The 115,343-nt window shown below is 64.9% G+C and carries 104 protein-coding genes and 2 pseudogenes (2 of these 106 running past the window's edge); 57 read left to right on the top strand and 49 right to left on the bottom strand.

Annotation, left to right across the window (positions count from 1 at the left end):
• A protein-coding gene (locus tag RBB84_RS12445) for a VOC family protein (protein WP_350247608.1) crosses the window boundary here: on the bottom strand, positions 1-89 show its start. Its footprint begins 484 nt before the window's first position; only the first 89 of its 573 coding nucleotides appear in the window; it begins with the start codon at positions 87-89; its stop codon lies beyond the left edge, outside the window.
• 307 nt (positions 90-396) lie between these two features.
• Here RBB84_RS12445 and RBB84_RS12440 point away from each other — a divergent pair, with 307 nt between their 5' ends.
• From RBB84_RS12440 to RBB84_RS12415, 6 genes are all read left to right on the top strand, one after another.
• Positions 397-1,659 carry a helix-turn-helix domain-containing protein gene (locus RBB84_RS12440; RefSeq protein WP_350247606.1) on the top strand — a complete coding sequence of 421 codons (1,263 nt, stop codon included), beginning with the start codon at positions 397-399 and terminating at the stop codon, positions 1,657-1,659.
• Positions 1,660-1,917: 258 nt separating this feature from the next.
• On the top strand, positions 1,918-2,370 hold the full coding sequence (locus RBB84_RS12435) for a flavin reductase family protein (protein WP_350247665.1): 453 nt from the start codon (positions 1,918-1,920) through the stop codon (positions 2,368-2,370).
• Positions 2,371-2,442: 72 nt separating this feature from the next.
• Entirely contained in the window at positions 2,443-3,084 is a 642-nt protein-coding gene (locus RBB84_RS12430; protein ID WP_350247605.1) for a 3,4-dihydroxy-2-butanone-4-phosphate synthase, read from the top strand.
• Between the two features lie 119 nt (positions 3,085-3,203).
• The gene (locus RBB84_RS12425; RefSeq protein ID WP_350247604.1) at positions 3,204-4,367 is read left to right on the top strand and encodes an acyl-CoA dehydrogenase family protein; all 1,164 of its coding nucleotides are present in this window, start codon (positions 3,204-3,206) and stop codon (positions 4,365-4,367) included.
• A 76-nt stretch (positions 4,368-4,443) separates the two neighbouring features.
• Positions 4,444-4,833 (top strand): nuclear transport factor 2 family protein, encoded by a 390-nt coding sequence (locus RBB84_RS12420; RefSeq protein WP_350247602.1) that lies wholly within the window; start codon positions 4,444-4,446, stop codon positions 4,831-4,833.
• A gap of 139 nt (positions 4,834-4,972) precedes the next feature.
• Positions 4,973-6,691, top strand: a complete 1,719-nt coding sequence (locus tag RBB84_RS12415; RefSeq protein WP_350247601.1) for an FAD-dependent monooxygenase — start codon at positions 4,973-4,975, stop codon at positions 6,689-6,691.
• Between the two features lie 512 nt (positions 6,692-7,203).
• On the opposite strand, the gene RBB84_RS12410 is transcribed toward RBB84_RS12415, so the two are convergent.
• From RBB84_RS12410 to RBB84_RS12395, 4 genes are all read right to left on the bottom strand, one after another.
• A complete protein-coding gene (locus tag RBB84_RS12410; protein ID WP_350247600.1) occupies positions 7,204-8,193 on the bottom strand; it encodes a hypothetical protein in 990 nt (329 codons plus the stop codon).
• A gap of 387 nt (positions 8,194-8,580) precedes the next feature.
• Positions 8,581-9,666 carry a hypothetical protein gene (locus tag RBB84_RS12405; protein WP_268966357.1) on the bottom strand — a complete coding sequence of 362 codons (1,086 nt, stop codon included), beginning with the start codon at positions 9,664-9,666 and terminating at the stop codon, positions 8,581-8,583.
• A gap of 371 nt (positions 9,667-10,037) precedes the next feature.
• Positions 10,038-10,382: a helix-turn-helix transcriptional regulator gene (locus RBB84_RS12400; protein WP_039583914.1), complete on the bottom strand. Its 345-nt coding sequence runs from the start codon at positions 10,380-10,382 to the stop codon at positions 10,038-10,040.
• Positions 10,366-11,517 (bottom strand): tyrosine-type recombinase/integrase, encoded by a 1,152-nt coding sequence (locus RBB84_RS12395; protein WP_037217518.1) that lies wholly within the window; start codon positions 11,515-11,517, stop codon positions 10,366-10,368. The genes RBB84_RS12400 and RBB84_RS12395 overlap by 17 nt, the downstream gene beginning before the upstream one ends.
• A 947-nt stretch (positions 11,518-12,464) precedes the next feature.
• Between RBB84_RS12395 and RBB84_RS12390 the strand changes: the two genes are divergently transcribed.
• The 3 genes from RBB84_RS12390 (at position 12,465) to RBB84_RS12380 (ending at position 16,059) form a co-directional block, all read left to right on the top strand.
• The gene (locus RBB84_RS12390; RefSeq protein WP_138941586.1) at positions 12,465-12,710 is read left to right on the top strand and encodes a hypothetical protein; all 246 of its coding nucleotides are present in this window, start codon (positions 12,465-12,467) and stop codon (positions 12,708-12,710) included.
• 765 nt (positions 12,711-13,475) lie between these two features.
• Positions 13,476-14,780: a winged helix-turn-helix domain-containing protein gene (locus RBB84_RS12385; RefSeq protein ID WP_350247599.1), complete on the top strand. Its 1,305-nt coding sequence runs from the start codon at positions 13,476-13,478 to the stop codon at positions 14,778-14,780.
• A 703-nt stretch (positions 14,781-15,483) separates the two neighbouring features.
• Complete coding sequence (locus RBB84_RS12380) at positions 15,484-16,059, top strand: recombinase family protein (RefSeq protein WP_350247598.1); 576 nt, start codon at positions 15,484-15,486, stop codon at positions 16,057-16,059.
• A 166-nt stretch (positions 16,060-16,225) separates the two neighbouring features.
• Here the strand turns inward: RBB84_RS12380 and RBB84_RS12375 are convergent, their stop codons facing one another.
• Together RBB84_RS12375 and RBB84_RS12370 are read right to left on the bottom strand one after the other, a co-directional pair.
• Positions 16,226-16,849: a hypothetical protein gene (locus RBB84_RS12375; RefSeq protein WP_350247597.1), complete on the bottom strand. Its 624-nt coding sequence runs from the start codon at positions 16,847-16,849 to the stop codon at positions 16,226-16,228.
• Positions 16,846-17,649 (bottom strand): hypothetical protein, encoded by an 804-nt coding sequence (locus tag RBB84_RS12370; protein WP_350247596.1) that lies wholly within the window; start codon positions 17,647-17,649, stop codon positions 16,846-16,848. The genes RBB84_RS12375 and RBB84_RS12370 overlap by 4 nt, the downstream gene beginning before the upstream one ends.
• 516 nt (positions 17,650-18,165) lie before the next feature.
• On the opposite strand from RBB84_RS12370, the gene RBB84_RS12365 reads away from it, so the two are divergent.
• On the top strand, positions 18,166-18,402 hold the full coding sequence (locus RBB84_RS12365) for a hypothetical protein (protein WP_350247595.1): 237 nt from the start codon (positions 18,166-18,168) through the stop codon (positions 18,400-18,402).
• Positions 18,403-18,752: 350 nt separating this feature from the next.
• Here RBB84_RS12365 and RBB84_RS12360 read toward each other — a convergent pair whose 3' ends face one another.
• From RBB84_RS12360 to RBB84_RS12350, 3 genes are all read right to left on the bottom strand, one after another.
• Positions 18,753-19,658: an abortive infection family protein gene (locus RBB84_RS12360; RefSeq protein WP_350247594.1), complete on the bottom strand. Its 906-nt coding sequence runs from the start codon at positions 19,656-19,658 to the stop codon at positions 18,753-18,755.
• 80 nt (positions 19,659-19,738) lie between these two features.
• Positions 19,739-20,224, bottom strand: coding sequence for a GNAT family protein (locus RBB84_RS12355; RefSeq protein ID WP_350247592.1), 486 nt, complete (start codon positions 20,222-20,224; stop codon positions 19,739-19,741).
• Between the two features lie 87 nt (positions 20,225-20,311).
• On the bottom strand, positions 20,312-21,031 hold the full coding sequence (locus tag RBB84_RS12350) for a DUF2510 domain-containing protein (protein ID WP_350247590.1): 720 nt from the start codon (positions 21,029-21,031) through the stop codon (positions 20,312-20,314).
• A 225-nt stretch (positions 21,032-21,256) separates the two neighbouring features.
• Here RBB84_RS12350 and RBB84_RS12345 point away from each other — a divergent pair, with 225 nt between their 5' ends.
• From RBB84_RS12345 to RBB84_RS12275, 15 genes are all read left to right on the top strand, one after another.
• Positions 21,257-21,433 carry a hypothetical protein gene (locus RBB84_RS12345; protein WP_350247589.1) on the top strand — a complete coding sequence of 59 codons (177 nt, stop codon included), beginning with the start codon at positions 21,257-21,259 and terminating at the stop codon, positions 21,431-21,433.
• A gap of 42 nt (positions 21,434-21,475) precedes the next feature.
• On the top strand, positions 21,476-21,673 hold the full coding sequence (locus tag RBB84_RS12340) for a hypothetical protein (RefSeq protein ID WP_350247587.1): 198 nt from the start codon (positions 21,476-21,478) through the stop codon (positions 21,671-21,673).
• Positions 21,674-21,871: 198 nt separating this feature from the next.
• A complete protein-coding gene (locus RBB84_RS12335) occupies positions 21,872-22,501 on the top strand; it encodes a hypothetical protein (RefSeq protein ID WP_350247586.1) in 630 nt (209 codons plus the stop codon).
• Positions 22,498-31,728 carry a helicase-related protein gene (locus RBB84_RS12330; RefSeq protein ID WP_350247664.1) on the top strand — a complete coding sequence of 3,077 codons (9,231 nt, stop codon included), beginning with the start codon at positions 22,498-22,500 and terminating at the stop codon, positions 31,726-31,728. The genes RBB84_RS12335 and RBB84_RS12330 overlap by 4 nt, the downstream gene beginning before the upstream one ends.
• Positions 31,729-31,812: 84 nt before the next feature.
• A complete protein-coding gene (locus RBB84_RS12325) occupies positions 31,813-32,001 on the top strand; it encodes a hypothetical protein (RefSeq protein WP_064061716.1) in 189 nt (62 codons plus the stop codon).
• Between the two features lies 1 nt (position 32,002).
• Entirely contained in the window at positions 32,003-32,956 is a 954-nt protein-coding gene (locus RBB84_RS12320) for a Fic family protein (protein ID WP_350247584.1), read from the top strand.
• Positions 32,957-33,223: 267 nt separating this feature from the next.
• Complete coding sequence (locus RBB84_RS12315; RefSeq protein WP_065996590.1) at positions 33,224-33,574, top strand: hypothetical protein; 351 nt, start codon at positions 33,224-33,226, stop codon at positions 33,572-33,574.
• Positions 33,571-34,359 (top strand): hypothetical protein, encoded by a 789-nt coding sequence (locus tag RBB84_RS12310; RefSeq protein WP_350247582.1) that lies wholly within the window; start codon positions 33,571-33,573, stop codon positions 34,357-34,359. Before RBB84_RS12315 ends, RBB84_RS12310 begins: the two co-directional genes overlap by 4 nt.
• A 414-nt stretch (positions 34,360-34,773) precedes the next feature.
• Positions 34,774-35,295, top strand: a complete 522-nt coding sequence (locus RBB84_RS12305) for a hypothetical protein (RefSeq protein ID WP_350247581.1) — start codon at positions 34,774-34,776, stop codon at positions 35,293-35,295.
• Positions 35,296-35,437: 142 nt separating this feature from the next.
• On the top strand, positions 35,438-35,773 hold the full coding sequence (locus RBB84_RS12300; protein ID WP_350247580.1) for a hypothetical protein: 336 nt from the start codon (positions 35,438-35,440) through the stop codon (positions 35,771-35,773).
• Between the two features lie 393 nt (positions 35,774-36,166).
• On the top strand, positions 36,167-36,517 hold the full coding sequence (locus RBB84_RS12295; protein ID WP_350247579.1) for a hypothetical protein: 351 nt from the start codon (positions 36,167-36,169) through the stop codon (positions 36,515-36,517).
• Positions 36,514-37,056, top strand: a complete 543-nt coding sequence (locus RBB84_RS12290) for a hypothetical protein (protein ID WP_350247578.1) — start codon at positions 36,514-36,516, stop codon at positions 37,054-37,056. Before RBB84_RS12295 ends, RBB84_RS12290 begins: the two co-directional genes overlap by 4 nt.
• 432 nt (positions 37,057-37,488) lie before the next feature.
• Complete coding sequence (locus RBB84_RS12285; protein WP_350247577.1) at positions 37,489-37,842, top strand: hypothetical protein; 354 nt, start codon at positions 37,489-37,491, stop codon at positions 37,840-37,842.
• A complete protein-coding gene (locus RBB84_RS12280) occupies positions 37,839-38,507 on the top strand; it encodes a DUF6308 family protein (RefSeq protein ID WP_350247576.1) in 669 nt (222 codons plus the stop codon). The genes RBB84_RS12285 and RBB84_RS12280 overlap by 4 nt, the downstream gene beginning before the upstream one ends.
• A 180-nt stretch (positions 38,508-38,687) precedes the next feature.
• A complete protein-coding gene (locus tag RBB84_RS12275; protein ID WP_230824905.1) occupies positions 38,688-39,026 on the top strand; it encodes a hypothetical protein in 339 nt (112 codons plus the stop codon).
• A gap of 104 nt (positions 39,027-39,130) precedes the next feature.
• On the opposite strand, the gene RBB84_RS12270 is transcribed toward RBB84_RS12275, so the two are convergent.
• Positions 39,131-40,084, bottom strand: a complete 954-nt coding sequence (locus tag RBB84_RS12270) for a PASTA domain-containing protein (RefSeq protein WP_350247575.1) — start codon at positions 40,082-40,084, stop codon at positions 39,131-39,133.
• Between the two features lie 59 nt (positions 40,085-40,143).
• Entirely contained in the window at positions 40,144-40,272 is a 129-nt protein-coding gene (locus RBB84_RS12265) for a hypothetical protein (protein ID WP_350247573.1), read from the bottom strand.
• A 620-nt stretch (positions 40,273-40,892) separates the two neighbouring features.
• On the opposite strand from RBB84_RS12265, the gene RBB84_RS12260 reads away from it, so the two are divergent.
• The 5 genes from RBB84_RS12260 (at position 40,893) to RBB84_RS12240 (ending at position 46,252) form a co-directional block, all read left to right on the top strand.
• A complete protein-coding gene (locus RBB84_RS12260) occupies positions 40,893-41,414 on the top strand; it encodes a hypothetical protein (protein WP_230824909.1) in 522 nt (173 codons plus the stop codon).
• A gap of 364 nt (positions 41,415-41,778) precedes the next feature.
• Positions 41,779-43,830, top strand: coding sequence for a DUF262 domain-containing protein (locus RBB84_RS12255; RefSeq protein ID WP_350247663.1), 2,052 nt, complete (start codon positions 41,779-41,781; stop codon positions 43,828-43,830).
• Positions 43,831-44,208: 378 nt separating this feature from the next.
• Positions 44,209-44,391 (top strand): hypothetical protein, encoded by a 183-nt coding sequence (locus RBB84_RS12250; RefSeq protein ID WP_301850933.1) that lies wholly within the window; start codon positions 44,209-44,211, stop codon positions 44,389-44,391.
• Between the two features lie 22 nt (positions 44,392-44,413).
• Positions 44,414-45,058, top strand: a complete 645-nt coding sequence (locus RBB84_RS12245) for a Fic/DOC family protein (RefSeq protein ID WP_301850936.1) — start codon at positions 44,414-44,416, stop codon at positions 45,056-45,058.
• Positions 45,059-45,499: 441 nt separating this feature from the next.
• The gene (locus RBB84_RS12240; RefSeq protein WP_102032131.1) at positions 45,500-46,252 is read left to right on the top strand and encodes a phage Gp37/Gp68 family protein; all 753 of its coding nucleotides are present in this window, start codon (positions 45,500-45,502) and stop codon (positions 46,250-46,252) included.
• Here the strand turns inward: RBB84_RS12240 and tcmP are convergent.
• The 6 genes from tcmP to RBB84_RS12210 form a co-directional block, all read right to left on the bottom strand.
• Entirely contained in the window at positions 46,249-47,412 is a 1,164-nt protein-coding gene (tcmP, locus tag RBB84_RS12235) for a three-Cys-motif partner protein TcmP (protein WP_102032132.1), read from the bottom strand. The genes RBB84_RS12240 and tcmP overlap by 4 nt on opposite strands.
• A 20-nt stretch (positions 47,413-47,432) precedes the next feature.
• Positions 47,433-48,605: a DUF262 domain-containing protein gene (locus tag RBB84_RS12230; protein ID WP_102032133.1), complete on the bottom strand. Its 1,173-nt coding sequence runs from the start codon at positions 48,603-48,605 to the stop codon at positions 47,433-47,435.
• Complete coding sequence (locus RBB84_RS12225; protein WP_350247570.1) at positions 48,602-49,801, bottom strand: adenine-specific methyltransferase EcoRI family protein; 1,200 nt, start codon at positions 49,799-49,801, stop codon at positions 48,602-48,604. Before RBB84_RS12225 ends, RBB84_RS12230 begins: the two co-directional genes overlap by 4 nt.
• Before the next feature lie 382 nt (positions 49,802-50,183).
• Positions 50,184-51,197, bottom strand: coding sequence for a hypothetical protein (locus RBB84_RS12220; RefSeq protein WP_350247569.1), 1,014 nt, complete (start codon positions 51,195-51,197; stop codon positions 50,184-50,186).
• 8 nt (positions 51,198-51,205) lie between these two features.
• Positions 51,206-52,384, bottom strand: coding sequence for a tyrosine-type recombinase/integrase (locus RBB84_RS12215; RefSeq protein ID WP_350247662.1), 1,179 nt, complete (start codon positions 52,382-52,384; stop codon positions 51,206-51,208).
• A gap of 816 nt (positions 52,385-53,200) precedes the next feature.
• Entirely contained in the window at positions 53,201-53,884 is a 684-nt protein-coding gene (locus tag RBB84_RS12210; RefSeq protein WP_350247567.1) for a GntR family transcriptional regulator, read from the bottom strand.
• Between the two features lie 148 nt (positions 53,885-54,032).
• On the opposite strand from RBB84_RS12210, the gene RBB84_RS12205 reads away from it, so the two are divergent.
• The 6 genes from RBB84_RS12205 to RBB84_RS12180 all read left to right on the top strand — a co-directional run bounded on the left by RBB84_RS12205 (position 54,033) and on the right by RBB84_RS12180 (position 62,084).
• A complete protein-coding gene (locus RBB84_RS12205; protein ID WP_350247566.1) occupies positions 54,033-55,829 on the top strand; it encodes an FAD-dependent monooxygenase in 1,797 nt (598 codons plus the stop codon).
• Positions 55,826-56,689 (top strand): fumarylacetoacetate hydrolase family protein, encoded by an 864-nt coding sequence (locus tag RBB84_RS12200; RefSeq protein WP_350247565.1) that lies wholly within the window; start codon positions 55,826-55,828, stop codon positions 56,687-56,689. Before RBB84_RS12205 ends, RBB84_RS12200 begins: the two co-directional genes overlap by 4 nt.
• 12 nt (positions 56,690-56,701) lie before the next feature.
• Positions 56,702-57,625 carry a VOC family protein gene (locus tag RBB84_RS12195; protein ID WP_350247563.1) on the top strand — a complete coding sequence of 308 codons (924 nt, stop codon included), beginning with the start codon at positions 56,702-56,704 and terminating at the stop codon, positions 57,623-57,625.
• Positions 57,615-59,576 carry an acetoacetate--CoA ligase gene (locus tag RBB84_RS12190; RefSeq protein ID WP_350247561.1) on the top strand — a complete coding sequence of 654 codons (1,962 nt, stop codon included), beginning with the start codon at positions 57,615-57,617 and terminating at the stop codon, positions 59,574-59,576. Before RBB84_RS12195 ends, RBB84_RS12190 begins: the two co-directional genes overlap by 11 nt.
• Before the next feature lie 477 nt (positions 59,577-60,053).
• On the top strand, positions 60,054-60,206 hold the full coding sequence (locus RBB84_RS12185) for a recombinase family protein (RefSeq protein WP_084295212.1): 153 nt from the start codon (positions 60,054-60,056) through the stop codon (positions 60,204-60,206).
• Positions 60,207-61,079: 873 nt separating this feature from the next.
• Positions 61,080-62,084, top strand: coding sequence for a DUF4192 domain-containing protein (locus RBB84_RS12180; RefSeq protein ID WP_350247559.1), 1,005 nt, complete (start codon positions 61,080-61,082; stop codon positions 62,082-62,084).
• A gap of 137 nt (positions 62,085-62,221) precedes the next feature.
• On the opposite strand, the gene RBB84_RS12175 is transcribed toward RBB84_RS12180, so the two are convergent.
• From RBB84_RS12175 to RBB84_RS12160, 4 genes are all read right to left on the bottom strand, one after another.
• Positions 62,222-62,392: a hypothetical protein gene (locus RBB84_RS12175; RefSeq protein WP_350247557.1), complete on the bottom strand. Its 171-nt coding sequence runs from the start codon at positions 62,390-62,392 to the stop codon at positions 62,222-62,224.
• A 13-nt stretch (positions 62,393-62,405) separates the two neighbouring features.
• Positions 62,406-62,879 (bottom strand): hypothetical protein, encoded by a 474-nt coding sequence (locus RBB84_RS12170; protein WP_350247556.1) that lies wholly within the window; start codon positions 62,877-62,879, stop codon positions 62,406-62,408.
• Positions 62,880-62,976: 97 nt separating this feature from the next.
• Positions 62,977-63,543, bottom strand: a complete 567-nt coding sequence (locus RBB84_RS12165; protein ID WP_350247555.1) for an HNH endonuclease — start codon at positions 63,541-63,543, stop codon at positions 62,977-62,979.
• A gap of 10 nt (positions 63,544-63,553) precedes the next feature.
• Positions 63,554-63,985: a hypothetical protein gene (locus tag RBB84_RS12160; RefSeq protein WP_350247553.1), complete on the bottom strand. Its 432-nt coding sequence runs from the start codon at positions 63,983-63,985 to the stop codon at positions 63,554-63,556.
• A gap of 368 nt (positions 63,986-64,353) precedes the next feature.
• Between RBB84_RS12160 and mobF the strand changes: the two genes are divergently transcribed.
• From mobF to RBB84_RS12140, 4 genes are all read left to right on the top strand, one after another.
• Complete coding sequence (gene mobF / locus RBB84_RS12155) at positions 64,354-68,631, top strand: MobF family relaxase (protein WP_350247660.1); 4,278 nt, start codon at positions 64,354-64,356, stop codon at positions 68,629-68,631.
• A gap of 47 nt (positions 68,632-68,678) precedes the next feature.
• A complete protein-coding gene (locus RBB84_RS12150) occupies positions 68,679-69,806 on the top strand; it encodes a hypothetical protein (RefSeq protein WP_350247551.1) in 1,128 nt (375 codons plus the stop codon).
• A 319-nt stretch (positions 69,807-70,125) separates the two neighbouring features.
• Positions 70,126-71,049, top strand: a complete 924-nt coding sequence (locus RBB84_RS12145; RefSeq protein WP_350247550.1) for an aminoglycoside phosphotransferase family protein — start codon at positions 70,126-70,128, stop codon at positions 71,047-71,049.
• Between the two features lie 8 nt (positions 71,050-71,057).
• A complete protein-coding gene (locus RBB84_RS12140; protein ID WP_350247548.1) occupies positions 71,058-71,312 on the top strand; it encodes a phosphotransferase in 255 nt (84 codons plus the stop codon).
• Positions 71,313-71,509: 197 nt separating this feature from the next.
• Here the strand turns inward: RBB84_RS12140 and RBB84_RS12135 are convergent, their stop codons facing one another.
• From RBB84_RS12135 to RBB84_RS12055, 17 genes are all read right to left on the bottom strand, one after another.
• Positions 71,510-72,007, bottom strand: coding sequence for a DUF4913 domain-containing protein (locus RBB84_RS12135; protein WP_350247546.1), 498 nt, complete (start codon positions 72,005-72,007; stop codon positions 71,510-71,512).
• A 2-nt stretch (positions 72,008-72,009) separates the two neighbouring features.
• Positions 72,010-73,974: a TraM recognition domain-containing protein gene (locus RBB84_RS12130; protein WP_350247545.1), complete on the bottom strand. Its 1,965-nt coding sequence runs from the start codon at positions 73,972-73,974 to the stop codon at positions 72,010-72,012.
• 13 nt (positions 73,975-73,987) lie between these two features.
• Complete coding sequence (locus RBB84_RS12125) at positions 73,988-74,539, bottom strand: hypothetical protein (protein ID WP_350247544.1); 552 nt, start codon at positions 74,537-74,539, stop codon at positions 73,988-73,990.
• Positions 74,540-74,553: 14 nt separating this feature from the next.
• Positions 74,554-76,185 (bottom strand): M23 family metallopeptidase, encoded by a 1,632-nt coding sequence (locus RBB84_RS12120; protein WP_350247542.1) that lies wholly within the window; start codon positions 76,183-76,185, stop codon positions 74,554-74,556.
• Positions 76,182-76,496: a hypothetical protein gene (locus tag RBB84_RS12115; RefSeq protein WP_350247541.1), complete on the bottom strand. Its 315-nt coding sequence runs from the start codon at positions 76,494-76,496 to the stop codon at positions 76,182-76,184. The genes RBB84_RS12120 and RBB84_RS12115 overlap by 4 nt, the downstream gene beginning before the upstream one ends.
• A complete protein-coding gene (locus RBB84_RS12110) occupies positions 76,493-78,244 on the bottom strand; it encodes an ATP-binding protein (RefSeq protein WP_350247539.1) in 1,752 nt (583 codons plus the stop codon). The genes RBB84_RS12115 and RBB84_RS12110 overlap by 4 nt, the downstream gene beginning before the upstream one ends.
• Positions 78,245-78,259: 15 nt before the next feature.
• Positions 78,260-79,765 (bottom strand): SCO6880 family protein, encoded by a 1,506-nt coding sequence (locus RBB84_RS12105; RefSeq protein ID WP_350247538.1) that lies wholly within the window; start codon positions 79,763-79,765, stop codon positions 78,260-78,262.
• Positions 79,762-81,354, bottom strand: coding sequence for a hypothetical protein (locus tag RBB84_RS12100; protein WP_350247536.1), 1,593 nt, complete (start codon positions 81,352-81,354; stop codon positions 79,762-79,764). Before RBB84_RS12100 ends, RBB84_RS12105 begins: the two co-directional genes overlap by 4 nt.
• Positions 81,336-82,175, bottom strand: coding sequence for a hypothetical protein (locus tag RBB84_RS12095; protein ID WP_350247534.1), 840 nt, complete (start codon positions 82,173-82,175; stop codon positions 81,336-81,338). Before RBB84_RS12095 ends, RBB84_RS12100 begins: the two co-directional genes overlap by 19 nt.
• On the bottom strand, positions 82,172-82,777 hold the full coding sequence (locus tag RBB84_RS12090) for a hypothetical protein (protein WP_350247533.1): 606 nt from the start codon (positions 82,775-82,777) through the stop codon (positions 82,172-82,174). Before RBB84_RS12090 ends, RBB84_RS12095 begins: the two co-directional genes overlap by 4 nt.
• The gene (locus RBB84_RS12085) at positions 82,774-83,142 is read right to left on the bottom strand and encodes a hypothetical protein (RefSeq protein ID WP_350247532.1); all 369 of its coding nucleotides are present in this window, start codon (positions 83,140-83,142) and stop codon (positions 82,774-82,776) included. Before RBB84_RS12085 ends, RBB84_RS12090 begins: the two co-directional genes overlap by 4 nt.
• 16 nt (positions 83,143-83,158) lie before the next feature.
• Positions 83,159-83,452: a hypothetical protein gene (locus RBB84_RS12080; protein WP_064257214.1), complete on the bottom strand. Its 294-nt coding sequence runs from the start codon at positions 83,450-83,452 to the stop codon at positions 83,159-83,161.
• An 18-nt stretch (positions 83,453-83,470) separates the two neighbouring features.
• Positions 83,471-84,043: a hypothetical protein gene (locus RBB84_RS12075; protein WP_350247531.1), complete on the bottom strand. Its 573-nt coding sequence runs from the start codon at positions 84,041-84,043 to the stop codon at positions 83,471-83,473.
• Positions 84,040-84,813: a hypothetical protein gene (locus RBB84_RS12070; RefSeq protein ID WP_350247530.1), complete on the bottom strand. Its 774-nt coding sequence runs from the start codon at positions 84,811-84,813 to the stop codon at positions 84,040-84,042. The genes RBB84_RS12075 and RBB84_RS12070 overlap by 4 nt, the downstream gene beginning before the upstream one ends.
• Positions 84,810-85,847, bottom strand: coding sequence for a hypothetical protein (locus RBB84_RS12065; protein ID WP_350247528.1), 1,038 nt, complete (start codon positions 85,845-85,847; stop codon positions 84,810-84,812). Before RBB84_RS12065 ends, RBB84_RS12070 begins: the two co-directional genes overlap by 4 nt.
• Before the next feature lie 67 nt (positions 85,848-85,914).
• Positions 85,915-87,027: an insoluble domain protein gene (locus RBB84_RS12060; RefSeq protein WP_350247527.1), complete on the bottom strand. Its 1,113-nt coding sequence runs from the start codon at positions 87,025-87,027 to the stop codon at positions 85,915-85,917.
• A 30-nt stretch (positions 87,028-87,057) separates the two neighbouring features.
• Positions 87,058-88,659, bottom strand: a complete 1,602-nt coding sequence (locus tag RBB84_RS12055; protein WP_350247525.1) for a cutinase family protein — start codon at positions 88,657-88,659, stop codon at positions 87,058-87,060.
• A gap of 196 nt (positions 88,660-88,855) precedes the next feature.
• Here RBB84_RS12055 and RBB84_RS12050 point away from each other — a divergent pair, with 196 nt between their 5' ends.
• Together RBB84_RS12050 and RBB84_RS12045 are read left to right on the top strand one after the other, a co-directional pair.
• A complete protein-coding gene (locus RBB84_RS12050) occupies positions 88,856-89,308 on the top strand; it encodes a helix-turn-helix transcriptional regulator (protein WP_350247523.1) in 453 nt (150 codons plus the stop codon).
• A 217-nt stretch (positions 89,309-89,525) separates the two neighbouring features.
• The gene (locus RBB84_RS12045; RefSeq protein ID WP_350247522.1) at positions 89,526-89,873 is read left to right on the top strand and encodes a helix-turn-helix transcriptional regulator; all 348 of its coding nucleotides are present in this window, start codon (positions 89,526-89,528) and stop codon (positions 89,871-89,873) included.
• On the opposite strand, the gene RBB84_RS12040 is transcribed toward RBB84_RS12045, so the two are convergent.
• The gene (locus RBB84_RS12040; RefSeq protein WP_350247520.1) at positions 89,870-90,451 is read right to left on the bottom strand and encodes a hypothetical protein; all 582 of its coding nucleotides are present in this window, start codon (positions 90,449-90,451) and stop codon (positions 89,870-89,872) included. The genes RBB84_RS12045 and RBB84_RS12040 overlap by 4 nt on opposite strands.
• Positions 90,448-91,530, bottom strand: coding sequence for a hypothetical protein (locus RBB84_RS12035; RefSeq protein WP_350247519.1), 1,083 nt, complete (start codon positions 91,528-91,530; stop codon positions 90,448-90,450). The genes RBB84_RS12040 and RBB84_RS12035 overlap by 4 nt, the downstream gene beginning before the upstream one ends.
• A 1,470-nt stretch (positions 91,531-93,000) precedes the next feature.
• Here RBB84_RS12035 and RBB84_RS12030 point away from each other — a divergent pair.
• The 3 genes from RBB84_RS12030 (at position 93,001) to RBB84_RS12020 (ending at position 95,288) form a co-directional block, all read left to right on the top strand.
• A complete protein-coding gene (locus RBB84_RS12030) occupies positions 93,001-93,783 on the top strand; it encodes a ParA family protein (RefSeq protein WP_350247517.1) in 783 nt (260 codons plus the stop codon).
• Positions 93,780-94,100: a hypothetical protein gene (locus RBB84_RS12025; protein ID WP_350247516.1), complete on the top strand. Its 321-nt coding sequence runs from the start codon at positions 93,780-93,782 to the stop codon at positions 94,098-94,100. Before RBB84_RS12030 ends, RBB84_RS12025 begins: the two co-directional genes overlap by 4 nt.
• 135 nt (positions 94,101-94,235) lie before the next feature.
• A complete protein-coding gene (locus RBB84_RS12020; RefSeq protein WP_350247515.1) occupies positions 94,236-95,288 on the top strand; it encodes a DUF2637 domain-containing protein in 1,053 nt (350 codons plus the stop codon).
• Between the two features lie 681 nt (positions 95,289-95,969).
• Here RBB84_RS12020 and RBB84_RS12015 read toward each other — a convergent pair.
• The 3 genes from RBB84_RS12015 to RBB84_RS12005 form a co-directional block, all read right to left on the bottom strand.
• Positions 95,970-97,121, bottom strand: coding sequence for a nucleotidyltransferase (locus tag RBB84_RS12015; protein WP_350247514.1), 1,152 nt, complete (start codon positions 97,119-97,121; stop codon positions 95,970-95,972).
• Between the two features lie 52 nt (positions 97,122-97,173).
• Positions 97,174-98,310, bottom strand: a complete 1,137-nt coding sequence (locus RBB84_RS12010; RefSeq protein WP_350247512.1) for an SAVED domain-containing protein — start codon at positions 98,308-98,310, stop codon at positions 97,174-97,176.
• Positions 98,311-98,829: 519 nt separating this feature from the next.
• A complete protein-coding gene (locus RBB84_RS12005; protein WP_350247510.1) occupies positions 98,830-99,237 on the bottom strand; it encodes a hypothetical protein in 408 nt (135 codons plus the stop codon).
• A 926-nt stretch (positions 99,238-100,163) separates the two neighbouring features.
• On the opposite strand from RBB84_RS12005, the gene RBB84_RS12000 reads away from it, so the two are divergent.
• Positions 100,164-101,300 carry a tyrosine-type recombinase/integrase gene (locus RBB84_RS12000; RefSeq protein ID WP_255024909.1) on the top strand — a complete coding sequence of 379 codons (1,137 nt, stop codon included), beginning with the start codon at positions 100,164-100,166 and terminating at the stop codon, positions 101,298-101,300.
• Complete coding sequence (locus tag RBB84_RS11995) at positions 101,297-102,319, top strand: hypothetical protein (protein WP_350247508.1); 1,023 nt, start codon at positions 101,297-101,299, stop codon at positions 102,317-102,319. The genes RBB84_RS12000 and RBB84_RS11995 overlap by 4 nt, the downstream gene beginning before the upstream one ends.
• Positions 102,320-102,449: 130 nt before the next feature.
• Here RBB84_RS11995 and RBB84_RS11990 read toward each other — a convergent pair whose 3' ends face one another.
• A complete protein-coding gene (locus tag RBB84_RS11990; RefSeq protein ID WP_006553262.1) occupies positions 102,450-102,650 on the bottom strand; it encodes a hypothetical protein in 201 nt (66 codons plus the stop codon).
• Between the two features lie 182 nt (positions 102,651-102,832).
• Positions 102,833-103,368: pseudogene (locus RBB84_RS11985) on the bottom strand (HAD-IC family P-type ATPase); the annotation flags it as partial.
• 15 nt (positions 103,369-103,383) lie between these two features.
• Here RBB84_RS11985 and RBB84_RS11980 point away from each other — a divergent pair.
• A pseudogene (locus tag RBB84_RS11980) lies at positions 103,384-103,620 on the top strand (arsenical-resistance protein); the annotation flags it as partial.
• 84 nt (positions 103,621-103,704) lie between these two features.
• Here the strand turns inward: RBB84_RS11980 and RBB84_RS11975 are convergent.
• The gene (locus tag RBB84_RS11975) at positions 103,705-104,628 is read right to left on the bottom strand and encodes a cation diffusion facilitator family transporter (RefSeq protein WP_039958313.1); all 924 of its coding nucleotides are present in this window, start codon (positions 104,626-104,628) and stop codon (positions 103,705-103,707) included.
• 176 nt (positions 104,629-104,804) lie between these two features.
• On the opposite strand from RBB84_RS11975, the gene RBB84_RS11970 reads away from it, so the two are divergent.
• From RBB84_RS11970 to RBB84_RS11940, 7 genes are all read left to right on the top strand, one after another.
• Entirely contained in the window at positions 104,805-106,847 is a 2,043-nt protein-coding gene (locus RBB84_RS11970) for a cytochrome c oxidase assembly protein (protein WP_228045308.1), read from the top strand.
• A gap of 319 nt (positions 106,848-107,166) precedes the next feature.
• Positions 107,167-107,880, top strand: a complete 714-nt coding sequence (locus RBB84_RS11965) for a M23 family metallopeptidase (protein ID WP_225623919.1) — start codon at positions 107,167-107,169, stop codon at positions 107,878-107,880.
• A gap of 36 nt (positions 107,881-107,916) precedes the next feature.
• On the top strand, positions 107,917-108,279 hold the full coding sequence (locus RBB84_RS11960) for a BlaI/MecI/CopY family transcriptional regulator (protein WP_033098755.1): 363 nt from the start codon (positions 107,917-107,919) through the stop codon (positions 108,277-108,279).
• Positions 108,276-109,223 (top strand): M56 family metallopeptidase, encoded by a 948-nt coding sequence (locus RBB84_RS11955; RefSeq protein WP_006553269.1) that lies wholly within the window; start codon positions 108,276-108,278, stop codon positions 109,221-109,223. Before RBB84_RS11960 ends, RBB84_RS11955 begins: the two co-directional genes overlap by 4 nt.
• 111 nt (positions 109,224-109,334) lie before the next feature.
• A complete protein-coding gene (ctaD, locus tag RBB84_RS11950; protein WP_039958315.1) occupies positions 109,335-111,113 on the top strand; it encodes a cytochrome c oxidase subunit I in 1,779 nt (592 codons plus the stop codon).
• 40 nt (positions 111,114-111,153) lie between these two features.
• Entirely contained in the window at positions 111,154-111,684 is a 531-nt protein-coding gene (locus RBB84_RS11945; RefSeq protein WP_085989315.1) for a hypothetical protein, read from the top strand.
• A gap of 148 nt (positions 111,685-111,832) precedes the next feature.
• Positions 111,833-112,468, top strand: a complete 636-nt coding sequence (locus RBB84_RS11940; RefSeq protein ID WP_006553272.1) for a hypothetical protein — start codon at positions 111,833-111,835, stop codon at positions 112,466-112,468.
• A gap of 106 nt (positions 112,469-112,574) precedes the next feature.
• On the opposite strand, the gene RBB84_RS11935 is transcribed toward RBB84_RS11940, so the two are convergent.
• Positions 112,575-113,204, bottom strand: coding sequence for a vitamin K epoxide reductase family protein (locus tag RBB84_RS11935; RefSeq protein ID WP_006553273.1), 630 nt, complete (start codon positions 113,202-113,204; stop codon positions 112,575-112,577).
• Positions 113,201-113,872: a thioredoxin domain-containing protein gene (locus tag RBB84_RS11930; RefSeq protein WP_006553274.1), complete on the bottom strand. Its 672-nt coding sequence runs from the start codon at positions 113,870-113,872 to the stop codon at positions 113,201-113,203. The genes RBB84_RS11935 and RBB84_RS11930 overlap by 4 nt, the downstream gene beginning before the upstream one ends.
• 173 nt (positions 113,873-114,045) lie before the next feature.
• Here RBB84_RS11930 and RBB84_RS11925 point away from each other — a divergent pair, with 173 nt between their 5' ends.
• The gene (locus tag RBB84_RS11925; RefSeq protein ID WP_006553275.1) at positions 114,046-114,615 is read left to right on the top strand and encodes a copper resistance CopC family protein; all 570 of its coding nucleotides are present in this window, start codon (positions 114,046-114,048) and stop codon (positions 114,613-114,615) included.
• A 123-nt stretch (positions 114,616-114,738) separates the two neighbouring features.
• Positions 114,739-115,343, top strand: the start of a protein-coding gene (locus RBB84_RS11920; protein WP_006553276.1) for an Nramp family divalent metal transporter. 631 nt of this gene lie beyond the right edge of the window; 605 of the gene's 1,236 nt are visible here — the first part of the coding sequence; the start codon lies at positions 114,739-114,741; its stop codon lies off the right edge, out of view.

Raw genomic sequence — 115,343 nt, 5'->3', positions numbered from 1 at the left:
GCGTCGAGGACGGTGCAGTACCAGTCCCGCATCTCTTCGAGGCGGCTGGTCTGGAGCACAACGTGCGCGAACTTGGGGGTAGAGGTCATCGGGGGTTCCTCCTGCATCGAATGGGACACCGGTTGGGCGGACCACAGGGGCATGCGCATGCCAGGGACGGCCCGTTCGGTCGCGCGTGGCACTCGAAAGTGCCGCTACGTTCGAAAGACACGACATGATGTCGAGTCCCGGGCCGGTTTTCCGTGTGGTCCGCGTCACGTAATCTGTCTCACAATTTCATGCGATAGATTGGCTTTCGGCTACTGGCTGGGCACCAACAAATCTGCCCGGACTTGGTCTGTGGCCCAACAAAACGAAGGCGTGACGAAATGATGCGGCGGAATCGGAGGGGGCTGGGTGCCTCACTGGACTGAGAAACTGTCCGGAGGACGGGCTGGGCAGTCGGAGGCCGAATGGCTGAATCCGGATGCCGAGCAGGTGCGGGAAGCGCTCGGCGATGGTGCGGTGACCTGGGCCGTCGAAGTCGGTCAGGACATCGCAGCACGGATAGTGCAGAAGGTTCCTGCCCTGTCGGACGATGTCGCCGCTATGGAGGCCGTTCGTCGGGCCACTACGTCGACCACCCTGCGCGCATTGATGCTGGTGGCCGGCCTGGGGGAGTCCGACGCGTCCCTGGCGAGTGCTGAGGTAGGGGAAATCGCCCGGGACTTCGCTCGCCGGGGCATGGAACTCGACGATCTGCTCCGTGCGATCCGCGTGGGGTTCGCCGTGCTCGCGGCAGGCCTGCTCGATGCGGCGAACGAGCTGCTACCCCCAGCGGAAGGCAGCGCCGAACTCCGCCGGATCTCTGTGTCGCTCTTCGAAGCGCATGACGACTTCACGGCCGGAGCTGCCTCGGCCTTCATCGAGGAGCAGAGTGTATGGACCGCCGGTGTGTCCGCTGCCCGACTGGATCTGGTGCACCAGTTGCTCCGTGGGGAGGATGTCGACCCGGCCTACGCTGAGAAAGTACTCGGTTACCCGCTAGCCGGCCCGCACATCGCCGTTGTCGCCTGGACCGGCCCACCCCCGACGCGGGATCTGCGCGCTGTGGTCGACACAGTATTGCGGCAATGGGGGGCGCCTGCGACCTCTCTAGTGCTCCCGGTGGGCCTTCAGGCGGTGTGGGCATGGGGAGCAATCGGTCCCGGTGGTGCTCGCTCCCGCGGTGAACTGCCGACCTTCGACGACGTATTCGTGGTCGTCGGAGAGCCCGGGTCCGGGGTGGAGGGTTTCCGGAGAAGTCATACCGAAGCCAAGGCGGTGGAACGGCTGATCCGCCTTCGCGCTCGACAGATGGCGTGCACCGTGGCACACGAAGATATTGCACTGGAAGTACTTCTGCTCGCAGATCCGGCTGCGGCCGAACGGTTCGCCTCCCGAGTCCTCGGTCCTCTGGCGCAGGACGAGCCGCGGATGATCGAGCTTCGCTCCACGCTGCGGCGTTACCTCGATATGGACCATAGTCTGGCAAAGGTTGCCGCGACGGAACACATCTCGAAGAACACGGTGACCTATCGCATCAACAAGGCGCTGGACCTGTGTGGATACCCGGGCGGGACGACTACCGACCTTCGGGCTGCGCTCCGTATCCACGAGTGGCTGACAGCAGCGCGCTGACCCGGGATCGACAGGCACGCGAAATCTTCCCGGGCCGATGGGTTGGTCTCGGAACCAACAGGGACGGCCAACCTTAGGCTGCGCACCAATGCGCAGGTCGCATCCGGTGCGTTCTAATTGTGTCCTAGAACACAGCCGGTCCTCCGATAAGTGCAGTCACGCGGATCCCGGCGCTCCATCCTCAGGCCCGTGGCCTCTCCCGCGGTCGATCGAAGGACACTTCCGTTGAGTTCGCTACAGGAAACTTTCAAGCACGTGATGGCACACGTGGCCACTCCGGTCGCTGTCGTCACCTCCATCGACGGTGGACTGCCTGTCGGCACCACCGTCAGCGCCTTCCTCTCCTTGTCGATGAACCCGCCGATGATCCTGGTCTCTCTCGACAAGGAGTCCGAGACCCTCGAACTCGTCACCGAAACAGGGAGATTCGGCGTGAACATCCTCTCCAGCGAGCAACATCACGCCGCTCTGAAGTTCGCCACCAAGAACGGAATTGGCAAGTTCCACGGTGTCCGATGGGACATCGACCACGACCTACCCCGCATCGTCGGGGCAGCCGGCTGGGTGGCTTGCACCGTCGACCGAATCGTCGAAGGTGGCGACCACATGGTCGTGCTCGGCCGCGTCATCGCTGCCGAGCAGCACGACGGCGAGCCACTGACCTACCACCGCCGCTCCTTCGGAACCCATCGCGCCCTCGAAACGGTGTAACCCGACCACTCACGACGGCGGTCCCCACCCGACCGATGTCGTCCGGCGCCGACCCCTCGAGGAGAGACTGCCATGACCACCTTCATCACCCGTCCCGCGCCCGCGTATTCACATTGGTCGACCACAGCCGACGCCATACGTGCTCTCGCACGCGGAGAACTGATCATCCTGCGACACGGAGACCGCCTCGCGCTCGTCGGATGTGCGGGCACCATCACGCCCGAACAGATGGCCTTCGTCGTCCGCTACAGCACCGGATTCGTCCAGGTGGCTCTGCACGAGCGAGACTGCGACCGACTCGATATCCCCGAAGCCGTCCCGAGCTCACGCACACCGACAGCTCCGGCATGCGGCCAGTGCGTCGCCGTCGATGCGGCGGACGGAATCACCACCGGAATCTCCGGAGCCGACCGAGCCCGCACCGCCCGTGTGCTCGCCGACCCGCGCACCGGCGTCGACGATCTGCGCCGCCCCGGACACCTGGTGCCCGTACGGGTGAATCCGCATGTTCTGTGCGGGCGGCGAACAATGGCTGCGTCTGCCCTGGCGCTGACGGATCTGGCCCGACCGGGCTTCTCCGGTGCAGTCTTCGCCGATCTGGACGGCATCACCGACCCGACGAACACAGCTGCCGTCCACGACGCCGAAATGCTTGCCCACCTGCACAACCTGGTCTTGGTAGACCCCGACGAACACTCCACACACACCCGCTGACCGTCCCATCGGAATCCGAACCGTTTCGACCGGAACGGTGCCACCTACCACCGCAGTGCGACGCGGCATCGAGCCGCACCGCCGAATGCTTGCCACCCCCTTCGCGAAGTGAGGAAAACATGGACATCACCACCGAACAACTGATGAGCCGCGTCAACGACCTGGTACCCGTCTTCGCCGAACGTGCGCAGAAGACCGAGGAGAACCGAGCTCCGCTCGATGAGACGATCACCGATCTCATCGACTCGGGTGTCCTCGCCACTCTGACGCCGAAAGCCTACGGTGGACTCGAACTCGGTCTCGACGTCGCCGCCGATATCGTCCGTGCGATCAGTGCGGCGTGCCCGTCGACCGGGTGGGTCACCTCCTTCTATATCGGTGCGGCGTGGCGCGTGAACATCTTTCCCGAGCAGGCGCAACGAGAAGTGTTCGCCGACAAGCCCTACACCCTTACTGCGGGCACGGCTGCACCCTTGCGCAGTGTGACGAAGGTCGACGGTGGCTACCGCATCACCGGTCAGACCGCCTGGAATTCGGGATCGGCGCATGCCGAATGGTTCACCTTCGCAGGAGTTTCCATCGAAGAGGGTCGTCCGCCGGCGCCCCTGTGGTTCCTTGTTCCTCGCAGCGAGGTCAAGATCCATGACACCTGGTACATCTCAGGAATGTCCGGGACGGCCAGCAACGATGTTTCCGTCGAGGATGTGTTCATCCCCGACTACCGGACCGGACCGTTCGATCTCGCCTTGGCCGGGGCGGCACCGGGCATGCTGCTCCATGACAACCCGATGTATCACCTGCCGTTCATACCCTTCGCCATGGCAGAAGTGACACCTGTCGTCGTCGGGGCCATGCGTGGGGCAGCAACCGCATTCACCGACCGTACTCGCCAGCGCCAGGGCACTCTGAGCCAGGAGAAGGCGTCGGCCAAGCAGGCCGTGCAGATGCGCCTCGGGCGGGCCCTGGCCGCAGCCGACGCTGCTGAGACGCTCCTGCACGCCTTCTTCGACCGTCTCACCGCAAACCGACCCGAGCAGTCGGACGTGCGTGATCGCGCCGAGATGAAGCTCAAGGCAGCATTCATGACGGACCTGTGCCGCAATGCGCTCAACGACATGGTGCGGGGTATCGGGGGCGACGGGTTCCGCACCGGTTCGCCGATCCAGAGATTCCATCGCGATCTGGGAGTCCTTGCAGTGCATGCCTTCCTCGACATCGACACCGCCTCGGAAACGATGGGTCGATTCACTCTCGACCTCCCCGTCGCCGACCCGCTGCTCTGACAACTCGAGCCGGTGTACCGAGAGTCCGTCGAGTGCGGCATGGACCAATGGCCACTCCGAAAGAAAGCGAAGGATCATGACTGTGAATTCCTCTGCATCTGATGCCACCGCGCTCGAGATCACTCGTGATCTCCTCCATGCGGCAGATACCGACATCGTCCGCTTCTTTGAGTACTTCTCCCCGGGCTGTGTCTTCCGGATGGGCAACAACGACCCTGTCGAGGGACGTGAAGCGATCCAGCAGTGGGTAGCGGCCTATCTGGGATCGGTGGCCGGAATGAAGCACGCCGTCCTCGAAGAGTGGGTCGACGACGATGTCGCCGTCGTCCGGGTGGAGGTGACCTACACGATGAAGAACGATGCCACGTTCACTCTTCCCGCCGTCACCCGAACCCGTATTGCGGACGGGTCGGTGACCGAATACATGATCTTCATGGATCCCGGTCCTGTCGTCGCTGCTTCCTGACCCACGAAACACAGCTCGGAGCATCACCGTCGGCGCCGCCTTCGTAGTCGGTGCCGGCGGTGACATCACTTCTGTATCCCCGTAGGCGCAGTCCTGCTTCCAGTTCGCGCCGGGATGAATACTTTCGAAAGGAATTGCCATGAGTAACCAGGAAAGTCGCGACTCCCGAACGTCGCAGAGCGACACCGCTTCGATCGACGTATCGACTCGTCGCCCGGTGGTGATCTCCGGCGCGGGCCCGGTGGGGATGATCCTCGCCCTCGAACTGAGTCTGCACGGAATCCGCAGCACGCTCGTCGAAAGAGCACCACAGACGACGCAGTTCCCGAAGATGGACCTGACCAACGCACGCAGCATGGAGCTGCTCGATCGTCTCGGTCTCGTCGAGGAGATTCGCGCGGTCGGTGTCGCTCCCCAGCATTCGCACGACGTCGTCTTCTGCACCTCGATGGCAGGACCTCAGGTGGGGCGCTGGCACTACCCCGGCGTCGACGAGATGTCCCAGTGGATTTCGTCGAAGAACGACGGCACCACCCCGGCCCAGGCGTGGCAGCGAGTGACACAGATCGAGGTCGAGAAACTGCTCATGAAGCGGTGCCTCGCCGACCCCGATATCGAAGTTCTTCGTCCCTGGCGCGTCAGCGCCGTCACCCAGGACGACGACGGCGCCCGAGTCGAGATCACCTCGCTCACCGACGCCACCGTCCTCACCCTCGAAGCGGACTACGTGGTCGGCTGCGACGGTGCCTCGTCGGTCGTGCGCCGCGCCATGAACCTGAACATGGAAGGCGAGCGAGGAGTAATCACCTTCTGCCAGGTGCACTTCAAGTCCCGCGACCTGAAGACCCTGCACGCCCACGGTCAGTTCTGGCACACCTTCTTCGTCGGCAGCGGCGTCGGAGCCATCATCGCACAGGACGAACGCGACACCTGGACCCTGCAGACCAGCACTATCACCGACGGGGTACGCACCGAGGAGATCGACAAGCAGGAACTCCTCGACACCGTCTGCGGACGCCACCTCGAGATCGATGAAGTCCTGCAGAGCAGCATCTGGCATGCGAACGTGCTCGTCGCCGACCGGTACCGAATCGGTCGCCTGTTCGTGGCCGGCGACGCCGCCCACGAGGTCATCCCCACCGGCGGATACGGTCTCAACACCGGCATCGCCGATGCGGTCAACCTGGGATGGAAGCTCGCCGCGGTGATCCAGGGCTACGGGAGCGACGGTCTCCTCGACAGTTACGAAACCGAACGTCGACCGGTCGCCGTCATGGCGCGTGACTGGTCGTTCCGCCACCTCGGTGTGCACGTCAAGGCGCAGGAGCTCGCCGACCGTGCATTGATCGAGTCCGATACCGCCGAAGCCGAAGAGCACCGCCGCGTCCTGGAGGAGTACTTCACTGCCAACACCGGTGAGCACGAAAGCTTCGGGGTGGAAATGGGATACGTATACACCGCACCCGTGATCGTCTCCGACGGATCTCCCGTCCCCGAGAACGACGGTTCGAGCTACATCCCCACGACCGTGCCCGGCGCCCGGGCGCCGCACGTTCGGCTGTCCGACGGCCGTGCGATCCTCGACGCCTACCGGCACGAGTTCACCATCGTCAGCTTCATCGGCGAGAGCGCCGTGCAGAAGTTGGTGGATGCTGCTGCAGCAGTAGGCATGCCGCTCCAGGTACTGGCGATTGACGACACCAACGCCCGGTCGGTCTACGAAACCGACCTCGTACTCGTGCGACCGGACGGGCACGTGGCATGGCGTGGGCACAGCCTCCCCGATGACCTGCGCGCACTGATTGGCACGGTCACCGGCCGAGCCGACGCTTCCGCACCCTTGATCACCACATCCTGATGCCCGTTCCCGGACGATATGAGGGTGCGCTCCCGCGATTCCGCGTCACCCCATATCGTCCGGTCAAGGCGAGCGCGAAGGGTCAGGCCGGGGATGGCGTCGAAGCCGCGCCCGGTGTAGTCGATGCGTTCGAGCCGGCGGCCGCCGGTGCCGGGAACCAGTAGATCCACGGACAGGGGAGTGTCGTCCCTGGAGGGCGCCTCGTAGTGGTTACCCGTCACCAGCCGATAACCACGGGCGAGCAGCGCGGTGTGGAAGGTGGCGTCGGCCGCGGCGACGGTCTCCATGCCTGCATCGGCGTCGGCGGTGACCCGGGCAGCGGTGTCGGTGGGGTAGAGGCGACCGAGCAGGTGCACCATGTGCCCGCCGACGACCCGGTAGCTGCTTCCGGCTCGACGCCGCCGGTTTCATGGCCGAGGCGAAGGCCGCGGCCGCGGCGAGATCGGTCAACGCGCGCAGGCCGCGGTCGGCGGCATTCGACGCGGCGAGGATCTCCACCTCGGCCATAACGGTCATAGGGCGGCCTTGTGTCGGATCGTGGCGAGCACACGGTCGGCGGCCTCGGCGGCGTCGGGGCCGCCGGTGCGCAGCACATCGCCGGCGGTGATCAGGGGGTCGGCCAGCAGTGCCGGTTCGCTGATCGTCGCGGTGCGCCACAGCGTCGGGTCGGCCGGGACCTGCACGGCCAGGGTGTGTTCGGCCTCGGTGGCGGGACTGAAGCCGGCGGCGGTCAGGTCGACGAACCGATCGGTGTAGAGCATCGTCCGGGTCGGCAGCCGCCACGGGGCGTACACATCGGCCGCGGCATCGCCGCTGACCAACACCGGAATCTCCTGCTGGGCGCAGAAGTCGACTGCGGTGGTGGCCTGTGCGATCACCGGATCCAGGCCGTACCAGTAGGTTACGGCGCCCCCGGGTCCGGGATAGCCGGCCAGATAGTCCGCGAGCAGCTCCTCGGGGGAGGCGGCGAGCCAGCCGTGCCTGGTGCGCCGCACCTGCTGGAGCTGTTTGAGGGCGAGTGAGACCGCCTGCTGGGAGACCTCCAGCATCTCGGCGAGTCGGTGTTGGGTCTGCGCCGTGTCCGAGAGCAGCAGAATCCGGGCGAGGGCCCAGCGCACCCACGGTTTCCGTCCCCGCGCACCAGAGGTGGGGGCGGCCATAGGGGACAAGGCCCCGGCCACGTCGTAGCGCACACCGGCGAAGACGACCAGGTCCTGGTCCACGGCGATCACATCGACCTCGCCGTTCATCGCGAGAGTCCGCAGATGTGCCGTGGCGCGTGGGGTCACCACGAGTGCACGCCGGACCGGGTCCCGCGTGGTGAGCAGGCGGGTGAGGACCGTGGGGGTCGGTGGCCGCCGGGATGCCCGCACCCGGGTCGGCAACTCCCGGCCGTCCGGCAGGGTCAGGTCCCAGGCGTCGAGGGAACCGGAGGACAGGCGGATGCCGGCGCGGCGCAGCAGTGCGACTGCGCCGGAGAGAACCTGCGCTGTCTCGTCCATGTCACCCCTCGACTTCTTCGCTTGTTTTACAAGACCAGATGAAGAATAACGATTTATCTTGTATTGCCTGATAGAGAGTCAAAATGCGCAGCGATCTCCACTGCATACGGCCTTGGTCGGCCACGGAGATGTACGCGTGCAGGGCATGTCACGCGTGCCGTGCGTGCGGTGCACGCGTCCATTTGTGGGCGTGCAGGGTGCAGGCCATTCCGGCGTTAGCACTCAGCTTTCCGGCCTCGTCCCTGCTAACGCGTAGTGAACCTGCAGCTCAGCACCTGCGTGAGTGGCCGGCGCGGTGGGTTTGTCGCGTCTCGCAATGGTGGGCGCCACGGGGTTGCGTGGCGCGCAACTCGTGACGGTTTACCGGTGTGATCACGTGTTCGACGATCATGAGTTCTCCCGCCCAGAACGGTGAAGCGCAGGATAGGAAGCCCATGTCATGCCGGCTCGAGCAGCATGCGCCTCCAACGAAGCCGGCTTGAATCCGAGCGTTCGAGCCGCAACAACCGCCGGCATCTCCCGGACCAGATCGCGTATGGCCGCCGCCTTCATCGCACGCAACTCAACTCCATGCTTCCTCATCTGTTTCATCAGATAGTTGGCACTGAGCGGCTGGTCAGGGCAGATTCCGGCGAATAAGTAGGACGAGTCAGCGTTGCCTGCAGTGTTGATGTTAGGCCTGGACTGCACATAAAGTCGTAGTATTTCGTCGAACGGGTGGGGGACCTGCACGGGATGATCGCCGAAAAGAATCTCGATCACATCTTCTTTCACCGTAATGTCGTTGAGGGTGAGGCGAACCAACCGAGTGACGGGTTGACCGTAAAGAAGGAAAAGAATGGCGGCAGTGCGACAGGGCAGCGGAATTTCCGTGTTGTCGAGCAACTCTGCCATGAGGTTCAATCGCTTGTCCTGATCGATATCAGGTGATCGAAATACGGTGCTCCCTGGGAGATCGATTCGGGAAACATAGCCGTTGCGGAGCGACCATTTCATGAAGCTTTTCACACGCGTCCGTGTTGTATTTCCTGTAGCGAACCATTCGTCGATATGGGCCTGGCGGCATCGACTCAGCGAAAGCGACCTCTTCTCGAGCCAGTTCAGGAAATTGATCGCTACGGTTGTGTCCTGTTTCGAGGTTCTGACATGGCCCTCCCTCAAGCTTTTCTTGCCGGAGAGTTCCCGCAGCCTTCTCAGGTGATGCCACCGTGCGTACTGCCGAACCACTGTGGTGTGCTCGTCGTTGAGATCGCACGCGTCCATCGTGCGCTCGAGCCACCGAGTATAAAGTTGCAGGTTCGGATCCCTGTATTCGAGGACGCCTAATTTCGTCAAGAGTTGATGCAGGTGCTTGACCTTCGCGTATTCGCCGTAGCTCTCGAATGTCTCATGCTCGATCGGCGACTCGCCGTGAGCCAGACTGCGGAGAACCTGCCGCACATGCCCGTTACGGAGCCAGATCATCGCGCTCATGGGTCGCGGCTGCGCGATGACCGCCTCGTAGAAGGGAGTGAGCTCCTGGCACAGGCTTCCGGACCCGTCGTCCAGGAGAATCGACAAATCATCTGTCACACAACAGCGGACACACATCTGGTGACGAAACAGATGGTCCTCGTTCCCACATCGAGTGCAGTAGAAGCTTCGAGGTATCTCTGCGCAATCCGAACAGATCGGCCGATTATCCGGGTCCAGGCCCGGCAGGAGTCGTTCACGGGAGCATCCCGGGCACATTCCACGTTTCCCGATTGCACGGTGGTAACACCGGCTGCACACCACGCCCTCCGGCCACCGCCAGTAGACCCGAACATGACGATCGCACCGGGCGCATGGAGTAGCTGACATGTCTACTCCGCCGGACGGATCCGTGCCCGCTTCGGTCTGATCGTGCTGTTCAAATCCACTACGCCGCCACCACCACCGCCGCCGGCTGCCGTGGCTCTGCGGCTCGGGGTCGCCTCGATGCGGAACTGGCACAGATCTTCCACCGAGCAGTCGAGCGCATCGCATAGTGCGCCCAGCAGGGCCAGAGACATTCGATCCGGTCGATGGCCGAGCATTCGATACAGCTGAGACGGGGAGAGGTCGATTCCGCGCTCGACCAACAGCGGTATGAGTTCCGAGATATTGTTCAAACCCCGCGCTGCCATAATTTCCCGGAGGCGCCACGAATATTCAACTCGTCGATTCACGGTTCCTCCTTTCGTGCGAGCCCTGTCGGACCGCTCGTCCCGCAATGCGCTCGAAGGCGTTCTGGACAACACGTGTGCGGTAGTCGGATGATACGTGCGTGTAGATCGATGTGGTGCTTGCGTGTTCGTGCCCGACTTGCTCCTGCACGAACCGGGCCTCATAACCGTATTCGATGAGATGGCTGACGTAGGATCGGCGGAGCGAATGAAAGTCGATGCCCGAGGCGAGACCGAGCTCCTTGCGGAATTGGTTGAACGTGTTGGATACCGAGCCCAGTGCGATACGGCTGCTGCGTTCCGTGCACCACAGGGCAGGGTTGTCCTCGTGTGATACTCGGGGTCGAATATCCTCGATCCATTGGACCAGACTCTCGACCGCCCAGTCCATCTCGGGAACGGTCAGGACACTTCGACGCTTCGGTGGGGAGCCTTTCATCGCCTTCCCGTACCGCACGTACAGAACGCCGTATCGGCCGAACGAGGGAGCTTTCGGATTGAATCCGAAGTCGATCGTGTCGAGCATACGAAGTTCGTTTCTGCGAAGTCCCCAGGCGTACGCCACCTTGAGCAGCACCGCGTCCCGAAACGCTGGGATGGCTCCTTTCCTTCCTTGGGTCAGGATGCGTTCGACACGATTGTCGGCGTGGTCGAAAAGGTCCTGAACTTCCTCCCAGGTCAGGGCTCGTTTCTTCGGTCGAGCGATCGCGTCCTGGGTGTGGCGGGCGGTGTTCCATTCGTGGCAGACCTGGGTGGGGTGAGTTCCGAATCGTTCCTCGCATGCTTCGGACCATCCATATGCAGGATCGACGAGATACGCCAAGAACGCCCGCAGTGCCAGTTGATAGCCCAAAAGTGTGCTCTGCGCCAAGCCGTGGATCGCCCGACGCTGCATGAAGAATTCGTCGACATCGGCAGCGGACCATTCCCACGGCTCACTGCCTGCAAAGGCGTGAAAGCGGCGGACGATCGCCTCTCGTGCGTTGACGGTACCGAAGCCCAGATTGCGACTGAGTTGCTGGTTTCGCCATCCGTCGAGCATGGCCTGAAAGACCTGCTCTTCGGGTCGGAGCAGTGCCACACCGTCGGCAAGGTGCAGCGACGCATCCCCAGGTCCACGGCGATCCGAACGACCCATGGAAACCCCCTCGCATTGTGCGCGAAATATTCGCACATAATGCGAATGCGGGTCAAGGTCGCCAGGTCAGAAGGGTGGGGAGGATCCACTGACCGGGTGATATGCCCTCGTGCGAGCATGTGACATCCGGATTCGGCGAGGAGGCGGAGCGCGGCAGACGGGTGGGGAACCCGCAGCTCAGCGCCTGCGTGAGTCGGTCGACACGGAGAGGCTGTCGCGTCCCGCCATGTGGACGTCACGGGTTCGCGTGCCGCGCAACTCGTGACGGTTAATCATGGATAACCCAGATTATCCATCAAAATCACGTCGAGGAAGCTGCTCTACGGCACGGAAGCGACCGTCTCCGACATGGCCACGACGTCTGCGGTCGTGTGCCGCGTTCTTGGTCGTCATACCGCCGCCTGGGATGGTCCTGTCGTCGCTTCCAGGTGTCGGTCATTGCCGAGGTGGATCAGGCATCCGAGTCGATCGACGCGCGTCCGGACTGACAGAACGATGACCGCGGATCGCTGGTTCGTGCCGACAGGTCGCGCAATCGGACGAGCCGCCGCGGCGCCTTCATCCGCGGTGAAGACAGGTGGTCGTATTCGCACCACATGCGATGGCCAACCTGCTAGTTAACATAACGAAGGTTATCGGCACTGCGTTGACCTGCGAATACGCGGAGAAACCCACGAACTCCTGCCGACGTTGTGGCAGTCTCCCTCCGCGAGGAGAGCCGGTGAGGCGACGCTAGTTGTGCCCGATCCGCGTGTTATGTGAGCGTCGTGAGACGTCACCTGGTATTAAGGACGGACGCTCAGGTGAACCTCCGCAACGTCTCATGTCGCCGACCTTGTCCCAGAGCGTCGTCGTCCCGACAGGGATTTCACATAGGTAGCAGAAAATTTCCGCAAGTGCGGCGTGTCTGGAGTGACAAAACAAGACAAGCTGACATGATCTGCGGCATGTCCGAATGTGTCCGTCGCCGCCGAGTGGGGCGCCCAGCGCTGCCCTACACGCCCGTGCAGATGAATCTCCGCGTGCACCCCAGCGTGCGCCGGTTCCTGCACGCCGAAGCGGAACGCCGAGGGCTCAACGCCAACACGTTGCTGATGGAAATCGTTGCGGACGCGATGGGAACGACAGTTGCTGACCTGACTGCCGCAGAGGCACAGGAAGAGGAGGGCACCCAGATCCAACGCAGCGCCTGATCGAGTAGATCGGCCCATACAAAAACGAAACCCCCGGCGTGCCGGCCAGGGGCTTCGAAATAAGTCACGTAGAGGAGAAGCGCCAACTTCTCGTTCCTCTACCTCCCCGAAGGGACACTCTTGCCTGAGTGGTCTCAGGGTAACCCACACCCTGAAAAAGGTTCAATCAAATCACCGCGTGTCGCGAGCGATTTCAGGACAGTCACCAAATGCTGTCCCCCCCAAACGCCGCAAACAAGTGATCTGCGTCTCGTACAACACCTCTTCGAGGTGTGTACTCGTACATGGTCACCGCGATCTCGCCTGCGCCTTGATCCGCAAAAGACACACAACTACCTGGCTACATCCTCAATTCCTGCCTCAGCGCCGGCCGTCCCTTGGGCAATACATCTTGCTGACGGGCAGGGTCGCTTCCGACTATTGGCCTTCGACTTCGACAGCAGTCGCCATGGGCCGGACGTAGCTACTACCGATGCTGACCGACTTTGTTCTGTTCTCGACCAGCTAGGTGTCCCCCATCTACGCACCACATCAGGCCCCTCGGGCGGACAGCATGTATGGCTACGACTAGCACACCAGGGCGCAGCCGCAGATCCAGTGCGGCAACTCGCCCACGCCCTGCGCCAGCACTATCCGAGCCTGGATCCGACTGCACTCAACAACCCAGCAACGGGGGCAGTGCGACCACCTGGCTCCCCTCACCGCCACGGGGGCCGCTCACTCCCCCACCTACGTGGCCCAGCTCTGGACGACGCGTTGGCGCGCATGACCGTAGGGGCACCCTTGGACGTGGTGCAGTGGCTCCTGGCACGACACCCACATGCTCACCCACCCGAACACAAGCACCGCCGCGCTGTCCGAATCATCGAAGACTCGGCCGGGCCTCGTCTGGACCGACCCCGACGACACCTGACAGTCCGCACTCAGTCATTGCTCGCCACCGATCCCCCACCGGGGAGCGATAGATCAGCGCTCGCCCACAGCATCCTGCTCGGCATGGCTACAGCCGGCCAGACCCTTTCCGACGTCGAAGCAGTGCTCGCATCAGCTCCCGGGCTCATCCGCCTACGTGACGATCGGGACCGAGGCCGAGACGATACTGCTCGGCAATGGCGACGTGCTGTTGAGACAGCCGCCCAGTTCACCCCTGTAGTGCTCGATCAGCACGAATCGATCGACGATGAGCTCGACCAGATCGAAGCTGCAGTGACAGCAGATCCCACCCGCTGGGCACGTCCCGGCGGGGCAAGCGACGAACGCATCCTCCACGCGCTGATCGTTCTCGCTCGTACGGCACGCACGCGCACACTGGATATCGACGTGCGCAGACTGTCCGAGGCAGCCGGTATCGACGCGTCCACAGTCTCGCGTCGACTCCGCGTGCTGGCTGCAGAAGGCTGGGTTACGCGCGTACGTCCAGGAGTCGGTACCCGTTCAGCCACCTGGAAACTTAATCTTCTCGCTTCTACTGCAACACAAGGGGAACCCGCCCCCGCCTCTACTCCTAGCCTCTCGTCAGCCTTGCTCGCCCACCACACTCACGACGTCTGGTTGAATTATTCAGGTCTCGGTGCGGTAGCAGCTCGTATCCACTGGACAGTGCAAAGATTCTGGAAAACCATTAGTTCCGCTCGCGGCAGAAAATCTCTTTCAACCTTGGTCTCGGAGCTTACGGGCTACACCACGAAGACAGTCGCGAAGACTCTCCACACACTGCGAAAGTGGCGACTCTTACCACCTCTTCCGGCTTCCTCGATTGAGAACCGCATGGACGACGTGGCATCGACCCTTGGAGTGCGAGGGGCTACGGCCCGCAAGGTATACCGTCACTTGGTGGATCGGGAGCTACATCGTTGGTGGCTTGAGGAACTCGAATGGAGGACTCGACGCGGTAAGAAACGGGGCGTCCCTGCCACCACACCCAGCAACCTCACTCTCCCAATTGAGGCAAGCGCACGTATGAGGTACGGACGATTCCCGACAACATCGAAGGGCCGTGCAGACTATCGCTCAGCACGAATGATAATTGTCGACTTGCTGACTGAGACAACAAGCCTGCAAGCTGCCTAAGCAGCGGTTTGAGGCCTCAGAACGGGGTCGGACTCCCCCATGTCCTAACGTCCTGTCGGGTCCGGTAGTGGGCACCGCTCGGTTTTCGCTCTGCACAGGGGGTTGCACGACTTCGCCGCAATCACCCATGAGCTGCTGCAACTTCCTTGCGCGACTTCCGAGGTGTCTGCCCACACTGGCCTCGACTCATACGCGCGGCAGGAATGGGCGACGGCAAATTGCCTTCGCCCACAGCCGGGCTGCCCTCATGGACCGAGCCATTGCACTGCATCTCGTCGAGGAAACCCTCGACCGAGTATGTCGGCTCGCCGAGACTCTGCGTACGCAGCAGTTCGCAGCCCAGGCCGATGGCGATCGATGATCTGTACCGGCGCCTAGCCGGAGCGGTCCTTGCTGCGGCGACCGCAAACACCACCGTAAACGAGCTTCAGATCGCGGCTGAGAATCTTCCCTCCTAGCGCACATACCTGTCCGCTGCGCAATGGGGACGAAAGGCCAGAAGTCTCGACCGGGGAGCAAGATGTAAGAACTGTGCTGCCGCGCCGACCAAAACGCGCCGGCTTGCCACCCGAGATGACTGCTGATTACTTCCGCGAAGCAGCACCGAGACTGCGGGACTCGTGAAGTGAGTATTTCCCTCTACCTGGGATTACACCTCGGGGAGTCTTGTTAGCGACATTGTTGAGTGAACTACAGTGGAGGAGTGATCGGATACGCCCGAGTTGGTGATGCAGAGGACCAGGACGAGCAGCGTAGGCAGCTCGTCACCCTCGGGGTACGACCGGAGCGCGTCCACTTCGACGCCGGGTTGCGAGGCACCCGGCACCGACTGCCCAACCGTGATGCGCTGCTCAAGGAGCTGACGTCTGGCGACACTGTAGTCATCACCGGGCTCGAACGGCTCGCCCGTTCCGCGGCCGAACTCGGCGCGGTCACCGCCGTGATCTGCGATCGGAAAGCGCGCCTGCGTGTCGGCGGAACCGTCTACGATCCCGAAACACAGGCTGGCCGAACCGCATTCGAATTGTTCACCCGCGTCTTTCCCGACTTCGAGGCAGGCATCTACAAGCTGCGACTGACCGGACCACGCGAACGAGCCAAGGCCGCAGGACGATACCCGGGCGGACAGCCGAAACTCACCGCTGAACAACGGCGCCAGCTCTACGATCTGTACATGTCCAGCAGCGAGACGGTCGCCCAGCTGCAGGAACGCTTCGGCCTCAGCCGATCAGGGGTGTATGTGCAAATTAACCGTGAACGAGACCGGCAGGAAGGCTAGGTCAGTGGCTGTCGTCCAGTCCGGTCAGCTTCAAAGTCTGCTGGCAACCCTTCCTTCGGGTAGCGCTTCGTCGGGAATGATCCTCTTTATCCGAGTGCTCTCTTTTTCCGTATAAATATATGCGTTTACATATTTGATGAGCAGCTTGAACACTCACTATTGGAAACTATTGCGTTGGTCGTTGGAACCGTTTGAGCTTCTCAAGCAAGTCCTTGTTAAAAACTTTTCTTCCCAGCTGTCCCAGCTGTCCAAGCTGTCCGAGAACGACTTTTGCCTTTTGTGTGGATGGAGGCTCCCAGAACATGACCCAACTCGTGGCTTCTAATGTAGCGCCGGAGATCCTGCCGTCCACCATGCCCGCCGTATCGGCGGTCAAGCACCAACGCCCATCGCTGGTCACGGAAGACTCAAGATGGAAATTATCGATTGCGTAAAGCCATTCCGTATTCCAATCTCCGATGTGCGGGCCTTCGCCTTCCACTATTTGGATACTATGAAATCCACCAGCAGTAGAATGAACAATTGAGCGTTGTTCGGGATGTCGTTCGGGATCGTAATCTTTTATAATGAGATTGGTAGCATACGTTGACGTATTGCGTTTAATTTTGCCCGTCGCCCAGCTAAAACCCGCCCCAAGTTGAACTCGGACGACAGCCAGTGTGTTGTAGGGAGGGGGGCCGGCGATTGGAATGCGGATGACCGGTTGACTGGCGAACCGTGGGTACTTATAGGTAAGAAATTCGTACGTCGCAAGGCCAGGATCTAGCCCTCCGAACGGATCGCCACTCATTTTGGTCCCCTATAGACGTCCACGCGGAAGTCCACGTTGGTTCGTGATGGGTTGGCGACACTGAGGTTCACTACGTCCCCACCATTTTGCTCTGGAAAGGTGACATATTTCACGCCGGGAGGAAATCCAACCGGCTCTACCGTCACCTTAAGTTCGATTCCCTTTGGGCAGCCAGAAATTCGGTAGTCTGCCAGGTATTCCCCATCGGTAAGGCGGACGTTGACTATCTCGCCGGCTCCTATCGGTTTGAGGGTCTCATTCTCATAAGCGAAGGTTGTCGAAGAACCGGCAAACTTGGTGACGGTTCGTTCGTTTAGCGTAACCCTCAACAACGGGCCAATCGCCGACGCGGTCAAAGCAGATCCCGGCGGAGTAAAAACACCAGGCTTCCATCGAATTTTGCCGGATATCTCTGTCGTAACCACTCGCGTTGTTAGCACCACCTGATAAGAAAACCTATAAAGGGACGATGGTTCACCAAGCAGGGCGAGATGCACGATCAGGATGAGTTCACCTGCGGCGTTGACCTCCCATCGCGCGACATCCGACGCGAAAACCCAGGAAGAATCGTCGTTTCTAATGCTAGCTAGCCCAACATGTATAGTCGCTGACTCCACGTTGCCTGCCTGAACGCGAAGATTCACACGACAGTCGGTTTGGTGCAATTCGTCTGAATCGACGCTCCAGAATGGTATTGCGATCCCAGACAAGACCATTAGGCGGCGGCCACCGATACCAAGATCAGCGTCAATTACGCTGTGTCCCGAAACCTGATTCACGTTCAAAACATCGAGGTCCATGGCATGGTCCTAGGGTTGGCTGGACTAAGTATGGGACAATCGAGGTATACATAGCAACACCTAAATTCGATTCATCCGAGTTGGGACCTTTGGCTTAGGGGGTCTGTTCGAACCCAAGTGGGTGAGAATTTCCAGTTCGGTGGCCGAGGGTTGCGCTGGAAAGTCCTCGACGGCACTGTTGATGGGATGAAGGGCGAGCAGATGCCGCAGTAAGCCATTACGTTGTCACCTCTTTCCGCCGCATCAGCGCTTGATTCGTCTGTCGATGGATCTCGGCCGCCTACTTTAGGTAACGTCGAGTTCCTGCTGGTCGGCGGTTACTGTTGACTGATCCTATTTAGTCCCGCTCACGGAAAGCGCTCGCCCGATGGCTCCACGATCCGGATCTCCATGGGGATCCAGCGTAAACGCGACCGGCAGGGGACTACGCTTGATCGCTATCCTTCGGTCCGGCCAGCCCCAACGCCGCCTGCAATTGACGAGCGTCCAGGGCTCAGGGCTCACGAGGCCTTGCAGATGCTCGCCAGCGGCGAAATCGACCGCATCGTCACCCCCAACCCCGACCGACTGGCCCATGAGCTCATCCAGCCAGAAGCCATCCTGTCGGTGATCTGGGCCTACAGTGGCGAGGGCCTCACCGCCGACCGCGGCGAGCACCTCGCCGACGAGAATGACGACTTGATGCGCACGTTCGTCCGTCAGGCCGTGGGCGGGCCGCTCACCTTGAGCGTGGCCTCATCGTCAGGTGCCTAAAATCCGGCCGGCGCGCCAAGGCCGAGCGAGGCGGCTATGCCACCGGCGCCGCCTAAGGTCAGCAGGCGGTTGAGCACGGGCTTGCCGAACACTCCGACGAGGCGGTGGTCTTGGAGCAGATGCGTGGCTTGGCACGCCGAAGCTGTCGGGGTGTGCGAGATGGCCCGCCGCTTCAACAATGCCGGTGTCCGATCGAAAAAGGGCGGTCGATGGCACCCGACCACCGTGGCGCGCTGGTCGATCCCGAGGCCCACGCCTGCGCTGACTGGCAGTCGGCCGCTGCCCGACGTGTCTACCGAACAGGTCCGCCGGGACCGTGCAGGCTGCGTACTTCAGCGTCGCAGCAGGGCTTAGGGTTGGACTTCCTCCCACAAGCCAAACAGGTACTCGCAGATGGTGACCGCAGAGTTGAACGCGAGTCGTGCTTCCCGCGGTGTAGCCGACGGAACCCTCCCCGACCCGTGTCCGGTCCCTGCGGTATTGCGAAGCTCGCCGAGGGAATGAACCGCTCCCGCCAGCTGTCGGATGATCTTTGTTGCGGCTTCGCTGGCCTTGACATCTCCGGGTACTGCTGATTTATCCAGGTCCAGCGCGTTAACCACCGCTTTGAACTTCTGCCCCAGATTGTCGGAAGAACCAACTATGGCTCCCCGAGCGTTGAGGATCTGCGCACACACATCCTCGACGAGTTCCTTACTCGAACCGATCGCTTGGCTGGGATCGGTAGTGATCGACTGTTCGATCCGCTTGAGATGGAGCCGCAGTGACTCCGGATCACCGAGCGTCGCGCTGGAAGCAATCATCGACGGAGGCTGCGGAGGGTGGTAGTTCGTGGTGCTGCGGTAGCTGAACTTTGTCACGCCGGTGGGGCTGTCCTGCTCGAAGAGCTCGTATCCGCAGGGAGCAAGGAGCTGATTCAACACGGGGAGCAGTGCTTCTTTGTGGGATTCCCGGCAGACATGGGGGTGAAGCCTGCGGGCGACGAATCGAAGCACAACCTCATCTGTGCCAGTAAGGAACTCGAAACGGGGGTCGGTAAATACCCAGCCCCTGTCCTCAAAGTCATTGAAATCAAGGTGCTGCTTGATGTCCCTGTGCGCTGTACGGAAGCGGTAGTCATGGCTCGGGAGGGACTCAAGGTCGTACAAGCTGCCGAGAAAGGAAAGCTCGTCTGTCCCGCCACTCCAGCCCCACTCGGTCAGGAGCTCTGCAATCTCACGGCGAGTCTGTTCATCGATCTTCTTCGTAGGAGTCACGAGGACTTTAGTATCACGATCTGTTCTGAGACCGAATTGCTTGACTCGCCACTCGTCGGAGGAACGTGGCCGGTGCAGTATCAAGACGGGCGGCGAGTGCATATGAAGTCCCTGTCAGATCCTTCTCGCAGGACAAACCCACTCTTTTCTATTGCGCGCACGCTCCGGGTGTTGTGCGGAAAGACCCTGCACGAAAAGGTCTCGAACTGGACGAAATCCGAGGCTTGGAGCATCTCTCGAAGTATCGCCGGACCGATTCCCTTCCCTTGGCGGTGGGGGTTCACTTGGTAGTCGAATGACATTTCCTTCGGGCCGCCCCTTGCCACCTGCCCGATCAGGTAGCCCGCGAGGTTGGCGTCGGTGTCATACGCACCCCATGCGTACTGGCCCGGACTCGGGAAGTCTGCGTGGTCCTTCAGTTGCCTGAATGTCTCGTCGAACGTCCATGGAATCCCCATCAGCGCTTCTCGCTCCTCAAGGCCATCCCACCACCGTGCAACGGTCGCACGGTCGGGGTGACTCTTGTCGAAGGGAAGCTCGCGCAACTGCACCTCAACGGGTTCCACACAGACGATCGTAGGAAAGCCCCTGACGGATGAGGGCGGAGCGCCCCCGCGTTGGGGAGCTTCCGCCCTCATCCGGTTTCACATAGATCAGCCGCGCGTCAGTTCAATCACGCACGCATCCGCGGCCTGCACACGCTCATCCCCAGGCGAGATCCCGAGTGCGTCACTCGCTTTCGTCCACTCTGTGGTGTTGCGGGCTCCGCCAGTCGATGCGAACGGCATCGAGTCCTGGACGATCCACACATCCGAGCGGTTCTCGAACTTGCCGTCCGGACGCACAGTTGAGGCGCCGATGAACAACAACCCGTCGTCCTCGATCACGACCGCGTTCTCCAAGGCGAGGGACGAGTCCGAGAGCCCGGCGGCGATCCATTCGACCATCGCCGGATCGGCCGGGGCGCACCGCGGATCGGAGAACTCGGCCTTCACTGGTACGGCCGGCACGGGCGTGGTGGTTGATATTGTAAAGCTGGGAGCCGTTGTCGAGCTTGGTGTCCTTGTCGTGGTGGTGGGCTGGGTCGTCGTGGTGACAGGTGCCGCCGTTGTCGTTGTCGACGAAGCGCCAGCGGTTGATTCTTCTTCCTGCGGTCCCACGATGTTGCCGATGATCCCCATGAGCACGAAGACACCGATCACACCCCCGACGACCCAAGGCCACTTCCGAGCCTTTTTCGTTGCCTGGCCAGCGCCTTCGGACGCCGCGAACTGACTGTGGGGGCGTGTCTGATCCGTCCACTGCTGGCCATCCCAGTACCGCTCCAGATTCGGGTTTCCTGGGTCGGGATGCCAGCCGGCGGGGTGAGTCATATGGGTTCGTTCCGATCTGCGATGGAGTTGTTCGAGGGTTGTGTCGAGGTCGGCGGTCCACTTGTTACGGGGACAAGGTCCCGATCCTGTTCGGTGGGAACGGCTCGCGTGGAGGAGTTCGCTACAGAACTATCGCCGAGCCTATGAGCTACGACTGTCCTTGTGGTCCAATTAGCAATATTGCAAAATGTACAGGCAGCGCCGGTTGAGACAAGGGGATGCGGCATGGACGACGACCTACTGCGCACCGCATGGGAGATGAACGCCGACGGTGCCGATTGGCACGCGATCGGGCAGGAACTCGGCTGCACGCCGGAAGCTGCCCGACTGCTGGCGCAGCGCTACGAACGCGACACCGATGCCGAGGCCGCGAAGAGTCAGTTCTCGCTGTTCGACCTGTAGGCCGCCCCGGTGCCTAACACAAGCTGACGAAGGGGATGCGGCATGAGCTTTGTTGTGGTTCTGATGCTGTTCAACCTGCTGGCCACGGTGAGCGTGATCGTGTGCGCAACGCGCTCGTATCGCCGCTACGGCAGCACCGGGCGAGCGGTACTCGCAGGATTCGGGGGACTGATGATTTTGCCGGCGCTGTTCGTTCTGGCGACCACGGTGGCTACTTCTCGCGCCACCCGACTGCCGTAGTGAACGGCATCTTAGAAATCGGTAAAAGGCCAGTTTAAACGTGGTTTTTGGGTTATAACTATAGTAATATTTACCTCGTGAAACCCTCCGCGTGGGAGGGAACTACGCCCAGAGTCGGGGGCAGTCGAGGAGGTCGCGTGGCAGACGAAAACGCCCAGCCGGGTGCATTCGGTTCCGAGGATCAGGGAGGACAGGGCAGTGGCACAGAGCGAGGAATTCACGGCACAGGTCGAGGGGATCGACCTGACGCTCGCAGCCGAGACCAGGCGGATTCTCGTCGAGTGGCTGGGCGTCGATCCGGCGACCGAGCGGGAGCGGATCGACCGGGAGGCTCTGCGTCTGCAACAGCTGGCCGAGGACGCGGCCGAACAGTTCGAGCAGGCGAACCCGACCGCCCCGGACGGGACTTACCAGGACGCGGTGCAGGCCAAGGAAACGGCATGGCGGGCAGCACGGGAGATGGTGCTGGAGAACGAACTGTATCCGCAGGTGACCCCCGAGGTCCGGAAGGACTGGGAGCAGTTCGAGGGGTGGGCCGAGCAGGAACTCGACAAGGACTGGGAAGCAGCCCGGACAGCACAGGACCCGGATCGCTGGCGGACACGGAACGTGAAGCCGAACCCGACGGCAGTTCGCGTGGTCGAACGAGTGTGGCTGGACAGGCCGGGATGGTTCCGAACGTTGGCGAAGTCCCTGATCGCACAGCGGATCGAGGACAACCAGCCGGTGCCGATGACCTCCCGCGACCGGCTGGCCGACGAGCTGACGGCGCTGATCGAGGACGAGATGCGACGCAACCCACCGGAGGACCCGGATCTGCCGTTCTGATCCAGGCGCAGTGGGCGCAGGCCCGTGACCAGCTCGTCGAACTGGAAACACAGGGGGAGAAGCTCGGTGATCTGCTCACCAAGGCCAAGAACGCCCTCGCAACCGCCCAGGAACGTGGACTCGACCGTGGCATCGAGACCAACAGTCAGCGCGTCACCACGCTGACCGAACGGCTCGACCGTCTGCGTGGACGCTGGCGTGAGCTGCGGGCGCAGGAGAACCGGCTGCGCACCGAGCTGCACGCCCTGGGCATAGACCCGGAGGCCGTCCCCAAGCAGACGGTGCGCGAGGTCGTAGCCGCGCTGCCGGCCTGGCGGGAGCATCCCGCGACCGAGCGGCAACTGCGCACCATCGAGCGTCTGGCTGTGGAGACGAACGTGCCGTTCGTCCTCGACGACGGCATCACCAAAGGTCAAGCGCACGATCTGATCGCGGCGATGCTGGCCGGCAACCTGCCGAACGCCCAGTTCACCGACCGTCCCGCAGGGCCGATGTTCATCCCGGCCGCGACACCGGCCGAGCCGGCCACACCACCTACCCCACCCGCTGCCGAGGCATCCCAGGACGAAGAACCGCAGGCGGAGCAGCCTCAGCAACCGCGACCGCGGATCGACCCTCTGGCCGAGGTCGAGCGCCAGTTGCTCGAACGCCTCGCCGAACCGGACACCGAGGCCGACGCTGCCGCCAACCCGCAGGTCAACACCACAGCGCAGTTCCTGTCGTGGGCCGACGGGCATTTCACGGTCAAGGCCCAGGTTGCCCTCGCGGACTTGATGGCCGACCGCGACGTGCTGACCGACGAGCAGTTCCTGGTGTGCCGGGCGATCCTGTCCGACCCGAAACGCTGGGGCGAGCTCGGGCACCGGGCTGCCGGGGCGTACTGGCAGGCCCACACCGGCGAGCCGCTGCAGCACCCGGTCACCGCGGAAACCGTCGACGCGATCGTCGACGCCCGCGCCAGCGAGGACCGTGCTGTCGCCGAGGACTTCCTCGACACCACCCAGACCGTGCTCGACAGCCAGGAGCCGGCCGAACCCGCTACCGCCGAGAAGCGCAACGAGCAGGTCGAGGCGATCCAGGACGGGATCGACCAGGCCGCCACGGTCGAGGTCGATCAGTGGTGGGCACGAGGCCGCGCCGCCTACGACCCTGCCGATCCGCTGACGCTGCCACAGCCGGACACCGATCCGCAGGTCGCCGCCGCGATCGGCAAGGTGCGCAGCCGCACGGGTCGCGATGAGATCCGCAGCCAGTGGTTCGCCGGTGTCGAGCAGGCACGTCGCGAGGCCACCGCCGACGAACGGCAGGCTTTGATCGTCGAGGTCGCCGTCGATCCTCGGCTGATCGTCCAGGTCGAGGGCCGGCGCCCGGACTACCTGCCGGCCGTGACCCGTTCCGAGGTCAAGAGCCTGATCGCCGAGGCCGCCCGCGAGGCGCCCCCGCTGCGCCAGGCGGCAGCGAAGGTTCTGCTCGAGCACCGGTTGCCGGACGAGCTGTACGAGCGGGCCTACGCCGAATGGGAGCGTGTGCACGGTCCCGAGCTGATCTGGGATCAAGGCACCGCCGCGCAGTGGACGGCGTGGATGACCATGCACGCCCGACGGGACCCGCTGCTCGGATCGTGGGTCGGGCTGCCGATGTACTCGCGCACCCCGATCATCGAGATCGGTATCGAGACCGCCTTCGAGGTGATGGCCGAAGAGCGCCCCGATCTGATCGCCGCCACCGCGGATATTCCCACCGAGCGTCTCGCTGCGGAGATGCGCGGGAACATCATCCCGAACCTGCCTGCACCCGACCCGTCGGAGCTGTCCGCCCAGTTCCGGGACGGGGCGGCCTACTGCGCCCTGACGTTGAAGGACCGCCCGAACAGCAGGGTCACCTACTTTCCGATTCGGGGCTGGGACTACACCCTCGGCGGCGAGAGCGGCTCCGTGACCTGCGGCCGCAACGCCCGGGTGGCAATAGGTGCGCTGCTCGAGGCCCGCAACCTCGCGCTCCCGGAGTGGATCGAGCGTGCCTACCGGCCCTATGCCCAGGCCCGCGCCACCGTGCTGACCAGGGCGATCGCCTACGCCCGCAACAACGAGTTCTACCACGCTGCCGCCGGTGCGGACCTGCTGTGGCGCTACAGCCAATCCGGTTCCGCGGTTGCCGACCACGCACTGATCAAGGATGTGCGGCGCGGCATCATCGACCAGTTGCGCAGCGACTTCCCGGCCGAGACCGCCGTGCTCGACCGCTACGGCATCGACCTGTCCTGGACCCTCCAACACGATGTGGACCCGAAGGTTCTGCGCGACCTTCGGGCAGCCGGGGACGACCTCTACAGCCTCACCCCGGCCGATCTGACTTTTGCCGGGGCCGGCGATGTGGTCATCGGGGACCCGGACGGTCGGCACATCACCCTTCGCTTCTCGTGGGCGCGCAACAGCACCGAACGCATCACCTACGTCGATGATCAGCCCCGGCCCGAGCTGACCCTGCGTGATGCGATCGCCGAGGCCCGCATCGTGCTCGCCACCGAGCACGCCGGTGGCCAGCTCGACGCCGACACCGCGACAGCGGCCCAGACCCAAGCCGGCGTGGACGCCGCCGAGGCCGCGGCCGAACCACAGGTCAGTGAGGAGGCCGAACCCCCGGCCCCCCGAGTCGTAGCGCCTGCGATCGACGAGGCAGGCGCGGTGATCTTCGAAGAGGTCGACCCGGCGCCCACCGAGCCGTCGGCCTCGACCGGCACCGCCCCTGACCTCGACACGCCCGCGACCTCATGGGTGCTCACCGACCGCCTGATGGTCGGCCACATCAGTCCGACCACCGGCGCGACACCGGACGTGGAGACGACCACCGAGCTGGTCGCTACCACCTCGACAGACGAAGCGGCACAACCCGCCCCGGCGGTGGACACCGCCGAGCTGGTCGTTCCCGACACCGAGTACGGCGAGCCGCTGTCGAGTCCCCTCTGGCGCGACCGCAGTCGGTCTCTGGTCAAGGTCCGCAAGGAATCCGGCGCGGACGTGTGGGTCTCCCGCGACACCGCCGCCCAGTACGCCGCCGCTGCCGGCATCGAACCGCAGCCCGCCCCTGACCAGCCACCACGCGAAAGCGCCGCCGCGGCCGCGGCCATCACTCCCGAGATCGACCCCACGGCCACGGCCGAGACGGCGCCGCCCGAGACCGGTGCAACGTCGACACGCACTGACACCGACGCCGAGGCCGATCAGGGCACAGCGGTCCCCGAGGCCGCCGAGACCACGGTGGCCCGTCCTGCTGCTCCGGCCGTGGCGGTGCAGGACTTCGCCCTCGGAACCGAGGTGCTCGTCCCGTCCGGGGCGAAGGCCCGGGCACGGGCGAACATCGCCGCTCTGCGCCTGGTGCAACACCTCGACCAGCAGCAGCGACCGGCCACCGCCGACGAGCAGGCGGTGCTGGCGCAGTGGTCCGGCTGGGGCGCGATCCCGGAGGTCTTCGACAACCGGGCGAAGATCCTCGCGCAGTGGGGCGACGAGCACGCCGAACTACTGGACTTGCTCGGAGACAAGGGCTTCGCCCAGGCCCGTCAGACCACCCTGAACGCGCACTACACCGATCCTGCGGTGGTGGCGGAGCTGTGGCGGGCGGTGGTGCGGGCGGGGTTGCCCGACGGTGCCGTGGTGCTCGAGCCGGGCTGCGGGGCCGGCCATTTCGTCGGCACCGCACCGGAGTCGGTGCGCATGGTCGGCGTCGAGATCGAGCCGATCAGCGCGAAGATCGCGCACTACCTGTATCCCTCGCAGCAGATCCGCAACCACGGCTTCGAGCGCAACTTCGCCCCCGAGAACATCTTCACCGGGGCGATCGGCAACGTCCCGTTCGGCAGGTTTGCGCCCGTCGACCCGATCCACAACGCGGACGGTCTGTCGATCCACAACCACTTCATCGCCAAATCGCTGGCGTTGACCGCTCCGGGTGGCTACGTCGCGGTGGTCACCTCGATGTTCACCTCCGATGCCCGCCGCGCCGAGGAACGCGCTGCGATCGTTGCCAAGGGGGATCTGATCGGGGCGGTGCGCCTGCCCACCGGGGCGTTCGACCGGCAGGCCGGCACCGACGTGGTGACCGACGTGCTGGTGTTCCGCCGCCGCGACGACGGTGCCACCCCCACCGAGGACACTCTCGAATGGGCACAGCCCGCCGTCCAGGTCGAGGCGGTCGACGCCACGACCGGCGAAGCCGCCCATACGTGGATCAACCCGTACTTCAAGAAGTACCCGCAGCGGGTGCTGGGCACCCTGACGGTGGGGGGCGGCATGTACGCCGGGTCGTCGCTGCGCGTTGTCCCCACCACCGCAAAGTCGCTGGCGACGCAGCTGCGCGAGCAGCTCGACCCGATCATCGACCAGGCCCTCGGTCGCGGACTCGGGTTCACTGCCCCGGCCCCCGCTCCGGCTCAGGTCGAAGCGTTCCGCACGCCGGGGTTGCGCACCGGCGCCGACCTCGATTCCAACGAGGTGCTGCCCGGTGCGCTGCGCTTCAACGAGGCCGAGGATCGCTTCGAGCAGTTCACCCTCGGTCGCGGTTGGGCCGAGGTGACCTGCCGCGGCAAGGACCTGGCCGAGCAGTGGAAGGTCATCGTCGCTCTGGGTGAGACGGTGATGGAGCTGGCCGAGGCCAGCCGCTCGCGCACTGCCACCGTCGCCGACCGTGACGTCATCCGCGCCCGACTGGGGGGCCTCTACGACCGCTACGTGGCCACATGGGGGCCGCTGAATCGCTTCAAGCTCACCGAACCGACCCCGCTGTCGGAAGACAAGATCGCCGCCCGGTTGGACAAGGCGATCGCCGAGTGGCGGATCAAGGCCGGTCGCGAGGAGGCCCTCGCCGACGGGCTGGATCCGAAGGAGGCCGGCCCCTACACGGGGTCGATCCCCGACGAGGTGTACGAGGAGCTGTACGAGAAGGCGTCCGAGCAGCCGCAACCGCGCCGCTATTCCGCGCATCTGCAAGGCGCGATCGCCCGGGATCCACGCCTGGGCATGGTGCTGGCCATCGAGAACTTCCAGTCGAAGTTCGACGGCAGCGACGCGGTGGCGACCAAGACGGCGATCTTCACCGAGGACACCACCCCGTTCAAGGACAAGGCCGCCAGCGCCGCCGATGTCGACGAAGCGCTGGCGATCAGCTTCGACGAGCTCGGGCACATCTTGCCGCAGCGAGTCGCCGAGCTGCTGAAGGTGTCCGTCGAGGACGCGCTCGCGCAGGCGCAGGGGAAGATCTATCCGTCCCTGCACGACGCCGACCGGTGGGAATTGGCCACCGTGGCTCTGTCCGGGCAGGTGCGAGACAAGCTGGCGCGGGCGACGATCACAGCCGGCGACGATCCTCGCTACGCGCCGCTGGTGGAGGCGCTGACGGAGGTTGTGCCGCCGGATGTGGATCCCGCCGAGATCGGGGTGCGCATCGGCGCGACCTGGGTGCCGATCGAGGACTATCGCGCGTTCTTGGTCGACGAGTTCGGGCTGCGCCCGGACCGGCTGACCGTCGAACACGATCAGGTCAGCGGAAACTGGCAGATCACCACCGATCAGCGCAGCCGCCACGAATTCTCCGGTGGCTACCCGGACAAGTACGGCAGTGCCCGGCTGCCGGGCGTGAAGATGGTCGAGCTGCTTGCCAACAACAAGCCGGTCCAGGTCAACAAGACCGGCGACGAGCTCGAACGCTCCCCGAAGCCGCGGTTCAACGTCAAGCTCACCGAGCAGGCGCAAGTCTCGGCCGCAGCCTTACAGGAGCGGTTCGAAAAATGGCTGTGGGAGGACGGCGACCGCTATGTGCGCTTGGCCCGCATCTTCAACGAGCGCTACAACTCCTACGTCAAGCCGGTCCACGACGCGACCGGCAAGGCGTTTCCCGGCATGAACCCGAAGTACACGCCGTACGACTACCAGGCCGCTGCGGTGACACGGTTCCTGCACGACGAGACGATCCTGCTCGATCACGTGGTCGGGGCCGGCAAGACCTTGACGATCACCGCCTCGTGCATGGAAGCCAAACGGCTCGGGCAGATCCGCCAGCCGTGGATCGTGGTGCCCAATCACCTGCTCGGGCAGTGGTCGGTCGAGGCCCGCGATGCCTATCCGAACGCGAACATTCTCGTCGCCGCCGACCTGGACGGGCGCGATGACCGGCAACGCTTCGTCGGGCAGACCGCTGTCGGGGACTGGGACCTGGTGATCGTGCCGCAGTCGGTGTTCAGTCGCATCGCCATGCGCCGCGAAGCGCAGATCGAGTATCTCGAAGGTGAACTCGGGGAGCTGCGCGAGGCCCTCGACGCCGCCAACAGCCAAGGTGCGGAGTTCACGGTCAAGCAGATCGAGCAGGCGATCAAAAACGCCGAGGCCAGGGTCGAGAAGATCATCGCGGCCAAGGCCACCGACGAAGGCTTGACCTTCGAACAGTCCGGGGCCGACTTTTTGTTCATCGACGAGGCGCACGACTACAAGAACCTCACCCGCCCGTCCAACAGTGCCGATCTGGCGGTCACCAACGGCTCGCAGCGGGCCACCGACCTGGAGATGAAGGCCAAGTATCTGCGGGAGAAGGCCCGCGCCCTGGGCGCCGAGCAGGGGATGGCGCACGCGCCGGCCAAGGCGATCGCGTTCGCCACCGGCACTCCGATCAGCAATTCGCTGTCGGAAATCTGGGTGATGACCAAGTACCTGCGCCCGGACCTGCTGCACGAGGCCGGCCTGGGACGGATCGACAACTGGGCGGGCACCTTCGCCAAGCCGGTGTCGGTGCCGGAGATGAACACCACCGCCACCCGCATCCAGATGAAAACCCGCATGGCCGAATACGCCAACGTCCCGCAGCTGGTGGCGATGCTCGACCAGTTCCGGGACGTGGTGACCTCCGATCGGATCCCGGTGCGCCTGCCCGTCCTTGACGGCGGAGCCCCAAAGATCGTGGAGTTCGACATGGGCCAGGACGCGATCGACGCGATGGCCGACCTCGATGTGCGCATGTCCCAGATCCAGGGCGATCGGATGGACCTGGACAACAGCCTCAAGATCGCCACCGACGGGCGGAATCTGACGATGTATCCGTCATTGGCGAACCTGGGCGCACCGGACCCGCAGCACAGCCGGGTCGAGCACGCCGCCGACCTGATCTGGCAGGTCCACCGCGACCACGCCGACCTGCACATCCCGGCCGACAAGTACGGCCCCGAGATGACCGGGGTGTTCCAGCTGGTGTTCTGCGACCGCGGCACCCCCAAGGCCGGTGCCGGCCCCAAGGCACGCAATCTCTACACCGAGCTGCGCGACGCCCTGGTGGCCCGAGGGATGAAACCCGAGCAAGTCGTCTTCATGCACGACTACGACAACCCCAAGGCCAAGGCCCGCCTGGTGCAAGCCTGCGCCGACGGGCGGATCCGGGTGCTGCTCACCTCCACCAAGAAGGGCGGCACCGGCCTGAACGTCCAACGGGCACTCAAGCAGATGATCAACCTCGACCCGGCGTGGACGGCCGCGGACATGGAACAACGCCTCGGCCGCATCATCCGCCAGGGCAACGTCCACGAGACCGTCAACGTGGTCAACATGGTCGCCCGCCGCTCCTACGACGCGATGATGTACCAGTACGTGGCTCGCAAATCGAACTTCGTGGCGATGATCCGCAAGGCCGATGTGCCGCCCACGATGGAGGATCTCGGCGGGGATCTGACCGTCTCGTGGGCGCAGAGCAAGGCCGCGGCCACAGGTGATCCGGTGTTCGTCGAGCAGGTCGAAGCCGACCAGAAGGTCGCCGAACTTCAAGCCCGTCGCGATGCGGTGCTCAATGCCAATGCGGCCCGCAATGCTGCGATCCGGGCACTGAGCCGGTCGATCACCGCCGACGAGAAGCGGCTGCCCGAGGTCCGTGAGGTCGCCGGCAAGCTCGCAGCCTGGAGCGGCATTGAAGACCGAGCCCAGCGCACGTGGGCGTTCCCCGACGCCACGATCCCTGATTCGCAGACGGCGGAGCTGGCCGATGCCCTGCGAGGGTCGTTGATCCGGCTCAAAGACGAGGTGACCCGCAGCAGTGACGAGCAGGTCTTCGGTGTCATCGGCGGGGTGCCGCTGAGCCTGGGCTACAGCCAGACCCTCGGCCAGTTCTCCGTCACCGTCGGTGAGGAAACCGCCTGGTACGAGCGGGATCGGTTCTTCAACGTCCTCGAACGCTCCACCGGCGCCCAGGGAATGCTGTCCACCATCCGCAAGATCGCCGATCGAGCCGACCGGCACATCACCACCATCGAGTCGCGGATCGAACACAACCGTCGCCGACTCGCCGAGACCGAGGCCGAGCCGGAACTCGACTTCACCGACACGGCCGAACTCGAGGCCGCGAAGCTGCGGGCCGAGGAACTGCGGCTCGAAGTCAACGCCCGCGAGAACTCTCCCGAGGCGTTGCGCCGAGTCCGCGAAGACCAGCAGCGACGGGCTGTGGACGGGCAGTACCCGCAGTGGACTCTGGATCTGAACCCGACCGATGCGTGGGCCGAACACCGGAACATGAGCAAGGCCGAGCTCATCGCCTCGGTGCCCGAGCGCATGGCCGCAGCCCGGCAATCCTGGCGGGGTGGCGCCGAGATGCGCGAACAGAACCGCAAGGCCGATCCGTGGGTGGCTCTCGACGACACCGAAGCGATCTGGGAGTACGGCTTCGACTCGGGCAGCGGCCGGCCCGGGGCGCGAGTGCGCTGGGACGATCGGCAATGGCACCTCGAAGTCTGGGACGGGGGCGGCAACGTCGAACGTGACGCCGTGAACACCCGCAGCGAAGCATTCGGTATCGCTGCACGGGCGGTCGAGAAGTTCGCCGCCGAGCAGAACATCAGCCGCGAAGCCATCCACCGGGCCGGCATCGAACGCCGCGACCGCCTCGACGTCACCACGGCTACCGTGGTTGACGAAGTGACCGCTCGGAGAGTCTTGGAGGAAGTCGATGCTGTCGTCGAGCCGACCGAGGCGGTTATCCAACCGATCGATGCCGTGGTGGAACCGACCGACGCGGTGACAGCCACCGAGGGCACCTATGTGCTCGACGAGACCCTCGAAGAGGGACTGAGGGCGGCCAGTGACATTCGACCGCTACGCCCCGTCGATCCGCGCACCGGGCCGGAGCGCCCGCAGTACACCGACCCGATGCGGCAGTACGAGGCCGGTTACGAGGGCGGCTACGACGACGGTCGCGCCGTCTGACCACGACCGTCACACTCGACACCACAGATGGGGCGGGACCGATCCCGGTCCTGCCCCATCACCGCACACCCCAGGGAAGGCACCGTGGACCCGCACATCACCGAAGCTGAAGCCCGCGCAGATATTGCCGACATGGAACCGATCATGGCGATCGAAGGTCGCCAGATGAGCGACGGCGACAAGGAACTGTTGGTCGATCTGATCCGGGGAACCAAGACCTTCGAAGAGATCAGCAAAATACTCGCCCGCGAAGCCGGCTACGAGATCGACTGAAATGACCCCGCGATATTCACAAGAGTGGCTGGACTACTTCATTCCCGACACGATCGAATGGACCCCGGACGAGATGCCCGACATAAGCCGCGCCGTGATGAAGAACCTGGTCCTGCAATCAGACCGGTGGCCGCACGGCATCCCGGACGCCCAGACCGTGCACCGCGCCGAAGGCATCGCGTCTTACCAGCGAATGCGGGAACTGACCGAACGACCCCTCCCGGGCCGCTACGACCTGGATCACTTCCAGCGCACTCACTACCACCTGTTTCAGGACGTCTACCCTTGGGCCGGGCAACTACGCACTGCCCCGCAGGACTGGCCGATGGTCAAGTGGGGGCCGGACGTCGCCGCCATCCGCAACGGGCAAAACCGCGTCACCGAAATTCCACACAAATATTTCAAGGCCCGCGAAGTCCCTCAGGCCGCTAAAGTCGTTCTCGACCGCATCGCTGTTAAAGACAATCTGCGCGGACTTGCCCGCAGCGACTTCATCGGCGAACTGACCACAGTGTGGCTGCGGATAAACTTCGTCCATCCATTTCGTGAGGGCAACACCCGTACTCAATTCGCCTTTTTCCGGCAACTGTCCGCCGAAGCCGGTTACGGGCTCGACACCGATCGCTTCCAAGCCGTCAGCAAGACCGAGCTGAAGCAGAACCCCCTGGTCGGAGACCTGCGTGAGCAGTTCGTGTGGGGACGTTTCGAGTACATGCAGAACGGCGACACCGGCCTGATGCGCGACGTGCTGGACATGGCGATCACCGAGGTGGCCGATCCTGTTCCCGCCGGTCCGGCCATCGACCACGGTGTCGATCTGCGCGCTATCACCGCCGCCATGTCCGCGCACCCACGCTCTGTTCACGACTTCACCGCCAACACCTCCACGCCGGACCCCGTGACTCCACCCGTGGACCCACCCCGCAGCCGACCCACCCTCGACCTCGACTTCTAGACGGATACGTAACTGGCGGTTGGCGGTGCCGGCAGCATCACCACCGACACTCATCACCTACGACATGGCGCATCCACACCCCCGCGCCTGCCGGTCAGGGTTCTGCAGAGGAAAGCGGACCGTCATCGCTGGCCCGCCGTGCATCACCGAGCACCACCCGGAAGTGTTGCAGCGAGCAACAACAGGGTGAAACTGCTGCATACACGCACTATCATGAGAGCGATCCGTGCAGAGGGCGCAGATGGTTCGAGCCGAGGAGGTGGACAGATGAGCGTGGTCACACCGAAGACTGTGCGTCAGCAGCTCGTGCAGTCCGCCGTGCTCGACAAGATCATCACCACCGGTCTGTCGGTCGACACCGAACCGGTGCGCCGCAGCCTGCAAACGATCCGCCGTCAGGTGAACCGGAGCCCACTGATGGAGCGCTACCTGGACCGATGGGACATGATCGTCCGCACCAACGACATCGACGACATCCGCCGGATCGTCGAGACGGACGACGACACCAGCCGGGAAATGCGCAACCTGTCCCCCCTGTCGGTTCTGCTCAGCGATGACGAACGTCGCCGCGTCCTCACCGAATTCAGCACCAGACTCAAAGCTACTGCGCAGCGGTGAACCGGGACGAACTCGGACGGGCGATCAAGGCCGCGTGCGCCAACCTCGACGAACCCCGCGTGATCGTGCTCGGTTCCCAATCGATTCTCGGCAGCTTCGACACCACCGCCCTGCCCCCGGCCGCCTTCCTCTCGCGAGAAGTTGACATCCTGCCCCTGAGCGGGATCACCGATCCACCTGCCGTCGAAGACAAGCTGCTGCTCCTCGATGCCCGACTCGGCGAAGGCTCCCCTTTCCACATGTCCTTCGGCTTCTACGTCGAAGGCATCCACAAAGACGTCGTAGTCCTACCCCGACACTGGGAACACCGCCTCGTCCACTTCATCGTCGACGACGACACCTCCACCCTCTACGGCCGAACCGGATTGTGCCTGGACCCAGTGGATCTGTGCGTGTCGAAAACGATCGCCGGACGCGAGAAAGACTACGAATTCGTCGCCGCCCTGGTCGCAGAACAACTCGTGCGAGCCGCCGACATCCGCGCCCGCATCGACAGCGGAATCGAGTGGCCACCGACCTACACCGAGAACAAGGACCTCTCCCTCGATCGAGCGCGGAACTGGCTGAGCAGTCTTGCCGACCCCACCGCGACCTCGGCCAAGAAAGATCCTGCCTCTAATGCTCCGGCATCGGTGGCCACCGACACTGCCGCCGCTCTCCTCGGCCATCCTCGCTCGGTCGAGCAGATGCTCGACAGCAAAGACCGAGGCGAGAACCCTTCGACATCCGCTGCTCACACGGACACCGGACCGACCCGAGAAGCCGGACCCGACCTCTTTCGGTGAGTGCTGCGCACTCTCGACGAGAATCGTCGAAATGGCTCTCCTCTCGTCTGGCACGCCGAGCGCCGGATAGGGCTCCGTACCGGCAGCGACAGGCAGTCCACCTCTACTCCCCGTCTCAGGGCCACCTTCGGTGTCCACCGAATCGAGCTCCGCTGCGCTGCGCCCGGGACACGAACTCCTGGTGTGCCCTTCTGGCCATCCGATTGTGACCGGCGGTCCGCTCCGCGCAACCCCTGGGCGCTGCGCGGCCTGACGGCCCGAAAACTTCCTCCCCCGCTGCGCTCCTCCGAAACTTTTCGTCCCAGGAATTGCACTCCCGCGGCCCTGACGCCGGTCGTCATCTCCTTGCCAGAAGGGCACAAGAACAGCCGGCCTCGGCCGGTGGTTCTCACTTCGAGCGCAGGGAGCGCACCCATGACGTCGCAGAAACCGAGCATCTTTCCGAGCCTGACCACCCGCAGCACCATCATGATCGCCGGAGAACACCAGCAGGTCCGCGTGGACGTGACCAGCGCGCTGACCGCCAGCGCCGCAGTGTTCGTCACCTTCGGCGCCGTGCGCATGGTCTTCACCGACCCGGCCGTAGCCCGCGCCCTGATCACTGCGCTGCGCCGTCCGCGCAGCGGCGGCTACTTGATGGCACTACCCGAGCACTTCATGCTCAGCCCCGACCGGTTCGCCTCCGACGAGCACCTGGTCACGGTGAACTGGTCACAGGCTCCCCAGACCAGCGTCGTCCCCGGCGGTGCGTTCTCCCCCGAGCGTCGCCGCCACGTGCACTGGGTCGATGTGGAAGCCGGACCCTTGACCTTCCGCTTCTTCGACAAGGCCGGACACAAGGCTTTCATGGCGGAACTAGCCCGCACTGTCCAAGTCGCCCGATCCGTGCTGCTCCCCGCCGACGAGAAAGCCCTCGCGCTGCACGGACACAACTGAATAGTTATCCACAGGTGGCCCGGTTCTCCACAGAACCGGGCCACCTGCCCGTCTGCGCCCCGATCCGCTCGCCGGAACCGGACACACTGACCTCAAGCACTATCACTTCCCCGTCCCCCTTCCGGTCAGGAGAGACCACGACATGCACACCTGGACCGTCACCTGCGATCCGCACCTCGACCACACCGTCGCCACCACCGGCACGGCTGCCACCGAAGTCGACGCCGTCATCGCCGGTGCCGCAGCACTACGCCGACTCATCCGCGCCACCGCCCACCACGACCCCGCTCCCTTCCTGAACCTGCTGATCGACGCCCGCCCCTGCATCGGCATCACCGCCCCCGCCGAACACATCTCCGGCGCCCTCGACCGCATCGACGAGTACGAATACACCGCCGCCCTCGCCGCCGCAGTCGACGACAGCATCCTCAGCCGCCTCGACACCGAGACCAGAGAAGACACCCGCCTCGGCGAGTGACGACACGTGCCGGCCACACCACCGGTCCAGAACTCGACCGACAGGCAAAATACCGCATAGAACGGAATACAAAATTATCGGGAATAACTGGATCGAATGGCAACCTACCTGTGTTGCCATCACCGCAGCCGCACTCGTGCGCGCCCTTCGGGCCGCACAGCACCGCCGCACGGACGGAAACGCTCCGTGAGCAGCAGTCCCAGTCCCGACGGCGACCGCGCCCTGTCGCGATCGCCGCCACCCTTCGGCGACGACGCTCTGTGAGACCACCTCGCCTATAAAATCTCCGCACCAGAGCCACCGTGGACACCAGCGCCGACGCCGGTCGTACCGAACCGTCATGATCGGCGGCGCTCACCACAACACCATCTACGACGAAAGAGACGAGAGTCTGTGACGGAGATCGACGGCATGTTCAGCGGGGCGGATGTGGACGACGAAAACCTCCCCGGCCCGCGCACTGACGCGGACTCCACGCCGACGTCGGCCGCACCCGCCCACGCCCTGCCGCCCACCGTGAGTCGTCGCACCTTCACCCTTGCCGAAACGGTCATCGACGCCGCCACCAACGCGCAAAAGCGCCTGCGCGGTGTCTATCCCGGCGCTCACGGCTCGCTCAACTCCTTCATCGAGGCAGCCATCGCCGACTACACCCACCGACTCGAGCACACCTACAACAACGGTCAGCCCTTCCCCGACGTCGAGAAGGTCCGGCGCCGCAAGAAGCGCACCGTCGGGCAGTGACGGCACCGACCGCCACGAACCAGCACGGACCGAGCACGACCGACGATGTCCGCGAGGGGAACACCATGCCCGACAAGGAAAGCCGCACTCAGGCTCTCTGCGAAATCTTCGCCTCACATGGCGAAGAAGCTGTCAAGAACCACATCGCCCAGCTCACCGCAGCCCGGGCCGACCACGCCGCAGCCCACGACCGCTGGCAACAGCAGCTCGATCAGGCCGCCTCGACCCACCGAGAGCAGATCGCCGGCCTCGAGCACCGAATCGCCGCGCTCACCGGGCAACTCGACGAGCACCGCGAGCGGCTGACCCGAGCGATCGCCGAGAAAGACGCCGCGGCGGCCACCGCAGCCGAACACACCCGGCGCCTCGACGCCGAACTCACCGCCGCCCGCACCGCGGCGGCAGCCGAACGCGACCGCGCCGAAACCGCCCGCGCCGACGCCGCCGCCGCACACGCGCAAGCCGAAGCCGCCCGCGAACGTGTTGCCGAACTGCGCGCCGAACTCCAGGACCTGCGCACGCCCCCGCCCGGCCCGTGAACCCCCCCAGCCGGGGTCCCTGTACCGCCCGGCTGCCGCAGCTGCGGACCTCCAGGTCCGACGGGGTCGACCTGGCATACTTCGATCCGGTCATCCCCGCCGTACCCCTTGCGGCGGGGATGGGTTCTGCGGTCAGGCACGCACTCATCGTCGACCAGGGCCGCGACGTCGTAGACGGCCTCGGTTCGTCTACCTACCTGCGCCCGGGGCAGTGTGATCGCATCCCGTCCGATCCGGTGCGTGGTCGAGTTGTCAGGTGGCGTGCATGATGAGAAGCCAACGAAAACGCACCGAGGGGAACGATGTTCACCGCACTACGCGGGCTGATTCCGCACACGATCGACCACAGTTGACGCGCCGACCACCGAATCGCACCGGAGCGGCACACCTACGCAGACGAAGGCCGATGCGGCAGCGCACACCCACGCCCAGGTGCAGATCGAGACATTGGACAGCTACCTCGGCTCGCTCACCGAACAGGATCGCGCCGAGTACATCGCCGCAGCGCAAGACCTCAACGACGCGATGAGCGAGACCGGCACCGAGGATTTCCGCGCCTGCTATCGAGGTGGACGGCCACCCGGTGATGACATCGTTCCGGACGGAATCCGATCGCTCCAAGACCTGCGAGCACTCGCTCGCGCCATCCGCACCTCGAGCCGGCCGGACCCGACGGAAATTTCTACTGCGACGACCGCAGACACGTCCGCTGCGACTCCACGCACCGATCCGGGAAGTAGCAACGACGACACCGACCCGGGCGCGGCCGGGCAGCAGAAGCCATGAACCACACCGGCGGCGAGGCCGCGGCCACGGTGTTGGTGATCGCCGGCCGCAGCATCGACATCGACACCGCGGTCGCCAAGGCCTACGGCTATCCGGCAGTGACCGTGGCCCGCTACGACCTGCCCGGACCCGGACCCGCCGCGGCGATCACCGCCGACGAGATCGCCCGCACCCACAAAGTACGATCCCGCATCAGCCACGCCCAACGCGACTGGTTCATCCGCACCGCCGTCGACGCCCCGTGGGCGGCGGTGCCGATCGGCGCACAACTGGTCGACGCCGACCCGAACATCAGCGGCGAACTCTACGACCGTGCCGAAGCTCTCTACGACCATTTCCGCACCGCCGCGCCCCGGCAGGTGGGGGTCGCCAAGATCAGCAAGGTGCTCCACCTCAAACGCCCCGGATTGTTCCCCATCCTCGACTCGAAAGTCATGGCGTTCTACCGGCATCATGCGCGTGCCGCCGCGGCCCGCTACCCCCACCGCGCCAAGCGTGCGATGTTCTGGGCGGCCATCCGCGACGACGTGTGCACCAACCTCGACAGCGGTGCCCTCCCGCTGTTCCGCCGCTGTTTGGCGCAGTCCGAGAGCGAGCAGGTCCGCCGGATCGCCACCCTGACCGATGTGCGTCTACTCGACCTGCTGACCTGGGCTATCACCTGAACCCGGCACCGCATCAACCGATCTTTCGAACGGACAGCGTCAAATCGACACATTGCGTTCGAGTGGGCTGCTCACGCGGCAGACTGGACGCAATCACCGGTTCCGGCGCGCGTGCTATCGGTCCGGACACCGAGGAGCGTCGACGGCTGATGGTGTCCTATCCAGGGGAGGATTTCGACTATGGCGACGGTACGAAGGATCATCGGCGCCGGATGCCTGGTCCTCACACTGGTGGCGTGTTCAGCCTCGGAACCGGACGAGCCGGATGAGGGGACGGGCACGGCCGAGGTGGGCTCCTTGCTGCGCAAACTCGACGAGGCGGGCATCGGCGCCGAGTACCAGAACGTCGATCCGGCCTTACTTCACGAGATCGCGTCGGCGACCTGCAGCGCCCTCCGCGACGGTGCGACCCCTGCCGAGGCGATCGAGGTCATGATCGTGCACGGCAACCTCGCCTTTCCCGGTACGACGCTCGAGGCGATCATCGACGTCTATTGTCCGGAGATGGCACTGGAGTAACCCTGAGGAACCGGCCGCAACAGCGGCGCATGCCCTCCAAGGGCAGAGCGACTGCGGTAACGGCGGCGAAGGCCACTGCTCGAATAATGCGACCAGGGAGCCTGTCATCGGGGAGTCCCGCTGTTGACGACCGCATCGACGTAGTCGGGGCAGTACGCCACCGCCGCAGCTTCGAGGATCCACTGTGCTTCGTCGCCGCTGACCGCAACACCGCGGTCCATGCTGCTTTTGATCATCGCGTACCGGATCGCGAAAGGATCCGTGCCGGCCTGCAGATCACCGCAGAGAGTGTGCGCTGCCGCTATCGCGGTGCCCTCGTCTCCGTAGTCGATCCCGCCCAGTTCGAGAGTGCCGAGATAGGTGGCGTCGTTGATCATGGTCTGGGTTTCGGGGTCCATCCGAGCGATCTGTTCCTCGATCTCCGAGGGGGGAGCCGGAGGCGACGGAGCAGCAGAGACGTCCTCGTCGGTGCTGCTCGTGTGTTCTCCGTCCTTGAGCACCCCCAACGTGATGACCTGCCCGGGCTGAGCGTGCTCACCGGCAGCCAGGCTCTGGCTGGTGACCGACCAGTTGCTCTCCCACAGCACCGAACGATCCTCCCCGGTGTCGTCGTGCACCTCGACATCCAGACCCGCATCTTCGATCCGGTTCTTCGCGTCGGGAAGTGCCATGCCGAGCACCTCGGGGACCACCACCGTCGACGGTTCCACACCGGGCGTGGGGGCCGGCGCCGTTTCGCCTTCCTTGCCGATGGTCAAGGTAATGGTGGTGTGGTCGCCGACCGGTTCACCGGCGGCAGGATCCTGCAAGGCCACGATCCAGTTCTGTTCGATGAACACCGACCGGTCCTCGCCGGTGATGTCACTCGTCTCAACCTCGAGTCCGATCGGTTCCAGAGCATCCTTGGCATCGCCGAGGGTCATGCCCTGCACGTCGACGATCACGTCGCCGGTGGCCGTGTCCGTCTCGTCCTGCGGATCGCAGCCGGTCAGCACAAGACCGAGCAGAGCCAGGATCACCACCACAGCGAGTCGGCGAGCATAGGAGAGCTGGGTCATCGGTGATCCGTTCTCTGGGAGTTTTCTGTCTGCTCTGTCGGTCCCGTCGCACCGGCCCGTTACAGGACCGGGGCGGTTCCGGTGAGGTCGGCGGCACACGCCCACGTGAGAAGCTCGAGAAGCTGGGTGTTCACCATCTGCGCGCATGCGATCGTGGGCATCAGGTACGACCCGGACACGGCCGACACCGAAACGTCTCCATCGGTCGGTTCGATGTCCCGGATGTGAGTGATCAACGATGCCCCCGATGCGACCTGGTGGTCGGCCAGTGCGAACACACCCGCGTGGTCGCGGGCAGAAAGACCGCAGTCGATCCTTCGCGGATTCTGGTCAGTCCCAGCCGAACTGCGCATCTACCCGGCTGTCCGCACAACGACGAGAGTGATCTGTCCGAGTGGGGTGAGATCCGTGACGTACCTCGGGCGTGGGAACGGCTCGGCAACGGTGAACAGCTCGGCACCAACGCCGGGGCAGTCCTGGAGCGACCGGCAGTAGTCCGCTGTCGTGACTGTGAGGCTCGCTGACCACCGCACAACGCTCCCTGGCTTCTGCCCACAGCAACGACCCGGTGGGCAACGGTGCCTGCAGGCGCATTTGGGCTCGGTCGACGTTGGCAGATTAGGCCCGTGGGTACATCCCGACGCGTGCACGGGTTTCCTCGGTGCTCCGAATCTCGTCATGCCTCATTCGGTGGGGTGCGGGTAGAGAGCAGGCAGCGCTCGGGCATTCCTGGACCAATGAACCCGAGTCGACGGCGGGGCCGACCTTCTGTCCGGGCACGGTTGCGTCCTCTCTAGGCTCGATACCCGTGCAGGCCTTCATCGACGAGAACACCGTCCGCGGCATCATGGTTGTCGCTGCGGTCGCGGACCCGTCGGCGCTCAAGCACGCCCGCCGGACCCTGGCGGGGTTGCGGATGAAAGGTCAGGAGCGGATTCACTTCAAGTCCGAACGGGATTCGCGGCGACGTGCGATCTGCTCGGCGTTGGTGACCTTGGATGTGCAGGTACGCGTCTATCACGCTGCCGGGCTCACACCCAAGCTCGGACGTCCGCGCTGCCTGGAGACCTTGGTGGAAGACCTCGCCGAGCTGCCAGTCTCTCGGCTGGTTCTCGAGCAGGACGATTCGACCGTCAAGTCCGACCGGCGGGTCCTGTTCGAAGCGGCCGGCAAGCACGGGATCCGCGAGCAGCTGACCTATCGCCACCTTCGGGCCAAGCAGGAACCGATGCTGTGGATCCCTGATGCGGTCGCGTGGTGCCTGGCCAAAGGCGGTGAGTGGCCCGATCGGGTCCGCCCGTTGATCACCAAGACCGTGACGGTGCGGTAGAAACGCGAAACCCGGCTCACCAACCGTCCGGAAGGCTGCCGGGTTCACTTCACCAGAGCTACTGCCCTGGGCGTCATACACGATGCCAGAGGCCGCGATCATACGCAACCGGGATCGGCCGCGGTGATCCAGCGAGTCGTGTGCTTGTCACGCCCAACGCACAACGTCGTCGTCGCCGTCCCCGTAGATAAGCGGGAGGGCTGCCGGATTCCGCGTCCACGGTGCCCCACCCTGCGCTCCGACGGCTGGGTGCGTCGACATGTGATCATGACAGGGACGAAAAGATGGTGCACAGGAGGGAAGTTCGGTGGAGGCGCATCCGCGGCGATTGAAGACAGTGTTCCGCAACGATGTGCGCTTGGTCGTGCCCCTGTTCCAACGTCCCTACGTATGGGACGAAGACGAGCAGTGGGCCCCACTGTGGGAAGACGTCGTCGACACCTTCGACCGCCGCGAAGAAGACGAGATCGCCCCGCACTTCCTCGGTGCCATCGTGCTCGAACAAAAACGCGGCGCCCTGGGCAGCCTGGAAGTTCGTGAGGTCATCGACGGACAGCAGCGGCTGACCACCCTGCAAATCCTCATCGCTGCACTTCGCGACACCTACCTTGCCCTCGGCGTCAAGACCCGTTGGCTCAACCGGCTGACCAAGACCCTCGAGAACGACGCGGACTTCGTCGACGGTCCCGATGAAGAATTCAAACTGTGGCCAACCAACCGCGATCGCAGCACCTACACCGAGGTCATGCGCGGCAACTATCGCGACAGCACCCACGATCCGGCCCTACCCCGCATCGCCGCCGCCTACGTCTTCTTCCGCGAACAGATCGATGCCTTCCTCGCGCGCGGTGATGACGACGACACCGAGACCGTCCTCGACGGCGTGGCCGAAGTGCTGCTCGAACACCTCGAAGTGGTGGTGATCGACCTCGGCATCGACGACAACGCCCAAGTGATCTTCGAAACCCTCAACGCCCGCGGAACAGCACTTCGTGCCTCCGACCTGATCAAGAACGCCCTGTTCCGCACCCTGCAGGACAGCGGTCGGCCGGTGGACAAGCTGTACGAGAAGTACTGGGAACCGCTGGAGATGCCGCAATGGCAGACCGATGTGCGTCTCGGTCGCCTGCGACGTCCCCGGCTGGACATCTACGTGGGGTTCTTCCTCACCGTGCTGCTGCACCGCGAAGTCCAATCGCATCAGCTGTTCACCGCCGCACGTACCTACTTCGGTTCCGATGCCGACCGCGCCCAGGACTTTCTGATCGAGTTGGCCCGGCACGCGCAGATCTACGACGAACTCGACAGCGGAAACATCGGCACCAACACCGAACGACGAATCCTCACCCGCTTCGAGATCGCCGACACCCAGACCATCACTCCGATCCTGTTGTGGTTGTTCGCCCACACCGACGGCGTCGCCCGGCAACGCGCCCTCGAACTGCTCGAGGCCTACGTGATCCGTCGCGCGATCTGTCGGCTCACCTCCAAGAACTACAACCGCCTGTTCCTCGAGCTCCTGCGCCGCCTGTCCACCTCGGACCGATCCGCCGACGACGTGATCGAACAGTTCCTGGTATCCCAGGATTCGGAATCGGGACTGTGGCCGAGCGACAGTGACCTGCACGAGTCCCTACGAGGCCTGCCGCTGTACCGGTTGTTCAAACGAGATCGGTTGCAGCGCTTACTGTTGGCGTTCGAACAGCACCTGACGACCGATCGGACCGAGCCGATACCGCCGAGTTCGAAACTGTCGGTCGAACACCTGATGCCCCGCAGCTGGCAGCAGCACTGGAAGCTGCCGGCGGATCCGATAGCCGCCGAGGCCGAAGAAGAGCGCCGCGCCGCATTGCTCGACACGATCGGCAACCTCACGCTGATCACCGGCAAGCTCAACTCCAGTCTGTCGAATTCGGCCTGGAGCACAAAGCGCGAGCATCTGCTCGCCCACTCGGCGCTGACGCTCAATCGATCTCTACCCACCGACTGGACAACCGCCTCGATCGAACGTCGCTCCGAGATGCTCGCTCGCGCTGCCACCACCATGTGGCCCCGCCCAGCAGGAGTGACAGACCCGTCTCCGCTCATCACAGACGCCGCACGAGACCTGCGCCCCGATCGCGATCGTGCTTCGACTGTTCCCCATCGACGGGATGCGACGCCTACCGCCGTGGCATCGATACGGCGCGATATCGGACAACACATCATCCACGCCTTCGCTGACCTCGACGTCGGTGACTTCCTGACCATCGGCGAGATCAGAAAGACACCGTCGCCGCAGTACCCGGTCAACGATTTGCCCTCCGCTGGCGCGATCAGTGCACGGCTATTTCCCGGAAATGGTCGGCGCACCACCGTCCCCGGCGTTGTCGGTGTGATCTCAGGTGGTCGCCGAGGAGCCCGGAAGACGGGGTGACTGCTTGGCGCCGCGAAGAAGGCAAGCGCAGCGCAAGGTGCAGGGCGCCGGGCGAATCGGAATATGGACTGCGCGCAGCTCACCGCTTCCTGCCCCCTCGGGGCCTACGAGTCAGACCGTCGTACTCTCTACGTCGACACCAGGGGAAGCCGCCAGCCCGATAGCGGACTCTTATGTCAGCCCCCGAGACGCCCCGCGACCCCACGGGTCTAACGCTCCGCGGTGCGCTCAAACTGGACAAGCCGAAGGGCCACACAGGTCGTTCATCACAGCGTGGGGCATAAGCATACGTAACCTTTCGATCACACGTTCCTACGTCTCACCTGCCGCTTTGCATGTAGAATTGACAGTCCTGGTTCATGTGTAGAAGGTGGGTCGATGACGAACGCAGAGGCGGTGGCGCAACGCGTACGGCGCATACGCGCGATTCGGCGCAACACCGAGCTCGAGGGAGCTCGCAGCACCGATGCAACCCGTGCCGACCAACTTGCTTACGCACGTGGAGAGATCGATGTGAACTCACTCTCTGAGCGAGTGCGTCAGCGATATAACTTGGTGTGAAGGTACAGGCGGCATTCGATCGGTGGCACCCACAGCTCCTTGGAACACTGGCGACCACGAGCGCGACTGGGACGGTTATTTCATTCCAGGCACTCACGTTCTGAGAAACCGGGTCGGGGCTTCTACATTCCAGCAACTGCACGATGCCGAGACCGACCTCAGCGAGGTACGGTTACTCGAATTGCGTGAAGAGCCCGGGCTGGTGACTCCTCGCTCTTACGACCTGTCCCATCTGTCGGCCATCCACCGACATCTTTTTCAGGATGTATACGAATGGGCTGGATCCCTCCGGACCGTCGGCATGGAGAAGTGGGGAAAGTCTTTCTGTCCACCCGCAAATATCCAACAGGCGATGCAGCATGTCGCCATAGAGATTGCAGACTCGAAGCAGCTACGCACAGTTCCTAGAGATAAACTCCCGAAAAAAATCGCTTACCTATACGACTATGTCAACTATGCTCATCCGTTCCGTGAGGGAAATGGCAGAACTACCCGCGAGTTCTTCGATCAGCTGCTTGCCGAACAATCTCTCGGGTTGGATTGGAGTCTCACGGCCTCTGAGGCGCTCTACCAGGCTTGTCATACGGCCAGAGCCAATTCTGATTTGAGTGGCCTCGTCGCCATGTTCACGAGAATCCTGGATGACTGCCCCGCCTATAACTTTTAATTGGTTTTCATCTGCAGGATGGTGTACTTCGGCACGCTCGCACGCGTCGCCTACCAACCTGTATCGGGTATTGCTGCAGGGTGCTTCGTTAGTCACGCAGGCCTGCTCGTATACACCTGACGCGGTCCTGTCCTCTCGCAGACGAGGCATCTTGCTTGTCGGTGGCCGATGGGAAAGTGGGTCCATGAGCGCCATCACCGCCGACGTCGTTCCCCTCTACGCCGTCCCCTGCGACCTGCTGTCGTACTGCGGGACGATGCCGGGCAGGGGATGGGGCTAGCGGCGACTGGCACGCCAGCCGTGGCGCGGCGTGGCTGATCGGGGCGATCGGCTTCGGATTGCTCACCATCTACGATCTGGGACGTAACCGGTGTGTCTAGAGTAGTGAGTGCGCTCGTACCGGTCATGGAGATTACGCTGCGAGTGCGAGAAGGTGATGGTATGGCCACGAACAGCGCGATCGAATGGACAGAGGTCACCTGGAACCCCGTCACCGGGTGCGACCGGGTCGCCTCTGGCTGCGACAACTGCTACGCGCTCGCGCTGGCCAAGCGACTCAAGGCGATGGGTGCTGAGAAGTACCAGAATGACGGTGATCCTCGGACGTCAGGACCCGGCTTCGGTGTGACGATTCACCCTCGGTCGCTGGCACAGCCGTACAGGTGGCGCTCGCCCAAGGTCGTCTTTGTGAACTCGATGAGCGACCTCTTTCACGCGAAGGTCCCGCTCGGCTTCATCCGCGACGTCTTCGACGTGATCCGCGAGACCCCGCAGCACACTTATCAAGTGCTCACCAAGCGCGCCCACCGGACCGCGAGACTCGCGGAGAAGCTCGACTGGCCCGAGAACCTGTGGATGGGCGTCTCGGTCGAGTCATTCGACGTGGTCGACCGGATCGAGCACCTGCGTGCCGTCCCGGCCGCGACTCGGTTCCTGTCGTGCGAGCCGCTGCTCACGGCGCTGCCTGACCTCAACCTGGTGGGAATCGACTGGGTCATCGCTGGCGGCGAGTCCGGACCACGGGCGCGCCCGATGGACCCGGCGTGGGTCGAAGACCTCCGTGACCAGTGCGTCCGGGCAGACGTGGCGTTCTTCTTCAAGCAGTGGGGCGGGCGGACACCAAAATCCAACGGCCGTGAGCTCGACGGCCGTACTTGGGACGACATGCCCGAGCTGGCCGCGACCCTCGCCTAGCTCGTGCCCTTACGGATCACATGTTGGTGGGGTTTCGTGCCCTTGGTCGCGAACTCGACTTCGCCTGACTTCACGAGCGCTCGCAAGGCCCCGGTGAATGCTGTCTCCTTGGCCTCGCCATATAGGTCGCCGAAGACTTCGATGACGTGCCTGACCACAGGCTTCGGCTGACCGTCAGCGACCAGTGTCCGGAGGTTGACGGTGATCTGCTCGATCGCTGCGGCATGCTCCCGCTTGATCTGCTCGGCAACGGGGTCGCCCCATTCCATGGGCAGCATGTCGTCGGTGCACGCCAGTTCGGATCCCAGAGACTCCAGCCACTTCTCTCGCGCCTTGGCGGCGGCAACGCCGAACACCCAGAAGCCGTGCGGGTCCTGGGTGAGGAAGACCAAGTAGTAAACCGGCTGATGATGTGCCTTCCTGCGGACCGGCGCGACCACGGAACCGTACTTCGTCTCCGCAGCGAGCCGCCGCGCGTACTCGTGGGCAACGGCTTCCGCCGCCGACTCCCAGTTCAGCTCGCCCGCAGCCTCGTACGCCTGCAGAGCAACCTCACGCCACCAGTCACCGCTGCAGACCTTGTCAGCCTGGGCCACGCCGCCGAGATCAAGCTGGCCCTTCTTCAGCTGCCCTCCAGCTCGACGGATGAGATCAGCACTGAAGTTGAGCAGGACCTCGGTTCGCGGCCATGCGCCACGTTTCCGGAGGACATCCTTGATGGCGTCCATGGGCAGTGCCGCTCCACACGGATCGAGGAATACGAACAGGCTGGCTCCAGCCGAGAGCTGAAGCATCTCGTCGAGGTGATTCCCACAGTCGTCGTTGTGGCTGACGATTTGGATGCCACGGGCGCGGTACTCGGCTGCCACCGCTTCCAGGGACTCGTAGTCCTTTGCGGCTCGCTCCACGAGGAGCAGGTCGATCTGAGTAGAGGTCTTCGCTTTCTGAGCCGCGAGCATCATGTGCTCTGCCGAGCCCGCTTGGCCCGTATCGAACCGACCGCGGCCGGCGAAGCCATCGAAGAGCACGCACCGTTTCGGATTCAGTTTGCTGGCCGTCATGGTGGCGAACCTGATGACGTACTGCTCCAGGATCCCGTGCTTGTACACCGATTGTGGCCTGGGGCTGTCCAGCAGCCCTGCATCCGTTCCCGTGGGCATCGCTCAACTCCCTGCGCGAGCTACTTGTTGCCTTTGGCGCGATTATGCGTTTGGCAGAGCATGGTGAGGTTGGAAAGGTCAGTGGACCCGCCCTTGGACCAGGCCGTCACATGGTCGGCGTCCATCTCGTTCTGCTTGTAGATCCGCGATTTGTTGTTGTCGCCGCCGACGGCGCACAGCGGGCAGTTGGAGACGCCGCCGGCCTTGGCCTTCCGGGTCTGCTGCTCGTAGGCGACGCGCTTGTCCTTGTCGTCAAACAGCCGGATCGCCAGCAGCTGCGGTTGCTTCTCCCCACCGAGGAGGTACTCGTAGATGCCCTTCGCGTTGCGCACGGCCGGGTCGCTCCGCAGCTCGTTGACCCGCTCCTCGATCTTCCCGGTGCTGTACGACTTGCCGTGGTGCTCCTCGTACAACCGGCCCCACTCCAGTCCCCGCATCTCCTTGTCCGGAGGACGGGTGAAGACGCTGCCCACCCAATCGATGACAGAGTTGAAGTAGCCCTTGAGCTCGTTGATGTCGACGTCGTGGCGGTGCTGTGCGAGGTAGGAGTCGATGGTCTTGCCCTGCGATGAGGCCACCCAGTCCAGCACGACCGCGAGGATCTCCTGGCGCTTGGGGTCGCCGTTGATGTAGGATTGCCACTTCTGCATGTGCGCGTTGTTCGAATTGCTGTACTCGGCCTTGGCCTTGGTGATGAAGGGCCCCGAGTAGATCGCGTTGAGCAGCTCCTGTCGGTTCAGCGGGACACCAGCAATGTTGATGGTCTGGAACCAGGCCTTGATCTCGTCCTCAGTGCCGGCGCATTCGTAGATGTCGAGCCGGGTGTCCATGATCATGCGTTGCCGGTCCTTCGGCAGCGACGAGAACGTCTGCTCCCTGCCCCCGACTTTGATGGCGAACTTGCCGGTGACGAAGCGACCGATGCTGGTGATCCGCTGCTGTCCGTCGAGCACCTCGAGCTTGTCGTTAGCACCGTCGACGTTGAAGTAGATAAGGCCGAGGGGGTAGCCCTTGAGCAGCGAGTCGATGACGGCCACGTCCTTCTTGCCATCACCGTAAATATAGTGGCGCTGGTACTCCGGCTGGATGACGAGCTTGCCGTCGAGCCCGAACAGGCCCTTGCCTTCATACTCGTTGTAAACAAAGCCCTCAAGGACCTCCTCGACGGCATAGTGCTTGAGCTCGGTCTTCACGAGGCGTCCTTCCGACGGATGAGGATGCGCTTGTACGCCGTGTGATAGGTCGGCTCGGTCAACCCCAGGCGGCGGTGCCCGGCGCTATTGCCCCCGGTGCCGCCTTGGTCGTAGTAGGTCTTGACGAACTCCGCCCCCAGTGTCTGCACGCCGAGCTGGCGCAGCGCGTCCATGTCGTCGCCGTGGGCCAGGATCTCGAACTGGTCGGGGTTGTACTTATCCAGGAAGGTAATCGGCACTCCCATCACCCCGTCGAAATCGCTGGGAATGGAGTCGACCCACGGGACCTCGATGGCCTCGGGGAAGTTGTAGTAGCGCTGGTACCCGACGCCGCGGACGTCCTTGTGCTTGGAGTACTTGATGTTGTCGTCCATCGTCATCAGCTGCAACGGCTCATGACGGCGGCCGTGGTCGATGTTGGTGAACCAGCACGCGTTGCCGAGTCTCGTGAAGTCGTGCTCGTCTGTCGACGGGTAGCCGAGCCGTTCGGCCTTGAGACGGTCGGACTCCTTGATCGACGCGCCCTTAGGGACGCCGAAGACCATGTCGGTGTTGTTGGCCGTCGCGCCCTTCCAGAGCTTGTTCTGCTGGATCAGGGGGAAGACCTCCACGTACGTGGTGGCGTTGCTGTTGCCGATCACCGAGAAGGTCTTGCCGCCTTCGACGAGCCAGCCAATGAAGGCGCGGAAGAGGCTGAAGGGCGGGTTGGTGATGACGATGTCAGCCTCGTCGCGCAGAGCGGTCACCTCGGCACTGCGGAAGTCTCCGTCGCCCTCCAGGTACTCCCACTGCAGGTCGTCGATGTTGATGACGCCGTCATTGTTGACGTCCTTGCGCTCAAGGATGAACTTCTTGCCGTTGGCGTGGGTCTTCGTCGCGTCAAACTTCGGGTCGTCGAGTTCGAAGAGGGTCGGCTCGTACGAGAAGACGGCCGGGTTGCTGTCCGGCGCATACGAGGTCGAAATGAGCTTCTTCAGACCGAAGTCGACGAAGTGCAGAGCAAAGAACTTCGCGAAGTTGCTCCACTCCGGGTCGTCGCATGGCAGCAGGACGACCTTGTCCCTGAAGACGTCGGGATGGTACTCCAGGTAGGCGTTCATTTCACGCTCGATGTCAGCCCATTGGGTGTAGAATTCGTCGTTCTTCGCCGCCTTGGCCGCGTTAAGGCTTGAGGTGCGGTTGGCGACGGTTGACATGTACTCCCCTTGTGACCCGGTGCACCACCGGGAGGCGGAGCGCTTATCCGTGACATCGTATCGAAGCGCGACGACATCGCCGGGACGGCGCCGCGACTGTGATGCTCGGACCGCTGCGAGGGCAACGGGCGGCATGGGGTTGCCTCCGCGGAGGATATGGCAGATGCACCCAGTCGGGCGCATGCTGACACAGCGCGTCCCAGCCTCGATTTCGGAGGTACCTCCTGGGAAAAGCGGATCGACAGAGGCAAGTGCCCTGTTCGGTAGTCGCTGTGCAGCTGTGACTTGCGGACACTTCTCGACCGTTCCCCGCGTCGACAGACATCGACAATCCCCGTGTCGGCACCGCCATAGCGACGCGGACCTGCCGATCTGAGGATATTCACCCTCTTTCCAACACGCCCAAGAGATCGTCGAGTAGGGCCTCGGCCCGCGCCTCGATGTCGTCGAACAGGTCGGTGAGATCGTCGAGACTCTTACGAGCACGGTGCCGGGCAGTGACACCGCGGTCGTAATAGCCGGGATCGAGGTCGATCTCCTGCTCGATGGGTGTCTCGGTGGTGCCCTGCGGCGGGACAGGCAGCGCCCGACGCACCGGGGCCTGGCCGGACAGGTGTGCCCGTACCAGCATCGACACCGACTGCCGAGTCATCGGTTGCGCATAGGGAAGGTGGCCCCAGCGGTCGACCGGACACAGCAACGGTTGGCGGGCCTGCTCCGCATCGAGTGGGTCAGCGATGATCTCGCCTGGGTCGGTAAGGTGATGACGCAACAGATGCGTGCCCGGGGACAGGTCGAGGAATGCCTGGATTTCCGCCCATCGGCGATAGATCGAGACCGCAGGACTGTCCCCCGTCTCGGGATCCGGTGCGAGCTGAAACCTTTCACCGGCCCGAGTCGTGACCACGAGAGTGTCGCTGGCGAGTTGGAGGTCGCGGCGGCGTAGTCGGGTGAGGTCGGTGAAGGTCATGCCGGTGGCGGCGAGGACCAGCAGCAGGGCGTCGCGGCGGCCGAACAGTCCGCTCGGCCACCCGGTGGTGGGCAGCTCGACCGCTCGCTGCAGCAGTAGCTGTCCGAGCCGCTCGACACGCGAAGCACGGGTGGCGTCGAGGCGCCGGCGCACCGTCTCGGTGCGCCCCGGAGCCGGGTAGCCGTGCCCGGTGTGGACGGCGTTGATCGCCGACAGCCGGCGCCGCTGCGTCGCGACCGCGGCCGGGTGCTCATGCAGGAACAGTGCGAGCGTGTCCGGGGTGGCAGGGATGGACCGGTAGTAGGCGGCAACGCACCAATCCGCGAACAGGACCCAGTCGTGCCGGTAGCGGGCCGGGATGCGTAGGCCGAGGTCGGCATCGTGAACATCGGTGTGGTGGGTGGACTCTCGGCTGGTGTTGGTCATCGCGGCGCTCAGAGCCCGAGGTTGGTGACGGCGTTGCCGATGAGCGGGGCGTGTTCGCGGGCGTAGGTTTCGAGCATGGCGGGGGTGCTGTGCCCGGTCTGGCGCATGATCGCATGCGCACTGGCGCCGTTGCGGAAGGCCTGGGTGACGAACCCGGCCCGCAGCGAATGCCCACCGAGCTGTTGCACGATCTCGGGGTCGTAGCCGGCCTGCTCGGCACGGCGGCGGATGGCCTTGTGCACGGCCGCTCCCGACAGTGCGGTGTCGGAGAGGTTGCCGTTCTTGCGGATCGACCGCAACAGTGGTGCCGCCGGGACCATGCGGGGACGTACACCGCGGCACACGTGCGCCGCGAACGGTTCGGCGGTGCGCAGCAGGCGGATGACGGCGGGGCGGCCCCCGGTGTCGAAGGCGGCAACGACCTGCGCCCACCGCAGCCACGCACACGGCGGGCAACTGGTGTGACTGTGCGTGAAGGGTAGGGCCCTGATACTCCCCCGTCCTTCCTGATCGGTCTTGGTCTTGCGCAGGCGGATGTGCAGGCCGTCGAGCCGGTGCAGGGAGACGTCGTTGCAAGCCAGGGCGACGAGTTCGCTGCGGCGGAACGCGCCGGCGAAGCCGAGCAGCAGGATCGCGCTGTCGCGGCGTTCGAGGACCTCCGCGGCCCAGCCGTCGCTGTCGGCGCGCATCTTCTCGACGATGGTGACGATGTCGGCGGTGAGCAGCGGCGCCCGGGGAGTCCGGGGCCGCTCCCCCGCCGCGGCGTAGTCGCGACGGATCCCGGACAGGGTGGCGGTGACCAATTCGTCGCTGCCGGGGGCGGGATGGCCGGCACGGCGGTGGTGGTAGCCGATCCCGGCGACCCACCGTGCCAGGGTGGCCGGGGAGTAGGCCCGCTCCCCCGCCTCCGTGACGGTGGCGGCGGCACTCAGGAGATAGGCGGCGACCGTCAGCGGATGCGCGGGCAACGCCGCGTGCCCTTCCCGCGTGCACCAGGCGGTGAACCGGGCCCAGTCCGCGGCGTAGTTACGCCGGGTCGACTCCGACCGCGACCGCCCTGCTGTCCCGGCCACCTGCGTAAGGGTCTCGGCCGGAAGAGCCGGCACGGACGGCGCAGCCGGGTCCGACAAGGTCGGGACAGGCGCGGACACGTCGTCGGAGTGGCTCGTGAGCAGGTCGTGGGGCACGAACACGGAGCCTACCGCCCCGCACCGACGCTCTCGAACAGGAAAACGCGTTCAGCAGGGGTTTCGGGCTCGATGGTGCGCTAATGGCAATTAGCAGCACCGACACCGCACAAACCAGGAGTGACATATCCCCAGACCGTGAATCGCGCCCGATTTGCACTATTTGTCGATGTGCAGCTGTTCTGTGCCATCGGATCCGAGGCATCGCCCACCACACCTGAGGCACGTGCAGGGCTTCTGCCACAAAGGTGAGGCAGGCACTGGTTCTACCTGCGTGTTCTCGCCGACGACCCTTCATCTTCGACGTCCCCGTGCCTCAGCAATGTGGCAGAAACGCCGCGGCGACGCCTTGCCATGCTGAGGCGCCGCTGGTCAGCAGCCTCTTCGTGCCTCAGGTTGAATGGCACAGGACAGCAGCGAAGATTACCGAGATGGGCGGGACAGATTAACTGGGCCGACCGCAGCCTTATGAGGCTTCTGAACTGCGGTTTCCCGGAACGAAACCTTGACCGGCGCTCTCGTCTCACCGAGCCCCTGTCAATCTGTAGCGGCGTGTCCTGTCAATCTTCACTGCATCTCGACATGTAGGTAGGTTCCGCGGGAACGTGTCATTTTCCAGATTTCGTGTCGATAAGACACCCTAGATTCGGCGTTTTCCCAGCTCGCAGCGGTAATACGGTGACACGTTGCCCCGAATGTCCGAGGCTCCCCCGACAGAGTCGGGGAACCTTCCGGAGATGGGGTGTCGAAAGTGCGGCCTGAGACTGCTCATCCGGCTTCGCTGACTCCGCAGCGACGGTTTCCTCGACTGTGTGGTCAGTGATCTTCGAGGTCGTGGCTGCGAATGTAGTCGACGAGTGAGTCGGTGGTGCGTTGGATGTGTTGTGTCAGCGCATCGGCGGCGGCATCTACATCGCGGGCGACGGTGAGGTCGGCGAGTTGACGGTGTTCGCACGCGACATCGCGGTTGGGGCCGTCGCCGAGATAGTGCGACCAGTACTGGTACAGCTCGGACCGGTCGCGCAACGAGGAGGCGAAGCCTTCGAGGTGGCTGTTGCCGCTGCCGGCGAGCAGTGCGACATGGAAGGCGCGGTGTACGACCGCGAAGTCGTCGTTGATGGTGCCGTCCTCGTCGTACATCGGCGTTGCGGCCAGCTGGTGGTGCGCAGCGACGACTGCGCCTTCCCACGCCAGATCGCCGCGAGCGATGGATTCACGCAGGGTGGCGGTCTCGATGACGATGCGGGCGCGGGTGAGCTCGACCAGGTCGTCGACCGACAGGGGCAAGGTACTGAATCCGCGTTGCGGGTTGGCTTGGAGCAGGCCCTGTTCGGCGAGGCGGCCCATGGCTTCGCGCACCACGGCCAGACTCACGTCGAAGCGCTCGCTGTAGTCGGCGAGCTTCATCTTCGTTCCGGGCGGGATCCGGGCGGCAAGGACTTCGTCACGGATGGCGTCGAAGACCATCTCGGTCCGGGTCTGCTTGATGGTGGTGGCCACGTCCGGATGCTACCTCCCCACCCGAGAAATAACGACTTGAGGGCAAAATTTCGAAATTTTCTTGCGTTTCTGAAAATTATGACGTAGAACTTGTGGTGCATGTCACTCACCGGCGCCGCGGCGCCGCGTTCGAGAGGTTGAATCCTTCATGACCACCACCATCACTGTTCCGGTCCTCATCGTCGGCGGCGGCGGCGCCGGCCTGTCGGCGTCGATGCTTCTGTCGACATACGGAGTCGAATCACTCCTGGTCAGCGCTCTGCCGACCACCTCCATCCTGCCCAAGGCGCACGTGCTCGGTCAGCGCACGATGGAGATCTACACCGAGGCCGGCATCGCGGATGAGATCTACCGCCGTGGAACGCCGCAAGAGAACCTGTCCTACACCGGCTTCTACGCCGGAGTGCAGGGCCCGCACCCGAACGCCGGCCGGGAGATCGGCAAGCTGGACCTGTGGGGCACCGGCTATCGAGACCCGGAGTACATCGATGCCAGCCCGTGCCCGACGACGAACCTGCCACAGATTCGTCTCGAGCCTGTTCTCAAAGCGCACGCCGAGAAGCTCAACCCCGGTGGAGTGCGGTTCAATCACGAGCTCATCGCCCTCGAACAGGACGACAGCGGAGTGCGCAGCACCATCCGCGACAAGGCGACCGGGGAGGAGTACCACGTCCACTCCCAGTACCTGATCGCCGCCGACGGGGGCCGCACCGTTGGGAACCTTGTCGGGATCAGGCTCGAAGGCGAGCGCAAGATCCTCGACATGGTCTCGGTACACATGAGCGCGGACCTGTCCGGCGTGCTCAACGACGATTCAGTGCTGCTGCGCTGGCTGGCCAACCCCGAGTTCGGCGGCACCTTCACCGGTGGTGTGCTGTGCCCCATGGGCCCGGACAACTGGGGCACCAAATCCGAAGAGTGGGTGTTCCACATCGGCTACCCCTACGGCGATCCCGATGCAGGTGATCGCGACAAGGTCGTCGCTCACATGAAGACCCTGCTCGGCATGCCCGACCTCGACGCGCAGATCCACGCAGTGTCGGTGTGGACCATGGAAGGCATCATCGCCGACCGGTTCCGCTCCGGACGCGTGTTCGTCGCCGGCGACGCCGCCCACAAGCACCCGCCCACCAGCGGCCTGGGCCTGAACTCCGCGATCCACGACGTGCAGAATCTGTGCTGGAAGCTCGCTCAGGTGCTGTCCGGACACGCCGGGGACGGTCTGCTCGACACCTACGAGGCCGAACGCAAGCCGGTCATCCTGCGCAACATCGCCAACTCCGTCAAGTGCACCCAGGACCGTTTCCAGCTCGACGCCGCCCTCGGCCTGTCACCGGAGAAGACACCGCAGGAGAACTGGGCCTCGCTCGAGGTCATCTGGGACGAATCCCATCCCGACTACGCCGAACGCCGGGATCAGGTGAACAACGCCCTGGCAGCCCAGTCCGGGGAGTTTCATCATCACGGTCTCGAATACGGCTTCACCTACGAGTCGGCGGCGATCGTCGACGACGGCAGCCCGGTGATCGAACCGATCGACCCGGTCCGGCTCTACGAGCCGAGCACCAAACCCGGACACCCGGTTCCGCACGCGTTCGTGTCACGGCGCGGTCGGACGTTTCCGCTGCAGAATCTCACCCACGGCGGCAAATTCGTGCTGATCGCCGGTGAAGACGGACAAGCGTGGATCGAAGCCGCTACCAAACTCGCCCAGAGCACCGGCCTGGCCCTCGAAGCGGTCACCGTCGGTGCGGACGATGCCGACCTCGCCGATATCCGTTTCGCGTGGCTGCGCAAACGTCAGATCACCCGCACCGGAGCGGTGTTGGTGCGTCCGGACCGCTTCGTCGGATTCCGCGCTGCGCAGGCCGTGACCGATCCGCAGGCCGTCCTCACCGACGCCCTGTCACACATCCTGTCCACCGATCTGGGAGCACAGCAGTGAAGTTCGCCAACTACGACGGCCGCGCCGTGATCACCGACGGCACCCGCGCCGTCTACGTTTCCGACGCCAGCAACGACAAGTTCGCCGACGAACCCGAGCGCATCTACGGCCAGTGGGACGAATTCGAACAGTGGGCGCAGACCGTCGAGGTCACCGACGGCTTCGCCCTCGATCGGCGCAAACTCGCCGCCCCATCCCCGCGTCCGGGCCAGGTCTTCGCGGTCGGTCTGAACTACGCCGAGCACGCCCGCGAAGGCGGTTTCGACCTGCCGACCGAACCGGCGGTGTTCACCAAGTTCCCCACCTCGATCACCGGCGCGCATACCGTGCTCGAGCTGCCCACCGACACCGTGGACTTCGAGGCCGAACTGGTCATCGTGGTCGGCCGCTACAGCTATCGAGTGCCGGAATCGCAGGCGTGGGACCACGTCGCCGGATTGACCGTGGGACAGGACATCTCCGAACGCACCCGCCAGCTGATCGGTCCGGCCCCGCAATTCAGTCTCGGCAAATCGTTTCCCGGCTTCTCGCCGACCGGACCGTGGATCGTCACCCCCGACGAATTCGGCAACCGCGATGACCTCGGGATCGGCTGCTCGATCAACGGCCGCGTCATGCAGGACGGACGCACCGACGACCTGATCTTCCCCATCGCACGGATCGTCGCGAAACTGTCGGCGATCCTGCCGCTGCTGCCGGGCGATGTGATCTTCACCGGTACCCCCTCGGGTGTCGGCGGGGCACGCAAACCCCCGGTGTTCCTGCGTGACGGCGACGTCCTGGAAACCTGGGTCGAGGGCATCGGCACCATCACCTCCACCTGCCGCGCCGGCGTTCCCTACCCGCCGGCCGAGTCCTGACAGGAGCACATCATGGCACTGCACCGCCTGGGATCGGTCACCATCGGCGTCCCCAATCTCGCCGACACCGCGGCCTACTATGAAGATTTCGGCCTCACTCCGCTGGGGGACAACCGTTTCGCCACTGTCGACGGCGGCGAACAGCTCCGGCTGGTCCACGCCCCCCGTCGCCAGGTCCTCGAGGTCACCATCGGTGCCGAGGACCAGGACGACATCGATCGGATCGCCGCCCAGATCAACAAGCTCGATCTGGACTGCACTGTCGGTGACGGGCGGGTCGAAGCCATCGAACCGATCGCCGGATTCAAAGCTGTCGTCCAGGTCATGGACCATCTGGTCCAGGAACCGGTACCGGCCACCCCGTACAACGGACCCGGCCGCATCGATCGTCCCGGCGGCCGCGCCCCGGGGATCCTGCGCGAGGACCGGGTGCGTCCCCGCAAACTCGGACACCTGGTGATCGGCTCGACCGACCAGGCCGCCACCCAAAAATTCTTCACCGACGGTATCGGCTTGAAGATCTCCGACGTGGTGCCCTCGATCGCCGCATTCATGCGCTGCTCGACCGATCACCACAACATCCTCGTCCAGCAGGCACCGGTGAACTTCCTGCACCACACTTCCTGGCAGGTCGAGGACATCGACGAGATCGGCCGCGGCGCAACGGCGATGCTGGAGAAGGACCCCGGCCGGCACGTCTGGGGCCTGGGCCGCCACCACGTCGGCTCCAACTTCTTCTGGTACCTCAAGGATCCGGCCGGCAACTTCTCCGAGTACTACTCCGACATCGACTGCATCGTCGACGACGCGCTGTGGGAGCCCGGCGTGTGGGACGGCGCCAAGAGCCTGTTCAACTGGGGACCGCCGCCGCCGCCGTCGTTCATCATGCCCGAGGACCTGGCCGCGCAGATGTCCGGAGCGCACGATGCCGGTTGACCTGGCCTTCGGGGAGGACGCCCTGTGGGCGCCCTCCCCGGATCGCGTTTCCGAGTCCCACCTGGCTGCCTATTGCGACCATCTGCAGCGCGAACACGGCCGTCGGTTCGCCGACTACCGTGAACTATGGCAGTGGTCGGTCACCGACCTTGCCGGGTTCTGGCGTTCGATCCACGAGTTCTTCGATCTCGACATCACCGAGCCCGATCGCGTGCTCGACGAGTCCGCGACGATGCCGCACGTCGACTGGTTCCCCGGCGCTACCACCAACTACGCGGCAAACGCGCTGCGGGAACGGGGCACCGGTGCGGCAGTGGTATCGCTGGCCGAGTCCGGCGTCCCGGCCACACTGAGCTGGGACGAACTTCGCCTGAAGGTCGGGGCCCTGGCGCACTGGCTGCGGGAGCAGGGCATCGAACCCGGTGATCGGGTTGCGGCCTACGTTCCCAACACCGCCGAGGCCGTGATCGGGCTCCTGGCCTGCGCAGCGGTCGGGGTGGTGTGGGCCTCGTGCGCGCAGGAATACTCCGCCGACGGTGCCCACGACCGATTCGCCCAGCTCGAACCGGCCATCCTTCTCGTCGCCGACGGCTACCACTACGCCGGCAAAACCCACGACCGCACAGCCGAAGCCACCGCACTCGCCGACGCACTGCCGTCGGTGCGCACCGTGGTGTGGATCGACAATCTCGGTCTGCTCGACGACACCACCGAGGGGCCACGCTTCGATCAGATCACCGCCACCGGACGCGAGCCCGAGTTCACCCGGGTACCGTTCGGCCACCCGCTGTGGGTGCTGTTCTCCTCCGGCACCACCGGAAAACCCAAGGGCATCGTGCACAGCCACGGCGGCATCGTCCTCGAACACACCAAGTTCTTGGCACTGCACTGCGATCTCCGCGCGGGATCACGGTTCCTGTGGCTGGCCACCCCCAGCTGGATGGTGTGGAACGTCCAGGTCTCCGGGCTACTGTGTGGGGCCACCATCACCACCTACGACGGCAACCCCACCTGGCCCGACCCCACCCGACTGTGGCAGCTCGCCGAGCAACTCGACCTCGACTACCTCGGCACCAGCGCCGCCAGCCTGATCGCCGCCCAGAAACACGACGCCGACCCCACGACGGTCGCCCCGGATCTGCGTCTGCGCGGCATCGGCAGTACCGGATCCCCGTTACCGCCGAGCACCGCCCGATGGATACACCACGTGCTGCCGCACGTGTGGCTCGCCTCGGCCAGCGGCGGCACCGACATCTGCTCCGCCTTCGCCGGCGGCATCCCCACCGAACCGACCTATGCGGACCAGATCCAAGGACCGCTTCTCGGCGTCGCCCTCGAGTCCTGGAACGACGACGGCAGACCGGTGGTCGGCGAGACCGGGGAAATGGTCGTCACCCGACCGATGCCCTCCATGCCCATCTGCTTCTGGAACGATCCCGACTCCGCCAGATACATCGACGCCTACTTCGATCACTACCCTGGGATCTGGCGGCATGGGGACTGGATCACCGTCACAGACCACGGTGGCGTGATCGTGCACGGCCGCTCCGACGCCACCATGAATCGGCAAGGGGTCCGCATCGGCAGCGGTGAAATCTACGATGTGGTCGACCAACTCGGGCAGGTTCGCGATTCGCTGATCGTCGGTATCGAACTCGACGACGGGGGCTACTGGATGCCCCTGTTCGTCGTCCCTGCCGAACCCGTAACCGAGCCGGACAGCTTCGGGCAGGCCATCAAACGTGCCATCCGCGACGGCGTCAGCCCCCGGCACGTGCCTGACGATGTCATCGTGGTTGATTCACTACCCCACACCCGCACCGGTAAGAAACTCGAGGTGCCGGTCAAACGGATCCTCCAGGGCGCGGACCCGACCACCGTGGTCGCTCCCCAAGCAGTCGACGACCCAGCCGCGCTGGCTCGTTTCACCGAATACCGACGCGCTCGTTAGACGATTCGAATATGACGCCCCAGGCCGGTCGACTGCAGTCTCTGCTGTCGGCCGGTCCCAGGCGCACATCGTGCACAACCATTGGTGTCATGCCGATGTCTGTCTCTGCGCGGCCGCCAACATCGCGGCATGGACGCCTCGCCCCACGCACGTCTGTTGTGCCGTTCTGGCGAATTCGAGAGACAGCGGCCTTATCTCAGTACTTCATCCCACTGCCACGAGAGTGATGAAGAACAGTCCCTTCCCACTCATCCGATCCGATGACCCGCCAATCGGTCCTATCTGGAGATGGCGATGGAAGGCGCAGTGCCGTGCTGGACGTGTCCTGTGTGGCGATCCCCAAACAACACACTCGAAACGGCCTGGCACTCGATCACATCCTGCCGAATCGAGTCGCTGGACCGTCCTGTTTAACCGTCCTGCATTTGGATCTCGTATCGCTGACCCAAACAGTGCGGTGGTCGCCTCAGGGTTGGAATCCTGATCGGATATGCCCGATGCAGCACCGCGGGCCAAGATCTGCGAGCCCAACGCACGGCCCTCAAACGCCTCGGAGCCCGCGACGACCGGATCTACACCGACAAGGGCTACACCGTCGCCGACGCTCACACCTACGCCGTCCGCAGCTAGAGTCACGGCGTCGAAGGGGCCGCGACTGCTCGAACCCGGTGATCCCCCAGGTTACCGAGTTCGGGCCGAGGCCCCGCGAGGGATCCTCGGACCGAGTGTTGGGCAGTAGCGGCCCCCGGACTCGCTGGACAGGACTGTAGCGCACCCGCCGGACACCACCGACCATGATCACGACGGGTGGACTTCGGTGTTGTTGGCCCACCTCCGCCGCGCTGCCTCCACGGGCCACCGAGCGGGCTCCGATCCCATCCCCGACACGGTCATTCGAAGGCAAGCCAGCGCGCAGCGGTGGCGCGGCAGCACCAGATTCAGAGGCCGACCGATCCGAGTCCGCGAACGAGGACGTGCGTGCCGCTCGCGGACGCCGCAGAACCGCGGCCAGGACGAACAGTGATGCGATCGCCGCAAACCGAGACCTGGGCCGGGTGAGCCGGCCGCAAGAAACCACGCCGCCAACAATGCGTCGAGCACCGCCAAGGCCAGACAGGTACCGAATCCCGCACGACCGATCAGCATCTCTGTACACCCCCATCACTCCCCATCCCGTGGCCCGTGTCCGGCACCTCGATGCCGGACACGGGCCACCTTCGGTGTCCACCGAAACGAGCGTCGCTGACGCGCCGCCCTGCACAACAACCCCGAGAAGGTGCCCTTCTGACCATCCGATTTTGACCTGCGGTCCGCTCCGCACAACCCCCGGCGCTGCGCGGCCTGACGGCCCGGAACAATCTTTCCCCCGCTTCGCTCCTCGAAAGATTCTTCCGTCCGGAGGTTGCACTCCCGCGGCCCTGTGCAGGTCGTCATCTCCTTGCCAGAAGGGCACCAAGAACAGGCGGGCCGAGCAGGTCCGCCCCGACCATCAGGAGGCGGCTCATGACCGAGCCCATCAAGATCGACAACACCGGCGAGATGATCGCTGCCATCCCAGCCATGCTGGGCTTCGTACCGTCGCAGTCGGTCGTGCTGGTCTTCCTCGCGGGCAACCGACTCTCCCACATCGTCCGGATGGACTTCGGCGAGGTGGACCATCCGCTCGTCACCGCCGCGATCAACCGCTCGGACGACACCGACGGTGTGTACGTCATCGTGGTCGCCGAGAACCGCACCTTCCACGAGGTGCTCGACGAGTCCGAGCGGGTGATCGCGATGCTGCTCGGTGCCGGAGCCGATGTGTGGGGCAGCTTCTACACCCCGAGCATCCGCGGCGGCGAGACCTGGACCGACATGCGCGGGCTGTTCGAGACCGGCAAGATCCCCGACCCCGCCACCACCGAGGTGGGCGCCGCGACCGTCCTCAACGGCCGCACCATCGCCCGCGACCGCTCCGAGCTCACCGCCCGCTACCGCCGCAAGGACTCGGTGACCGTCACCGATCGTCGACGCGCCCGCGCCGCGAAAGAGACGATGGGAGAGGAGTTCGCGAGCAGCATCATCCGCGAGCTGGCCGAGCTGGTGAGCACCCGCACCACCCCCGATCCCGCTCTCGCCGCACGAGTCGGATTGTTGCTCACCACCGACATCCACGCCCGTGACGCCATCTTGGGGCTGGCGGTGATCGACCCGAACGTTGCCTCCGAGACGATGGAAGCGATCGCCAGCAAGCTGCGCACCCGCGAGCGTGTGGCAGCGTTGACCGTCGCCGGGTTCTTCGCCTACGTGAACTTCCAGGGACCGGCCGCCGGAAGCGCGTTCACCGCCGCCCGAGAGGAAGCGACCCAGCATCCGCTGTGCGACACCCGGATGCTCGGACTGCTCGAAAAAGCACTCACCGCAGGGCTGCACCCGACGATGATCCGCAAGCTCGCAGGCACCGGAGTCGGTATCGCCCGCGAAAAGTTCCGCGTCGAGCTTCCCGCCCCCAGCGGCGACTGGATCTGACACCACAACACAGGCGAGGCCCCCGGAATCGGTAGTTCCGGGGGCCTCGCCCGTTGCGCAGGAGCGTCGATCAGGCATCGAGCCTGACCAACGCGTGCGCACGTCCTACAGCGCACAGCATAACCACGCGCACGCCGTCAGAACTCGTCGCGCTCCGCATCGTCGGGGAACACGAAATCGACCGCCGGCGACGGCGACCGGAGAACACTCTCGCCGCCCACGATCGCTTCGAGCTCGCTCTCGTTCGGGCGGATGCCGTGCTTGATCGCGTCGTACAACTGCTTTTCGATGTGTGACCGTTCCACCATGGTTATCTCTCGGCTACCCCGCACCCGACCCAGGAACCCGGGCCTCGGTGTGTGGTGGTGGGGGCAGCACCGGGACGCCGGTGTTACCCGGCCACACCGCGACCATGCGAGTGCTGGCCTCATGCAGCGCGTTGAGTTCATCGACGACCAGACGCAGGAACTCGGCCAGCTGCTGCAACGGATCGGGCAACGGCGGGTAGCGGTCGTTGTCCTCGAGGGGATCCAGTGACGGATTCCCCGGATGGGGGATGTCCACTTTCGCGGCCCGCGAGAGACACACCTCGCCGGTGACGCTGTAACCGACAACGAACTCGTAGTCCTCTATCCCCACGGTGAAGATCAGCTCGCCCCAGACGGCGTGGTCCCAGGTGATGACCTCAGCTTCAATAGCGTCCTGCACCAGCCAGTGTCCAGTCGAAATACCGGGATGCGGGGTCAGGCGATCGAAGTGCTCGGTGTGCAAGGTCAGCAGCGGCGGTGTGGTCATCTACCGATCCTTTCGCGGGTCGGGCGAACCGTAACCGACTGCGCTGACACGACGAGCGGAGACGTCAACGGCGGCGTACCGCTCATGTCGGTCATGGTCAGAACAACGTGCCTTGCCAGTCACCGGGGTTGGTCTTGGCATGAAAAAGTGCGTCCTCGTCATAGCCGTTGCACAACGCTTCACGGATCGCGAGGGACCGCTCATAGCGTGAGCGTCCCTGTCCGTCGAGGAGTGAGTGACCGGATAGCCGACCGAGAGCGATCGCGTAGCGCACGTTCTCGCTGTGTGTGGACTCCACGAGGTGTCCCGTCCCGACGCGCACGCACAGTGGCTCGTTGCACTTGTGCTCGCACACCACATCCGGTGCCAGAGGCCCGTACACCAACTCCACCGAGAAGCGATGCGCAAGCATCGTGCGTTGCCGGTTCTTGCGTTGGAAGTTGAACCGCCCGTACCCGTCGGGCGCGCTGACCGCGCCGATCCAGTACCAACACGTCGGGGACTTGACGACCTTCGACCAGAACGCCGCGATGTTCGCCTTCGACGGCCGCAACGAGTTGTCCACCACCCGGACCCGCGCCCGCTCCTCCGAGTCCTCAGTGACGAACTCGACGTCGAGATCCGGGAACCCGATGTCGAGCGCGGGCTCCACATCGTCGCTCATGACCGCAGCATCACGATGCCGCAGGCACCGTCTGCTTGTCTTCGGACGGCGGTACAGCCGCTGTGGCGACATCGGCGACACCGAGATCCGCCTTGGCTTGCAGGATGAGCGACTTCGCCTCACGGGTGCTCACACCGAGCAACGGTGCCAGCTCCGACGCCGAGGCGCTGCGACTGAACGTGACGATCGCTTCCGCGTACTCGCGCAGCAGTGACGATTCCTGCTCGCGCTCCTGCGGAGTCAACGTCTCCGTGTCGGCTTCCATCTCCCGCTGGATCTCGGCGATCTTCGCCGCGTACTGCTCTTGGATCTTCTTGATGCGACGATCCCGGCTCTGCTCGAGCCGCTCGATCTTCTTGCGCGGAGCCTGCGCCCGCGAGGCGACCGCTGCTTCGAGCTTGGACAGCTTGTCCGTCGCTTCGTGGATGGGGCCGGCCAACACTTCGAGTTCCCCCTGGCGAGCGAGCAGTCGCTCCCGTTGACGGCGGGCGTTTTCCCGAACATTCGACGTCGTGTGCGGACGAAGTGAGCGGCGAGATGCCGATTGGGAAGTCGAGGCCATAGGCCGGAAGTGTAGCGGCTCGCGCCGGTCGCGGGGAGACCGACGATCGGAATCGGGGACGCTTCGTCGACGTCTAGATCCGGTCACCACACAGACAACCATGACGCTCACGTGCCTGACACACGCAGCTCCGCTGGTCCGACAGGACCAGCGAGGTCCTGTCGGACCTTGGACCGAATTCTGTTCACCCTAAAAGTCTTTACACACCTCATGCACTAAAGGTGCGACGTGGCATAATCGCCGCCATGATGACCGTCCACAAGCTCAACGCTGGGGACGGCTATGTCTATCTCACCAAGCACGTCGCCAAGGGCGACGCCACCGAGTCCCGCAAGCCCGATGCGGTCGACTACTACCTGGCCAAGGGCACCCCGCCCGGCGTGTGGTGCGGGAAACTGGCCGAGAAGGTCGGCGTCGAGGTCGGCACCGAAGTCACCGAATCCGCGATGCGGTCGGTGTTCGGTGCAGCGCGTACTCCGACCGCCTTGGACACCAAGCCCGGACCCGGCGACTCGGCCGAGGACCATCTGAACTGGTCACAGAGCACCGCCCTCGGACGGGCGTTTTCGTGGTTTCAGAACAGTCAGGAGTACGTCCACGACGTCGAGGAACTGTGCAGCGCCTACAAGGCCAAGCACGGCGAGTACCCGACCACCGAGGCGAAGAAGGCGATCCAGTTCTCCACCGCCCGCAAGCACCTGAGCCGCGAAAGCGGAGAGCAGACGGGGCTGCTCAGCGATGAAGGTGTGTGGAAGTTCGTCAACGAGCAGTACAACAAGGCGCGTCAGCCGGTGGCCGGCTACGACCTGGTGTTCACCCCGATGAAGTCCGTCTCGTTGCTGTGGGGCCTGGGCGACGATCAGGTCAAGGCCGCGGTCGAGGAAGCCCACAAGCAGGCCGTGGACGAAGCACTGGAGTGGATCGAAGATCAGGTGATCTACACCCGCCGCGGCAAGGGCGGGGAGCGCAAGGTCAAGGCCGACGGACTGTTGATCGCCCGGTTCGATCACTTCGACAATCGCGCCGCGGACCCGAACCTGCACACCCACAGCGCGGTGCTCAATCGTGTCTATGCCGAAGGCCGATGGACCACCATCGACGGGTCGATTCTCTACAAGGCGAACGTGTCGGCGTCGGAGAAGTACAACACCCGCGTGGCGGATCTGGTGGCCCGCAAGCTCGGTGTCACCTTCGCTCCGAGTCCGGATACGCCGGTCGGCAAGCAACCGGTCTACGAGGTCGAGGGCATCCCGTTGTCGCTGATCGAGGAGTTCTCCCGCCGCGCCGCCATCGAGGCACGCCAGGAAGAACTGGCCCGCGACTACAAGACCCGCTACGGCAAGAATCCACCGAAGAAAGTGCAGTACGCCCAAGCGCAACAGGCCACTCTGGACACCCGCAACGCGAAGAATCCCCCACGATCACTGGCCGAGTTGCGAGCCGAATGGCGCGAGCGCGCCGAAGCGATTCTCGCCGGGAATGATCCCGCAGAGCTGGTCGACGCTGTCCGCGGGGAACGTGACCGCCGACCGGTGTTGACTCCGCAACAGGTGCCGGCCCTCGTCGACGAGGTCGTCGACACGCTCTCGCACAAGGTCGGGTCGTGGACGGTGTTCTCGGTGACCGCCGAGATCGAAAGGCGACTGCGAGAGTTCAGTTTCACCGACGACGAGCAGCTACGCGCCATCCACGATGACGCACTCGAACTCGCCCTGCGCGACTACTGCCTGCCCATCGACATCGAGGAATACCACCTGCCCGAGCGGATCAGCGACCGCGTCGAACGGGGACGTCGGCGCAGTCTGCTCGTCGATCGTGCCCAGATGCGCTACACCGCGCAATCGGTTCTCGACGCCGAAGACTTCATGCGTCAGCAGGCCGAGATGGACGACGAACACACCGTGGACGATCGGATCATTCGCCGCAAGTTGCGCCTGATCGCGCAGGCGAACGGCCACGAGCTCGGTGCCGATCAGCTCGCGATGATCACCCACTTCCTCACCGCCGGCACACGGGTCGCCGTGGCGGTCGGTGCGGCCGGTGCCGGCAAGACCACCGCGGCCACCGTGATCGCCCGAGCCTGGGAAGCGGTCAACGGAAACGTCATCGCCCTGGGTCCGTCGGCCCGTGCCGCCGAAGTGCTCGGTGAGGAAATTTCGGTTCAGGGACGCACCATCGCCGACGTGCTCACCCGCGATCGCGTCGGTATCCCGACCGGGATCGCCCGCGGTGATCTTCTGCTGGTGGACGAGGCCGGCATGGCCTCGGCCCGCGACCTGGCCGACCTGACCCGCATCGCCACCGAGTCCGGTGCGGTGGTGCGCTTGTTGGGCGATCCGCAGCAGCTCGCCTCCGTCGAAGCCGGCGGCGTGTTGCGCGATCTGGCCGATCGCACCAACGCCCCGTTCCTACGCAAGGTCCACCGTTTCGCCACCGCCGGCGAGGCCGAGGCGAGCCTGCAATTGCGCACGGGCGATGTGACGGTACTCGAGTGGTACGAGCAGAACAATCGCATCCGACAGGGCATGGCGCACGAGCTGGCCGATCTGGTTTTTGACGCCTACGTCGCCGACGTCGAGGCCGGACAGGTCGCGTTGATGGTCGCTCCGACCAACGATCTGGTGCGCGCGCTCAACGAGAAGGCCGCTGCGTACTACCGCGCCAACGGCACCGTCACCGGACCCGGCATCGTTCTGGCCGACGGTCTCGAAGCCGCTGTCGGGGATGTGGTGGTCACCCGGAAGAACAACTCCAAGTATGTCGTCAAGGACTCCGACGGCAACACCTCGGGCCGGGTGAAGAACGGCGACCTGTGGACCGTCGCCGAGATCGGCGACGACGGATCGCTGCGGCTGCGCAACAACATCAGCGGCGGCCAGGTCACCGTCGCCGCCGACTACATCACCGACAACGTGCAACTCGGGTACGCGACCACCGTGCACCGCTCGCAGGGCATGACGGTGGGAAGCTGCCATGTGCTCGCCGGGGCGAACATGGATCGTCAGTCGCTGTACGTCGCGCTCACCCGAGGCAAACACGCCAATATCGTCTACGCCGCCAACGACGAGCTGCCCGACTGGGACTTCGAACATCGCCCCGACGAGCATCCCGGCGCGATCGGTCTGCTCGCGAAGATCATCGCCCGCGACGGTTCCCAGCGCACCGTGCACCAGATGATCGAGGACGAACAACGCAAGGCCGCGTCCTGGTCGACGATCACCAACACCTACATGCTCGCCGTCGGGGAGCTGTACGAGGACTACACCGAACTGCTCCTCGATCGGATCCTCACCGAGGAGCAGTTCGGCTGGGTACACAGCCTCGGCGGGTGGGATCAGATCGTCACCTACGTCGCCCAATCGGAAACCTTCGGCTGGGACACCGAGACTCTGCTGCGTGAGGCCGCCGCCGTGATGAGCTCCGAAGGCAGAGCCGGCCGGATCGACACCGAGACCAACTCCCCCGGCCAGGTCATCGCCCGCGCCCTGAAGACCCGCATCGACAACTCCGACGGAGCGCAGTTGCCGCGCCGCCGTACCGATGCGGTGGCCGGCTACCGTGTGCCCGCACTGACCGACGCCGCGGCCGAAACCGATCCCATCCTCGCCGCCTACGCCCGCTCGTGCGAGCAGCAGATGCACGCGTTCATCGACTCCTACACCACCACCGCACTCGAATGCAGCGCGCCGTGGATCACCGCAATCGGCCAGCGGGGAACCGACCCTCGGCGGGTGCGGCTGTGGGAGTCCACGGTGCGGGAGATCGCGATCTCGCGAGTGCTTGCCGACGCCCCCGCCGACGAGACCGACCCGATGGCGCACATCCGGCAGGCACGCCAGGGTGCGGTCGAGACGAACATCGAGCGGTTGCGCCGACCCGAGAACACCCGCGACGAGGTGGCCGGACCCTACGCCCGCTACAGCGACGCCGAGCTGGCGTCCGCGCAAGGTGTCAGCCGGGGACGGCTCACCGAAGATGCGATGCTGCTGTCGCTGGCCCGCGACGAACTCGAGCGGGCACGAGGGGAGATGTCCGCCCTCTCGGGCGTGGAGCGGTCCCTCGCACAGGTCGAAATCGACGAACGCAACATCGCGGAGGTGCGCGCTGCCCGCACCCGACTCGATGCCCTGACCCGGTCCCCGCAGGCCACCGAACACCAGATCGCCGCTGCCCGCGCCGCTGTGACCGCCGCAGAACAGGCAGCGCCGCCCGAGCGACGCTGGGCGGTGATCGAACGCGGTGCACAGCACTATCGCGCCGCCGAGGCGGCCAAGGCCCGTGCCCGCGCCACCGACGAACGCACGATCGGGCGGATCACCGACCGCATCACCCGACTCGAGGAATCGATCACCGCCGAACGCATCATCCTCGGCCAGATCGACGCCGAACTCGCCCGACGCAAGGCCGGCGGACCCGACTTCACCACCGGTACGTCGACGCGACGGACACACACCGATTCGGGGGCGAACGTCCAGTTCGGTCTCGACCCCCTCGACCACGACACCGGACCGGAACGGGACCTGTAGAACGTCGGCTGCAGCGCCCACGCCCGAACAGCACAAGGAGAACAACGATGCCGGACAGCGACCAGAAGCGACGGTTTCTACGCAGTCGGGGACGCACGTCCTTGCCCACCGACACGGCGGGTGCGCAGAACTCACCCGCCTCGCTTCCGGCCGGTGCCCCGGCGATATCGCAATCCCGACCGGCCAGGGCGCAAGCCGCCCAGGACGTGACCGATCTTGTCGGCTTTCTGCGGGAAGTCGACAGTCGCCGCACTCAGGGCCAGCCGGCACCGGCACCGAAGGACCGCACCGAGGTTCTCGGTGCATTCCGCGGACAGCCTGCTCAGCAGATCACGGTCCAGATTCTGGCCGCGGCGGCGACCGCCCGGCATGTCGGCGCGCAGGTACAGATCACTCGCAAATGGGAGCAACTGGCGCAGGAGAATGCGGAGCGACTCGAAGCTCTGCGAGCGCAGCACTACCGGCATCAGCAGCAGCGGTACGTGCAAGTGCAGATGCCTCCGGAGGAGATCTCCCGGCGCCTTGCCGAGCAGCAAGCCGCTGACCGGGACGCTGATAATCGCGTCTTCGACGCCGCTGCGGCCGTCGCGTTGAGCTACGCCGCCGACGAGAGTGTGCCGTCGTTCGACACGCTCGCCGACCTGTCCGCCCAGCACCTCGCAGTCGCCGAACCCACCGCGGACGTTCCCGCGTCAGTTGTCGAATCCTTCGCCCGCGCCGCCGACGCCGACACCGTAGAGATGAACTTCGACAAGGCCGCGGACGGTTCGCCCGCGTCCAGCGGCCCCGATACACGCACCGAACCGTCCACTGCGGTCGAAGAAGATCACCAAGCGGATGTGTCCGACCAGCTCGAACGGGGCGAAGAACCCGCTCCGATGAATCACAAAGATCTCGGCAGGATCGGGACGGTGCTCGAATCCGCCGGCCGAGCTCTGGCCACCGCGGTCGGCCCGATCAATGGTGGCGACGACGTTGCCCCTCCCCTGTCGCCGGTCGACCTGAACCAGCTCAGTCAGGAACTACTCGATGCGATCGGTGCTGCGATGAGCAGTCACCCCCGATCGGTGACCGAGATGCTCAACATCGAACGCGGACCCGACCACACCAACGAAGCCGCGTTCGTCCCCGACACCGGTGTCGAACACAGCCAGCAAACAACACTGTCGTACTGACGTACTGATCTGGCATCACGCCCGTGACAGCATCGTGGGTGAGTGCGTCGATCAGAAGTAGCAACGTTTGTTCAGCTGTTTCGTGAACGACGGGGCGGCGTTCGGATCGAGGATGTCGATGAGATTCGGCAACGCTCCTTACGGTGCGTCGGTCAGCGAGGCGCGACGTGGCGGCCGCCGCGCCGGAGTCCCTGGGCCGGTCATGATCGTTTTCGGGTAGGCTTGGGGCATGCTTTGACGCCTGCCCGGCACTCGGGCGCCTCCGCGATCTCCTTCGTCCATCGCACCTGATTTCGAACCTGACGAAGGAGACTTTTCCGTGACCAGGTCGATCTATATCGACGTGCCGGATGTGTTCGCTGCGTCTTATGGCGCGCACGGCGCCGAGGCGCGAGCGTGGATCGCCGAGCTGCCCCGGCTGGGCGGTGAGTTCCTGGACCGCTGGGAGCTGCGGCTTGATGGCCCGCCCGCATATGGCATGGCGTCACTGGTCTTGCCCGTGCTTCGGTCCGACGGAACTCCCGCAGTCTTGAAGCTTCAGCAGCTGCGGGAGGAGACCGTCGGCACCGCCGCCGGCCTGGAGGCGTGGAATGGCAACGGGATCGTGCGCCTGCTCGACCATGACGAGAACAGCGCCACGCAGTTGCTCGAGCGGCTGGACGCGGCCCGGCCCCTGTCCTTGATCGCCGACGACACCACGGCCCTGCAGATCCTGGCCGAACTGATGGCACGGCTGACCTCAGTGCCTGCCCCGACGGGTCTGCGGCGGCTGTCCGACATCGCCGCCGCCATGCTCGACCAGGTCCCGCGGGCGGTGCCGGCCCTGCGCGACCCTGCCGAACAGAGGCTGGTGCGCACCTGCGCGTCCGCCGTGGCCGAGCTGATGGGCGAACCCGGCGACCGCCTGCTGCACTGGGATCTGCACTACGACAACGTTCTTGCCGGAGAGCGGGAACCCTGGCTGGCGATCGATCCCGAACCCCTGGCCGGCGACCCGGGATTCGAGTTGCTGCCCGCGCTGGACAATCGGTGGGATGAGGTCGAGGCCACCGGTGATGTGACTCGCGCGGTGCTCCGACGCTTCGACCTGCTGACCGAGGTCCTTGGTCTGGACCGGAACCGGGCGACCGGCTGGACCCTCGGCCGCGTGCTGCAGAACGCCCTATGGGAGGTCGAAGACGGAAAGGTGATGCTGGAACCCGTTCAGGTCGCCATTGCCACGGCCCTGCTACGCCGGTGGTAGGAGCTCGCATGTCGAGGGGTCGTCATGCCGAGCGGGAACTTACAGCACTCGACAGCCTTCCCCACCTCACCCGAGCAGTGGTGCATGGCGATCTCGGTGCCGAAAACGTCCTATGGGAGTGGTCGCACGGCCTGCCGCACCTCTCCGGAGTACTCGACTGGGACGATGTCACACTCAGCGACCCGGCCGAGGACCTCGCAGCCATCGGCGCCAGCTACGGCCCTGAGCTCCTGGAGCGGGTGCTCGCCCTGGGGAGCTGGTAAAATCACCGACTCCTTACCCGCATCGCCGCGATCCGCGGCGCATTCGCCCTGCAGCAAGCCCTCTACGCAATCCGCGACGGCGACGAAGAAGAACTCGCGGACGGTCTGGCCTGCTACCGCTGAGGCACACCGGCACATCCGCATCATCGAGCGCTCCACAGCAACAGCAACCCGGTGAACCTATGCGGTCACAGCGCCTAGCCGTACTGGCTGATGATCGTGTCGACCAGATCGGAGGGAATCGGGTCCGCGGGCATGGCCGGCCAGCCCATGAAGCTGCGGTCGGCTTTGGCGTTGGCCATCGGTCCGGTGTCGCCGTCGAGGATGACCTTCAGATGGGGTTCGAGGTGCTGAATCCACCACGCGGACACCGCGGACATCGAATCCGAAGCTCGTGCTTCCTCCCATGCCTGGTGTAGCGCGGTCAGGCGGGCCACGACCTCCGGGTACGCCCACCACCTCGCATCCCAGGACAGACCGCCGTCGTTGTCACTGATCCGCCGGCGGATCACCGGCAGGAAGAAACCGTTCACCCAGTCGATAACATTCGCATACTTCGGCTCTTTCTTCTCCTGCGGTTCCGCGGTTGAGCCGGCTACTGCGGCCTGTTCCGGGGTCCACTCGTCGGCGGTGCCGTCTCCGGACTCGTTCCCGGTATCCCAGCGATCATCGGTCGTGCGGGGCAGATTCACCATGCTCATTCCTTCGACATGAACTCGGACGTAAACAGGGCAGTGGTGCGGGAAGACTCCACGACAGGCGCGTCCACGACGCGTGGTTGCTGCGGACCCTCACTGCCTAGGCGATCGGACTCCCCCATCGGCAACGCTTTCTGTTGGGCAGGGCCGAGCTGCTTGCTTTCCTGCTGGGACTGGCGGATCGCCTCGGCGAACGGCGAGTTCCCCCAGAACGCCTTGCGGACCAGGATCGGGGTGGAGCCACCGATCGTCACCAGCGCACGGGTTTTTGGCAGCGCCCGCAGGTCCCGCTTTTCGAAGATGGTTTCCTTCTGCCAGCTGCTCGACACACTCGCCTGACCGCTGGAGAACAAGCCGGTAGGGCGGCTGCGGGACTCGGTATCGACATAGTGGGTGCCCACGGCATCGACCAGACCCGACAGGAACGCATCGTCTTCGACATTGCCGCCGTACCAGACGACACTGCACGCATCGACCATGGACTTGAAGGCTTCGCGGCCCCAGACCTTCTCCCCCTGGGACGGGGACTGGAAGAACGTGATGAGGATGATGCCGCGGCCACCGAAGTGCGAGTACCAGCGCGGCAGGTCCTCGATCTTGCAGATGTTGGCGGCCTCGTCGAGCACCGCCGTCAGCGGGATCGGCATCCGCTCCGATTCCTGCTGCTCGGAGTATTCCTCGGCGCAGGTGAGGATCTGCCCGACCAGGGCACTCGAGATCGCCGAGGACGAGCCGGGGCCGTCCTTCGACAGCGCATACATCGTGTCGGTGCGGGTGACGAACTCGGCGGAAATGAATTCCGGCAGGTCGTGGACGTGCTCACCCTCTTTGATGGTGACCCTGCCGGACTGGTCGGTGCCGATCACCACCCGCCGGTTCGGCAGGACCGCTTCGGCGTAGCGGGGTTCGTCCAGCGGGGCGAGGAAGCGGCGGGCCATGTCGTAGAAGCCGTCGCGCTGTTTGGCGTTGACGGACTGCTTGCCGCGCATCGTGCGGGCCAGCTCCGGGTAGCCGTACTGTTCGAGCACGGCCGGGGGAATCTGCGACTGGGTGTGGGTCAGCCACTCGACCACATGCCGGATGTCCCCGCCGACCAGGGCAGCGGCGAGCAGGTAGGAGGCGAACAGGTCGCGGGCGTTGCCGTCGAAATAGGCATCGACGCGAGCACCGGCATCGGTGGCGGCGGAGATGAAGTAGCCGCACACCGCCGCAGCAGAAGGCAGATCGGTCACGGTGCGCAGCGGGTCGAACCAGAACGTCGCACGTTCTTGTCGGTTACCGGTGCTCACCCCTTGCAGATCGAACACCCACACCCGCCCCGTTTCGCGGCGGATGCCGACGGTGTGCGAGTACACATCCCCGCGGTTCGACGCCACCAGCGCCGCCCCCGGGGCGTGGCAGATCGCGGGAATAGCGAACGAGGCGGACTTGCCCATGCGGGCGCCGGCGAAGGCGATCGCCACGAATTCCCAGGTCATGCGTAGCGTGCGATCCCCGACCACGGTGTGTCCGAGAGGGATACCGAGATAGCCGGGATGAGTCTGCGAGATGGCGGGGGCGAGCCGGTCGGTGGAGGCGGCGAGGTACTTCGGGTCGGCCTCGTCGACTTCCCGCGGATCGACCATGGTCTTGGCGAGGGCGTCGATGCGTTTTTCGAACTGCTTGCCCTGGACCGTGTCGATGATCCCGAACCGGCGCAGCGCCCACCACCCGGCCCCGGCGAGAGCAGCGAGCAGGACCAGTTCGAGGACCAGGATGATCGTCGCCCCGGACGGCCAGCTCGTCGATCCGAACCCCAGGGCGAAGAACAAGCCGATCGGATTCCAGGTGGGGTCTGCTCCCCCACCGGTGTTGTAGGCGATCGTCGGCAGATAGGCCGCCACCACGAGGGCGGGAAACGCCTTGAGGAACAGCTCGTCGGCGCCCGAGGAGGTGCGGGGCCGGTCCCGTCGAGTTTGCGCCATCTCGTGTGCCCTTCTATTGCTGGAATCGGAAGTCGGTCAAACGCCACCCGTCGTCGGTGCGGACGGTGGTGGTGCGCCACAGCTGCGGGGTCAGGCGCGTGCTGCGCCCGCTGGCGTGCAGCACCGTCTGGGTGCAGATCACGTCGATGACCACGGTGCGCATCCCGGCCGGGGCGACCGGGGTGGTGTCCGAATGGGCGCACACCGCCGTCACGGCGTCTTTCGCCGCCGCCCACTGCTGCCAGTCCGCATCGGGCCGGACGTCGGCACGGCTGCCGGATTCGGCGACGGCGAGCAGGTCTCCGCCGAGATACGGTGTGGCCCGGATCAGGGCGTCGGTTTTGCTTTCGTCGATCGCGGGCTGCCAGGACAGGATCATCCCCATCGCGGTGATCGCGGTGTCGTCGGCGTCGATCTGCTGCGGTGAGAGCGGTTCGATCACCTCGTGGGCGTCGCTGCCTTGGTGAACGTGCTGGTCACCGGTGGTGGTGTCGCTGCCGCAGCCGGTCAGGGCGACGGCGGCCGCGGTGCATACCGCCGCGACGGTGACTCGTGTGATCTGCACGGGCTTGCCTTCTTTCACTGGTTGCTCATCGCCCGGTACTGCGGTTCGGCGGCGATGATCTTGTCGGCGTAGGGACGGGTCTGGACCACGTAGTCGGTGTGTCCGGTGGGGAATCCCCCGGAGTTCAGGACGGCGCCTTCGCCTGCGTTGTAGCCGGCCAGATACAGCTCGGTGCGCCCGTTCGGTGCGGAGACCACCCCGTTGTCGATCCAGCCGTCGATGGTGGCGGCGATGGTGCACATGTAGTGGCCCTGGGCCATGACGGCATCGCCGATGCTGTTCACATCGACCCGGCCGTCGCCGTCGTAGTCGCGGCCGTAGCTCGCCCAGGTGCCCGGCATGAACTGCGCCGGTCCCATCGCCCCGGTGACCGACACCGGAGCGGAGTCTCCGTGGCGGAAGCCGTTCTCGGCGGCGAGCTGGGCAGCGAGCAGCGACGGTCTGATCTGCGGGCAGATCGACCCGGCCCGCTCGATCCACGGAACGAACTCCTCCGGCACGGTGCCGTCGGCGAGGTAGTCGCCCACCCCGTCCCCGGACATCAGACAGTCCGCCGCCGCTGCGGTGGCGTTGCCGCTGCCACCGGGCAGCGATCCCCACGACACCAGGGTCTCGTCGGTGCCCTGTCCCCGGACGGTGATGTGCACGTGGTCGAAGTGGTTCTGGGTTTCCGAGCCGCGGTCGTCCATCAGGCTCGGGGCACCACCGACCGGGTAGTAGGTCTGCCGCCAGATCACGTACTCGACGTTGAAAACCTCCGCATGAGCCAAGACGTAGTCGGTGATCTCGTCCCCGAGAGTCACCCCGTCGCCGGAGCGGTAGTTCGGGATCATCGCGTCGACGGCCCGGCCTTCGGTGTGGTCGGTGGCGTAGCCGCCGTCGGCGCGCCACCCGCCGATGCTCGAAATGCGGTCGCCGAAGCGCAGGTGCAGGGCACGGGCGATCTTCTTGGCATCGACCTGCAGGCCCTGCTCGGAGCCGGCAGACGGCGGCAACGGCTGCGCCAGATTCCCTTCCGGTGGGGCCGACGGCATCGGCGTAGCCGGCCCGGCCGACGTGTCCCCGGGTGCGGGGGCGGATTCGTAGTAGGGCAGCGGGTCCACCGCCGAGGCTCCCCAGCCGCCGTGCCAGATTTCCCAGTGCAGGTGCGGGCCGGTCGATTCTCCTCGGTTGCCGAGCGTGGCGATCTGCTGACCGGCGCGGACCTGCTCGCCGACCGCGACGCTGTAGGTCTCGATGTGCCCGTACACGGTGGATACGAGCTGCCCGTCGATCACGTGGTCGAGCACCACCCACTGCCCGAACCCACTGGCGGGACCGGCATTGCGCACCACCCCGTCGGCTGAGGCGTAGATCGGGGTGCCGATGGCTCCGGCCAGGTCGATGCCCTGATGCTCGGTGCCCCAGCGCTGGCCGAATCCGGAGGTGAAGGTGACGGTGGAGGGGTCGACTGGCTTGATGAACGAGCCCGTCGGTGCGAGCTTGTCGCCGGATCCGAGGCCGGAGCCGGGTCCGAGGCAGCTCGTGCCGGCCTGACGGTCGTGTTCGTCCTGGATCCCCATCACGAGGACGAGAAGCAGGAAGAACGGAATGAGTGTGAGTGCCAGAATGAGCGCGATCAGGCCGGTACCCCCCTTGTCGTTCACCGCAGGCTCAGATCCTCGGCAACAACTCCGTGCTTGCGTGCCAGCGCCCGGTTCAGGTCCTGCGCCAGTGCGAGCTCTGCTTCGAGGGCGGCGACTTCCTGCGGGGTGCGGCGAGGGCGACGGCCGGAGCGGTTGACCCAGCCCCGCACCGTCGTCTCGGCCACATCCAGCTGCGCAGCTGCGGCTCGCGTAGCAGCGGTGAAGCTGTCCCCGGCCTTCATGCGCCCCAGGACCGCCTCGATCGCGGCCTCACGGGTGAGGTCATCGACCACGGTGTACCGGCGACGGCCGCGTCGCTCCCGCCGGCTCATGCGGCGACCTCCTTGGCTCGTTCCTCGTCGGCGGCCCGCAGACGGGCATCGGTGTCGTGAATCCCGGAATCCTTCTCTGCCTGGGGCACCCACACCTTGAACGGGGTGCCCGGCGTTGCGCCTTCGCCGAGCTTGAGCAGAAAATGCCCGACACCGGCGGCGGTGCGCTTACTGCCCGCCGAGACGGTGCCATCGCCGTCTCCGGTGACCTTGTGGCGTGCTTGGCGCATCGCCTTGCGTTCCTCCACCGAGGACGTGGTGTCGTTGGCCCAGCCAGTGACCATCGCCCGCTCAGCCTGGGAGAACTTCATGAACCGGCCGAGTCGGTCGAGTTCGGCCTCGGGAACCGGGCCGATGATGCGGGCGCGGGAGCGTTCGATCATGCCCAGGGCCCCGACTTTTTCGAAGTCGGCGAGCGAGTGGGTGACCATCGTCATCGCCACGCCCATCGACCGCTGCAACCGCTGCACCGCATCGAGCCGCGCCACGGCCGAGCTGCCGGTCTGGATCACCTGCCAGACCTCGTCCAAGATGATGTGCGCCGCCAGAGCCTTGGCACCGGGCACCTTGTTGTCGGCCAGGATGTGCGCCGCCTCCACCGCCGCGAACGCTTCGTTCCAGCCGGCGAGAAGCACAGCGGCCCGCATCAATTCGTCACCGGGCGGCACCGAGGACATGTCCAGGTCCACCATCGGCTTGGTGATGTCGATCCGCACGGTGCTGTGCCGGTTGAAGGTTTCTCCGAATCGGCCCTTGACCAGCGCTCTCAGCGAACGCAGCAGTGGCTTGATCTGACCCCGGTATTCCTCGTCGGTGTCGGCCACCGCATCGTCCTTCAGTTCCTCGGGGCCGGCCGCGATCAGCGTCAGCAGGTCCTCGATCCGAGCTGCGTGCGTAGTGGTGAACTGCGAGTCCGGGGCGTAGAGCAGCCGGATCGCCGAGGCGAGCAGGGTTTCCTCGAAGTCCTTCAGGGGGCCGCGGCGGACGATCTCGAGCAGAGCACAGATCATGTTCAGCTGGCGGGCGTGCAGCGCGAACTCGGCCTTTTCCCGTTCGAGGGAACCGGCGGGCAGTTGCTCGATCGCATCGCCGATCGGGCCGCGGTCGAGCGGGTTGATCGCGCCGGTGCCGTAGCCGACCTCGCTGACCTGCCCGCCGACCTGCTCGGTGAGCACCCGCAGGTCCGGCTTGACGTCACCGGGCACGAGCACCAACGTGCCGCGGGCGATGTCGCCGAGGGCGATCCGGCGCAGCAGCGTCGACTTGCCGAAGCCGTTGAGCGCGCAGATGAAACAGGACGGGGCGGTGATCGCCTTCATCTTCCAGGCGTAGAGCGGATCGAACCCGACGGCCGCGCCGGTGGTCAGATGCCGCCCCAGCGGGGTGCCCAGCAGCGGTGCCTTCGCCCCGACGATCCACGGGTAGATCCCAGCGACCTGGACCGAGGTGCCGCGGTATTCGACCGGGGGCATCACCGTCGACATCCGGCCCCCACCGACCCCGTCGAATCCGCGGGCGTCGAGCTCGGCGAGCGGGCGGTCGAAGCCGTCGGAATTGATCCGGGTCAACCGCTCGACCGTCGCCCGGCGACTGTACTGGCGGTTGACCAGGCTTTTCTTCCATGCCTTCTTGAGGCCGGTGGCCGAGGCCGCTTGCTCCTCGAGAGCGGACAACTCGTCGTCCGACAGCAGGGTCTTGGCGATCTTCTCGGCTTGCGCGATCCGGGTCGAGGTCGTGGCTTTACCCATGACAGCGTCCCCCTCCTAGTTGCTCAGGAACGACGGGATGGTGGTGTGGTCGGGGGCGATGACCCCGACACCGAGGGAGGCCGCGAACGCGGCGGCCTGCCAGCACCACGAGCGGCGGATCGTCAGCCGGCTCTGCCGCGAGAGGTCCTCGACCAGGGCGTCGATCTTCGGCACATCGGAGCTGCCGGCCGGTTCGGTCACGGTCACCAGCACCCCGAAGCGCACCATCCCGGCACCTCGGGCCTGTTCCATGCGGGCCTGGGCCGTGGCCGCCAGCTCGATCTGCGACTTCGCCGAACCGATCGATCCGTTCTTGAGCGACCCACCGTGTGCTTCGGCCATCGCGTTGCGGTAGTCGCTGTCGGCGATGTCGGTCGCTTCCCCGGCCGAATGCGGCCGGTAGATCACCGAGACCCGCTTGAGCGGCACCGCCTCGTTCGGGGCCAGCAGGCGCTGCAGTACCCGTTCGGTCACTGCGCCCTTGGGGGCTTCGCGCATCTCCCAGGTCACCGACACCGCACCGTCGTGGACGTATTTGCCGCCGTCGGCGCTTTCGAGGGCGGTCCGCGGACCGCAGTCTTCCCAGGTCAACCCGGTTCCCTCGCCGGAGTACACGCCGGCTTCGACATCGACGAGCGAGGCCGGGTCGTAGGAGCGGCGCACGAACGCCATGATTTCGTCGGCATCCATCGGCGAGCAGGGCACACCGGAGCGTGCTGCCGACGCCGTCAGGGCGGGCAGACGCCGGCCGAGTTCGACGGCCTGCTCGGAGGGGTCCTGTTTGCGTTCGGTGGTCTTGGCCTCGAAGGTGATCGCGATCCTCGCTGCGAGGCGGATACCGCCGGAGGTCAAGCCGGTGGCGAGCTGGTAGGCCGCATCGCGGGCCAGCTGCGGGGCGTCGGCGCGGGTGTTCTGGTGCACCGTTTCGTACAGTTCGATGCCGGTCTCGGGCAGCGTCTCGACGGTGGTGACCACCGCGAGGATGTCCGAGGTCTCACCGGCCCCGGACAGGAACTGTGCCCAGTTGCCGACATAGTGGTCGATCACGTCCTGATCGACGGCTTCGGCGCCTTGGGGATAGGCGTCGAAGACGACGGTGTAGGCGTTGCGACTGGGCATGTGGATCATGCCGAAGCTGCGCCCGTCGGAGTCGATGCCTTCGTAGAGCTCGGTGTCGCCGAGCACGCCGGGAAGACGGTAGGCCCGCCCGGGAACGCGGGAGAACGTGCCCGAGGCGTAGGCGTGCTCACCGCGGCGGCGGCCGCGCCAGAACTGGAATCGCATCAGTGCCCTTTCGTAACCGGAGCGGCCGTCACGGGAGATGACCAGGGGGATAAAGCACACGATCACCGGGATGGCCAGCAACAATGCGACCGTCATGCCGAGGAACAGGCCCGCGATGATGACGGCCGCCGCAGCGAGGATCGCCGCGACCGAGGTGCCGAAGGTGGCACCGAGCAGGCCGGTGCTGCGGGGCCGTCGCCAGTTGCCGTAGGTGTTGAATGTCGGCTCGTTGCTCACTGTTCGAAGCCCCCTCGGTTGAACTGGTGACCGGCCCCCGTCGCCACAGGCGCATCGGAGCCGGTGCGGGCGGAACCGCCCGCACCGGAACTGCCGGACGCAGCGGCGCCGGGGGTGCCCGAATCGTTGCCCTGCGGACCACCACTGCCGACGGCGGCGCTGCCGCCGGCGGACGGAGTTCCGTTCTGATTGCCGCCTGCCTGTCCATCCCCGGCACCACCTGCGGCACCGAAACCGGACGGTGCAGCCCCACTCGGGGGACCCGTGGTGGTTGTCGTCGTGGTGGTCGTCGTGGTGCTGGTAGTCGCCGCACCGGATGCTGCGCCGCTGGCACCGCCGGTGGCGATCATCCCGCCGACCTTCGCACCGACTGCGGCCAGGCCGGCGGCTGCGGCCAGGCCGCTGCCGCCACCTCCGAGTGCGCCGACATTCGGGACGATCAGCCGCATCAGGGCGGGCAGCACCAGCGCCGCAGCGCACAAGGTGATGACCCCGGACAGGGCCATGAACCCGTCGCCGTTCTCGGGGTCCGTGATGGTCGGGGTGGCCTCGAGGAACAGGATCGCCGAGACCCCGATCACGAACGCTCCGACCGGTTTGACCAGCAGGAACGCGATCGTCCAGGCCAGCATCTTCTCGTATGCCTGGCTGCCGACCTTCGTTCCTCCGGCCGCGCCCGCGATCGGCAGCGCCGCTGCCATGAGCACGAGAATCCCGGTGCGCAGCAGCATCAAAAACGCCATCATCAACCCGCCGAGCATGCCGATGATGCCAATCAGGAACAGCAGCCCCACACCGGCCGGACCCGCATACAGCTGAATCGAAACCATCGCTTCGGCCAGGCGGGACGGATCGGAGCCGACCGCACTATCCATGAACCAGGCGGAAATCTGGTCCGACAGTTCGGTGCCGAGCACGATCAGCGTCGATGCTCCCCCGGCGAGCACCGCCGCACGGGCCATCTGCTTGAGCCCTTCTTCCGAGGTGTCGCGGATCGCGCCGGAGCGGGCCAGCGCCAGCCGCCCACCGAGCAGGATCAGCGACAACGACAGGGCCGCAACCTGGATGTAGAAGGTGTAGTCGTTGACCGTCGCCACCGTCGTCTGGAAGGTGTCCCCGTCCATCTCGGTGCTGGTGATCCACCATCCGAGCGCGAACTTGAGCACCGCGACACCCGCGTTGCCGATCCACAGTGCCGTCTTCTCGACTGCACCCGCAGCCGCATCATTGATGCCGTCCGCGATCGCCCCTGTGCCGGCATCGACGACGTTGCCGGCTGCGTCCGCGCAACTCGGGACGTCTGCGTCTGTGAAGGCATTGAGTGCTCCGCTGGCGGCAGCCGCAAGGGGGTTGGCACAGGCAGCGCCCCCGAGAAGGGTTTCTTCCCAGGCAAACCCAGGATTGTTCTCGCTCTCGCCTGTGGGTTCGGTGCTGTCGAAGTTGCCGCTAGGCGAGTCCCCCGATGGAGCCGTGTCTTGTGCCAGGGCCACGCCCGCTGCGCCGATGCCAACGACCGCGACGGTGCAGAGCACGGCGAGCAGCCGGAGCACACCGGCGAGCACGCCGCGGTTCACCACCACTGCTGCCACCCCTCGGAGGACAGCGGCTCGAAATCGCTGCTGAAGGCCGGAGAATCCAGCTGGACAACCCATCCGGTGCCCTCACGCCACACCACCGGAATCTTCGTCGCCTGAATCTCGGTCGCTCCGTTGGACCGCTCGACGGTGACACCGAACTTGACCAGCGACAGGTCTGGGTTGAAATTGACCTTGACCATTGGTGCCGCCGAGACCCCCGTGTCGTCAGGCACTCTCACGCCCTCCAGCAGCAGTGTCGGGTCCGACGAGTGACCCGCTTCCGCGACCATCTCGGCGCGGTTGTCTCCACTGAGGAGGTAGGAGAGGTAGTGGGTTGCGGCCAGTGCTGCTCCCTGCGCCGTGCGCGCGAAGCCGGTGGCCACGCCGGTGTCGGTGAACCCGGTAGGACCGTCGGACGTGGAGAACGGAAGATCCATGTTCCCGTGAATGCGCTGGAGCATCACACCGCTCGGTGCCTGATCGGCAGGCCGGTTCCCGCTTGCGAGGGTCTCGGACAAGATCACCCCGTTCGGGTCGAGCGGCACGTAGACAACGCGCTCGAACCGGTCGAACACCGGGTCCGGCTCGAACTGTCCGCCTTCGACCGGGGCGGTGGCGCCGCTGCCGGTGGTCGGATCGAGAGAGACCAACGGATCGGCGTCATCACCTCGGAAGACCATCACCAGGCTGACCACGACACCGACGACGACGATGATGGCCACCGCTGCCAAGCCGATGGTGAGTTTGGTGGCCGACGATGCGCGTTCGTTCTCGGCGTCGAGTGAGGGAGTGTTCTTCTCGTGGGTCGAGTCGGTGGTGTTCTGCTCGGTCACTTACGGGTCTCCTCGAGATCGACCAGCTCCGACGGCACTGCGTCGAGAGCGGTGATGGTGGCGGCGGTCTCGCTGGGCAGGTTCAGTCGCCAGTCGTCGTCGATCCACACCACCTCGGTGGTCGAGGAGGCGAGCGAGTCATCGGAGAAGCGCTGCACGACATCGACGGTGGCGGCGGTGTCGCTGTAGTCGGCGATGGTGTAGCCGACGATGGTCGGCACCATCTCGGGGTCGGTTCCCGAAATCTCCACCAGCCCCCGGTGGGCGGCGTACAGGTCGCGGCCTTCGCCGGGTGCGGCTACACCGGCCAGGATCTGGGGCCAGGTGCGATCGGAGGCGGTGGACAGTTGCACCGACTGGGTGATCGCCGCCAGCGCCGCTCCCTGTGGGGTGTGGCTGAATCCGGCGAAGGGTTCCCATTCACCGTTGCTGGGGCCGTCGGTGGTGCCGATCGGCACCTCGATCCCGCCGACGGTGATCCACCGGTTGATCTGCGGTGGATCGGTGATCGACAGCTCGGACTCGGGGGGGTTCGATCCTCCGCAACCGGTGGCAACCAGCGCCACCGCGACCACCGCTGCTCGCGCCCACCGACGCATCATCGTTCGTTCTCCTCGTTGCCGGATTGCTGTTGCATCTGTTCGAGCTGGTCGATGACCGTCGGGGAATGGCCGCTTCCGATCTGCTGGGCTTGTGGCCCTTGGGCGGTGGCCAGCAGGATCGTGGCGATGGTCGCGGCCACGCCGCCGGCGAGGATCGCACCGATATTCGCCGCGACGAACTCTGCGGCAGTGGGGGATTCGATGCCGGCACCGTGCTTGTGGTCCCAGGCCAGGCGTCCGCCGACGAAGATCACTTTGGCCACGCACAGGATGAAGACGATCCCGGCCGCATATCCCAGCAGCGTTTGGAAACCATCGACGACCTCGCCGGGAAGGGGAACGACCCCTTGAGCGGATACCTGCATCGCTTGACCCCCGCCCTTACGCCGCAGAGGTGACGGCGCCGAGGATCTGGTTCGCCGAGATCGCCACGATCGCGCCGACGAGCGAGCCGACGAGCATCTTCGGCGAGTCCCCCGAGCCGTGCTGCCACTTCTCCCACGCGAACTTGCCGCCCGAGAAGATCAGGGCCGCAACACAGGCGAGCGTGACGCCCCACAGCAGCCAGTTCAGCAGCTTGAGCAGGCCGTTCGCGCCCGGAGGCACTTCCGGGTTGATGTCGAAGTTGACGGCACCCTGCGCGAGATACGCGGTATCTACAACCGTCTGGAGCATGAGTTGTCCTCCGTGTGATTACTGCACCGACCACAAGGTCGGGAGACTCGATTGGATTGCCGTGACGATGCCGACCCCGGCAGCGATCACGTCCTCGGGAACGTCGATGACCGCTCCCTTGGTCTGGATGGGCACGCCGTCGAGGGCGCTCCAGGTCGGAAGGCTCGAGCGGGCAGCCGAGGCCAGGAAGCGGTGCCAGCCGATCGACCAGTGCGCCTGCACTGCGCCGGTGACGATCGAACGCAGTTGGCGCACGTCCTTCGGCGGCGCTCCGGCCGCGTTGGCCACGGTGACCAGGCCGAGCAACTCGCAGGCCAGATCGCGGTTGCGGTGTTCGAGGATCAGATCGTGGGCGCTGGACAAGCCCTGAATGTTTTCGCGGCAGACCACCACGACATACGGTGATTCGACCTCACGGTCGGTGCCACACGGCCACTGGTGCTTCGCGTCGTCGGCGAAGCTCCAATACTGAGCCAGGGTGGACACGCCGGATCCGCCGTGCGCGCCGAGCAACCACACCGCCGGGCCGGGGGTGGCCACCGGGTACGGCTCGACCCGAGCCTCGAAACTGATGCGCTCTCTGCTGCTCATGCCAGCTCCTCCGTCCCGGCCCGGTGGTCGGTGTCGTGATGGCCGGCCTCGATGCGGCCGAGGGCGTCGAGCACGTCGGTCCAGGCATCGATCGAGGCCACCGACAGATGCCGGTGATCGACGGTGCCGGGACGAGCCAGGCTCGCATCGAAGGGAACTTCGACGAACCCGGCGGTCAGCGGGGTCAACGCCTCCCGGATCGGGGTCAGATCGACCAGGCGCTGCGGAAGCTGGTGCGAGATCGACACCACCGTGCGGGAGAGCACGTCCGGCCCGTAAGTGCGCATCAGCCATTCGAGACCGTCGCGCATCCGGCTCAGCGGCTCGGATCGAGCCGGGGCGACGACGACGATCGCGGCCCCGGCCTCGATCAGCGGAGCCAGACGGCGCGAGCGCAACGCCGTTCCGACATCGTGGATGCGGGCGAGATGCCGATCGGCGAGCAGGCTGTCCACCAGCACCGAATCGGAGGATTCGCCGTGACCGACGACCACGGCACCGGCCGTGCTCAGAGCCATGCGTGAACCGAGCTGACGGACCGCCCGTGATGGGTCGATCGGTTCGACACCGACACGATCGAGCAGGTTCCCGCCGCCGAAGGTGCCGTCGATCGCGGCCACCTGCACATCGGTTCCCAGGCGCAGGGCAGTGGCCAGGCCGAAGCAGGTCGTGGTCGCGGCCGCTCCCCCGGAGCCGGCCACCACGATGGCCGAGACCTGTTCGGGCTGCTCGATTTTCGGGCTACGGCGAAATGCAACAACGTTGTTCATCGGTTCTCCACGTTCGCGATCTTCACGCCGCCGTCGGCGGGCATGGTGGTGATCCACTGCTTGTGGATGCCTTCGTCTCCCACGGGCGGGAACTTCAGCAGCACATCGACCGACCAGCGGTTGGGGTCCTCGGTCGGCAGCACGGTCACGCAGTGCTCGGTCCCGGCCGGAACAGCGTCGATGAAGCTCTGAATATCGTTGCCGGGCAGGACCATCAGCTCTGCGACTGCCTTGCCGTCCCGCTGGACGTAGTAGGCGTGCTCGAACGCCTGGATCACCGCCGGACCGGAATCGCGTCCACCGGGGCCGTTGCCGACGATCCGATCCGGCTCGGTGACCGGGGCGCACCACGGCGGGGCTGCCACCGCCTCGGTCGTGGTGGGGGTCGCCGACGATGAGGCCACTGCGGTGACCGGCGGCAGCGGCGTCTCCGGTTCGTCGGTGCCCGTGCTCATCACGTTCACTACCACCGCGGAAATCGCTGCCAGGGCAGCGATACCGCCACCGACGAGCATCCAGGTCCGGGACCGATCGCTACCGGGCTTCGCAGGAGCAGCGGCAGCGGTGTCGGTGACCGGCGCAGCGGCGGTCTGCTCGACGAGGTCGGGCGCGGCCGGGGCGCGACGGGGAGCACGGCTGCGACCGATCGCGGACTTGAGTCCCCCACGACTGCGCTGCGAGATCACCAGCGGTCCTCGGGGAATGTGGGCGCGCACCCAGTCCGGGGCGGTGGCATACGGGTCGTCGCCGGCCTCGGTGTCAGGGTGCGGGGCCGGTGCAGTGTCGGCGACTTGGGTCTCAGCAGTGCCGATCGGCTCCAGGTCGGTCTGGATGACCGCATCGTCGTCGGATTCCCAGGTGGTCTCGGCAGCGACCGGTTCGAGGTCCGAGGAGGCGAGCGCCGCGTCGGCGATCGTCTCGTCCGGGATCGGGAAGTGCACCGATCCGGTGTCGGTGTCTTCGGTGGGAGTCGGTTGCGGCCCGTAGTGCTCGGTTACGTCCGGGAAGAGTGTGCCTCGATTGTCGGTCGACAAAGTGTTCCCCCTCGTCGGGTGGTGGGGGCGGGGCTACCCGCCCCCACCGGAAAACTGTTCGGGCAGGTCAGGCAGGCACGATGCCGTCACCGATCGCGGTGGAGATCATCTCGGCGGCAGTGCCGGCCGAACCGCCGAAGAAGGTGTCCAGAGCGTTGTCCACACCGGCGATCACGCCTTCACCACCGGGCTGGACCTTGACCCACTCACGGACCTGCGAATCGACCTGCGGAGCGGTCTGCACGACGTTGCGGACTGCGTCGGCGGCGGCCTGTCCGACCGGACCGGAGGACTGCCACTGCTCGACCGTGGAACCGGCCTGCTCGGTGAGCACGTCCTCGCCCACGTCGGGCAGTTCCACCTCGATGGGCTGACCTTCGTCGTCACCGGCACCGAAGGCGGTTCCCGCAGCCAGACCGGCCGCGCCACCGAGCACTGCGCCGGGAACCGCACCGACCGCAGCGCCGATCGCTGCTCCGGCTGCGGTCCCGGCGACCCCGGTGGTGACCTCGGGCAGCACCGGGATCGGCAGCGGCACCACACCACCGGCGGTGGCACCGGCGATACCGCCGATGGTGCCGCCGATCAGGGCACCGGGAACGGCACCGGCCGCCCCGCCGGCTGCCGCACCGGCCACCGTCGCGCCGATCTGAGCAGCAGCGACACGATCGGCCCGGCTGGCTTCGATACCGATCGACTTGTAGAACGTCGCCACGTCCGACCGGATCAGACCGGCGGTGTTGTTGGTGCGCTCCCGGTCGTCGTCGGTGACCCAATTCGGCTGGTTGAAGTGAAAGTCGCCGATCATGATCTTCTCGGGCGGAGCGATGTAGATCGGCTCCGGCTCGACCGGCTGCGGAGCACGCAGCTCCAGCGGGTTGATAGGCGCCGGAGTGGACTGACGCTCATAGCGGTTGGTGTCGTAGTTGTAGTCCGGCAGCGGCGCGTACTCGCGCTGCTGCGCCGGCGGCGGGGTCCAGTAGATCTGCTTGGCCGGCGGCTTCGGCGCGCTGGTGGTGCCGCCCTGGGTGGACGGTGCCGGGGTGGTCACCCCGCCCTGCGAGGGCAGCTCGACCGGAGCGGCCCAGGCCACCCCGGTGCCCGCTGCCACGATCGCGACGGCCGTGGCGGGCACGACGCTCGCCTTGGCGATCCGTGACGGCCTGTGATGCTTGCTCATCAGTGGTTCTCTCTTCTGTCGAGGCGTGAATCAGTTGAGTTCGGCGGCCGAGATGCCGCCTTGATCGAGCACCGTCGGTCCCGCGTCGACCACAGTCGTGGTGGTCACGGCCGGTTCCGAGGTGGTGGACGTCGCCGTCTGCGACGACGGGGTGGTCGAGACGGTCGTGGAGGTCGCCGACGACTGGACCGTCGTGGTGGTCGGCGTCGTCGAGGTGGAGGTCACCGTCGTGGAGGTGGTGGAGTCGGCCGCAGCGCTGAGGTCGGAGGCCACCGCAGCGAGCCAAGAGGCAGCGAACCGGGTCGGGGCCTGCCCGCTGGCGGTGGCCGGGACCGACCCGTAGGAGCCGTGTTCGGCGGCGACATTGCGCACCGTCGTCATCGCCACCAGGTCGAACGCGTCCCGGTTGGCCTTGACCTCGTTCTGCACGACCTGGAACGCCTGCCGCACCAACCGCTGCGAGGTCGCCGGCGGGACCAGCTCGGGCAGCACACTGACCGTCTTGGCCGCGAGCACACCGAAGGCCACAGCCGGATTCGCCAGCCCAGCCGCCGCGACCGCCGCGATCGTCTCCGGGGTCAGCACCTTCTTGACGACCGTGACCGCCGCGTTGATGCCGATCAGCCCGACCTTCATCAACGCTGCCGTGACTTCCTGCCCCGTCGGAGCTTTCGCCCGAGGATCGGATGCCTCGGCCAGACGCTGCGAGATGGTCTTCTTCGGCTGGACCGAGATCGCCGACAGCGCGCTCTTCGGCGCCTGGATGTCCTGGTTGACCACATCGACGGCGGTCTTGAACGCCGTCGACGCCAGTGCCCGTCCGACCGTGGAGATCGCGACGAACGGATCCCCGCCGACCTCGACCTGACCGGCGACGTTGACCACCGCCCGCACGACCGGGGCGTTCGCCGGCGCATCACAGGCCAGATCCCCGCCCTGGCACCAGGACGACACCCGCCCCGACAGGCTGCCGTAGCTGCTGGTCAGATCGGCGACCGGCCCGATGCCACCCCCCTCGGGGGCGGTGAACGACACCGACGACAGCGCCTTGACCGCCTCTCCCCTGGTACCGGGAACCGGTGACGGGGCTGTCTGCGAGGTCCCGGGGAACAATCCCGATCCGGGGCTGCGGGTCGGCGCGCCGAACAAGGCACCGGCTGCGACCGAGCGGGCCGGAACGGCCCCGGTGCCCTCACCGACCGAACGCAGGAAGTTCGACGCGGCATGGGCGCCCTGAGAAAAGCCGACGACGGCGAGCTTGGCCGAGGGGCACTGCGAGAGCACCTTCTGCGCCGCCAGGGACAGGTTCTCCTCCCCCGCGGTCACCGACTCGACATACGACTCGGTGCCGCCGGGTGTCAGGCCACCGAACGAACCGGGATACGGCACATACGCCCGGTCCACGCTCGCGCCCAGCTGGCGGGCCTGATCGAGCAGCGGCCCCATGATGTTCGAGAGCATTCCGGTATCGACCTTCACCGGCGCATCGGGCGAGGTCTCGGTGGTGCCCTGCATTCCGAGCACGTACAGATCCGGGCAGTCCGAGACCAGCTCGCCGAGCCAGTGCGGTTCATCGCCCGTACTCGACTGGGCATAGGCCGGGGCGGTACCCAGGCCGGCAGTAGCCAGCACAGCTGCCGAAAATGATACGGCTGCAAAGCGTTTGGGCCACGCGCTCATATTCCCCTCCTTCACGGCTACGACCTTACTCCAGATCGAAGTTATTTCCCACAGTTATTTCCTACAGAATGTCGGCGGTGATTTCCACCTAGCTGCGCATATGCGGCAAAGTTGGTGCGAGAGTTACCGGAGTGGACCCGAGACGGAGGTGAGTGTGCCGCGCCGCGCCCTGTACGGGTTCGATCCCACCCGGCTCACCGAGGTGCGCCGCGAGCGGGGCCTGTCCCGCTCCGACCTCGGACGCTTGTCCGGGGTCACGTACAACACCATCCGCAGCTGGGAGACCGGCGAGGGAGCACCGAGCCCGAGCGCACTTGAACGCGTGGCCTCAGTCCTCGACGTTGCAATGAGCGAACTTGCCGTCGTGCCGGACGGGGTACAAACCCTGGCGAGCTGGCGGACCCGACAGGGCCTGGCGCAGGTCGACATTGCTCACGAACTGGGGTTGTCGAAGTCCACCTACTCCCGTCTCGAACGGGGCGAGCGCCCGTTGACCGATGCCGAATGCCTGAAGTTGGCACGCATCTTCGACACGACCGAGGAACAGGTGAGAGCGCTGTGGATGCGCGCTCACCGACGGTCGGGCAGACCGACGCGGTGACCCCGCCGGCACATTCACCCGCACTCCTGCGTTTCGTCGACCGTCCGATCGGAAACCCCCCGAAGGTCAAAATCACGATCGTAATATTACCGTGGTGATAGACGATGGACGTAGAGGAGCCCCCACAGCGGCGAGTCGATTCACGCAGTGGGGGTGGTTGTAGATTTGACAAGCCCGGTTCACCTGGCCGTTGTCGAGATTCACGAGGAGGTCCACCGTGGCGACGTTCGCCGAAAAGCTCCGCTATCTGATCGACAATGTCCATCCCAAGGACCGGGGGCCGTTCACCATGAACGAGATCGTCGATGGCATCCGCAACAATGGCGGATCCATCACCCAGGGCTACATCTCGATGCTGCTCAACGGGCAACGCCCTAATCCGGGCCTGAAAGTCGTCCAGGATCTCGCCGACTTCTTCCGCGTCCCGCTGCAGTACTTCGCAGACGACGACTCGTTCGAAAAAGCTGTGCGGTACATCTCGTGGGTGCAATCCCTGCGAACCGAGGACGTCGAAGCGGCTGCTCGCACCTACAACCCCTACGACGACGAACCCACCCGGCCCTAATAGGGGAAGTTCACGATCGCGAGATACGTCAACGGCGCGATGACCAGGCCGGTGACGGCACCGACCGCGATTTCTTTCCTCGTGTGATGCTTCAACCTCATCCGGGACCATGCGATCGCCGGCGCGAGGACCAATCCGGTCCACCACCAAGGAGACAGTGCGAGCGCGAGGACAGCGACAACGCCGCACCACACCCCCATGTGCACCGAGGCCTTGACGCCGACCCCACTGGTCCAGACTCCGATCCCCACCAGGGTCACCAAGCCCGCGCACGTCAGGGCGATCATCTCTTTCGGCCCCTGAGCTACGAGCTGCACAACCAGGGCAACGAGCACCAGGACGAGGATCGCCCCGATCAACCCATGACGTTCCGAATGCTCCGTCACGTGATGGTTCCCGATCCGATCACGCACCATCCCCCACACGATCAACGCCATCGGCAACACCCCGGCGAAGAGCGCAACGAAGGCGCCCCAGGCCGGATGACCGATCGCGAAACCGAGAATCAGGCACGACGCGATATTGACCGTCCACGGCGCAGCGATCTCGGTCAGCGCCCTGGCCACCAGGTCTTTCACTTTCGCATCTCCGCCTTATCGCAGAGGTGAATATCCTGGAACGCCCTACCGATGGCGCGCACCCACTTCACCGCATCGAACCCCACCGGGGGCCGCAACCCATCGACCCCGATGCCTCCGGATTCCCCTGTATGCACCCATCGCGCGACCGACTCCGGAGTGGCCGGCAAGCCATGTTCGGGCAACTTGTCCACATCGGCCTGCATCGACAGCGCATCGAGCACCTCATTCGCCCGGTCCGCGGTGCGCCGGGAGGGATCGAACGAAGCCCGCGAGTCCCGCACCACGCCGGGCCAGCGTTCCTTCACCACCACCATGTACAGCTCCGCGAAGTCCCGACGCTGCCTCTGACTCCGGAAGACCCCCTCGATAGAGGACCACAGCAGCCCGAGCGTCGTCAGAACCGCTCCGATCAGAGCCAGCTGCGTCGTCAGATCCAACGCATACGTCGAGGTCTCGACCCACCCGAGGCGCGCCGCAACGATGTATCCGCCCCGTATCCACGCATACGACGCCAGCACAGCAACCCCACAGGCCAGGATCGCCAGCCCCCGCCCAGAGGGCGTGCCCAGGTCCCAACCCAGCAACACGACCACCGTGATGACGGTGCACAGAACCGCTGCCATCCCCATCACGAAGGCGGCGGATTCTGCATAGCCCGGCAGATGCACGTAGAACTCGTCGAACTGGTAGCCATCGGTCGCCTGAGGAGCGTCCTTCGCCGAGAAGAACAACGCGACCGCCACCGCGGTCGCAGCCGCCGCCCCTGCCGACAGAGGTGCGATCCACCGCCGCTGACGATCCACGTCGGGCACCCGAAGCGCCACGATGATGATCGACGCGCCGAGACAGATCCCGAAGAAGATCCCGTGCTTGACCGCCGACGTTGCGTTCGCAACCCCCACGGCCTCGCTGATGAGCCGATCGACCGCACCGACATTCACCGTCGTGTGCAGCGCCATGAAGATAAACACCACAGCGGTACCGAGCGTCAGAACCGAGCGCGAAGTGCGCCAACGCCACAACCGAGTGAGAGCCACCCACCACAACAAGACCGACACGACGATCGAAGCGAACACCGCTACAACGCCTCGTTCAGCAACGATCGAATCCGAGCCGACCGAGCCCCACCTGCCCCGGCAATCCGCCGACACAACTCCGACGCGAACGCCTCCGCCTCCACCTCGAGGCGCCGCCGAGGCTCGTCGAGACCGTCGAACTGGCCACACTCGCGCAGCATCAAACTGGCCATGTCATGCCACTCCGGAGGAAGCGCCCGTTTTGCAGTCTCCAACGCGGGCACCCCCCTGTGCCCCAGCAGCATGTGCCCGAATTCGTGAGCAACGGTCCGATCGGGAGTCGCGACCCACGGGGCGTAGTGAATCTCGTCCCGCTCCGGATAACTGCGCCAGACCCCGAAGACGCCAGGGGCGAGATCGTCACTACGGACCACCTGCAAGGGACGGTCACGGAGCCGCTCGATCGTCGGAATCAGTCCGAAGACCGACGCCGCCTCATCCCCCCGCGCATGTGCAAGTAGTTCGCTCACTGCACCGACTACCGGGTCCACAGACGCCCTCCCCACTCCTCGGCGCCTCACGTTGCTCTCTAGAGAACTCGGCACACACCAAGTCGAGGGGTCGCAGCAATCGCGTCGACAACCGACATCCCCCCGACGGAACATCGGCGAATCCGGAGATTCGACCTTGGGCATCGTACCGATTTCTACGTGCTCAAAATGTGAGCTCCAGCACCACCCATCCAGATGATGCACGACCAGTTCAGCCCTTCCCGCCGTCGTCCCGTCGTCAGCAAGCTGCGGTGACGCCATTCGTGAGAGTGTGCACTCTCCGCTGCGTGACCGGCGCAACAGCTTCCGTGAGGTCGATTGCCTCCCCCATGAGGGATCGGGAAGTGCGGGCAATCAGGCCCTCTCCAGAGAAGCATTTTACGTCTCGTGCAAGCACTGCGTGCGATGCACGCAAGTCACGCAAGTTAGCTGTGCGTGCGGAACGACCCCCGCACGCATCGCATGCGTTGCGTGTAATGCATGCAAGGCGTGCACGCAGTGCTGATGTTGCGTATGTTGCACGGCGTGTCTGCAACGCAAGCCACGCGAGATACGCAAGGATTGCACCGTCGGCACGCCACGCACGGCACGCCTGCAACGCAAGCCACGCGAGATACGCAAGGATTGCACCGTCGGCACGCCACGCACGGCACGCCTGCAACGCAAGCCACGCGAGATACGCAAGGATTGCACCGTCGGCACGCCACGCACGGCACGCCTGCAACGCAAGCCACGCGAGATACGCAAGGATTGCACCGTCGGCACGCCACGCACGGCACGCCTGCAACGCAAGCCACGCGACGAACGCAAGGATTGCACCGTCGGCACGCCACGCACGGCACGCCTGCAACGCAAGCCACGCGACGAACGCAAGGATTGCACCGTCGGCACGCCACGCACGGCACGCCTGCAACGCAAGCCACGCGAGGAACGCGCCGTGATGCAACACGGACTCGGATCATCGACTGAAAGGTGCGCAATGCAACCACGCAAGATCGCCATTGCCAATCAGAAGGGCGGCGTGGGCAAGACTGCAACAGCACTCGGCCTAGCCAGTGCTGTGTCAGCGAAAGGCGGCAAGGTCCTTGTCGTCGATGCCGACTCCCAGGGCAATGCCACCAACGGCCTCGGTGTGACCGTCGAAGGCGACCTGCTCACCACCTACCACCTGATGAACCAGACCGTCGAAGGTGGCGCAGCAAATGCCGTCATTGCGACCGACTGGGACGGAGTCGACCTGATTCCCGCCGACGAGGAGCTCGGCAAAATCGAGTCCGACGGCTCAAACGACCTGGTCTTCCGCCTCGATGTCGCCTTCGAGGGCTTGGACCTGAGTCCCTACGACGTCGTGCTGTTCGACTGTCCACCAAGCTTGGGCAAGGTCCTCTTCGCCGTCCTCATCGCTTGCGACGGAGTAGTAGCGGTCACCGAACCGACGATCGACAGTGTGCACGGCGTCGAACGCCTCGACGAAACCATCCGCACGGTGCGCAAGCGCGCCAACCCTCGCCTCAACTTCGACAAGATAGTCCTCAGCCGCCGCCGCGGCACCGCCGAGCACAACTTCCGGGAGACCGAACTGCGGGAGGGCTATGGCGACCTCGTCGCCCGCACGATCATTCCGGAACTGGCGACTCGTCAGGACGCGCACAGTGCACGGACACCCATCCACCAATTCCGAGGTGGTCGCGCGATCTCCCTTCAAACCGCCTACAGCGATCTGCTTGCCGAACTATCTCTTACCACCGGAGGTGCATCGTGACCGCACAACGTCAGCCGGCGATCCGCAAGACCCACCCCGCCGAAGAACTGCCCGAACGACCTGCGCGCATCGAGTCCTCAACGCCCGCGCCGACCCCCGCGCCTGCACGTTCGGTCACGCCGTCAGTGACGGGAAGCGACACCGATCCGGCAGAAGGCCTCTCGACGACGCACAACACGCGCATCCGTCCGAGCATCAAGGCACGGCTGCGTAGGGGAGTGGACAAACTTCGCTACGAGACGGGAGACCGAACCATCAGCGAGGCGTCGATCACCGACAAGGCGCTGCAGGAGTACCTCGACAAGCACGGACTCTGACGTAGTACTACGACCCCCAGCACTGCGTGCGTTGCATGCCCGCGACGCACGCAGTGCAGATCCCCTACGCGGCTGCAACCGCAAGGGGACCGTTGACCAGGACTCCCAACCCTTCAGGAAGGACAACATCCGGTCATGCCCGACGATACAACCCCACCCGCAACCGCGTTGCGAACCGAGTTGCCGATGAGCCGACAGATGACACTGGCGTTGGTGACCGTGGCCGCAATGACCCTGTTCATCGCAGCGCTGTCCTTCATCTTGTCGTTCGATGCACTTCGAGCCCTGGCGATCGAGGTCGGTGTGCAACCGGGACGAGCATGGATGGCGCCGGTTGCCATCGACGTTGCGCAAGCTGCTGCAACCGCCGGCTACGTTATCTTCCGTATCTCCGGCCGCGGCCGATACTCGCTTGCGTACTGCGCCACGTTGGCCGTCGTGACGGTGCTGTTGAGTGTGGTCGGCAATGCCTTCCATGCCTGGCAGACAGCCGAACGCAACATTGCCCGAGTTGCAGCAGGGGAGGACCTCGGGTTCATTCCGCAAGCTCCCTGGATCGGAGCGCTGTTTGCTGCGATCTTCCCGCTGCTGTGGCTTGCGTTGTTCCACTTGTTTGTGATGATGATCCAGCGCAACCAACCTTCTACAGGTGCTCCGGTGCTCACGAACACCGTTGCACCCGCTTCGACCATTACTGCCACCGTGCCTCGGACCGCAGTGCGCCGCGAGCCTCGCGCTCCCGGGGATGGCGCAACCGCCGACGGCGGTCTGGCAACCCCTCGCAGCGCCGCGCCGGCACCGTTGCAGGGCGTGCCCGTGACCGAACAGAGCGGTGCAACTGCTTCGGAAACAACCACCTTCGCCTACAACTCGGTTGTCGAGCCGACACCAATGGGACAATCTGCGGTTCCCGTCACGCGCAACGGATATGCGCAGACCCAGGACGGGTTGCTTCGATTCCTCGCCGACTCCGAGTTCCACGAAACCGTTCAAGTAGTGGCATCGATGATGATCCAGTCCCCGCAACTGCGGCAGATCGATGTTGCTCACCGGTTGCAGATCGACAAGTCCACCGTCAGCCGACGGTGGCGGCAGTTCTGTCAGGCCGCCGAGACCGAAGGGTTTCTGGTACCGCCATTGCCTGTTGTCGAGGCTGCCGATCCGGTGAAAGAACCCTCCCTCCTCTAGACCTCAGCATCGGAACATCGCTCATGCAGGCGACGGAGAAAGCTGTCCGCCGCCTGCATAAGTGGCCTTTGCAACCTGGCCCCAGAGCTGTGAGCGGCAATCGAGGAACTGGCCCTCTGACACCTTTCCCTACATATCAGTAGCGGGGCGATGAGCCCGGCCTGGCGTCCACCACGCACACGCGGCGCGCCAAATGATTCGCGCTACCTCCCCCGTGAGGCCGATGAAGTACCCGAAAGGCATGCGGTGCGCCCCATCGATCACAGATGAGCGAACTACCGCTTCTTGATGCCAGGCCCATGCGGCGCTTCGGTTCCAAGCCAAGATCCAGTGGACATCCAGTGTTCGTAGAAGTAGAGCCACTCGCTTGTCCACGGGACGATGGTGTCGGCGATGAAGTGTTCAGACCCGACGAACTCGTCCTGGTAGTACAGACAGAGCTCGTCGCCCGGGTAGACGTGGGGCAATGGTTCGCCTAGGCGTGTTTCAAGAATTGGGGTCAGGACCTTAACTCTCGGGCGTTGCCGATGCTTGTACTGAACCCCTACCTTGTAATGGACGCTCATCGGTGTTGGTCGCAGAGTGACTGACCAGAAAAGAGTCCCACCCTTCAAGATTGGTGCCGACTCGTCGGGAAACTGCTGCCGCAGACGAAGGGCTTGTTGAGTGATAGTTAGCTGTCTACCGCGCGGTTTCGCCACCAAAAAACCTATGTGCCGGGACGGCGGTTGCCGTCGATGCTGTCGTGAGGAGCCCCCCAGTCGAGAAGTGGACGTTCCCGTTTTCCCGGGCAGAATTGGTTCGTGCACCGAGCGTCTTCAGGGCGTCTTCAACCGGGGCGTTGCCGAAAACCTTTGCGATCCGCTGGTGGAGCGCGACCACTCCCTTACGCTCCAGAAGGAATTCGTTGAGATCACGCTCGACGGCCGCTCGCCAGCCTTCAAACTTCAGGCGTCGAATCTCGTACTCGTTCCACTTGTCAGCGAAGTTTTCACCGTCACATGCGGGATTTTCCACCCAGTACCGTCCGCTGCGCTTTTCGATGTGCTCGGGCATTCTCTGCACTGCGCTCATGGTCGCGTCAACGAGGTCCGTTTCGCCCTCGTATCCCTTGCCGGCAAGGGTCGTGATGAGGCTGGACGGTGGGCGGTCATCGAGGTCGCCAGCGAAGTAGATGTCCCTGTGGCGCTTTAGGATCTGCACGACGCGGTGAAGTGGGGTGCGCACTCGGTGATTAGGTACCGCGTCGACCGAGCCGTAAGAACTGGCCAGTATGGCGCGTTCTTCCTCGAACTGCTTGGCACACTGGGTGCGGAACCACTCGACGTAGGCCAGCGGGTTGGATTTCTGCCAGTTCCGTAGGTTGCGGTCCGTGAGCTCGATCGCGGTCGCCGACGGGGAATCGGCGTCCGGAATGGCGGGCAGCACATCCATGTGGAAGTTCTCGTAGTGCAGGCACCAGGAGCGTCGGCCTTCGGAGACTTTGCCAGGGCTTTCGCAGGCCTCACCGTTATGCTCCTTGCGGTAGTCGTCGAGCAGTGCGCCTACCCTCTTTTTGAGTTCCTGCTGCGTGGTAGAGGTCTTAGCGACATCGAGTTGGGACACGAGGTCTAGGTCGTACTCGCCGTCGCGGTGGTGCGGGCGCACGACGGTGCCGAGCATGAAACTGCCCTGAACATAAACTTGCGCGTTTGCCTGAGAGAGATGGTCGCCGAGGTCCAGGTAGCAACTTTCAGCAGCTCTGAAGGCAGAGTCGGTGATATCGAGCTGCTCGATGGTAGTTCCAAGGAGCTGCGAGATCTGCGCTTCTCTGCTGTCGGCAAGGATCGTCATGTACGACTACTTTCGGTCGGCTCGGCGGCGGCGGTGGCGCTTGCGGGGGTCTTCAACTTGTCTCCAGAGCCAGGGCGTACGTGTTCTTGATACGGTCAAACACCCGGAGTGGAGCGTGGGCTGCTGTCATGTGGGCGCGGCCGATCTCGACCGCGGCGGCGGCGCACACTGCCAGGACGAGGCTGATCGGCTGGTTGCGATGGTCCGCTTCGATGGTCGCGAGAACTTCCCGCCACCTGTCGATGAGGGCTTCAAGATCCTCGGAGCTCTGCAGAATCTTGGGATGGAGCTTCACTCCTTCGGCGCGGATGTCGTAGCGCGGCTTACCTTGCAACTCCACCGGGAGCGCATCGAGATCTACTGGTCCGCTGATACTGAAGGTGACGACCGGATCGCCCTCCCCGGGCACCTCCGTCACGCCGAACGTGAGGTTCTTGCTTCGTCCTTCCGCGTACCAGCCCCATCCTTCCCCGCTTCCGCGGCGACGGTTGTGGACGGTGACGTTGGTGATGTCGTCGAGCAGGACGCCGAGCTGAATGAGGATTGGAATGCGTGCGAGCGCGAAAACCGAGATATGGTCGATTTCCTTGGTCTTCAGGTGGTTGTTCAGCGGTCGAAGGCGCTTCTCAAGCGTAAGTTTGGTCGATTTCCAGTAGGTGTCGTCGCTGTCGTCCTCACCATCGTGGGGGCGCAGGTCGACCTCACAGTTCTGGCTGTCGTTGTGAAGACTGAAGTCGGGGAACCGTTGCTCCCGGAGGAGAGCCCGGATAACGGCCTGCTTGCTGAAGTCGACTGCGTGATCTCGGATGCTCCCCGACACGCGGATCACGGTGCTCTTGGGCTTGCGCAACAGCCCAGTCAGTTCCCGAACGTCCCGCTCGTGTTGCTGCTTGAAAGCTAAAAGCTGCTTCTCGTCGTAGGTGGACCAGTGCTCGAAGGTATCAATGACCTTGTGCTCGCCAGGACACAGAAGCATCAGATTCTCCGGCATCGCGCGCTGCTTGGGTGTCTTGGAGCTTCCGCCGCGCGGCGACCCCTTCTGCCTGGTGGCGCCCACAATGTGGGCCAACTGTCCGATAAATACAGACTGGCCGGTAGTCTCGTCCTCGGCGAGGAACTCCTTGCAGAAGGTGCACCGCCCTCCTGCAGCGACCCACACCCGCCTTGCATCAGGGTCGGTAACGTCCACGCGCTTCCCCTCGCGGTCGACAGCTGGGAGATTCTTCGAGTCAGAGGTCGAGGGCATCGCGAGGTTCCTATGGTTTCGTGCGCAAGCGAGGGGTGGAGTGTTTGGCCTCAGTCAGAGAGTTTCTGGTTACGAACACGTATTCGATCCATGTTTGGTAGTCGAAGTTCATCTGCGTCCATAGCTTACGTCGCAGTACCGACATTTCGGACGCGACACGCCGCGTAGACCCAATATGTTGTGCGAATAATCCACTTCTTCCCTAAATATACGATTCCATCGTGCTTGACCCGGACTCGGATTCGTCGGTCCCACTCGTGGAGAGATGTCATCGAACGGTCACCGCCCAGCGCCCTAACCACTCCCTCGGCGACTTCGCGGTAGCGAAAATCTCACGATCTTGTCGGAATCCTCAGAAATTCCGGTCCCGTCCTACTGACCGTTCCAGAATGACCTCACGTGTTCGCGGGGTCGTCCGCTCGACAACGGGATCAACTCGGTCCTGCCTGCCGACAGCAGTTTCTAGTAGCCCATCACGGCGTGTGCGCTGCGATGCTGGACGATACGCGGTGGCGCGTACGGTGCCGGCCAGATCTGCAGCTTGTATCGCTCGACCACCTCGTCGACGACGAGATCCCACGCCAGATCGCGCCCTGCGGCATAGGCGCGGACCCGGTAGGTTCCGGCACCGGCCGAGAGCACCGTGTCCGGAAAGCCGTCGACGGGTTCCTCCGCGCCGGTGAGGACCGTGGCGATATCCGAGTAGGTCTGCAGCGAGGCTTCCTCGATGTCTTCCCATCCGCTGTCGACGAGATCGGGAGCATCACCGAGGACCTCGACCTGCAGGTCGAGTGGTCCCATGGACATCCCCGTGTACACGTAGACCATCCCGGTGTCGGCCGCGAGCAGACCGAAACCTGGCTCGGGCAACGGAGGAAGTTCTTCCCAGGCCCGATCGTCCGCGTCTTTCACACAGAACATTCGGTCGACGCTGGCTCTGCCGATGTACACCATCGCGTCTCACTCCTTTCTGCAACCGGAGCAGTCGATCGGCAGAGGACCGACCGTACGTCCCGGTGGTCCGTGCCCCTCGCGCATCATAGGAAAGGCCGGCTGATGGCCGAGGTGATGCGGCGTGAAGCAACTGGGGTCGCATCGTCCGATTGCGCTGATCGGTGGCGCTGGAGGTTCGCGTCAGGCCCGACGTGACCATGGCTGTAACCGCAGAAAATCCCGGAATAGTGCCGCTGACGGGGATGGCTACGGACTTTCCGTACAAGTAGTCCCTGGATCATCCGACACGGATCCGCCGAAGTGAGGGGCCATTGCGACAGGAGCACCTGGTTCCTGCATGTACCTGACCTCAAACTCAATGGTCAGGGGCACTCTCCCAGTGTCCATCCAGCACGGTGCCGACCGACATGAAACGTGGAAAATGACACGCTACTGACACGAAATCTGGAAACCGACACCGAATCGTGGAACCTTGTAGGACTGCAAGGCTAGATTGACAGGCTACTTTGACAGAAATTAGGCGACACTAACCGTTTCCCGGCAGATAAGCGCAGGTGGCCGCGGTTTCGTTCTGGGGGTCGTTGTCAATCTATGCGGTCGGGTTTGTCAATCTTCGCTGCATCTCGACAAACCTACAACCGAATAAATCGGGGCGGACATCCGCTCTGGGTCCATGTCACTCATGGTTTGTGCGGGATTGGCGATGCTAATTGCCATTAGCGCACCATCGCCCCCGAAACACCTGTTGAGCGCCTTTTCCTGCTCGAGAGCGTCGGTGCGGGACGGTAGGCTCCTGTTTCGTGCCCGATGACCTGATCAGCCACCGTCCGGACGACGTTTCCGTGCCTGTGCCGACCGAGTCGGCCCCAGCTGCGCCGTCGGTGCCGGTGTTGCCGACCGAGACCCTCGTGCAGGTGGCCGGGACAGCGGGGCGGTCGCGGTCGGAGTCGACCCGCCGCAACTACGCCGCCGACTGGCAACGCTTCACCGCCTGGTGCCAGCGCGAAGGACACGCCCCGCTGCCGGCGCATCCGCTCACCGTCGCCGCCTACCTCCACGACGCGGCATCGACGGTGTCGGAGGTGGGGGAGCGGGCCTACTCACCCTCGACGTTGGCCCGCTGGGTCGCCGGGATCGGCTTCCACCACCGCCGCGCCGGCCACCCCGCCCCCGGAGCGGACGAGCTGGTCACCGCGACCCTGTCCGGGATCCGCCGGGACTATGCGGCGGCGGGGGAGCGGCCCCGCACCCCGCGGGCGCCGTTGCTCACCGCCGACATCGTCACCATCGTCGAGAAGATGCGCGCCGATACCGGCAGTTGGGCCGCGGAGGTCCTCGAACGCCGCGACTCCGCCATCTTCTTGGTGGGCTTCGCCGGGGCGTTTCGCCGCAGCGAACTCGTCGCGCTCACCTGTAGCGACGTGTCGCTGCACCGGCTCGACGGGCTGCACATCAAACTCCGGAAATCGAAGACCGATCAGGAAGGGCGGGGGAGTATCCGGGCCCTGCCGTTCACGCACAGCCACGTCAGTTGCCCGCCGTGTGCGTGGATGCGGTGGGCGCAGGTCGTCGCCGCCTTCGACACCGGGGGCCGCCCCGCCGTCATCCGGCTGCTCCGCACCGCCGAACCCTTCGAGGCGCACGTCTGCCGGGGATCGCGACCACGCATGGCGCCGTCCTCGCCGTGGTTGCGGGCGATCCGCAAGCACGGCAACCTCTCCGACACTGTCCTGTCGGGGGCGGCGGTACACAAAGCGATCCGGCGCCGCGCCGAACAGGCCGGCTACGACCCCGACATCGTCAAACAGCTCGGTGGTCATTCGTTGCGGGCCGGATTCGTCACCCAGGCCTTCCGCAACGGCGCCTCCGCGCACGCGATCATGCGCCAGACCGGTCACACCACCCCCGCCATGCTCGAGACCTACGCCCGCGAACACGCACCACTCATCGGCAACGCCGTCACCAATCTCGGCCTGTGACCGTGAGCGCCAGCGCCGGACGAGAGTTCTTCCGCAGCACCGATGTTCACGATGCCGACCTCGACCTGCGGATCCCCGCCCGCTACCGCCATGACTGGGCCCTGTTCACCGACTGGTGCACCGCCGCCGACCACCATCCCATCCCCGCCGCACCCGAATCCCTGGCGTTGTTCCTGCACGAGCACCCGGCCGTGGTCGCGACGCAGCGGCGCCGCTTGTCGGCGATCAACACCGTCCACACCGGGCACGGCTATCCCGCCCCGGGGCGGACCGAGATGGTGCGCCGGCACCTCGACACCACTCGTGCTTCGCGTCTCGACCGGCTCGGGCGCCTTCTGGTGCAGCGGGCGGCCGAACTACCTGTCGAGGGATGGCCGAGCGGACTGTTCGGCCGCCGCGACGCGCTCCTGCTGGTCCTCGCCGCCACCGGCATGACCTTCACCGACCTCACCCGGCTGCGCCGCCGCGACCTCCGCCTCGACGGCAACACCCTCGTGGTTACCACCCGGACCGGCGAAAGATTCCGTCTCCCACCGGATTCCGAGACCGGGGACAACCCCGCGGTCGCGATCTACCAGCGGTGGGCGCAGATCCAGGCGTTCCTCGACCAGTATCCCGGCACCCATCTGCTGCGCCATCACCTCACCGACCCGAGCGAGATCATCACCGATCCGCTCGATGCGGAACAGGCTCGGCAACCGCTGTTGTGTCCGATCGACCGCTGGGGACACCTCCCACACGCGCAGCCGATGACCCCGCAATCGGTGTCGGCGCTGACCCGGGCGCACCTGTCCGGCCGGGCCCCGGTACGGAAGGTGTTGCCCGTTCCCCCGCAAGACGATGTCGACGCTTGGGTCGAGCCTGAGATCGACCTCGACGCCGGCTACTACGACCGCGGTACCACCGCCCGCCGCCGCGATCACCAGACCCTCGAAGACCTCACCGACGTCTTCGACGAGATCGAAGCCCGCACCGATGCGCTCCTCGAGGACCTGATGGGGGTGCTTGAGGGACTGTGAAGGGAGTCTGATGGAGTCGCCCGCTGGACGTGCACGCATGCCGTGCATTCATGCAGTTGTCGTCGGTCTTGATTCTCTCCGACGCATCCCACAGGAGTGCGCCAGAGCCACAGTTAACGAGCGCCGTCGATCAGGACAAGGCAGAACCGGATCCCGCCGAGCCGGTCGCCACGCCCGCCAACCACAGTGCAATGCACTCCGGCGTAAAGCGCTCCCACTTGCACAAGTTGAGGGCAGGCACGGGTGGGGCGGTGTCCGCAGCAGCGGTACCCATCGAACCCGCTCCGAGCGCGGCGGTCACAGCGGTCACGACGACGAACTTGCGCAGCATCAGGTGCCTTCCATAGACGTACATTCTGTGACATCGGAGATGGAGCACTTCGTTACCACAGTATCGATGCGGTCACCGAGGGAAAACCGATGCCATGCTCTTCGAAATCGGTGACCACCTGAAGCAGATGAGACAGGTGAGCGTCGAAGGTGGATTCGGCCAGATGACTAACGGTGGCGAGGTCACACGTGCGCAGCGGAACTGTGTCGGTCTGTGCGGACAGCACGGCGCCATTCGGTCTCTCGCAGCAATCGCAGTCCGTTGAGACCGACGAGGATGGTGGAGCCTTCATGACCCGCCACTCCCAGCGGCAGCGGCAGCGTGCCGACAAGGTCCCAGGTCACCAGGACCACGATGACCGAGGCGGCGATGACGAGGTTGGCGATGACCAGGCGTCGAGCCCTCCGGGCCAGGTGGATCACCGCAGGGATGGCGGTGAGGTCGTCACGGACGACGACCGCGTCGGCGGTCTGCAAGGTCAGATCCGATCCCGCGCCACCCATGGCGATACCGACATGCGCAGCGGCCAGCGCGGGAGCGTCGTTGATGCCGTCTCCGACGACGACCACTTTCGCTCCGTCGGCCTGCAGCGCGCGTACGGCGGCGACCTTGCCGTCGGGCAGCAGCCCGGCCTGCAGGCGCAGCGGCTCAGCGATCAGATCGGCGACCTCGGAATAGGTCTAGCTGCCGAAGAGCGTGTCGAACTGGCGAGTGCTGCCTCTGTCGACCGGCTGGGCCGTGGACGCTGTACGGGTTGCTGTTCACGATCGTGCTCCTATTCGCGCTCCAGGGCGAACAGATCACGTCGCAGCCATGGGACGTCGTGCGCATCGCTCTGCCTCTGCTCACCTATTTTGTCCTCATGTGGGGCGGCGGGTTCCTGTTCGGCGCCGCGATCGGTCTGGGCTACGAGCGCACCACCACCCTGGCGTTCACCGCCGCGGGCAACAACTTCGAACTGGCCATCGCAGCCTCGGCGACAGTGACCGTAGGATCGAAGGAGCTGCAGCGTGCGCCGTGTTCGTCCCAGGGACTCCTGGTGGGTCTGTGGAGGTCACCACGAGAGTTCGCGACAGCGTCCCTCGCCGTCGTGGGGTTCGACCTGCAGGGTGGCGTGTTCGAGGCCGAAGCGTTCCGCCAACAAGGTTTGTGCCGCTGTGAGCACGGCTGTGGAGTCCGCGTCGGATTCGGTGACCAGATGTGCAGAGGCCACTTCCATGCCCGAGGTAAGAGTCCAGACGTGCAGGTCGTGGGATTCATGGACTCCAGGAAGGGCATTAAGGGCGGCGTTGACCTCGGTGATGTCGATACTCTTCGGGGCTTGTTGGAGCAGTATGCCGATCGCGTGTCGGCCGAGATTGTAGGCCCGGGGCAGGACGAAGAGTCCGATGGCGACACCGATGAGCGGGTCGGCGTACCGCCAGCCGAACACGATGGTCACCACACCGCTGATAAGCACGCCGACCGAACCGAGCATGTCGGCCAGGACTTCGAGGTAGGCCCCGCGGACGTTGATGCTCTCCTTGGCGCCGGCGCGCAACAGGAGAAACGAAATGACGTTCATGGTGAGGCCGACCACGGCAACGATGGTGACGGGCAGGCCGGGGACTTCGGGTGGGGCGGACAGTCGTTGGAGGGCTTCGTAGAGAATCCAGAGGGCGACGCCGAACAGCAGGAGTGCGTTGAGCAGGGCGGCGAACACTTCGGTGCGGTACAGGCCGAAGGTCCGGTCCGGTCGGGTGCGGGCACGCTGGGCGACGGTGATAGCGGTGACGGCCATCAACACGCCGAACACGTCGGTGAACACGTGCGCGGAGTCGGAGAGCAAGGCCAGCGACGAGGTGGAGAGTCCGACGACGACCTGGAGCACAAAGGTCACCAGGCCCAGGGCCACGGCGATCCACAACCGTCGGACGTGTCGGCCGGAGGCGCTGGTGGCTTGGGCGGGCGAGAGGCCGTGTCCGTGTCCGTGGCTCATCGTTTTCCTTTCTCAAGACACCGACATCATATAGTCATATGCGCATGAATATATAGGATGGTCGCGAAAATTGGATCGGCACGATCAACTATCCTTCATAGTATTTCGGCGGCGAGGCGCGGCCTGCAGGTTCGGCCGGCGGGAACGGGCGAACAACGGACGAGGTGAGGTTTTCCGTGGCAGGTACCAGTAGAGCTGTAGTCGGCATGATGGTCTCTTGGACGGCAGGCGCGGCCCTGGTGGCGGCCGCCCTGGCGGCCGTGTCGAGCAGCGAGGTTCTGCGGTTGCTCGGGCTGCCGGATCCAGGAGTGCTCACGAGATACGGACTCCCGGCCGCCACCGCGATAGGGGAAGTGGCGGCGGTGGTGATGATCGGGTCGTTGCTGGTGGCGGCGGTGCTGGTACCACCACAGCGTTCCGGGCTGCTCGATGTCGACGGTTACCGCGCGGTGCGGACTGCGGGCGCGGCTGCAGCGCTATGGGCAGGATCGGCGCTGGTGCTGATTCCTCTGTCGTTGTCGGACACCTCCGGCCAACCACTGAGCACCGTGTTCGCCGATCCGGTTCCGTTCGTGCAGTCGGTGGGGCAAATCGAGGCATCCACCGCCTGGCTGTGGACCGCGTGTATGGCTGCCGCGGTGGGGCTGGGATGCCGCCTCATTCTGCAGCACCGGTGGACACCGTTGTTGCTGGTCCTGGCGGTAGGGAGCCTGATGCCACGCGCGTTGACGGGACATTCCGCCGGGGGCGGATCGCATGATCTTGCCACCAACAGCCTGATACTTCATCTGGTGGCGGCCGGACTGTGGGCCGGGGGATTGGCAGCGTTGGTGTTGCACGCCGTGCGTGGTGGCGGACATCTCGATGTCGCCACACGCCGGTTCTCCGCGCTGGCGACGGTGGCATTCGTGGTGATGGCTGCGTCGGGAATAATTAATGCTCTGGTGCGGGTTCCGCTTCGGGAGTTTCTGTCCGGCCCCTACGGACTTGTGGTCCTGGCCAAGGTCGTCGCACTCGGTGTAGTGGGGTGGCTGGGCTGGCGCCAACGGACGGTGGCGATCACGGCTCTGGCCGCCGACGCGTCGAATCGGGGGACGTTCATACGCTTGGCGGTAATCGAATCTGCGGTCCTGACGGCCACGATTGGACTCGGGGTGGCGTTGGGCCGTACTCCGCCGCCATTGGGCGAACGTCGCGAACCCAGCCTGGTCGACGAAGTCTTGGGGTACGGGTTCGATGGTGCCCCGACGCTGGGCAGGTTGCTGACGGAGTGGCGGTTCGATCTGTTACTGGGAACCGCAGCGGTCGTGCTGGCAGCGCTCTACCTGCTGGGAGTGCGGAGGCTACGTGCAGTGAGGCAGCCGTGGCCGGTCCGGCGCACCGTGTCCTGGCTTCTCGGCTGTCTAGTGTTGCTTCTGGTGACATCCTCCGGGGTCGGGCGCTACGCCCCGGCGGCGTTCAGCGTGCACCTGCCCGCATCCGCAGCGCTGGCGATCGTGGTGCCCATGTGCTTGGTTCTGGGCGCTCCGCTCACCTTGGCGGCCCGCGCGGTTCGCTCCGGCCCCAGCGATGCAGTTCCAGGAGCCCGCGACTGGATGCGGGCGATTTTCGCCAGCACCGCACTGCGATGGGTGACCCATCCCCTGGTGGCCGCGGTGGTGCTCGTGGGCACCTTCTACCTGTTGTATCTCGGAGGACTGTACGACGGCGGCTCCTACCCGGGACGCATGGTGCTCGATATGTGGTTGCTGGCGGTGGGGTTGGTCTTCTTCTGGGTCACCGTCGGGATCGATCCTGTCCCCGTGCCGCAGGGACCGTTGACGCGCGTGGGAGCAGTGGCGGTCGCGCTGGCCGGCTACGCGTTCTTTCTGGTCGCCCTGATCATGGCGGATTTTGTGATCGCCGCCGAGTTCTATACCTCACTGCAACTGGGTTGGTTCGACGACTTGGCTGCCAATCAGCGACTCGGTGGAAACCTGGCGTGGGCCGTCGGCGAGCTACCGCTGCTACTGGCCACCGTGCTCGCGCTCGTGCGATGGAGTTCGATCGAAAACCAGCGTGCCCGGAAGCGGAACGACCAGGTCGACCGCGAGGGAGATCGCGAACTGGCCGCGTACAACGCGATGCTGAACGGACTGCACCCACACTCTCGTACCGCGGCAGCAGCCGACGCCGCTGACTCCGGCCACGACCCCAAGCGCGAATCGGAGACCGGGTAACGATCCGGTATTGAAACTATGCAGAATAGTAGTAACGTGTCGGTGTCCGTCACCGTTTCGTTATCACGCGAGCGGGTGCCTTCTTGAGGATGCGATCTTGGCCCGACACCGTAAACCAGAGCCCCAACTCGTCGTTCCCCGCCGCTCTGACTGTAGTACTGCAGCGTGGCCTGTTCCCGAGCCGACCGATCCCATCGACGCAGGTCGCGATGACGCTGCTTTCCCGACGACAGTGGCTGTCCTGGACCCGGTAGAACGTCTCGATATCGAGCATCGGGATGCCCTTGCCGAGCATGCGGACGCCCTCGCCCCGAGGCCGATCCGAAGCAAAGGCGCGCATCGCCGAACGAGCCCAGGAACCAGCGGACGCGTGCTGGCCGTGTCGGTAGCGGCAGGCGCGCTGCTGGCAGCAACGACCTCGAGCGCCCATGCCGCCTCGGTCCCTCCCACGGTCAGCGACGAGATCGAGGCCGCGTCGCAACCCTCAGCCCCTACGGATGTGCTACCCCAGGCCCCCCAGGTGTTGCAGGCCGTGCAGGTGCCGATGCTGGCAGACTTCGCGGATCAACTCGACCGGGCACGGATCCGGGAGGAGCGCCGACTCATGCAAGAGGCCGAGGCGCGCCGCCCAAAAACGCTGATGCCTGTCAGTGGCACGCTCACGTCGAACTTCGGACCCCGCTGGGGCACGAGCCACTACGGGCTCGACATCGCCAACTCGATCGGCACCCCGATCGTCTCGGTGACCGATGGCACGGTACTCGAGGCCGGTCCCGCCTCCGGCTTCGGACTGTGGGTACGAATCCTGCAGGACGACGGCACGATCGGGGTGTTCGGGCACATCGATCAGGCCTTGGTTTCTGCAGGTCAGCGCGTGCGAGCCGGGGAACAGATCGCCACCGTGGGCAATCGGGGACAATCGACCGGGCCACATCTGCACTATGAAGTGTGGGGACCGGACGGCCAGAAGGCCGATCCCATGGCATGGTTGAACGCACGAGGGGTTCAGATCGCGTCAGATGCACGCACATAGATAAGGGATAATCGGCGAATGTCTGCGAGGGAAGCCATACACAGGTTGGGGGGTCTCGAAGCCGAGGTGATGAACGAACTGTGGTCGACCGACGAGCCACAGTCGGTCCATGGCCTGGTCGAACGGCTTCGCGATCGCAAGGAATTCGCCTACACCACCATTTTGACCGTGGTCACCCATCTGTATGAGAAGGGCTGGGTGCAGCGAGAAAAACGCAGTCGCGCCTACTACTATTCGCCCTCACGCAGCCGGGAGGAAGCCACCTCCGAGGCACTGCGCGCCCTGCTCGACAGCAGCACCGACCCCAGCGCGGTGCTGCTGCATTTCGCCAAGACGGTCAGCGACCGCGAATACGATGCCCTGCGCCGGGGCTGGACGGGCCGGGCCGCCGACCAATGACATTGGCCCTGGTCCTGTTGCTCGGCGCCGCCCTGATCTCGATGGCGGCCCCGCGAATGCTCGGTCCGCTCGCCGCCACCTCCGTGCCTCCCGGAGTCCTGCTGGCGGCGTGGCTGGGCAGCATAGCCGGGGCCTTGTTCTTCGGCGCCTCCGCGGTGGTCACCTTGGCCTGGCCCGACCATGCGCCTGCCGAGACCGCGGTCGAGGCCGTGGTGCGGTGTCTGTCCGCGGTTTCCCACGCGATGCAGCCGTGGATCACCGAAACCCTGGCCGCTACCGGAGCCCTGGCCCTGCTCACCATAACCGTGCGAGCCGTGATCCTGGGTCGGCGGTACACCAGAGAACAAACCCGTCTACTCGACTACCACCGTGATGTGGTCTCCATCGTCGCCCACTCCCGCGACGACGGTGTGATGTGGCTGGCGCACCCGATGCCAATGGCCTACAGCGTGGCCGGCCGACCCGGATTCGTGGTGGCTACCGACGGGCTCTCGCAGTGTCTGAGCGGTTCCGAACGCGATGCTGTCCTGGCCCACGAGCGGGCACACCTGCGAGGCAGTCACCACCTGATCGTCACCACATGTGACATCTTGGCCGCGGTGCTTCCGGCAGTGCCGTTGTTCGCCGCCGCCCCGGCCGCGGTCAAAACCCTGGTCGAACTGACCGCTGATCAGCACGCTGCCCGCGCCACCAGCACGGCGACGGTGTGCTCGGCGCTGACCGTGGTCTCCGCTTCGACATTGCCGCAGCCGGCCGGGACCTTGGGGTTGAGCAACGAGATCTCGCTGCGACTGCTCAAGCTGCGCGTGAGCTGGCGGACGCGGTGCCCGAAGGTGTCGTACGCCACAGCTGCGGCGTTGTCGATGGCGATGCCTGTCGCTACCGCGCTGGTCGGGCTGGCGGCGACCTCCGCGGCCGTGTGCCTGACCCTCGCTCAGGCATGATCCGGCACGGGCGACCGAACCGACCCTAATTACTATGCAGCATAGTAATTAGGTACGCTCGAGGGCGTCTCATCACCGTGCGCTCGCGCGAAACTTCGGATCGGACAGCACATGACCGCTCTCGCCCCGCCACCCTGGCCTGCCGCTACCCGCCCCATGCCGGCGCGGCGCGGCCCCAAGGGTGCGTTCATCCACAAAATGATCACCACGACCGACCCGAAAGTACTGGGTCAGATGTACCTGGTGACCGCGTTCGCGTTCTTCGCGATCGGAGGCCTGATGGCCCTGATCATGCGCAGCGAACTGGCCGCGCCGGGTCTGCAGTTCCTCTCGAATGAGCAGTACAATCAGCTGTTCACCATGCATGGCACGATCATGCTGCTGATGTACGCCACTCCTGTGGTGTTCGGCTTTGCCAACTACATCCTTCCACTGCAGATCGGCGCGCCCGATGTCGCATTCCCCCGGCTGAACGCCTTCAGCTACTGGCTGTATCTGTTCGGATCCCTCGTTGCAGTCGGCGGCTTCATCACCCCCGGCGGCGCCGCCGACTTCGGCTGGACCGCGTATGTGCCTTTAAGCACGGAAGTGCACTCCCCCGGCATGGGCGCAAATCTATGGATCGTGGGCCTGGCCATCTCAGGACTGGGCACCATCCTGGGCGCAGTCAACTTCATCACCACCATCGTGTGTATGCGAGCCCCCGGCATGACGATGTTCCGGATGTCGATCTTCACTTGGAACATTCTCGTCACCTCCATCCTGATCCTCATCGCCTTTCCGCTGCTGACCGCAGCGTTGATGGGGCTGCTATACGACCGGGTACTCGGCGGTCACCTCTTCGATCCCGCCACCGGCGGAGTGATGCTCTGGCAGCATATGTTCTGGTTCTTCGGTCATCCCGAGGTCTACATCATCGCGCTGCCGTTCTTCGGCATCGTCTCCGAGATTTTCCCGGTGTTCTCCCGGAAGCCGATCTTCGGTTACACCGGCCTGATCTACGCCACCCTCGGCATCGCGGCCCTGTCGATCGCGGTGTGGGCGCACCACATGTATGCCACCGGCGCGGTGCTGCTGCCGTTCTTCTCGTTCATGACCTTCCTGATCGCCATCCCGACCGGAGTGAAGTTCTTCAACTGGATCGGCACCATGTGGAAGGGGCAGTTGACTTTCGAATCACCGATGTTGTTCTCCGTGGGTTTTTTGATCACCTTCCTCTTCGGCGGCCTGTCGGGCGTGATCCTGGCCTCCCCTCCTATGGACTTCCAGCTGCACGATTCGTACTTCGTGGTGGCGCACTTCCACTACGTCGTGTTCGGCACCGTGGTGTTTGCGACCTATGCGGGTATCTACTTCTGGTTTCCGAAGATGACCGGTCGAATGCTCGACGAGCGCCTAGGCAGGTGGCATTTCTGGTTGACATTTCTGGGCTTCCATTCCACCTTTCTCGTCCAGCACTGGCTGGGCAATGAAGGCATGCCCCGCCGGTACGCCGACTACCTGCCCTCGGACGGATTCACCACCCTGAACACGATTTCGACGATCGGATCTTTTGTCCTCGGTGCCTCGGTGTTGCCATTCGTGTGGAACATCTTCAAGAGCTACCGCTACGGGCAGATCGTCACTGTCGACGACCCCTGGGGCTACGGCAACTCGCTCGAATGGGCGACTACCTGCCCGCCGCCGCGACACAACTTCACCGAACTGCCGCAGATCCGCTCCGAACGGCCGGCGTTCGAGCTGCACTACCCGCACATGGTCGAACGCATGAGGGCCGAGGCACACGTGGGTTTCGGTGGTGCGCCCAGGAGCACCGAAATCGCTAAGCGTGAGCTTGCCGAACCGCGGAGCACCGGCGAGGCCTCGGCACGCACCGATACGAAGGAATAAATCGTTCGCCGTCTCGGCGCCGAAAGATCGGAAAATACCGTTGAAGACCAACATGCCGGTGGTGACCGTGCCGGCAACAGACCGAGCCACCGCGGCATTGGCCGACTGGCTCATCCGAGACCTGACCGCCGTGACGCTCGAGCATGCAGGGCTTCCGGATCCTCAACGGTTACGTCGCCTGCCGCCGATCACCGCCGCGCACATCGGCAAGCCGGGTAAGTTGCGCCGACATGTGCGTGCGTTGGAACATGTTCTCGGGCAGGTGGATCGGCATCTTCGTGCCGGTGCGCACCTGCGCGAGCATGGCCTAGGAACCGAGTCGGTACCGGCCGTGCCGACAGAGCTCTTCGACGTGGCGGCGGACCTGGCCGGCACCGTCGTCGAGCGTGGCAGTCCGGCCGCGGCACTGGCCAATCGGGCGGTGCTGCTCGCGGCCGGAGTTATCGGCCGGGGGCTGGGGGTAGTCGATGCCTCCGCGACCTGGTCCGCTACCGCGGGGTCGTATTGCGCGATCATTGCGCAGTTGTGGCGGGACGAGCCCCAGGCACAGGTGCTGGTCGATCCCGGGTAGAGGGCTGGTGCCTGGTCCGAGGGGTGCGGGTACCTGCGCCGGTCGGTCCTCGGACGGATCGGGCTGGATCCATCCGAGGGCCGACCGGTCTGCTCCGCTTTGGACGGTCGCGGTCACCGGAACATTTTCCCAGGGCGGAGGTCGAGTTATGAGCGAGTCGGGTGACCGTAGTGATCCGGACGAGGTACAGCCCGGCGACGAGTCGACTGTCTACCCCGATCCGGTCCACCGTCGACAGGAGCTGGCGGCCGCCGAAAAGAGGGTCGCCGGACAGATCGATCCCGGGATGCGTGCGGTGGTGGTCGCTGCAGTGGTGGTGGTGGTGGCGGTCTCGTTCTCACTTCCGCACAACGGTGGCGCCAACGGCTGGCAGGTGCTGGCCGGCTCTACGGTGGCACAGGCCGAAACCATCACCCTTCCTTCGCGGATCTTTTTGGTGCTGGCAGCGGTGTTCGGGATCGTGCTCTCGATGCTGGCGCTGGTGACCCGACGATGGGTGCTGGCCTGGTTTGCCAGCGCCGGGTGCACGCTGGCGATCGTGTTCGGTGTGCTTGCCGTGTGGTCGCGGCAGACCCTCGATCCCGTCGCCGGTGGGGCCGGCCCGGGCATCGGCTTGTTTTTGGGGTGGGGAGCGATGACCGTCCTGGCGTACCACTGGATCAAGGTGGTTTGGGCGCGGTCGTCGCAGATGGTCGAGGCCGAGGCTGCCCGTCGGGCTGCCGAATCCGAGCTGCCCGAGCAGTACCTGCACCGGCTTCCTCCACCACGCGAGGACGGCACGTAGTCGTCCGAGCATTCCCGCGCGCCTCGCAAAAGGTACCTCGCGATGGGGAGAATATCGCTCGATGCGCCGTGAGTGAGCGGAGGCTGCCGCTACCCGGAAACTTTTGTCAGATCAGGGTCTGCCAGTACGGCCAGAAGGCGTGCGCTACCAGGGCGGATACAGTCAGCGTCCAGACGGTGGGGACCACTGCATGCAGCCGGTGCAGCCGCTGCCATGACCGCAACGGTCGATGTTTTTGCACCGCCTCGAGGTGCAGCAGGCAATACCACCAGCCGAGCACGCTGACCAGCCACACCACCATGCAGTACGGGCACAGCGCTTCGATCCGGTAGAGGCTCTGGAAAATCAGCCAGTGCACGAAGGCGACCGCCGCGGTCAGGCCGGCGAACAGGCCGTTCCAATACCAGCGGGGCACGCCGGCCCCGGCCAGGACCGCTACGGCGGTGGTCAGTACGACCGTGAAACCGATGACGCCCAGCAACGGATTAGGGAAGCCGAACAGTTCCGCTTGCCACGAGGTCATGATCGACCCGCAGCTGATGACCGGGTTGATGCTGCACGAGGGCCGATAGGCCGGATCGGCCAGCACGGCGAACTTTTCGACGGTGAGTACCAGCGAGGCTAGTAGCCCCGCTGCGCCGCAGACAACGAGGATCCAGCCCACCCCCGTGCTGCCGAGCGTCCGACCCGACGCCTCGTCGGTGGCAGGCGCCGCCGGACGCGTCGGGGCGCTCACTCGGCCAGCGCCGCGTCGATCCGGGCCCGTAGCTGTTCGTAGGTGGGCATGGGGGGCAGCTCGACGCCGTTGAGGAACAGGGTGGGTGTGCCTTGTACACCGAGGGTAAGACCGTCGTCGAAGTCCCGGTCCACGCGCGCGCTGACGGTGGGATCGTTGACGTCCCGCTCGAATGCGGCCATATCCAGGCCCAGTTGTTCGGCAAAACCCCAGAATACTTTTTCCTGGGACTGGCTCGACTCGCCCCACTGTGCCTGGGTGTCGTACATGAGCTGATACATCGGCTCGAGACGCCCTTGCCGGGCCGCGGCTTCGACGACCCGTGCGGCCAGATGGCTGTTGGTGTGGCTGGGAATGGGGAAGTAGCGGATCCCAAAGTCGATCCGCCCGACGTACTCGTTGCGGATTTGTTCCATCACCGGGTACAAGGCCCGGCAGGACTCGCATTCGAAATCAAGGAATTCGACGAGTTGGACCTTGTCGTCGGGGGCCGTGGACAAGGTACGGATATCTGGGGTCCACACCGGTGCCGTGGCAGCGCCGGGCGCCTCTTGGCCAGTCGTCCCGGCGTTCGTCCCGGCCCTATTGGTGTAGAGCAACACCGACAACAACACCACGAACAGGGCGACCAGAGCCGCGGACACTTTCACATTGGTCGTCAGTTTCATATTCTCGTCCGTCTCGGTGTCTGAGCGAGCCGGTAGCGTCACCGACCAACCGTAAAACTACGGTACATAGTAGATGGGCTAGGGTAGACCCCGATCAGCACCCTTTGCGTTCTCTCGACAGGCCACCGCGCCGGACGCTGCGCCGGGGTAGGGAGCCGAGAAAGTATGTTCCCATGACCAGACTCATCACGATCTTCGCCGCGGCCGCCGCGGTGCTGCTCCTCGGCGTCGCGCCCGCGCAAGCTCACAGCATGTTGATCGGTTCGACTCCCGCCGCCGACGCCACGGTGGCAAGTTCCCCGGACGGAATCGAACTCGAGTTCAACCAACCCATCAACACCGCTTTCGCCACCGTGACACTTACCGACAGTTCGGGCACTCAACGGGGAAGCTCCGAGGCGATTGTCGACGCAGAACGGGTGCGGCTGGCCATCCCGGAGCCCTTGACCGCAGGGGAGTATACCGTCGGCTACCGGGTCGTCTCCGCCGACGGCCATCCCATCACCGGTTCCTACGCCTTCACCGTCACCGCGGCGGCCGGGCAGACACCGACCTCCGAGGCTCAGGAGGCGTCCCCCTCGTCGGGCGCAGCCGAGCCCGAGACCACCGAAGCGCAGGTTGCCCCTGAGGACTCACAGTCCTCAGGCTCGTCGATTCCGTTGCTGCTGGGGTTCGCAGTACTGGGGGTGCTGGTCATCGCCGGGGGCACCTGGGCGGCAATGCGCGCCTTCCGGAAGAGCTGACACCGGACTCGGCGAGGAGGTGCTGCCCGCAGTCATCTCCTCGCCGGGACTCTGTGCACACCGCGACTTCTTGAAATTTCGGTTCCCCTGACTTTTAATTCAGGGAAACCTTTTGGAGGGCGGATGACGCTGACGCGCAATGTCGGGCCAGTGCAACGGTGGCGCCGTGGGACTCTTCTCGGACCGGCATTCGTCGCCTCTATCGCCTACGTCGATCCGGGCAACGTGGCCTCCAACGTCAGTGCCGGGGCCCAGTTCGGTTATCTGCTGGTGTGGGTCATCGTGGTGGCCAATGTCATGGCCGCGCTGGTGCAGTACCTGTCCGCCAAACTCGGTCTGGTCACCGGCAGGTCGTTGCCCGAGGTGCTCCGCGAGCGCATGTCCCTACCGGCGCGCTTGGCGTACTGGGGACAGGCGGAACTGGTCGCCATGGCTACCGACCTGGCCGAGGTCATCGGCGGCGCCATCGCCCTGAACCTACTGTTCGATCTCCCGCTACTGACGGGAGCGTTGATCACCGGAGCGGTCTCGTTGCTCTTGCTGCTGGTGCAGGACACGCGTGGTCAGCGCGGTTTCGAACGGGTCATCACCGGTCTGTTGCTGGTCATCGCGATCGGGTTCGTCACCAGCCTTTTCGTTGCCCCGCCCCCCGCCCACGCCGTGGCCGCAGGACTCGTGCCGCGCTTCGACGGTGCCGAATCGGTGCTGCTCGCGGCGGCCATGCTCGG

Origin of the sequence: Rhodococcus sp. D-6 (genome assembly GCF_040256695.1) — a bacterium.
GTDB classification, from domain to species: domain Bacteria; phylum Actinomycetota; class Actinomycetes; order Mycobacteriales; family Mycobacteriaceae; genus Rhodococcus; species Rhodococcus pyridinivorans.
The sequence above is the reverse complement of the archived record's forward strand: the minus strand, read 5'-3'. Positions and strand labels throughout refer to the sequence as shown.

What these genes read in the sequence shown, in the direction of transcription:
- RBB84_RS12435 (WP_350247665.1), top strand. Translation starts at nt 1,918, where the DNA reads ATGGCACACGTGGCCACTCCGGTCGCTGTCGTCACCTCCATCGACGGT.
- RBB84_RS12430 (WP_350247605.1), top strand. Translation starts at nt 2,443, where the DNA reads ATGACCACCTTCATCACCCGTCCCGCGCCCGCGTATTCACATTGGTCG.
- RBB84_RS12425 (WP_350247604.1), top strand. Translation starts at nt 3,204, where the DNA reads ATGGACATCACCACCGAACAACTGATGAGCCGCGTCAACGACCTGGTA.
- RBB84_RS12420 (WP_350247602.1), top strand. Translation starts at nt 4,444, where the DNA reads ATGACTGTGAATTCCTCTGCATCTGATGCCACCGCGCTCGAGATCACT.
- RBB84_RS12415 (WP_350247601.1), top strand. Translation starts at nt 4,973, where the DNA reads ATGAGTAACCAGGAAAGTCGCGACTCCCGAACGTCGCAGAGCGACACC.
- RBB84_RS12410 (WP_350247600.1), bottom strand. Translation starts at nt 8,193, where the DNA reads ATGGACGAGACAGCGCAGGTTCTCTCCGGCGCAGTCGCACTGCTGCGC.
- RBB84_RS12405 (WP_268966357.1), bottom strand. Translation starts at nt 9,666, where the DNA reads ATGAGCGCGATGATCTGGCTCCGTAACGGGCATGTGCGGCAGGTTCTC.
- RBB84_RS12395 (WP_037217518.1), bottom strand. Translation starts at nt 11,517, where the DNA reads ATGGGTCGTTCGGATCGCCGTGGACCTGGGGATGCGTCGCTGCACCTT.
- RBB84_RS12390 (WP_138941586.1), top strand. Translation starts at nt 12,465, where the DNA reads ATGTCCGAATGTGTCCGTCGCCGCCGAGTGGGGCGCCCAGCGCTGCCC.
- RBB84_RS12385 (WP_350247599.1), top strand. Translation starts at nt 13,476, where the DNA reads ATGACCGTAGGGGCACCCTTGGACGTGGTGCAGTGGCTCCTGGCACGA.
- RBB84_RS12375 (WP_350247597.1), bottom strand. Translation starts at nt 16,849, where the DNA reads ATGAGTGGCGATCCGTTCGGAGGGCTAGATCCTGGCCTTGCGACGTAC.
- RBB84_RS12370 (WP_350247596.1), bottom strand. Translation starts at nt 17,649, where the DNA reads ATGGACCTCGATGTTTTGAACGTGAATCAGGTTTCGGGACACAGCGTA.
- RBB84_RS12365 (WP_350247595.1), top strand. Translation starts at nt 18,166, where the DNA reads ATGCTCGCCAGCGGCGAAATCGACCGCATCGTCACCCCCAACCCCGAC.
- RBB84_RS12350 (WP_350247590.1), bottom strand. Translation starts at nt 21,031, where the DNA reads ATGACTCACCCCGCCGGCTGGCATCCCGACCCAGGAAACCCGAATCTG.
- RBB84_RS12345 (WP_350247589.1), top strand. Translation starts at nt 21,257, where the DNA reads ATGGACGACGACCTACTGCGCACCGCATGGGAGATGAACGCCGACGGT.
- RBB84_RS12340 (WP_350247587.1), top strand. Translation starts at nt 21,476, where the DNA reads ATGAGCTTTGTTGTGGTTCTGATGCTGTTCAACCTGCTGGCCACGGTG.
- RBB84_RS12320 (WP_350247584.1), top strand. Translation starts at nt 32,003, where the DNA reads ATGACCCCGCGATATTCACAAGAGTGGCTGGACTACTTCATTCCCGAC.
- RBB84_RS12315 (WP_065996590.1), top strand. Translation starts at nt 33,224, where the DNA reads ATGAGCGTGGTCACACCGAAGACTGTGCGTCAGCAGCTCGTGCAGTCC.
- RBB84_RS12305 (WP_350247581.1), top strand. Translation starts at nt 34,774, where the DNA reads ATGACGTCGCAGAAACCGAGCATCTTTCCGAGCCTGACCACCCGCAGC.
- RBB84_RS12300 (WP_350247580.1), top strand. Translation starts at nt 35,438, where the DNA reads ATGCACACCTGGACCGTCACCTGCGATCCGCACCTCGACCACACCGTC.
- RBB84_RS12280 (WP_350247576.1), top strand. Translation starts at nt 37,839, where the DNA reads ATGAACCACACCGGCGGCGAGGCCGCGGCCACGGTGTTGGTGATCGCC.
- RBB84_RS12275 (WP_230824905.1), top strand. Translation starts at nt 38,688, where the DNA reads ATGGCGACGGTACGAAGGATCATCGGCGCCGGATGCCTGGTCCTCACA.
- RBB84_RS12270 (WP_350247575.1), bottom strand. Translation starts at nt 40,084, where the DNA reads ATGACCCAGCTCTCCTATGCTCGCCGACTCGCTGTGGTGGTGATCCTG.
- RBB84_RS12250 (WP_301850933.1), top strand. Translation starts at nt 44,209, where the DNA reads ATGACGAACGCAGAGGCGGTGGCGCAACGCGTACGGCGCATACGCGCG.
- RBB84_RS12240 (WP_102032131.1), top strand. Translation starts at nt 45,500, where the DNA reads ATGGCCACGAACAGCGCGATCGAATGGACAGAGGTCACCTGGAACCCC.
- tcmP (WP_102032132.1), bottom strand. Translation starts at nt 47,412, where the DNA reads ATGCCCACGGGAACGGATGCAGGGCTGCTGGACAGCCCCAGGCCACAA.
- RBB84_RS12225 (WP_350247570.1), bottom strand. Translation starts at nt 49,801, where the DNA reads ATGTCAACCGTCGCCAACCGCACCTCAAGCCTTAACGCGGCCAAGGCG.
- RBB84_RS12220 (WP_350247569.1), bottom strand. Translation starts at nt 51,197, where the DNA reads ATGACCAACACCAGCCGAGAGTCCACCCACCACACCGATGTTCACGAT.
- RBB84_RS12205 (WP_350247566.1), top strand. Translation starts at nt 54,033, where the DNA reads ATGACCACCACCATCACTGTTCCGGTCCTCATCGTCGGCGGCGGCGGC.
- RBB84_RS12195 (WP_350247563.1), top strand. Translation starts at nt 56,702, where the DNA reads ATGGCACTGCACCGCCTGGGATCGGTCACCATCGGCGTCCCCAATCTC.
- RBB84_RS12190 (WP_350247561.1), top strand. Translation starts at nt 57,615, where the DNA reads ATGCCGGTTGACCTGGCCTTCGGGGAGGACGCCCTGTGGGCGCCCTCC.
- RBB84_RS12180 (WP_350247559.1), top strand. Translation starts at nt 61,080, where the DNA reads ATGACCGAGCCCATCAAGATCGACAACACCGGCGAGATGATCGCTGCC.
- RBB84_RS12175 (WP_350247557.1), bottom strand. Translation starts at nt 62,392, where the DNA reads ATGGTGGAACGGTCACACATCGAAAAGCAGTTGTACGACGCGATCAAG.
- RBB84_RS12170 (WP_350247556.1), bottom strand. Translation starts at nt 62,879, where the DNA reads ATGACCACACCGCCGCTGCTGACCTTGCACACCGAGCACTTCGATCGC.
- RBB84_RS12165 (WP_350247555.1), bottom strand. Translation starts at nt 63,543, where the DNA reads ATGAGCGACGATGTGGAGCCCGCGCTCGACATCGGGTTCCCGGATCTC.
- mobF (WP_350247660.1), top strand. Translation starts at nt 64,354, where the DNA reads ATGACCGTCCACAAGCTCAACGCTGGGGACGGCTATGTCTATCTCACC.
- RBB84_RS12150 (WP_350247551.1), top strand. Translation starts at nt 68,679, where the DNA reads ATGCCGGACAGCGACCAGAAGCGACGGTTTCTACGCAGTCGGGGACGC.
- RBB84_RS12140 (WP_350247548.1), top strand. Translation starts at nt 71,058, where the DNA reads ATGTCGAGGGGTCGTCATGCCGAGCGGGAACTTACAGCACTCGACAGC.
- RBB84_RS12135 (WP_350247546.1), bottom strand. Translation starts at nt 72,007, where the DNA reads ATGGTGAATCTGCCCCGCACGACCGATGATCGCTGGGATACCGGGAAC.
- RBB84_RS12130 (WP_350247545.1), bottom strand. Translation starts at nt 73,974, where the DNA reads ATGGCGCAAACTCGACGGGACCGGCCCCGCACCTCCTCGGGCGCCGAC.
- RBB84_RS12115 (WP_350247541.1), bottom strand. Translation starts at nt 76,496, where the DNA reads ATGAGCCGGCGGGAGCGACGCGGCCGTCGCCGGTACACCGTGGTCGAT.
- RBB84_RS12110 (WP_350247539.1), bottom strand. Translation starts at nt 78,244, where the DNA reads ATGGGTAAAGCCACGACCTCGACCCGGATCGCGCAAGCCGAGAAGATC.
- RBB84_RS12090 (WP_350247533.1), bottom strand. Translation starts at nt 82,777, where the DNA reads ATGATGCGTCGGTGGGCGCGAGCAGCGGTGGTCGCGGTGGCGCTGGTT.
- RBB84_RS12085 (WP_350247532.1), bottom strand. Translation starts at nt 83,142, where the DNA reads ATGCAGGTATCCGCTCAAGGGGTCGTTCCCCTTCCCGGCGAGGTCGTC.
- RBB84_RS12080 (WP_064257214.1), bottom strand. Translation starts at nt 83,452, where the DNA reads ATGCTCCAGACGGTTGTAGATACCGCGTATCTCGCGCAGGGTGCCGTC.
- RBB84_RS12075 (WP_350247531.1), bottom strand. Translation starts at nt 84,043, where the DNA reads ATGAGCAGCAGAGAGCGCATCAGTTTCGAGGCTCGGGTCGAGCCGTAC.
- RBB84_RS12070 (WP_350247530.1), bottom strand. Translation starts at nt 84,813, where the DNA reads ATGAACAACGTTGTTGCATTTCGCCGTAGCCCGAAAATCGAGCAGCCC.
- RBB84_RS12060 (WP_350247527.1), bottom strand. Translation starts at nt 87,027, where the DNA reads ATGAGCAAGCATCACAGGCCGTCACGGATCGCCAAGGCGAGCGTCGTG.
- RBB84_RS12030 (WP_350247517.1), top strand. Translation starts at nt 93,001, where the DNA reads ATGCAACCACGCAAGATCGCCATTGCCAATCAGAAGGGCGGCGTGGGC.
- RBB84_RS12020 (WP_350247515.1), top strand. Translation starts at nt 94,236, where the DNA reads ATGCCCGACGATACAACCCCACCCGCAACCGCGTTGCGAACCGAGTTG.
- RBB84_RS12015 (WP_350247514.1), bottom strand. Translation starts at nt 97,121, where the DNA reads ATGACGATCCTTGCCGACAGCAGAGAAGCGCAGATCTCGCAGCTCCTT.
- RBB84_RS11990 (WP_006553262.1), bottom strand. Translation starts at nt 102,650, where the DNA reads ATGCTGCGCAAGTTCGTCGTCGTGACCGCTGTGACCGCCGCGCTCGGA.
- RBB84_RS11975 (WP_039958313.1), bottom strand. Translation starts at nt 104,628, where the DNA reads ATGAGCCACGGACACGGACACGGCCTCTCGCCCGCCCAAGCCACCAGC.
- RBB84_RS11955 (WP_006553269.1), top strand. Translation starts at nt 108,276, where the DNA reads ATGACATTGGCCCTGGTCCTGTTGCTCGGCGCCGCCCTGATCTCGATG.
- ctaD (WP_039958315.1), top strand. Translation starts at nt 109,335, where the DNA reads ATGACCGCTCTCGCCCCGCCACCCTGGCCTGCCGCTACCCGCCCCATG.
- RBB84_RS11940 (WP_006553272.1), top strand. Translation starts at nt 111,833, where the DNA reads ATGAGCGAGTCGGGTGACCGTAGTGATCCGGACGAGGTACAGCCCGGC.
- RBB84_RS11930 (WP_006553274.1), bottom strand. Translation starts at nt 113,872, where the DNA reads ATGAAACTGACGACCAATGTGAAAGTGTCCGCGGCTCTGGTCGCCCTG.
- RBB84_RS11925 (WP_006553275.1), top strand. Translation starts at nt 114,046, where the DNA reads ATGACCAGACTCATCACGATCTTCGCCGCGGCCGCCGCGGTGCTGCTC.